Raw genomic sequence first — 112,462 nt, 5'->3', positions numbered from 1 at the left:
GGACATCGAAAGCATTGAAATCATCCACGGCCCGGCTTCGGCGCTGTATGGTGCCAACGCCTTTAACGGCGTACTGCTGCAAAATTCCAAAGACCCCTTCGTAAGCGAAGGCCTGAGCCTGCGTGTGCGCGGCGGTGAGCGAAGCTTCTTCGATGGACAAGTACGCTACGCCCAAAAGTTTGGCGAGAAATTCGCGTTCAAAATCACGGGTGCCTACCTCACGGCTAACGACTGGCTGGCCAATAACTACACGGCTACCAGCACCCAGGTGCAGCGCAACAACAACACCGTAGGCTCTACCCTGGGCTACGATGCCGTGAACCGCTATGGTGATGTGGGCGGATACACGTTCTCTAGTGCTTTCCCGTTTCCTGAAGTACGAGGCAAGACAGTTTTCATGCCCGGCTTCGATGAGAAAACGCTGGTTGGCAACGACGATAAAGCCAAGTCGGTGAAAATTCACCCTTCCCTTTCGTACCTGCTCACGAATAGCGTAAAAATGACGGTTGGGTTTAACTACAACCGGGGCTCTGCTAGCTACCAGAGCACCAGCCGCTACCGCTTCAAAGACTTTGGTACCAACCAGTACCACGGCGAAATCAAAGGCGAGCGGTGGTTTTTGCGTGGCCAGTCCATCCAGGACTTTGGCGGCAACACCTATGACCTGAGCTTCCTGGGGGCGTTCATTCAGAACTCGCCTATTTCTACCAGCGGCACCGGTACTACCTACGCCCAGCGCTACTTCGGCACGTACGTAAACACGTATGTAGGTGCCCGCCAGGCCGGCCAGACAGATGCGCAGGCCCAGCTAACGGCCCAGTCCGCCGCTGATCCGCTGCAGCTTAATCCTAACAGTGCCGAGTTTAGTAACCTGCGTAACCAGATTATTCGCGATGCTACTCCCGGCCGTGGTGCCCGCCTGAATCCCAGCTCGCTGCTGAATGAAGGCAACGCCCAGTACAACTTCAAATTCGGAGAGTCAACGGACCTGATTGTGGGTGCCGCTTACCGGAAATTCCGCTTGGGTTCCAATGGCAACCTGTTCTCTGACAACGAAGGCCGCATTCAGAACCACGAGTTAGGTGGCTATGCCCAGCTAACCCACAAGCTGCTCGAAGACCGTCTGAAGCTGGCTTTGGCTGGCCGTATCGACGACTTCAAGAACTTCGATCCCTCTTTCTCGCCCCGCGCATCCGCCGTATATTCTGCCGGCGACAAGCGCCAGCATAACTTCCGCGCCAGCTACGGCCGCGCCTTCCGCTCCCCTACCCAACTCGACCAGTACATCAAGCTTGATGTGGGCCAAGTATTGCTGCTAGGCAACGTTGACAATGGTTACCAGGGCTATAGCCTGACCAATGGCCAAAACATCTCGGTTGCGGCCCTGAAGCTTGAGCGCCTCAGCAGCGTGGAAGTGGGCTACAAAGGCGCGCTCGGCGATAAGCTGGCCGTGGACGTGAACTACTACCGCAACTACTACAACGACTTTATTGGTGCTCAGCGCTTTATTGGCAATGCCGATGGCAGCCGCCCAGCTAGCATTGCCGCCGGTCGGGTACTGCAGGTATGGACCAACGCCGACCAAGAAGTTCGCACCCAGGGTGCCGGCGTTGGCCTGACGTATGCCGTAGCATCTGCGCTTAACTTTGCAGCCAACTACTCGCTGAACGTGCAAGACCGTAGCGATGTGCAGGATGCCGAGTTCCAGACGTACTTCAACACGCCGAAGCACAAGTACAATGTAGGCGTCAATGGTACGGTTATCGACCACCTGAGCTACGCGCTTAACTACCGCTGGGCCAAGGGCCACGAGTACGGTACTCCCTTCGCAGTAGGCCAACTAGCCGACTACAGCTCGGTAGATGCGTACCTAGGCTACACGCTTCCGAAGGTAGGGGCTACGGTGCAAGCCGGCGCTTCCAACCTTTTCAACTCTAACAACACGCAGGTGTACGGTGGCCCCCAGATCGGTCGCCTCATCTACCTGGGTTTGCAGCTGGATGTGAAATAATCACTAGGTAATACTAGGTAGTAAACGGACGCCTCCTGGCAAGGGGGCGTCCGTTTTGTTTTTCCTTATTCCCATTTTGAAACCCGCCTGTTCTACTCTATTGCCTCCGGAAGAAGCAGTACTGACATTTTTTATCAGAACGGGAAAGCGTGATTAGGCCTAAATCCTGGTTTCGTTGCGCAAGCAATAGGTGTTGTTGGCATAGCAGGTGAGGCCGTTCAGCCAAATAAAATAAGAGGCGCTTAACAGGTCAGTAGGTTTGCCTTAATTCTGATTCTGCATAAGGCACACCATAATGAAACACTTGTACCCGCCTGTTTTGGCGGCTTTGCTGCTCCCAAATATTGTAGCTGCTACCGCAGCAACCACTGGCAATCTGCTTGCTACTACCTCCTTTACCTTACCTGATCCGGCGGAACGCACCTTGGCTGGACAAGTCCTGACCGAAAAAGGAGAGCCCCTCCCTGGCGCCACTGTTTTCATTAAAGGCAGCTTTGTTGGTACCAGCACCAATCAATACGGTAAGTTCAACCTGAACGCCAATTTTGACAATGCCCCAGTTACGCTGGTTTTTTCTTACGTAGGTTTTGATAGCCGCGAGGTTACTCTAGAGGCGCCTGAGCTAACACTTACCATCGGCCTTACCCCTAGTGCTACCCTTCTCAACGAAACCATCGTCTCGGCTTCCCGCATCGAAGAAAACATTCTGCGGGCTCCTGTAACCGTCGATAAGCTTTCAACCAACCAAATTGAAAAAATTGCTACCCCTGAAATTTTAAGTGGGCTTGGTCAGATCAAGGGCCTAGACGTTAGCTCGGCGTCTATGCTCTTTACCAGCGTAAGTACTAGGGGCTTTAATACCGCAAAGTCGGAGCGGGTTATTCAGCTCGTCGACTACATGGATACCCAACTGCCCTCGCTTAACCTAAGCCCCGGCAACCTGGTGGGTATTCCGGAGCTTGACATGGAGAGCATTGAAATCATCCACGGCCCGGCTTCGGCACTGTACGGCTCTAATGCCCTGAGCGGGGTTATCCTGTTCAACTCCAAAGACCCCTTCGTGTACGAAGGCCTGAGCATGCGGCTGCGCGGCGGAGAGCGAAACCTGCTGGATGGGCAGCTACGCTACGCCAAAAAACTCACCGAAAAGTTGGCCATTAAGCTCAACGCCAGCGCCTTCCGGGCCAACGATTGGATTGCCGACGACATGAACGCCACGCGCAGCTCGGCTAACCCAGCTGGCTCCACGCTCGGTTACAACGCCGTAAACCGGTATGGTGAGTACGGCTACACGTTTGCTCCTGGCCAAGGCACAAACCCCGAGCTAGTAAACCGCACGGCGTACCTGCCCGGCTTCACGGAGCAGGAGCTGATTGCCGACGACAACCGTACGTCTTCGTATCGGGTACAGGGCGCGGTATCGTACTTGCTGCGCGATGACCTGAAGCTAACCGTAGAAGCCAAGCACGCCGAAGGAACTGCTACCTACCAGAACATCAGCCGTTTCCGAGTGAAAGGATTGGGCACTGACCAATATCGGGCAGAGCTCAAGAGCAGCAAAGGCTTTCTGCGTCTCTACTCAACCAAAGACTTTACCGGCAACTCATACGAGCTGAACCAGTTGGGCACCTTGATACAAGAAGCGCCGACCACGGAAGGCGGCAACACTAGCTACGCCCAGCAGTTTTATGGCACTTACAATGCCGTGTACACGCAGGCCCGCCGGGCTGGCCAAACGATAGATCAGGCCCTTGCTACTGCCCAAGGCGTAGCCAATTCTACCCAACTGCGCTCTTCTGACCCGCGCTTTGCTGCCCTGCGCGAGAAAATCACGAATGACCGGCAGCCGGGCCGCGGGGCCCAACAGTACTTCAGCTCTTTCCTGCACGATATCAGCGGCCAACGCACCTTCCGTTTGTTGGAGGCTGGACCCGACCTGACGGTTGGCGCTGCCTACCGCGAATATCGGCTGGGATCTGACGGGTTGCTTTTCTCTGACCAGAATGGAAAGCGCATTCGCAATTACGAGTACGGAGCCTACGGCCAGCTAACCCAAACCCTGCTAGAAGACCGCCTGAAGCTGGCCTTTGCAGGTCGCGTGGACGACTTCAAAAACTTCAAGCCGGCCTTCTCGCCCCGCGTTTCCGCCGTGTACTCGCTTGGCGAAAACAAGCAGCATAACTTCCGCGCCAGCTATGGCCGCGCGTTCCGCTCGCCTTCGCAAACAGAACAATACTTCTACAACGATATCCGCACCGGTGTGCTGATAGGCAACGTTGGGAGCGGATTCCGGGGGTATAACGTGTCCCTGTTTAGCTCGCCGCAGCTGCTGGCAGCCGCGCAAAGCAACCCCGCCGTACTGCAGCCCTACGAGTACACCATCAGCCCCCTCAAGCTGGAGCAAGTAAATACCGCTGAAATCGGCTACAAAGGTGCCATCGTCAGCAACCTCTACGCCGACATCAGCTATTTCCGCAGCCAGTACAACGACTTCATTGGCGCTCAAACTTTTGTGGGCAACACTGATGGCTCGCGCCCCACGCCGCAGCAGTTGGCTGCTGGCTACAGCGGAGCCTACGCCGACCAGAGCCAGCCTACCCGCGTGCTGTACGCCTACTACAACAACAATCAGCAGGTGCGCACGCAGGGTGTTACTGGCAGCCTGACGTACTATTTCAACCGGGCCTTTAACCTGACGGGCAACTACTCGCTGAACGTACTGGACCGCAGCAACCTGCCGGAGGGCTTCCAGACCTTCTTCAACACCCCGAAGCACAAATACAACGTGGGGGCCACTGGCCAGATCCAGAACTTCAGCTACTCTGTGAACTACCGCTGGGTGCAGGGCCACTTGCAGGAAATGCCCTTTGCCACGGGCAACGTGCGCGACTACAGCACTACCGATGCGTATTTCGGCTATGCAGTTCCGAAGCTGGGCAGCACGTTCCAAGCGGGTATTTCTAATGCCTTCAATGCCAACAATGTGCAGGTATTTGGTGGCCCGCAGATTGGACGCCTTGCCTACCTCGGCGTGCGGTTAGACGTGAAGTAAGACCTAGTACCCCGGACACCAAGCCAGGTTTGCGTAAGGCCTCATCGGGAAGAGCGGTTGCTTTTTCTGATGAGGCCTTTTGTTGGGCTTTGGCCTTGCAACTCTCCTAGCGTCCTAGTATCTGGCGGAACGTGAGGTTGAGGCGCGGAGCTACCGGGCGAGCAGTTTTGGGCAGGGCGTGCAGCCAGTGCTGCTGGGTGGTGCCGCGCATCAGAAGCAGGCTGCCGCTGGTCAGGCTCAGGCTTACAGGTGCGTGGGGGGTCCGTTGCCCGTCGCGGGGCTTGAGGCGAAAGGTACGGGTAGCGCCCAGCGTTACTGAAGCAATAACGGGTGCTGGGCTCAGTTCGGGCTCGTTGTCAGCGTGCCAGCCCATGCTGTCTTGGCCGGTGCGGTAGAGGTTGAGTAGCACACTGTTGAACCCGGTGCCGGCCGCTAGCTCCACTTGCTCTCGTAACCGTAGCAGCGCGGACGTCCATGGCTGCGGCTCCAGTTGCAGGCCCGAGTACCGGTAGCGGGCGTCGGCATCACCATACCAGGCAGTCAGGCGGGGCTGCAGTACATCACGCCCGAATAGTTTGATGGGTTGCTGCTCCCAGTGAATATCTTGGGTGAACTCCGCGAGCAAAGCAGCAGCCTGTGCGGGGGCCAGAAACTCAGTATCCAGCGCTAGGTCAGCATCCGGAAGCAAGAGCGGCAGAAGCGGCATAACGAGCAAGACAACGAGTAGCAGGCATGGGGCTGGCGGCTGATGCGGTTTGACGCGCACCAGGGCCTAGGCGAGCAGCTAGCTAGGCAAGCCCATGGCTTCCAGCTGCTTCTGAATAAGCGGAGCCAGCAACATCCAAAGCCCTAACCGCAGAACGGTGCAAATCAGGAAGGGAAGCAGCCAGCTACGGCTCTGAAATTGATGTACACCCACATACCGGGGCCAGAACCACAGGTTATAGGCAATAATGGCTGGCAGCTCGGCAAAAAGCAGTACTATACCCAGCCCAGCTTTCAACAATGGGCCCAGGCACAAGGCCAGCACCACCAGATACCCGATAATGAACAGCACCAGCCGCCAAATAGCCCCTTTCCGATGCAGCGTACGGAAGTTGAGCGCCAGTAGCGCCCCGCCAGCCAGCATGGAAAAGAACACCGAAAACAGCGTGATGGTCACGGGTGAGTACAGGCGCGGAGCGGGCGCCGTAGCTTCTTCCTCCGCGGCTATTACTCTTGCTTTCTGTTGGGCAGCAACTGCCTGCTGCTGTGCCACAATGGGCCGCAGCTCCGCCCTGATAGCCGCCGCATCGAGGTCAGCAACTATCACCTGGCGCCGCTCTAGCTCATCGAGAGCCGCCAAAACGGCTTCTTCCCGATACTCTGAACGGTTGAGAATATACAGGCGCAGCTCGGCGTCAGTTTTGCGGGCCATTTTCTCCGCGTAATCTTCGGCCATGATAATCAGGAAAGCAAAGTCAAATCAAATGAGGGCGTAGCCCTTCTTCAGTACGCAGAACAACAGCCAAGGGTGGAAAAGGTCCTTCCCCTTGGTTGCTACTTACTCTCGGGCCGCCCACTGGGCCAGCACCTCGCCCACCCGGAACACATCCTCAAACGTATTGTAGAGCGGCACCGGGGCCAGCCGAATCACGTTAGGCTCGCGCCAGTCGCCGATAACACCAACGGCCATCAGGTGCTCAAACAGGTTGCGGCCGTTTTGGTGCACCAGCAACGAGAGCTGGCAGCCGCGCTGGGCGGGGTCTTGGGGGGTAATGATTTCGAGGCGGGTTTTGGGCAGATCTAGACGGGTAATCAGGTACTCCAGATAACCGGTCAGCAGCTCACTTTTCTGGCGTAAGGAGGCCATGCCACCCGCCTCCTCATGAATGGCCAGCGCCGCTTCGTGCACTGCCATGGTCAGGATGGCGCCATTGGAAAGCTGCCAGCCTGCCGCGCCACGCATGGGCTTAAAGCCCTTCTTCATCTTAAAGCGCTCCTCATCATCGTAGCCCCACCAGCCAGCCAGGCGCACTAGGTCCGGGCGGTCGGCAAACCGCTCGTGCACAAACGCGCCCGACACGCCACCCGGTCCCGAGTTGAGATACTTATACGAGCACCAGCAGGCAAAATCCACATCCCAGTCGTGCAGGTGCAGCGGAATGTTACCGGCCGCGTGCGCCAGATCAAAGCCTACCATAGCCCCGGCCGCGTGGCCGGCGCGCGTAATAGCGGCCATATCGTATACCTGCCCGGTATAGTAGTTGATGCCCCCTAGCAGCACCGTGGCCAGCGAATCGCCGTGTTCGGCAATGGTAGCCACAATATCCTCGGTGCGCAGGGTATGCTCGCCGGGGCGGGGCACTAGCTCCACAATCACCTCATCGGGCTCTAGGCCACGCATGCGCACCTGGCTTTCGATGGCGTACTGGTCGGAAGGGAAAGCCCCACCTTCCATCAGAATTTTGTTGCGGGAAGCCGTGGGCTGATAAAAGGAAATCAGCAGCAGGTGCAGGTTGGTAGTCAGGTTATTCATGACCACTACCTCAATCGGCTTGGCGCCCACAATATGGGCCGTGGCATCCTGCAGGCGCCGATGGTAATGCATCCAGGGCGTTTCGCCTTTGAAATGACCTTCTACTGCTAGGTCCTGCCAGTTCTGAAACTGCCGCTCGGCGGCGGCGCGGGCCGTACGCGGCTGCAGGCCCAGCGAGTTACCGCAGAAATACAGGCACTCCTGCCCATCGGGCCCAAGCGGAATCAGAAACTGCTGGCGGAAGTCGCGCAGCGGATCCTGCGCATCAAGTTGGCGGGCGAAATCGAGGGTGGGTTGGAAGGTCATCAGCAGCAAATATACCACGCCCCTTCTAAGCCTGAAACCATGACATTTCGGCTTTTTTAGGGCAGCAGCCAGCAGCCCGAAGCCTTACTCCGTTGGCGCCACGGGTGCGGGCGGTTGCATCACGGTGCCGCATACCTGGCACGTACGCTGGTGTTCATTCTGCCAGAACCGATTCATGATGGGTGGCAGCTGCGCCACGATGTCCGTGATTTCAGCAAACTCCTCGTAAAGCTTATTGCCGCAGTTTTCGCAGTACCACTGAAAGCCATCTAGCTCGCCGGCCGTGCGGTAGCGCTCCAGCACCAGGCCTATGGAGCCGGCCGGCCGCCGCGGGGAATGGGGCACGCCGCCTGGCAGCAGAAACATGCTGCCGGCCTTTATCTCAATGTCAACGGGCTTGCCGTCTTCGATGATTTTCACCACAATGTCGCCTTCCAGCTGCAGAAACAGCTCCTCGCCCTCATCCACATGGTAGTCTTTGCGGGCATTGGGGCCGCCCACTACCATCACAATAAAGTCTTTGTTATCCTTGAAAACCTGCTGGTTGCCGACGGGCGGCTTCAGAAGGTGGCGGTGCTCATCAATCCACTGCTGAAAGTTAAACGGGCGGGCAACAGGCATTGCAGAAGTTGTGAAAGGTGCGAAGTTTGAAACAGGCGTCAGCACTAGGCCGGGGCAGCCCACGAAGGTAGGGTTTGCCTGAGTAGCAGGCCTAGTACGATGGGCTTACGTAGTTTCCCGACTTGTTATCCGGCTCTTCTTCGTAATTCCGATATCTGAGTTTTATTTCCTTACGCACCTTGGTGAGCAGTAGCATGTCCGATATTGGGGACTTTGCGCTTTACTACCCCTCTTTACTGCGTCAACTCCCGAATATCTGCGGTGTGGCCGCTAGCCCGGACAGAGACCTTATCTTTGGTCGTTTTCTGTTCTTAACCTTGTTCTCCTTGGTACCATTTGCTACGCTTTCTATCGTTATACCCGTGTACAACGAGGGCCGCACAATCCATCAGATTCTGGATTTGCTGCGCGAGTTGGAATTAATCAACAACATCCAAAAGGAAATTATACTGGTGGATGACTGCTCTTCTGATAATTCCGTGGCGGCTATGGAAGCCTATGCCGCGCGCTACCCCGAGCTGGGCCTCCGACTGCTTCGGCATGCGGTTAACCAAGGCAAGGGAGCTGCTCTGCATACCGGCATCCGCGAAGCAACGGGCGACTACGTCATCATTCAGGATGCTGACCTAGAGTATGATCCACAGGAGTACAATCTGCTTATCAAACCCGTAGTGCGTGGCTTTGCCGACGTAGTATATGGGTCGCGGTTTATGGGCGGCAACCCACACCGCATTCTGTTTTTCTGGCACAGCATTGGCAACAACATCCTCACGTTTCTGTCGAACATGTGCACGGACCTGAACCTGACTGACATGGAAACGTGCTACAAACTATTCCGCCGCGACATCATTCAGGGCTTACGGCTGGAAGAAAAGCGTTTCGGGTTTGAGCCGGAAGTAACGGCCAAAGTGGCCCGCGTACCAGATGTACGCATCTATGAAGTTGGCATCAGCTACTACGGCCGCACCTATGCCGAGGGCAAAAAAATTGGCTGGCGCGACGGGTTCAGAGCCATCTACTGTATTCTCAAATACGGTCTGCTCAAGAAGTAAGCCGCTATACTAGTGTGCTGGCACCTCGTCCTCTACAGCAGGGATAGGCAGTTGCTTTGCGCCTCTGAAGCGCAACCAGAGCCAGCGCAGCAGTTCGGGGCCATGTTGAGCAACTACCATAAGCGCTACCAGAGGTAACAGCCAGGCTACTCGTCCTTGCAGGCGGTCAAGCACGTTGGCCAGTGCACCTGTAACAAAGGCATTGGCTACGATGCCCGCACCTAGCACGGTTATCAGCAAGATGAAATCAGTAGCGGCTGAAGGCAATTTCCGACTAGTAGGTATGGTGCGCAAGCTCCGATGCCACGCCAAAAGCCCCGCCACCACAAGCAAGGCCAGCAACTGCGCGGCATACATGCGCTCGTTGAGCGCCGTAAAGACTAGCTGCCCTCTGTTCTGAAGCGAAGACATGTATTCCTTCAGCTCGTAGCTAGCAAAGTTCTGGACTTTCCAGTAAGGGTTGGTGTTCTCGCGAAAAGGCTCCAGCCCATCGCCGTGCCCTACATGCGTGAGCTGGCGCAACGTAGCCTGAATGGCTTCGCTGGCTAAACGGGGGTAGTAACGCGGACTAGTCAGGATAGCCCGGATGATCTGCTGATACTCCTCTCGGTTGGCGGCCAACCCACCGGTTTGGTTATAGGGACTGGCACCATCCCACATAAAGGAAATAGCATCATTAGGCAGTTTGTCGCGGAACGCGCAGAGCTTGTACTCGGTGCCGGTCTGGCAGGCACGGCTCAAATATTTCTCAAGAATGCCGGTTTCCGTTAGGCGGGCCATCAGGAAGGCAGGCGAAGCACGAGATAATACAAAACCTCCTCCAAAGCCCGCATGTATGGCCGGCAACACAACCCAGCTACCTATTACTACGGCTACTGCCACCATCCAGTGCCGCAGCTGCAGCAGGTTGCGCCGGAACAGCCCTTGCCATACCCCTACTGCCCCCAGAGCCAGTACAACCAGGGTATTAATGAGCAGGTTAGAGTTGTGCACCAGAGAAGAAAGCAACAGAAGCGCCAGCAACCCTAGTTGCTCGGTTCGTGAGCTAAACTTGCCTAGTAGCAGCAACGCCAAGCATAGTAGCCCGATAGCCGTGAAGATATCTGGCATCAGCTGGCTGCAATACCACGAAACTCCGGTTAGCCACGCCGTAATGCCTAGTAATGATAACCGGCCCACGGCTGAGCTAACCCTCGGGACAAAGGCCGTCAAACAGTGGAGCAGCACCCACCCCAGCAACAGCCCCTGCACCATAATTACAAACCAGAGAGAAAACTTCAACCCTGTTGCCCTGATAAATAACCCGTATACAATAGGCCGATCATCGGGAACGCTGTATTCAATGGCGCTATTGATGTACGTGCCCGTATCAGAAGTAACTAATGGAAATCCGTTGTACAGGCCAGCGCTAATCAGGATGAGGCAGCTTAACAGTAAGGGCAAAGCAGCCGTCGGTTGAGCAGGAGCGTGCGAAGAGGCAGGTTTCATAGCCAAGGAATAAGTAGCAACAGAAATGACCAGATTGCTACCTACAAGTCGTTTCGACCGATAAGTGGCATAAGCCTTAGCGCAAAGCTGTTAATTGGATATCATCCAAATATATCGGGCGTTTAATCTCGGGGCCCCACAGAAAAATCACTAGCGAAGAGGTGTAGTTGACGGTAGGAGGAAATGTAAAGTCCTTGCTGATTTTGACCCATTCACCTGATTCCTTCACCTGCTCCCGAAGATCTAATCCGTCGTTCAGGATAACGTTCTTATTTTCTGGGTCTTTTACTAAAAATCCAAGCCTCGCTTTCGCGTCTTTATCAGTCATAAAAACCCACGCTTCTAAGCGGGTTCCGCGCAGCCTGGTTTCACTTAGCTGGCCCAGCGGCGCCGTATAGGTTAGGCTGTAATCTTGGCCGTTGTCGACTTTGATGCTATACTGACCAGAGTGTGCTCGCTCCTTGGTAAGTAGAGAAGCGTCCGGCACCCACCCTACCAGAGAGTCGAAGTTATTGTGCATTACTACTTCCGGGTTCGGGCGCTTGCTATCGGTACTACAAGCAACCAGGACAGCTAGCGGGAGTGCATAAATTAGGGTTTTCATCAAGAATGACTTAGCGCTTTAAGTAGCTCGTGTATAAGATGAGGCAAGTACCATAAAACATTCGAATTGTGGCTTACCAGTGTGGAATACTACTACGGCGGCGTAGCACTACGTACTGATCAGTAGTAACTACCTCCTGGAAGGCAGGCAGTAAGTCGGGGTGCGTGTGTTGCAGATCCTGAAAAACAGCCTGCCTCATCACAAGACAATCGAGGCCATAATTGGTCATCTTCTCCAGTAGCTCAGCCGATGGCATCCGGTTCAGATCGGGCTTCCAAACCAATCCGCGCCGGTCAAAGTACACTAGCGCCAAATTTGGGGCTTCCTCCCCAAGCACCAACAAGGTATTGTGAGCTGGCACTTGGGCCTCAGCAAGCTTTTGGGCGCCTCCCTCCATCCACCGGTAGGTATAATAGTCGCTAAACTGCTTATACGGGTCGCCCGTTCGCGCTCGGTGATGCGGCAAACCGGCCGCTAGCAAGACTATTATTCCAACGGCAAATATGCTCTCGCGAGCTAGCACCGGTAGCCAGTTCCACGTTGCTACGCGAACAATTGCCATTGAAAATAGTAAGACTAAACCAGGCCAGAACGGAGCCAGTACATAGTAGTCATGGTCCAAGAATTGCCTACCCATCAGCCAGAAAAACATCCAGCCCCCCATTGCCGCCAGCGCAATTTGGCTAAGCCACAGCCATTCCGTCCGAATAAGACGAGGCAAGCTGATAAGGATAATTACAATACTGGCTGCTAGCAAATAGTACTGCACTGGGGTGAAGTACTCAAATTGCCACAACAGTTTGATTCGGGTGACAACAGCCTCGTATTGTTGATCATTTTCTATTGGAACCGCCACGGCTATAAACTGCGTCGATTGGTACTGCTCGTTCAGATGACGGTTGAACAGAGCGTACCCCACAACAGCACCAACACTCGCAACAGCAGTTGCTAGAAATATCAGCTTTTGACGTAGAGAGAACAGGTCTGCGCGCAGGTAGCTCCATAGCACTACGGTGCCCAATGCGGCCAGCAAGTAGGTTGCGGCTGAGGTTTTGATGAGCGTAGCCAGCGTAAAAACTGCTATAGCCAGGAGCAGATCACAAAAGCTAGATTGATGATCATAACGGAGCAGATAATAGGAGGCCACTAATGTGAGGGAAGTAGCCATGGGGTCAGGCAAAAAGCTGCCGGCATAATAAGCGAATACCGGCGAGGTTGCCAGAAATACACCAGGTAGCAACGCTGCTACTACATGCCTTGTGCGCTCAAAGACTAACCGGAATAAATAATAGCACCCCACTACTGCCACACCAATATTCAGACCTCGGTACCATATTACTAGGCTACCCCGACCGGTAAGCTTGGCTCCCAGAGCTGCCAAGAAGGGTGTAATTGGGAATTCCACTCCGCCTACCCCATCAATCGAAGCAAAGCTCAGTGTTTGAGGGCGAAAGAAATGAAGTCCACGGTCATAATAGCTGATAGCCAACGCTAATCGGTCAGCCTGCGCCCACTCGTGAATGCCGCGGGGCATCCACCCCAAAGAGGGAAGGTAAAAGACCATTGCCAGCACCAAGAACAACAGTCCCGCACACACGCGATAAAACCGCTCGGAAGTGACAACTGGCGGTAAAAAAGTTAAAGTGATGGCCATAATAGAAGACAGACGAGAGGAGGTGAAGTAGCGCCATCAGGGAGAGGTAGCCACAAGCAGTAAGCAACTCATTAATATGTCTGAAATAGAGACTATCCTCTATTCCAGAAATCTATTGCTCTTGTAAGGCTGCTAGGCTCCTGCACAGGTACTCAATGAAGCTCCGTCAGTTTCCAATCGTCGGCATACACCGTATTTTGTGCAGTGTTGTGCCACAGAAAGATGGATAGTTGGCTTTGTGAGGAATATACTGGAGGCAGATCTATATCTCGGCTTACATGTATCCAGCGCCGATAAGGCCAGTTATCAGCCAAATATATTTTTGCGCTGAACATAGGCTGAGAACTACCTGCGGGCGGATTCAAATTGAAGGCGAGCAAGGCATCGTCGTAAGGCCCTTCTACCCATACCCATGCACTCAACTTCATCCGCCGAGGACGTTGCGTAAACATGTCGCCTATTATTCTGCGGTAGGTTAGGGAGAATGGGTGTTCTTTATCCACTTTCACTGCATAACGGCCGGAGTGGGCACGTTCTGTAGTTAGGCTCCCTTCAGATATCCAGTTTGGTATTTGTTCGAAGTCGTTGGCAAACACCACATGCTCGCGCACATCCTGGTAAGCACGCACTTCTGCCGGATCAGTAGGGCAGCCACATTGGCTTGCCATTAAAAGTATACCTAGTAGCATACCTGATAACCTGCTTTGTGCAATGCTCGCGCCTAGCCTCCATGGTCTCCTCAGGCGCTTATTTAAAGAATACATAAGGTTATGCCGGCTCGTGTTACCACTTGATTTTTTCTGGATTCCGCAAACGCAGCACTACCACGCGCTGTTCTAGTACTGGTGTGAATGCCTCCAGCAGAGCCGTTTTTTCGGGGGCAAGGCGCGCATATGCATCTGGCTTCATAATCACATATTCCAGACCGAAAGCCGACATGTATTCTACTATAGCGCCCAGTTTGGTATCCGGCAAGTAAGTAGCCATGTTGCGGCCGCGCCGGTCAAAATAAACTAACGCCATATTAGGTGAGTAATCCTCTAGCACCAGCACCAATGCTTGTGCCGGCACACCAGCTTGTTGCAACAAAGCAGCCCCTCCGCGCATCCAGCGGTGCGTGTAATACTCGCTGGCAGGCGGATGGTAGTCACTCATGCGACCCGCCATCTGTTTGATGCTATCACGCACCAAGTATGCTGAAAGCAACAGCAATCCGAAGGAGAAAATATACCGGGGCCACCTTGCTCGTACTAGCGGAACCAGCAGCAGCAGTGCCAACAAAAGGCCCAGTAGCACCGGCGGCATAAACGAGCAAATAATGTAATAGTCGTGCACCGCCAGCTGCGCGCCCATTAACTGGTAAAAAAGCAGACCAATCAGGATGGAAGCCAGCAGCAGCAGCACCAACGGACGAAACCTCTGCCAGGCGCGAAAACCCAGGCCAAGGCACAACACCCCGCAAACCAGCATTATACGGTACTGGGGTTTGGTAAAGTACTCGTAGATCCAGGATGCTTTAAAAACCCGCATGTATTCATGCCAGGTTTCAACTCCCTCGGTGGGCATGGGGGCAGCCAAAAACTGCTGTGACTGGTACGTAGCGTTGAGGTGGGTATTATGTACGTAGAAACCCAAAATCATGAAAACGCTGGCTCCCAGAGTAAGCAACAGGTATATCCGTTGCCGGTACGTCATGCGGGCTGGCTCCAGAAAGACATACAGCAGCGTAATGCCTGCCACGGCCGCCAGGTGTAGCCCACACGTGGTCTTTATGAGGGCTGCCAACGTTAAAACGGCTATTGCCCGCACAACATCCGTGAACCGGTGCGGCGCATCGAAATAGCGCAGCCAATAGTAATAACCCACAAATGTGAGCGAAAGGCTAAATGGGTCTGGCAGCGTACTCCCAGCGTAAAATGCATAGGTGGGTGCCGTCATTAGAAAGGCACCTGGCAACATTCCGGCGGCAAAGCTGCCGGTGCGCTCAAACACAATACGAAATAGATACCAGAAGCCAAGTACGGCCGCTGCTGCATCCAGAGCCCTAAATACAGCCAGTATATTAGAACGCCCAAACAACAAACCTCCCAGCGCAGCCAGATAAGGCTGAATAGGAAATTCAACGCCGGTTATTCCTCCAATAGATTGTAGCGAAGAGGTCCTAGGATGCCAGAAATCAAATCCAAAATCGTAGAAATTAATAGCCAGAGATAACCGGTCGGTTTGGGGCCACACATGAAACCCCTCGGGCATAGCCCATAGATAAGGACCAAATAGCAGCACCCCAAATACACCAAATAAAGCTGCCGCTAGCGCGTGATAGGGGAATGCAGTAGGTAGTAAGCGCCCTAGAGAGGGCCGAATAGATAATGCCAAAATAAATAAGGAGAGAAACTGAAAACCGGGTAAAAATAGCTAATTCAAAATAAGTATCGAAGTACACCAGATACAGCGCATTGCCTGTCTGGCTCCATGCTGTTCGCTTTTAAGTACCCTCATAGTAGTTCGCACTTACTTTTTACCTAGCAAGACAGTGCTGGCCATCAGAACTTAACTACCGCCGCCTTGGCTGCTTTTGGAGAGCGAAAACAATGGTTTTGTGCCCTGAGAAGAATGACCTGGCATAGCTCAGAACCAGACTACCTTCCCAACGGAGCCAATCTATTCTGTACTTTTACCGGCCATGGACCTGACTTACGAAGCCAAATACCATCAGCTTGAGGAGCAGCATTGGTGGTTTGCCAGCAGACGTGATGCTGTTTTTGACCTTATTCAAAGCCTTAACCTTCCGCTCACTGCTGCCATCTTGGAAATCGGCTGTTCGGGTGGTCCTTTACTACAGCGCTTACTAGACGCCGGCTATAGTAATGTAGCAGGAATCGACGTGAGTACGAAGGCAATTGCACTTGCGCATACCCGGGGTATTTCCAGTGCAGCTGTAATGGACGGAGCTGCTCTGGAGTTCAATGCGGACCAGTTTGATCTGATTATTGCCTCTGATGTGCTCGAGCACATTGAATATGAAGCTGAGGCTTTGCGAGAATGGATGCGGGTCTTGAAGCCAAACGGACAGCTTTTAGTGTTTGTACCGGCCCATCCTTATCTGTGGAGCGAGCATGATGTGGTAAATCACCACTTTCGTCGTTACTCCCGACAAGAATTGATTAACCGGCTTCAACAAGCTGGCCTGTATGTTCAGCGTAGCTCCTTCTGGAACGCCGCTTTGTTCTTCCCAACGGCCTTTTTGCGGTTAGGACGCCGCTTATTGTACGGGCCAGTCTCTTCGACAATCAAGCCCGGGGCAGCCGGTGACCTGCACTATTTCACGGAGCCAGTGAACAAAGCAGTTCTTTGGTGGATCAAATGTGAGAACCGAATGCTACAGCATATTAACCTACCCTTTGGAATAAGCGTGTTTGCTCTTGCTCGTAAACAAGCCTAATTTTTCTTCATAACTCTATCCTGTACCCTTACTCGTGGATCTTTCAATCGTTATCCCCATCTATAATGAAGAAGAGAATATCCCGGGCCTCTATGAACGCTTGCGTGGGGTTGTTGAAACGATGAGGCTGCCGGGTGGCTATGAGTTTATCTTCATTAATGATGGCTCGCGCGATCAGTCATTGGCCCTCATCCGAACCCTTGCCGAGCGCGACCCAAATGTGCGCTACCTAGATTTTAGCCGCAACTTCGGCCATCAGATTGCCGTTACGGCCGGCCTCGACAGGACTGCGGGGGAGGCAGTGGCCATTATTGATGCTGATTTACAAGACCCACCCGAGCTTATTCCGCAGCTCTATCAGAAGCTGACCGAAGGATATGAGGTGGTGTATGCGAAGCGCCGCTCACGCCAGGGCGAAAGTGCGGCTAAGAAGTTTACGGCTAAGCTTTTCTACCGGATTCTGGCTTCTATTACCAACATTTCTATCCCCGTAGACACGGGTGATTTCCGGGTTATTTCGCGTAAGGTTGTAGAAGCACTCCGCCGAATGCCGGAACAGAACAAGTTCATCCGGGGTCAGATTTCCTGGATTGGCTACCGGCAGACATATCTGGAGTACGACCGGGCCGAAAGAGCGGGCGGAGCCACAGGCTACACCTATCGCAAAATGATCAAGCTGGCCCTCGATGGCATTACCGCATTTTCAGATCTTCCGCTGAAAGTAGCTACCGTAAGCGGGTTTATGGTATCTGGAGTGGCCTTGTTGGTAATGCTATATACCCTGTATTCGCGCTTTGTAACCAAAGACTATGAACCCGGCTGGCCTTCTTTGATGGTGAGCATTCTATTTTTGGGTGGCGTACAGCTAATTGCAGTAGGAATAATCGGAGAATATATCGCGCGGCTTTCGGCCAATGTCCGGCAACGCCCCTTGTACATCGTTTCCGACTCAAATTTACCGGAACCACCGCCTATACCCCTGCGCTAGCTACCAATCAGGTACAAACCATGTTTTACTACCTCTGCTTTGGCTATCAAGTGTCAAACAGGGCAAGCATGGAGAAAGTGGGTGTGCCATTGAATGTCGACTTATCGGCTAACTCTCCTGTCTGATGTTACGCCTTTATGCCACTTCCCGTGTCGGAGCCGCTTGCGCAATTAGCTCTTATTCTGCCTTGCTACTGCCCCCCGCCCCACTTGGCTGAGAATGTACTGGCCAGCCCTACCCGGTTGCAGAACTTTCTGCCGGAAGCTGCCACTTTGCACTTGTACGTGGTGAACGATGACTTTGAAAAGGAAATAGGCGCGGTCGACCTGGCCTTATTTCGTCACGCTCTACCGAACCGGTTTTCATACCTATCTCATGCAGGTACCCAAGGCAAAGGCTATGCGCTGCGCACGGGCGAAAAGCCTCAACTTCGTGCGCATTTTGTTCCGAAACTTATTTCAGTAACCGGCCTATAGCACATCCCAACGGTATAGGCGCAGCTTGCCGGTTTCTGCCAACAACGTCAGGCGTTGGCGAGATGGAAACGTTGCTCCGGCATCAATCAGCGCCCGCGCCTTGGGGTTGGTTTTCAGCTCCTCTACCGGGTTGGTACCATCGTAATAGCTCTGGTCGAAGAATACTAGAACAGGCTTCTTTACCTCGCGTAAGCGAGCTAGCAGCTCGGGGCTCGGACCGGTTGGATCAAATAAGGTGCGCAGCTGATATAGATGATCTGGCGGAGTCCGCGACATCTTACTGGCCATCAGTGGCAGGTTGGTACGCAAGGAAACCTGATAGCTGTGCAGGGAATGCGGATTATGGTCGTCTACAGTCAGGTCCATGTCTTCGCTTCCCACATGAAAGAAGGGCACCGGCAAAATAGCTTGGTAATCAGTGGGCTTAACAGAATAAAGCAGCTGATTGATATCCTGCGTGCGGCTAGTATCGGTCAGAGAATTAGGCAACAGGGAATTCTTGTAGAATTTGAGCGTGTCGCGGGTATCCAACCAAGCCAGCACGACCAGCAGGATAGCTACCACCCAACGTCCGCGCCAAGAGCTGTGGCTCAACCAGAAATCAAGCCCTACCAATACCAGCAGATTTACGGCCCAGAAAAACGGCCAGCTGAAACGAGCTACCGCCCGAAAATGGGTAACTGCATCTGTTATTTTCTGGAGGTAGTAAAAGGCGCTGAAATAGTTGCGAAACACATATTGACCTTCAAATATCTCATAGGTAGTACCCACCGAAACGGCCAACCCGATTATTGCAGCGCCAAGGAAAAGGCCCAGAAATTGCCGTTGCTGCGTAGTGCGCCAGGCGGCCACAACCTGCCGGGTGGCCTGCCGGCGCACCAGCCAGGCGCCAGATGCTAGCGTGAGGCCAAACAAAGCAAAGGCACCTAAATACGCCACTGACTCATAGGAGGGTTGCGCCTGGGGCTCCAGCCAGAAGTGCACGCGCTCATAGCTATATGACCGAATTAAGGCTGAAAGCTGAAGTTTCCAGAGGGGAAAGTTAAAGCCGGAAACGCCGGTGCTGCGTAGCCTATAAAAGCCATCAGTCAGCCGAATGATGCCAAAGCAGAGTGCCGTTGGAAGAAGCGCTAAGAGTGCCCCAATACTAGCTAGGGAGAAGCGCCACTGCCCCCGAGGCAATAACCACCACGCAAAAAAACCGGCCGTTGTGAGGGCCAGCAGCGGGAGGTAGTACAAGTGAATCAGGCCTGTGAGGGCGAAGCCAACACCTAAACCTACTACCCAGCGCCGAACCGGTAGGCCGGCCTGTACGCGGCTGTATAGCCCAAGCAGCCCCCAAATGGCTAATAGCGGCACAAAACTGTAGGCCAGATTAAAGTGGCCGTTGAGCAGTCGGCCGGTTTGGGGATTAAGCCAGGGTAGTACTACCGCAAAAATGATCACCAGCCCCCAGTGGCGCAGCAAACGGCGTAAGATATCCGTTAGCAATGCGGTACTTAGCAGAAAGCCCGCCAGCAAAAGCACGTGGTAGATATCCAGTGCATAAGGTGCTACATCAAAAATGTAATGCGACCACAAACGAACAGGTACGGCTAGCAGCGGCGTATTATCAGTATAGAAAACGTAGTCGCCGTACGGGTAATTCATCATCCCAAACAGCCCTAGGCCGTAAGACCAAGGCTGCTGCACGTAGGCTAAGAAGGTGAAGTAGTTTTTGGCGCCGTCGTAGGTATCAACCAACAAATGCTGACCAGGCTCCAGCAGCAGGGCCCCGAATGCCCGTAGGATAAGCAGTACTTGTAATACTAAGCCAAGCGCTAGCAGCACGACACGCGAAGGCCGCCAGGTGCGGACGGCCGAGAAAGAAAATAGCATATATCGTAGTCAGAAGCCCGCAAGTTGGATATACTCCTGCTGTACACCAATTTTTTTCTTGCGCTAGGGTGCCATCTAGCCGTAAGCCACCCATTTCATGAGCCTGCCATACAACTCGGATGGTTGCTTCTGGCTAGGCTAGTTTAACCGCTCAAGCGTAGTTTCCAGATCAGTTAATGTGGTTTCCTGAAAGCGTAGGGTGTCGGCGGCATTGGCGGCATCGTGCCGGGCTAGGAAGGGAGTGCCGTTTTCGTAGCGCAGGCCCACAACTACACCCGCTGCTGGGGCGCTGGCAAAATGATATCCGGATGCTTGGGGGGCGCCCGCTAGCACCACGCGCCGGCCCGGAAGCACCAGCCGCACAGTGGTATGATTGCCATCAGAAGATGCGCCGGGCACAAACAAGGTGGCAATAGAGCCACTCAAGGGCTGCCCAACTGAAACCCACCCTAGCTTGGTTATAGGCAACGCATTAGCGGCTGGAGCTAGTTCTTCCTCCACCGGTTCCGGAGCAGGGGCAACTTCCGTGGCGGCAGCTACTTCAGGCGCCGAGGCCATACCGGGCTGAAAGGCAAACCGGATGGGCAATACCATTTTGACTTTCACAAATCGGCCGTCCTGTTGGCCGGGAGCCCAGCGGCCGGAGGTCTGACGCAACACGCGCAATACTTCCTCGTCGCAGCCGTCGCCGAGGCCGCGCAGAATGCGGGGGTTGGTTACGCGGCCGGTTTCATCTACCACAAACGTAGCAAACACCAAGCCCTCGGTGTGGCGTTCCTGAGCTTGGCGGGGGTAACGAATCAGGCGGTTTATATCAGCCGGGCCCTTACCGTAGCTGGGCATTTGCTGGGCAGTAGTCAGTATTTGCTCCGAAGCGGCGACCTGTGCTTCTCCCTCCTGCCACCGGATGGCACTTGCTTCGCCGGCTAAGCGGCCGTAATACAGGGCTCCGCTTGCCGGCCCGCCCGCCAGCTCCAGCTGCATGCTACGGCCGGCGGCCAGCACCAGCTGTTGCCCTCCAGCCGTAGCCCGCACCAGCACGGCCCCGCTCAGTTCCAGCGGAGCGCCGGCCATGGTTTCTGTGAGCAGATTCGAGAGGAGAATATCAGATGCGTTGTAGCACTCCTTTAGCTCCAACCACACGCTGCTGGTTACTGCCCGCTGGCGGCTGTCAACCAATGCGCCGGCCGGAATGCGTACTATCGTTCCTTCGCGGCCGCGCACTTCGGCGGGCTTGGCAGGGTCAATCTGGAAGTATTCGCTGGCTTTTAGGGTAAGGTCTTGCAGGCGGGCTTCGGTAGGTGGAGCGTCTGTACCCAATGATGGGGGCCGCCGACTGCTACGGTATACAATAAGGGGCGCGCGGCGGCTGGTAGGTTTTTCCAGCCGGTGCCAGTCGCGCCGCACGGGCGTAACGGCCATGGGCTGGTCTAGGGAGTCATACGCCAGCGTATCGGCTAGGGCGGGAGCCGTAGCGGCAGGGGCAGGTTTTTGGGCAGCACGTTCCTGTTGACAGGCGGTTGCAAACAACAATCCACCTAGGCTCAGGCACACGAAACGGAAAGGGAAACTCAGCGGCATAGGGAGGCTCTACGCGGGAAACCCCGGTTTTATTGGTTAAAGGTCAGTTTTTTCTACTAAATAGCTAGTGATAAGCCTATTTACTTATGCTTTCCTATGCTTCAGTAGGGTAACCAAGGCATAGAATATCTTCCCTGCTCACTTTCGAGGTATGCTTGACCTAGTAATTGATGCTCGCCCGGCCGCGCTAAGCCCGGGTTTTGATGTGCGCCGAATTTTGCCCTATCGACTGCGCCGCATGCTGGGCCCGTTTATTTTCATGGACCATGCCGGCCCGGTAAACTTTGCCCCTGAAAAGCTGCCGGAGCTCGATGTATTGCCGCATCCACACATCGGCCTCTCTACGGTGAGCTACCTGTTTGGCGGGCAGGTTACGCACCGCGACAGCCTGGGCGTGCAGCAGGTTATCCGGCCTGGCGAAGTAAACTGGATGACAGCGGGCAGCGGCATTTCTCACTCTGAACGGTTTGAGGACCCGAGTACCCTAGCCGGCGGCGCTCTGGAAATGATTCAGACCTGGGTGGCACTACCCGAGAAAGACGAGGAAACCGCCCCGGCTTTCACCAACTACCAGCCGCACGAGCTACCAATTTTTACGGATCCGGGCGTGTGGATGCGCCTAATAGCCGGCGACGCTTTTGGGCTGCACAACGATGTCCGTACTCATTCGCCGCTGTTTTACCTGCATGTGGTGCTTCAACCGGGCGCGCGGTTTGGGTTGCCTAGGGGGTATCCGGAGCGCGGCGCGTACATAGCAAAGGGGCTAGTAGAAGTGGGTGGGCGCACGTATGGTCCCGGCCAATTACTGGTATTCACGCCGGGTATCGATCCGGTTTTGGTGGCCCAGGAGGCTAGTACGCTGATGCTGCTGGGCGGCGAGCCCCTAGGCGACCGGTTTATCTGGTGGAATTTTGTATCCTCAAGTCGAGAGCGAATTGAGCAAGCCAAAGCCGACTGGCAAGCAGGGCGCATTGCCCTGCCCCCAAACGACAACCTGGAGTTTGTGCCTTTACCTCAGGACAAAAGCCGACCGGCCGGAGGGTCTCCGCCACCCCAAGCGCTGTCATAATAGCGCCTATATTTTCTACTAAATATATTGGTATATTTAGCTAATAATATTAGCTTTGATATACTATTCTATTCGCGCCCTTTTTTCTGATAGCTATGAAAAACGAACTGCAGTGTACGGTGTATTGCCAACTCACGCTGGCTGAGATGGAGTACGGGGAAGTAGTGAATACCAAGCAGGTAGAGCAGCAGGTAGCCTGCCAAACCACGGAGCTAAATGAGCTGTTTGCGGATTTGTATGAGCAGTTCCGGAGCCCCGAGCTCCTAGGTCTGCAAATTACCTCCATCCAATACCCTACAGGTTCAGGTGGCGGTTCCTGCGCTTACGAAACTGCCCCTCTAGCAAGACCGGCGTTGTGTTGGTCTTGCTAGAGGGGCAGCCGCGTCATGCGCAGGTGGCGCTTACAGGTTCTTGAGCACGAAGTCCGTCATCTGGCGATAGAGGTGCAGGCGCGTATTGCCCCCATAAATGCCGTGGTTGCGGTTGGGGTAGTAGAGCGTCTGGTAATCCTTGTTGGCCTTGATCATGGCGTCGGTGAAGGCTACTGCGTTCTGGAAGTGCACGTTGTCGTCGCCGGTGCCGTGCACGAGCAGAAGCTTGCCTTTCAGCTTGTCGGCGTATTGCACCGGTGAGTTGTCGTCGTAGCCCTGGGGGTTTTCCTGGGGCGTTTTCAGGAACCGCTCGGTGTACACCGAGTCGTAGTAGCGCCAGTTGGTAACCGGTGCTACCGAGATGCCCATCTTAAACACATCGGCGTTTTTGGTGAGGGCCAGCGCCGTCATGTAGCCCCCAAAGCTCCAGCCCCAAATGCCAATCCGCGACTTATCAACGTACGGCAGGGTAGCGAGGTACTTCGCGCTTTCGGCCTGGTCGATGGTTTCGAGCTTGCCCAGGTTGGCGTAGGTGCTTTTCTTGAAGGCCGCGCCGCGGGCGCCGGTGCCCCGGTTATCCACGCTCACCACAATGTAGCCCTGCTCGGCCAGCAGCTGGTGCCAGAGGTAGTTGGTGAAGGCAATGCCACCCCCTACGTCGTCCTTCACGGTTTGGGAGCCGGGGCCGCCATACACGTACATCAGCACGGGGTACTTTTTGCTGGCATCGAAGTTGGCGGGCTTCAGCACGGAGGCATTTAGCTCTACCCCTTCGGCCGTCTTGAAGTTGATAAACTCCAGCTTGCCCAGGTTGTACTCAGTTAGTTTCTGACGGAGCTTAGCATTGTCTTCCAGCACTTTCACCAGCTTGCCATCTTGGCCGTTGCGCAGGCTTACTACTTGCGGCTGCCCGGCCTCGGAGTGGTAGTTGAGGAAGTAGCGGGTATCGGCGCTCATGTTCACGGCGTCGTTGCCGGGGCCCGCTTCGCTCAGGCGTGTCTTGCCCTTGCCTTTCAGATCAATGCGGTACAGGTGGCGTTGGAGCGGCGAGGCCTCCGTGCTGGTAAAATACACTAGGCCTTTCTTCTCGTCAAACCCATCAATGCTCGTGATTTCCCAAGGGCCCTTCGTGAGCTGGCGCACCAGCTTGCCATTCATATTATAGAGGTAGAGGTGGCGGTAGCCATCTTTCTCGCTGCTGAATAAGAACTCCTTACCGCCTGCCAGGTAACGCAAATCATCGTTTACCTCCACATAGGCCGGGTCGGTGTCGGTCAGGACTACCTTGGTTTTGCCGGTGGCGGCATCGGCGTGCAGAATCTCCAGCTTGTTTTGCAGGCGGTTCATGCGCCGGATGCTGAGCAGATTCGGCGTTTGGGTCCAGATGATGCGCGGAATATACTGATCCGGCTCGGGGCCCACATCCATTCTGGTGTTTTTGCCCGCGGCCACATCGTAGGTCGAGATGCTTACGATGGAGTTCTTCTCGCCTGCTTTGGGGTATTTGTAGCGGTAGTCTTTGGGGTAGAGCGCGCCCCACTCCTGCATGTTGTACTCGGGTACTTCGGCCTCGTTGAAGGTGTAGTAGGCTAGCTGGCGCGAGTCAGGCGACCATTGAAAACCCTGCGCAAACTCAAATTCCTCCTCGTACACCCAGTCGGTGCCGCCATTGATGAGTTTGTTCTGGACGCCGTCGGTCGTTACGGCCGTTTCCTGCATCGTGGCTAGGTCCACTACAAACAGGTTGTTGTCGCGCACGAAGGCCACGCGCTTGCCATCGGGCGAGAAGGTAGCGTAGAGCTGCTTACCGGCCGTTTTGCTCAGGGGCACCAGTTGCTTGCTGCCTTGGTCGTACACAAAAAAGTACGACTTGCTGCTGCGGCGGTAAATCGGCTCCGTATCGGTGCTGAACAGGATTTTGGTTTCGTCGGCGTTGAAGCTGTAGCCATCCACAGCCAACGGCTGGCTTTGGCCGGCGAGCTTCAGGTCTTGGCTGGCTACCAGGGTTTTTACGGGCTGGCCGGTAGTTACATCGTTCTGCACTAGGTTGCCCTGGCTGAGCGAGGAATAGTAGCGGCCGTCTTTCATCCAGTTGAAGCCGGGCACCGACCTAGCCTGGAAGGTGCCTTTCTGCCAGATGTCTTCGAGGGTAATGTTCTGCTTTTGCTGGGCAAAAACGGTTGGCAGGGCGCCGGGAACCACCGCCGGACCGGCCGTGGTAAGCAACAGGGCAAGGCCCAGGGTACGAAAATTCATGCAGGTGAAAATAAAATGTCGGCGGGAATCCGCCGTTAAGGAAGGTAATCGGGGGCTAGGGTTGCACGGGCCGCGGCCAGCAGCAGCCAGCCCATACTCAATTCGGCAGTGAAAATACGCTAGGTCCAGTTACGCCCCGAAGTTCCGTACTATCCGTCAAATCCCGACCTTTACCAGGCTATGCCGATACGTTTTTCTGTTCTACTGCTACTTTCAGGGCTGCTGGTGTCTTGTCAACCAAGCCTCGACTCGGGCCCCCGGGTTGATTTCGTGAGCAGCACGCGCTTCAATGCCAGCACCCGCCGCCTCACGACCCCCGGCGACACTGTAGCCGTTAAGATTTTTGGCGAAGCGCAGGAGTCAACCGCTCCGCTCAATCGCTTGGTTATCAAGGCCATTTACCGACCACGACCACGGCCGTTTATTTATCCGCCCCTCTACGTTGAGCGGGACACGGCTACGTTCACGCTTACCTATCTGGACACCACCTTTGCCAAAACCAGCGAGTTTGCTTTTCAGAGCACTCAGTCCGCACGCACTACCGCAGGCCGAGAAGAATGGACCTATACGTTCACGGACACCGATAGCCGAGCCGGCGTTCGGAGCTTTTTTCTGCGCCTAGGCCGCAACGATTCTGCGGCTGTCTTTCACAGCTATTCAGTTCCGCTGCAAGCCCCCGCGGGAGTTCAGGACTCAGGCAGAGTTATTCGTCGGAGCTTTTTGGCCTTGCTGGAGGGGTTAGCCCTTCCCAAGTTTTCGGTTCGAGCCATTCCGCAGAATCAGCAGCTGATTGATGTGGTGTATGTGCCAGAGGTGTCAACGGGAGTGCCCACCCTGGCTACTACCTCTGATAGCCAGCTCAACCTGAAATGGAACAACCCACGCGCCACGCAACTGCGGCGCACTTCCCTTACGGCTGCACAGTTTGCTACCTTCAGTACTCTAGAAGCATTTACAGCGGCTTTCACAGAAGCCCCAGCGGCCCCTTTTACTCCCCGTTCTACCAGCACGGGGCCGCTTGCGGAAGGCCAGGTTATTGCTTTCCTAACTCCAGAGCAGAAATACGGACTGATTCTGGTTCGCGCCATCCGGACTACCGGCATTCGAACCTTGGTGCTGGATGTGCGGGTAATTAAGTAGGCTTGCCATCATTCGCTAGGTTCCTTAAAGAAGAAAAGCCTCCTCATTGCTGGGGAGGCTTTTCTTCTTTAAGGAACCTAGTAACTGGCTGTTAGAACAGGAAACCAGCCGTGATGGTGGTAGTAAAGCGGTTGTCCTTTACATCAATTACGGGGGTGTTCTGCACGGAGGCTAGCTGATACGGAGTATAGAACTGCTTGGCAAAAGTATACACGCCAGCTACATCCAGGAAGAAGCTTTTTTGGCGCAGGCCAGCACCGGCGGTGTAGTACGTCTGGCTCCGGTCGTAGCGGCTGCTGTTCTGGTACGGGTCGCCGTAGCGGGCAAAACCGGCCCGCAGCCGAAACACATCCAGCCGCAGCTCGCCACCCAGCCGCAGGTTAACCGCAGACCCCAGCTGCTGGTCGATGGCATCATTAGCCGGGCCTAAGTCGCCGGGAATGGCCGAGGCCGACGTGTTTTCATCGTAGCCCAGATGCGCCTGTCCATAGCTCACGTACTCAGCATCGGCACTCAGGAAACCAAACTTGCCAATTACTACCGCCGCGCCACCAGTAGCCCGGAATGGCGACGTGAGGGCATAGCCCAGATCCTCATTAGGGTACCTGGCAGTTCCGGAACTAAAGGTACCCTCAGAGGTAGTGATGGGAGAATCATAGGTGACATCTAAATTCGAGCTGTAGGTTTCAACCAGCTCCGAGTAGGTGGGCGTCTGGATAGAAGCCCCTAACCGCACCGCATCTGTAGCTCGGTAAATAACCCCGATGCGGGCGTTGATACCCGTGCCGCGGGTCTGGATTTCTTCCCGCAGGTTAAGGCTGCCGAAGGCGGTGCCGGGGTCGTTGCTGGGGGCGGCGGGGTCAGTGGCCGTGAGTACTGAGGTGGAGTTGTAGCGCGTGTTTACTATCCCGATAGCGCCACCCAAATAGATTTTGTCGCGGTAGCTGGTGCCATAGCCAAAGTCTAACTGCGTTTGGCCGCCGCTGCGCTGAATAGTTTCGCTTTGCACCAGCCGGCCCGTGTTTTGGTAGTCAGCCGGGAGGTAAGTGCCGTCTGCGTCGCGCTCCGTTAGCAGGGCCGTGTACGCCAGCTCATCTATAATAGCACCCTGGCCTTCGCTGAAGCGCTGCAGAATATCCTGGTTTAGCTCGGGGGTAGCCGTGTAGCGCAGGTTCTGGTTGAAATCGTTGATGCGGGTAATGCCAATGGCAAAGGTGCCGCCCCTCCAGGGCGTGCTGGTATCATCATCGGGCCGCCGGGCAGTAAAAGACACGCCTAGGTTGCTTAGCAGCAGGCTACTACGCGCATCGGTGCCGCCGCTCCCGAAGGCTTGTGTGGTGGTGTTGCTATTGCCCAGTGCCGGCGAGATGCTTATTTCTGACTTTTGAAATAGGCCCAGGCCAGCTGGGTTAGTAAGCAGGTTACCCAGGTCGGCGCCTACAGCCGAATTGGCGCCTCCAAGGCCCAGTGTACGCGCCGTGCCGCCGGGCTGGATCTGAGAGAAGCGTAAGGCATCGGCTGAAGTTTGGGCAAAGCTGTAGCCAGCCGGGCTTAGCAAAGCCGCAGCCAAGTAGAATTTCAGGTTTTTCATGCAGGTGAGAATGAGCGCCGGCCCCTCACGGAGCCGGCTTTACACACATAATAGGGGCCAGCCTGGCTGCCCGTAACAGTTAGTTTCCGCGGCCACGACCACCGCCGCCACTATTGCCGCCTCCGCCGCCGTTATTGCCACCGCCACCGCTGTTGCTGCCACCACGGCTTCCGCCACCACTATCGTAAGAGCGGGATGGAGAAGAAGACGAACGGGAAGGCTCGGAATACGTGCGGGTGGGCTCAGAGTACGTGCGCGTTGGCTCCGCTACCGCCCGCTCGCGGCGGGGCTGAGCAGCTGGAGCAGAACCAGCATCAGAAGTGCGCTGGCGCGTACCGCCTGTGTTATCCCAACCTGAGCTCGTACGGCGGCCCCGTGTTGGCTCTGCGCCGCCAGCTTCTGTTGCTGCGCCGGAGGTAGTTTCATTCAGCACACGCCAGCGGCGGCCCGCTGGCTGGGTAGCGGTGTTTGACTCTGCCACCTGCGTGCCAGCAGGAGCAGTTACGCCTGGCTGGCCACTCCCCGGCTGCACATCGCGCACGCGGCCCCGGCCACCTGTTGGTGAGGGTGTGTAGGTATCAGTACCGGATGCAGTGCTGCCAGGCGCTACAATGCCGCCCTGCGGAACGCTGGTCCGGCCACGGGTACCAGTTACGCCCGTCGTTCTATCCGGCGCCACGCCTTCAGTGGCGTTGTCCATTCGGGTGCGGGTGCCGGTAACCACGGTTTGCTGGGCCCGGCGGTTGTAGCGGCCGCCAAAGCCACCGCCGTAGAAGCCGCCGTAGTGTCCGCCACCGCCATAGAAGCCGTTGCCGTAGCCATAACCGCCCCAAGGCCGGCCGTAACCGTACCCATAGCCATAATCATAGGGGCTGTACGCGCCGTATCCCCAAGGCCGGTACCAGGGCCGGCCAAAGCTGATGTTGACATTCACGAACGAGCCACCCCAGTAAGGGCTAAAGAAAGGGTCGTAGTAAGCCGCCGGACCCCAGGCAGCATACGGCGCACCACCATACCAGAAGGGGTCGGTGTACGCCATATCATAATAGCCCAGGCCCAGCCCCCGATACGGCACCTGATGGAAACGGCGCAAACGGGAAGTGTAATAATAGTCGTCGTCGTAATACTCCGTGCTGCCGCCAGAGCGGGCACTGGTCGTACCTGTATAATCAGGGTTGACGACATCGTCAGGGCTAGCAGCCACGCCTTCATCTACCACGCCGGGGGCAGTGGAGGCAACGGCCGCCGGGGCTACTGCAGTTGTCTGATCTTTAGAGGAATAGTATACGCCGTCATTCTCCGTAGTAGAGATATAAGACGTGCCCGCGCAACCACCTAGCGTAAGCAGGGCCAGAGCAGGTAATACGGATGGGATTAAATTTTTCATGGCTGCTTACGCGTAAAGAATGATCCGGAAGAAGAAGAGCGAAAGGGACCTAGCGGCACTAGGACCATACATAGGTCCAAACCTCCAGATTTAATAACGTAATTTGGGACCGAAACGGTGCCCTTTTATGTACGACAAATCTTGTACCAAAATCGGAACTTTTTCGCTACATCTAAGATACTCCGAATATGAGCAAAAGTTTGCCCAAGCGTAGTGAAGATTATTCACTCTGGTACAATGAGTTGGTGAAGCGCGCTGGCCTAGCAGAAAACTCGTCGGTACGGGGCTGTATGGTCATCAAACCTTATGGCTACGCCATCTGGGAAAAGATGCAGCGCACCCTCGACGATATGTTCAAGCGCACGGGCCATCAGAATGCCTATTTCCCGCTGTTCGTACCCAAAAGTTTGTTTGAAGCCGAGGAGAAAAACGCCGAAGGCTTTGCCAAAGAATGCGCGGTAGTAACCCACTACCGCCTCCAGACTGACCCCGATAAACCCGGCAAGTTGCGCGTTGACCCCAACGCTAAACTGGAGGAAGAGCTGATTGTGCGCCCCACCTCGGAAGCCATCATCTGGAGCACGTATAAAAACTGGATCCAGAGCTACCGCGACCTGCCCCTGCTGATTAACCAGTGGGCTAACGTAGTGCGCTGGGAAATGCGCACCCGCTTGTTTTTGCGCACCGCCGAATTCCTGTGGCAGGAAGGCCACACGGCCCACGCCACGGCCGAAGAGGCCCTAGCCGAAACTCGTCAGATGTTGGACGTATACGCGCAGTTTGCCGAGGAATGGCTGGCGCTGCCCGTGGTAAAAGGCGTGAAGACGGAAAACGAGCGGTTTGCCGGCGCGCTGGAAACCTATTGCATTGAAGGGTTGATGCAGGACGGCAAGGCGCTGCAAGCGGGCACCTCCCACTTCCTAGGTCAGAATTTTGCCAAAGCCTTTGATGTACAGTTTGCCAACAAAGAAGGCGGCCTGGAATACGTGTGGGGCACCAGCTGGGGCGTAAGTACCCGCCTGATGGGAGCCCTCGTAATGGCCCATTCCGACGACGAAGGCCTGGTACTACCCCCCAAACTGGCACCAATCCAGGTGGTTATTGTGCCCATTTACAAAGCCGGCCAGCTGGATGAGTTGATGGAGCGCATCCGCCCCATGCAGATGGGCCTGATTGAGCGCGGCATTTCGGTTAAGGTAGATGACCGCGACACGGAGCGCCCCGGCTTTAAGTTTGCCGAGTGGGAGCTGAAAGGCGTGCCCGTACGCATTGCCGTGGGCATGCGCGACCTAGAAAACGGCACCTTGGAAGTAGCTCGCCGCGATACTAAGGAGAAAATGACGCTTCCCCTCGCCGACATCGTAAACAGCGTAGATCAGCTCCTTCAGGATATTCAGCAGAACATCTACCGCCGGGCCCTCCACTTCCGCGAAGAGCGCACTACCCGCGTAGAAACCTACGAGGAGTTCAAGCAAGTTCTCGACGGCAAAGGTGGCTTTGTAGTAGCCCACTACGATGGTACTTCCGAAACCGAAGAGCGTATTAAGGAAGAAACCAAAGCCACCATCCGGTGCCTGGCCTTGGCTGAGCCCGAGGAAGAAGGCATTTGCATTCTAACGGGCCGGCCCTCGAAACGTCGGGCGCATTTCGCACGGGCGTACTAGGCCCTGCTAAGCCTTAAACCAAAGCGGCTCCCACTGTAGTAGTGGGAGCCGCTTTGGTTTTATATCTGGTGCTTACTGGGCCGCAATGGCGTTGGCCAGTTCCTCATCGGATAGGGAGTCTAGCCAGTCGGTGGTTAGCTCTAGCCGCACGGTTTGGGCGCCGCCGCTGGGCGTGCATACAACCGTCACGGTACCATCGGCGGAGGTGCTTAGTTCAGTTGCTTCGGCCGCCACTTTCGTGTCGACGCCCGCGTAGGCCTGCACGCAGGTCCAGGTGGTATTATGGCTATCGGTTACTTCGCGTTGTTTCATCATAGAGTAATGGGTTTGGCTAACTGGGGCAGCTAGTGCGGTGATTAGTTCTACCGCTACGTGGAGGTATAATGGATGCGCACTACCTCTAGCTCTTCTTCCTTCGGGCCCAGCCGCAGCTTTACGCGCTGCCCCAGCTTCAGGCCCTGCACTGCGCGGGCAATAGGTGCAATGAAGGCCACTTTACCTTCGGCCACACTAGCTTCATCAACGCCCACAATCATGAACTGTCGTTCTGGAGTTGAGCCTCCGCTGACGGGCTTGAGTGTAACTGTGGCGCCAAAGCGCACTTCACCAGCCGGTTGGCCAAGTGGGTCGACAACGCGGGCGCTGCTAATGCGGGCGTTTAGGGCACTTATCTGCGCATTAAATAGTGTCAGCAGGCGGGTGCGGTCAGATTCGTTTTCACGGTTAGCTTCGGCCTGGGTGCGGGCTTGCTCTAACTCGATTAGTTCCTGCCGTAGCTGCTCTAGCCCCTGCGGCGTCACGTAATTAGGCGTGCCGGCGGGCAACGCCGCCCGGGGCGGGATGATGGGGGCCTCGAGGGAATCGTCTTCTTTGGTAAATGCGCGGCTCATATACTGCTGATAACGTAGCGCTGGCATCCAGGTTTTGGGTTCGGGCGATACCCACCCCTAGGTAGTGGCGGCCGAAGCGTGCTGCTGCTCCCAGGCCGCCCGGGCCCGCTGAGCCTGCGCCATGTGCCGCTGGCAATGGGCTACCACAAACAGCAGGGCCTCCCCTAGCTGCAGCTTCAGCAGCTTAAAAAACTCAATTGGCACTACCTTCTGGTTTAGTGATACGCCTTCCGCGGCTCGGAGCAAGCGCTCAAGCTCCGCTAGCTGTTCCAGAAATTCAGTTAGCACCTCCCGCGTCAGGTGGCTGCGGGCCGGGTTCATGCGGGCCAGCGTTTTGTGCGTTGCGCCGTTTTCTGGCCGCACCATTTCGTACGATTTCCGCCCTAGCCAGCTAAAGCCTACCTCTTCGTTTGAGGCGGCGTTCAACTTAGAGCGGCTGAGGGCTTTGGCCAACGCGGGCAGGTAGTAACGGCCGTAGCGGTTCAGGTGCTCTATGCATTCGAGCACGCTCCAGCTGCCTGGCGCTGGCTTAAAGTTCATAGCGTCGGGTGGCAAGGAACACAGCTCATGGGTAACGGCTGCACCCAGCGCTTCGGTGCGCGTGGTTAGGTCCTGGAGGAAATCGGTGGCAAGCATAAAGCAAACAGAGTTGGAAGACGACAGCACAAACGTCGGGGTTCGGGGGTGCTCAAACCTTGATTCACCTCAAGATTTAGTGCAGCCGGCTGAGGGTTTCGGGCGTCATGCGCAGGTAGGAGGCAATGTACTTGCGCGGCACACGCTGAAGCAGCTGTGGGCTGCGAGCCTGTAGGCGCTGGTACCGTTGCGCCGGATCGGGTAGCAGCAAGTCTATTTCCCGCTCAATGCGCCCTACGAGGTTCCGCTCTAGCTCCGCCCGCCAAAACTGCGCGAAGCGGGGGCTTTCTTCCACGAATGCCATAAACTCAGCCCGAGATATGGCAAGCAGCTCGGTGCGCCGCAGGGCCTGGATGGCATACTCAGAGGGCTGGTGATTGACAAACGACGGGAAGGCGCACACTAGGGTAGTATCGTAGCCAAAGCCCACACAAATTTCCTCGGTTTCAGTGGGAAAGAAAATGCGGACCAGCCCTTGGCTTATGAAATACAACGTGCGCTCCACTTGGCCCGGCTGTATCAGGAACTCGCCCCGCATAAGTACCGGAGCCGGCTGCCACCGCCCCACAAACGCGGTTACTTCCTCGGGGCTAAGCGCCGAGAGCTGCGTTAAGAGCGCGGTAAGCTGAACTACTGCACCAGAAGTCGGCGTTTTTTTCATAGCGACAAGTTTAGCCCCGACCTAGCGCAAACCGTGCTACCAACTAAAATAGAAAACCGCGGGCAAGGCAGCACTTCTACGTATCTTATCCCACCAAACCTTTTACTCCTATGGACTGGCTTACAATTGCGTTGCTCCTCGTTTTTGGCCTAGCCTTTCTGGCGGCCGAGGTCATTTTTATTCCCGGTACTACCATCGTAGGGTTGGTGGGCTTTGGGCTGCTAGCAGCGGGCCTGTGGCTAAGCTACCGCGACTTAGGCACCACGACCGGTCATACGCTGCTAGTTAGCTCCGCGCTAGTCATTGGGCTGCTAGTGTACGTAGGGCTGCGCCCGAAAAACCTTAATAAAATGGCCCTCACTCAAATAAACGATGCCAGGGTACAGGATGTGCGCGACCCCGATGTGCTGCCCGGCACCCTGGGCCGAGCCCTTTCGGCGCTGCGCCCAGCCGGCACGGTGCTGTTTGAGGAAGAGCGCCGCGAAGTCACGACCCGAGGCGAGTTTCTGCCGGCTGGTACGCCGGTACGCGTGCTAGGCATCGAGCAGAACCGAATCGTGGTTGAGCCGATTTCAGCCGCCTGATCGGCCGGGCATAGTTATTTACCTATATCTTCACCCGGCCAGCTTCGGCCCTACTTCTTTACACCCTTCAGGCTTCGCTAATGGACTTTCCTTATTCACCGCTCATTGTGGGTGGTATTGTACTGCTGGTGCTGCTGTACTTTTTCCCGGTCAGCCTCTGGATTACGGCCCTGTTTTCGGGGGTACGCATCAGCTTGTTTCAGCTGGCGTTCATGCGAGTCCGGAAAGTGCCACCGTCCCTTATCGTCAACTCCATGATTACCTCCACCAAAGCTGGCCTGGAGCTGACAGCCAACGACTTGGAGACCCACTACCTTGCCGGCGGCAACGTACCCAGCGTTATCAAGGCCCTGATTTCGGCCGACAAGGCCAACATCCCGCTGACCTTTAAGCAGGCCACGGCTATTGACCTAGCCGGCCGCGACGTGTTTGAGGCCGTGACTACCAGCGTAAACCCTAAGGTGATCAACACGCCCAATGTGGCCGCCGTAGCCCAGGATGGCATTCAGCTGATTGCCAAAGCCCGCGTAACGGTGCGCGCCAACATTGCGCAGCTGGTGGGTGGCGCCGGTGAAGAAACCATTCTGGCCCGCGTGGGCGAGGGCATCGTGACCAGCATTGGCTCGTCTCGCTCCCACAAAGAGGTGCTCGAAAACCCCGACAAAATTTCCAAACTGGTGCTGCAAAAAGGCCTGGATGCCGGCACCGCCTTCGAAATCCTTTCCATTGATATTGCTGACATCGACATAGGAGAAAACATTGGCGCTAAGCTCCAGATTGACCAAGCCACCGCCGACCTGAAAGTAGCCGAAGCCAAAGCCGAAGAGCGCCGCGCCATGGCCGTAGCCGTGGAGCAGGAGAACCGGGCCAAAACCCAGGATGCCAAAGCCAAAGTAGTTGAGGCGGAAGCCGAAATTCCGAAGGCTATTGCCGAAGCCTTCCGCTCTGGCAACCTAGGCGTAATGGACTACTATAAAATGCGCAACGTACAGGCCGACACCGACATGCGCGACTCCATTGCCAACCCTGGCTCCCAGAATAGCAGCACCAAGCCCGGCCGCGACGAAGGTCGCCTGAGCTAAAAGGCACCTTGTTTGTGCGCATCAAAAAGGGCCGGCTCCAGGTATGGAGCCGGCCCTTTTTACTAGGCATGCTTGGCACGCAAACCGTTACTTTTTAGTAATACGGAACTCCACGCGGCGGTTGAGTTTGCGGGTTTCTTCCTGCTCGTTGCTGGCAATGGGCTTGCTGCCGCCGTAGCCTTCCGTAGTGATGCGGCTGCTGGCAATACCTTTCTGCACCAGGTATTTCTTTACCTCGTTCACACGGTCCAGGCTCAGCTTTACGTTCAGTTGCGGGTCGCCCTGATTATCGGTGTGGCCTTCCAGTTTGATTTCTACCTGGGGGTAGTCCTTTAGAATCCGAACCAAGCGGAGTAGCTCCGGATAGGAGTTTTCGCGCAGAAAGTACTTGCTCTGGGCAAAGAAGATATTGTTGAGCTTAATGGTCTGGCCCACGGCAAATGGCACCAAAAAGAGGTCTTGGTTTACCTCAGAGTATTTCTGGCGGTCGGTTACGTCCAGGTTATCTGATTCAGCCAAGTAGTCTTTGGCTTCAGCGCGGTAGCCGTAGTGAGCGCCCGAGGGTAACACAATGGTGTAAGAGCCATCGACGGGGCTGGTTTCGGCTACCCCAATTTCTTCGCCCGTCAGCAGGTTTTCGTAGCGAATGGTAGCAGCCACGGGCTTTTTAGAAGCAGCATCTAGCACACGGCCGCGCACCAGCGTTACTATTTCCGGCCGCAGCGTTGGTGTTAGGTTAATCCGGAAAATGTCTTTTGAGCCGCCAATCCCATTGCGCGCCGATACCAGATAAGCATCTTCGCCGGCCGCTGACACCGTGTAGTAGGCGTCAAAATCGGGTGAGTTCACGTTCGGGCCTAGGTTGCGCGGCTTGCTCCAGTTAGTCCACGAGTCATCGAGGCGCTTGGCGTAAAAGATGTCGCTCTTGCCATAGCCGCCATGGCCTTCGGAGGCAAAGTATAGCGTCTTGCCATCGGCCGCCAGAAACGGCGCAAATTCAGGCTTTTTCGTATTAATGTTAGGCCCTAGGTTACGAGGTTTAGTCCAGGTTTTACCGTCGGCTTTCAAGAAGCTCACGAAAATATCCTGCTCCCCTTGGCCATCTTTGCGGTCGACGGCCATTAAGAGCACTTTGCCTGAGGTAGCGAGGTAGTAATCTACGTTTTCCGGGTCGTCGTTATAGAAATCGTCAATCTCAATTTTAGCAGGTTGGCTCCAGCCCGTGCGCGTCCGCCGCGACATGCTCAGGCCCTTGGGGTCCAGTGAGCCATCGGGGTTATAGACGTTGATCAGCACAGCCGTATTGCCATCAGATGATACTGCCGCCAGGCCGTTGGGGCCAGAGGTATTGATTGGTCCGCCTATGTTTTTGGCGGGGTTCCAAGCTCTCTTTTCGGCGTTGGCCAGGGTGCTGTACCACACGTCCTGCACATCTTTGGCGCCGCCGGAGTTTTGCGGACTTTCCTGCCTAGCGAAAAACAAGGTGCGCCCATCCGGCGAAATAACCGGGTGCGTATCTACATACTTAGAGTTTACGTTTGGCCCGAGGTTTACCATGGCCGAGTCAAAGCTTACTCCCGGCATTTCGTTCACAAACTCCTTCTTCACCATGGTTTCCGCCACATCGGCCGCCCCGATGGCGTCAATCTGGTTTACGCCATTCACGGCCTTGGTATTCATGGTCACTACTACCCCAATGGTGCGGTAGGTGCCCGGCGAAAACGTCACCTGCAACGAGCGAAACTGCTCTGGAATAGGCCCAGGACTGTCGTTAGTATATACCTGGTGCTTTCCGCCTCGGGTATCTACTAGCTCTATTTTGGTGATAGAGCCCGGGTTAAAGTTTTCGACCACCGTCACCTGCTTGGCTACTATCGATTTGCCAAAGCGGATTTCGATAAACTCGTTGGTGCCTTCTTTCTTCGGAATCCAGGCTTCGTTGCTTGCTTGCCCTAGCGGAATAGCATTTGGCTCGCCTATTACTTTATCAGGAGAGAAGGGTTCTTTGCCTTCTGCTTTCTGCGACGACACCGCTACAACCTTCGTTGCCCATACAGCGTGTTGCGCCTGCACTAGCGTATTTGCTCCCAACACCACTCCCAACGACAACAGTAACTTTGTAACGTTCATACAATCAAGGCAAAACAAAATCTTCGGAAGGACGGTCAGCAACTTGCCGGCTGGTTCAGCACTCAGAAGACGTCCTGAGGCGGGTTGAGGTTTCGGTTTGCACGAAAGACACCCCGGAAGCCACATAGCGCGTCTCCGACTTTTTGTGAATTTCGAATTTAAAACTGGAAAATAGCGTTTTTTTCTCCATGAATTTAAGGCGCTACCGCTGCCGACCAACTAGTCAGCATAAATAAGAGTAGTCAACCTGCTATCACCAAAAATTGAAAGTTGGTTAAGCTTGCAAGATACTTACTAGGCACCTTCCGTGCCAAGGCCTCGGTCGCCAGATCGGCTGTTTTGTCGTATCTTGCAGCCTCCAAATTGCCCCCCAATAAGTACATTTTTTCATATGGAAGAAAAGCTGCTGGAGGCCATCCCCTCCCTCGACTTGGCTGATTTCCGCTCCGGTGACCCTGAGCGCAAAGCCCGTTTTGTGCAACAACTCGGCGAAGCCTACCAAAATATCGGTTTCGTAGCGCTCAAGAACCACGGCCTCACGGATGAGCAAACACAAAAGCTGTATGCTGACGTAAAATCCTTCTTCGGCCTGCCCGATGACGTGAAGCGTCAGTACGAAAAGCCAGAGCTGGCAGGCCAGCGCGGCTACGTAAGCAAAGGCAAAGAGCACGCAAAAGGCCGCAATACCGGCGACCTGAAAGAGTTCTACCACGTGGGCCAGGAGGTTGATGATGCCAACGACCCCATCAAGGCAGAGTACCCCGATAACATCTGGCCGTCGGAAGTAGAAAGCTTCCAGAATACGTCGCTCACTACGTATAAAACGCTGGAGGCAGCCGGTAAAGATGTACTCCGGGCCATTGCGCTGTATCTGCAGCTGCCCGAGAACTACTTCGATGACAAGGTGCGCAACGGCAATAGCATCCTGCGCCCGATTCATTACTACCCCATCGAGAACCCCGATGAAGTGCCCGCTGATGCCGTCCGCGCAGCTGAGCACGGCGACATCAACCTAATTACGCTGCTGATGGGTGCCTCGGCCGATGGTCTGCAGGTGCTGCGCCGCGACGGTAAGTGGATTCCGATTACGGCCCTCCCCGACCAGATTGTGGTAAACGTGGGGGACATGCTCCAGCGCCTGACCAACGGTGTGCTGAAAAGCACCATTCACCGCGTGGTGAACCCACCCCGGGAAAAGATGAACTCTTCGCGCTACAGCATTCCGTTCTTCATGCATCCGCGCTCCGAAATGAGCTTGGCGGCGCTGAACAGCTGCGTAACAGCTGAGAACCCGAAGAAAGAAGCGGACATCACCGCCGGCGAGTTTCTGAACGAGCGGCTCATTGAGCTAGGCCTGAAAAAGAAGTAAACCGTTTGGGCTGATTTTTTGAACTGTTGCCGGCCCCGGCTGCCTTGCGCAGCCGGGGCCGGTTGCTTTTCCGGTTGGTTTGCCCGTCCTTGTCTGGCGCACTTTTGCCTTCTGCTTTCCCCGATGTTGATTTCCCCAGAAGACATCCAGCTGGCTCCCTCCTCCCACCGCTCGGAGCGGGTGAAACGGGTGCGCAATATCATTTTCCTGAAAGACGTAGGCGCGCTGGGGCTTTCTGCTTTTGGCGGTCCGCAGGCACATATGGCCATGATGCTACGCCTGCTCGTAGACAAGCGCCGCTACCTCACCGCCGCCGAGTTACTGGAGCTGACGGCCCTCTGCCAGATTTTACCCGGTCCCACCTCTACCCAAACCATTACGGCCATTGGCTTCCGCTTAGGGGGGCCAAATCTAGCTTACCTCACCCTGCTGGTCTGGATGCTGCCCGCAGTGTGCATCATGACGGTAGCCGGCCTTACCATTAGTTACCTCGATAAGAGTTTAGTGACCCGGCTGGTGCAATTTGTACAGCCGGTGGCCGTGGGGTTTGTAGCCTATTCCGCGTACAAAATTGCTGAGAAAGTAATCCACACGAAAACATCGGTGGCGCTCATGGTAGTAGCTGCTATGCTGGTGTATCGGTTTCAGGTGCCTTGGCTGATGCCGCTGCTGCTGCTGGCCGGCGGCCTGATCACGACCTTTCGTTACCGCAAACTGCCTCAGGAAACTAAGGTGCCCATGCGCATTGAGTGGTCTAACTTTTTGCTGTGGCTAGGCGTGTTCATAGGCGCCGCTTTGTTGGGCCACTACACCCGCCTGTTACCGGTGCGGTTATTCGAGAACTTCTACCGTAACGGCAGCCTGGTGTTTGGGGGCGGACAGGTACTGGCGCCGTTGTTTTATACTGAGTTTGTAGAGTTTAAGCGTTACCTCACGCCCGAAGAATTTCTTTCCGGCCTCGGGATTGTGCAGGCACTGCCTGGGCCCAACTTCTCTTTTGCCTCCTACATTGGCGCACTAGCTATGCGCCGAGACGGAAGCGGCCTTGATGGACAGTTACTAGGGGCTCTGGTGGGCGCAGCCGGTATTTTCATGCCGGGCACTCTGCTTATATTCTTCCTAATTCGCTTTTGGGACCAACTCAAGCGTTATCGGGTAGTAAAGGCCTCCTTGGAAGGTATCAATGCCGTTTCAGCAGGCTTGGTTTGTGCCGCTACCTTCCTGCTATATCACCCCTTACCCGACACGCCCATAAATCTTCTGCTCATTGGCGTGACCTTTCTACTGCTGCTCTGGGAGCGAATTCCTTCGTATGCCATCGTGATGGTAGCGCTGGGTGCTGGCTTGCTTTTTTGATCTATCACTGCGGCTTGCCCATCTGCTTAGAAACAGAAAGACCGCCAATTGATTGGCGGTCTTTCTGTTTTAGGGTTTGATACGTGCTAACAGCTAGCAACTCTTACATCAGGTGCTGCTCTGGCAGATGCATGAGGTAGTCGCCGTAGCCGCTCTTGCGCAAGGGCTCCGCAATCTTCCGGAGTTGGTCAGCATCAATGAAGCCCTGACGGTACGCAATTTCTTCGATAGAGCCTACTTTCAGGCCCTGCCGCTGCTCCAATACCCGCACAAACTCTCCGGCCTGCATCAGGCTCTCGAACGTGCCGGTATCTAGCCAGGCCGTGCCCCTACCTAGAATACCCACCTTCAGCTTACCCCGCCGCAGGTATTCCTGGTTGATGTCGGTAATCTCATACTCGCCGCGAGGGCTGGGCTTCAGGTTCTTTGCTATTTCTACTACTTCGTTGTCATAAAAATAGAGGCCCGGCACGGCATAGTTGCTTTTCGGCTTTGCCGGCTTTTCCTCAATGCTTAACGCTTTGTTGTTCTCATCAAACTCCACTACTCCGTACCGCTCAGGGTCGTGCACGTGGTAAGCATATACTACGCCGCCATCCGGGCTGTTATTCGACTTTAACAGTTCTTCCATGCCTTCGCCGTGAAAGATGTTGTCGCCGAGTACCAATGCCACTTTATCATCCCCGATGAAATCAGCGCCTAGCACGAACGCCTGAGCCAACCCATTAGGCACCTCCTGAACGGTATACTGGAAATTGCACCCTAGCGCAGTGCCGTCGCCCAGCAGCTTTTTAAACTGGGTTTGGTCGTGCGGCGTGGTAATGATCAAGATATCCTTGATACCAGCCATCATCAGAATCGACAAGGGATAGTAAATCATCGGCTTATCATAGACCGGCATAAGCTGCTTGGACACTGCCAGCGTAAGCGGATGCAGTCGGGTGCCGGAACCGCCGGCGAGAATGATGCCTTTCATCAGAGAAGTTGTGGTCAACTATTTTGCGGATACTCAGAGCCCCAGGGTATATTAAGCAATCTTGCTTAACGATAGGATCTCTAGTTGCGCTCCGCTATAAACTCGGGGTTGGCTTTAAACCAAGCTAAGGTCTTCTGCAAGCCTTCCCGAATCCGGATTTCGGGTTCATAACCCAGTAGGTTTTTGGCCTTGCTGATATCTGCTAGTGAGTCGCGAATGTCACCGGGGCGGTCAGGGCCATATTCTGGAGTGATGTCGGATCCAGCCTCTTCCTTCAGAATATTGAACAAGTCATTTAACGAGGTGCGATCAGCTACAGCAATGTTATATACCTGGTTCACCGCCTCTGGATTCTGTACTAGCGCAGCCTTAATATTGGCCTGAACGCAGTTCTCAACAAAGGTGAAGTCGCGGGTCTGGCCGCCATCTCCATTCATGCGAGGCGCTTTTCCCTCCAGCACAGCATCAATAAATAGCGGAATTACCGCTGCGTATGCCCCATTAGGGTCTTGGCGGGGGCCGAAAATATTGAAGTAACGCAGGCCGATAATCTCCATGCCATATGTCTTTCCGAACACATCGGCATAAAGCTCATTGGCATACTTCGTTACAGCATACGGCGACAAGGGCTTGCCGATACGGTCTTCCACTTTGGGTAGCGCCTTGTGGTCGCCGTAGGTGGAACTGGAAGCGGCATAAACGAACCGTTTTACCCCAGCTTCTTTAGCTCCAACCAGCATATTCACAAAGCCGCCAACATTCACGTCATTGCTGGTGATAGGGTCGTTGATGGAGCGCGGCACGGAGCCCAGAGCCGCTTGATGCAGCACAACGTCCACACCTTTGCAAGCATCAATGCATGTCTGGCGGTCCCGTATATCTCCTTCAATCACACGAAGGGCTGGGTTGTTTTCAAATAACGCTACGTTCTTCCGGAAGCCGTTTGAGAAATTGTCCAGCACACGAACCTCTTTGGCCCCATACTTTAGTAGATATTCAACCAGATTTGAACCGATGAATCCAGCTCCACCCGTGACTAGGAAGGACAGGTTATCTAAGGGCTGATTGTGGAAGGGGATTTCGTACATATTTCGCTAGGGCAGCGTAGAAGCGCCCATTATTAAGTAGTTGAGTGAGTTGTGTAGCTGAATATGTTTCTTCAGCTACTAACAGGTAGGTTACTCATTGTACTGCCGTTGGTAGTAATCCTGGTAAGCGCCGCTCGTTACGTGCTCTAGCCATTCCTGGTTTGTGAGGTACCAGTCTACGGTTTGGGAGAGGCCTTCTTCGAAGGTTACAGATGGTTTCCAGCCTAGCTCATTCATGATTTTGCTGGAATCAATGGCGTAACGCAAATCGTGGCCGGCACGGTCCGTCACGAATGTGATGAGCTTGCGGGAAGCACCTTTTTCCTGCCCGGTTTTCTCATCCAGCGTATCGCAAAGCAGATGGATTAGATCCAGGTTTTTCCACTCGTTGACGCCCCCAATGTTATAGGTTTCGCCCACTTTGCCTTTATGAAAGACTGCGTCAATAGCAGTAGCATGGTCTTTCACAAATAGCCAGTCGCGCACGTTTTCGCCCTTGCCATACACCGGCACCGGTTGACCGGTTTGAATCCGGTGAATAGCTAGAGGAATCAGCTTTTCAGGGAAATGATTAGGACCGTAATTGTTAGAGCAGTTGCTCAGCTTCACAGGCATGTGGTACGTATGATACCACGCCCGCACAAAGTGGTCAGAGGCTGCTTTGGAAGCAGAATATGGGGACCGAGGATCATAGGGGGTTTCCTCGGTGAACATCTCCGGACCCATTTCCAGCGAGCCGTACACTTCATCGGTGCTTACATGATAGAAGGTTTTGCCTTCGTAGCCCAACGGCTTCCACAGGTTTTTAGCGGCATTCAGCAGATGCACGGTACCCAGTACGTTCGTTTTCACAAACGCCAAGGGGTCGGTAATGCTCCGATCCACATGCGACTCCGCTGCCAAGTGAATTACCGCATCCGGCTCCTCGGTAGCAAACAGGTGGTCCACAAACGCTTGATCGGTAATATCACCCTTCACCAAACGGTAGTTTGGCGCCGATTCGATGTCGCGCAGGTTTTCTAGATTGCCAGCATAGGTCAAAGCATCCAGATTGATAATCTCATACCCTGGATACTTCGTTACGAACAAGCGCACCACGTGCGATCCAATGAATCCGGCACCGCCGGTGATGATGATTTTCATGATCAATATTTTATGATTTAGAGCTTAGTAGGCGGGCGCGATATTCTGCTTGCGACTCCGACTACAATGCCTGTTGCCATTTCCATGCACTGGCCAACGCTTCTTCCAAAGTAGAGGTAGTCTGGAACCCTAACTCCTTGGTGGCCTTGGTTACATCGGCATAAATGGCAGGTACATCGCCCGCACGAGGCGGACCGATAACGTAGTTCAACTTTTGTCCGGTCGCCCGCTCGAAAGCGTGAACCACTTCCAGCACGGAGTTACCGTGGCCGGTACCGACGTTAAACGTTTCTACCGCCTCACCGCTGCTTTCCAGCAGGCGTTTTACTGCAACTACGTGCGCTTTCGCTAGGTCCACCACATGCACATAGTCGCGGATGTTGGTGCCATCCGGCGTATTGTAGGTGTTGCCGTAAATGGTGAGCTTTTCCCGAATTCCGGCTGCAGTTTGTGTCACATACGGAATAAGGTTCTGAGGTACTCCTAACGGTAGCTCGCCGATTTTAGCGGAAGGATGGGCTCCGATAGGGTTGAAGTAACGCAATAGGATAGTCCGCAATCCTACGTTTGGCACCGCAGCTACATCACGCAGAATATCTTCACACATCTGCTTGGTAGCCCCATAAGGAGAATTGGCCTTTTTGGTAGGCGTTTGCTCTGTTACTGGCAACGCATCAGGAATTCCATATACCGTGCACGAGGAAGAGAACACCAGGGCCTCTATCCCGAATTCGCGCATTACTTGCAGCAGGGTCAGGAGAGAACCAACGTTATTCTGATAATACTCCAGTGGCTTCTGCATAGACTCGCCTACCGCTTTAAAGGCCGCAAAGTGAATCACTCCACGCAAGCTACCTTCCTCAGCAAACACGGCGCGCATTGCTTCTGCATCATTGCAGTCAATTTGGTGGAAAGGCACTTTCACACCCAAAATCTGCTCTATGCCTTGCAGAGCAGACTCCTGAGAATTGCAGAAATTATCTACTATTACTGGCTGAAAGCCAGCCTCATATAGCTCTACTACAGCATGAGAACCAATGTAGCCGGCTCCACCCGTAACAAGAATTTTAATTCTGTCCATCTTCGAGTTAATAAAGGATGAGATAGGGCATTAGAGAGATGAACCTATGCCTGCACCAAAACTGCTACAAGCTCGTGCCCGCACAGTTACAGGCTCCAATAAGCCAATTCCTGAATCTTGTTACGGAACAGACCTTTGATGTCTACGACTACCGCAGGTTGATTGGTGATAGACTGAAAATACGCCTCATCCAGCTCGGTGTAGGCCTTATGGCTTACCGCTACAACTATACCGTCATAGTCAGTGCGAACTTCGTTTTCGGGTGTTAGCCGGAAGCCGTACTCATGGAACAGTTCTTCTGAGTCGGCGTGCGGATCAATGATGTCCACGTTCACGGAGAAGTTCTTTAGCTCGTTGATGACATCGGCTACCTTGGAGTTTCGGATGTCCTCCACATTCTCCTTGAACGTAGCTCCCATAACCAGCACACGGCTTTTGGAAACGTCTTTGCCCTGCTTAATCATCGTCTGCACCGTTTTGCGCGCGATGTAAGCCCCCATATCATCGTTGGTAGTCCGGCCCGAGAGAATCACTTTGGCATCGTACCCCAGCTCTTTGGCCTTATAGGTGAGGTAGTACGGATCAACACCGATGCAATGGCCGCCTACTAGGCCGGGCGAGAACTTAAGGAAGTTCCATTTGGTGCCAGCGGCTTCCAACACCTCATATGTATTGATGCTCATGCGGTCAAAAATCATCGACAACTCGTTCATCAAAGCAATATTGACGTCACGCTGGGTGTTCTCGATAATTTTGGCTGCTTCAGCCACCTTGATGCTGCTAGCCCGATGTACACCGGCCTTTACTACTAGCTCGTATGTTTTGGCAATCTCTTCCAATGACTCTGCGTCGCAGCCAGCTACAACCTTTACAATGCTGGATAGGGTATGCTCCTTATCACCAGGGTTAATGCGCTCCGGTGAGTAGCCCACTTTGAAATCCTCCAAGAATTTCAGGCCCGATAGTTCCTCCATTACCGGAATGCAGTCTTCTTCGGTGCAACCAGGGTATACGGTGCTTTCAAACACCACATAGTCACCCTTCTTCAGCACTTTACCTACTGAAGAGGAAGCGCCTAGCAAGGGCTTGAGGTCGGGTTGAGCATGCTCATCGATGGGCGTGGGAACGGCTACTATATAGAAAGTCGCTTCGCGTAGTACGTCCAACGAATCGGTGAACTCAATATCGCAGCCCTCAAAGTCCTTGGCTTCCAACTCACCACTGGGGTCTATGTTGTTACGCATCATCTCCACCCGCTTCGCGTTGATATCGAAGCCAATAACTTTGATTTTGCGCGCGAATTCTAAGGCGATGGGCAGGCCTACATAGCCGAGGCCAATGACGGCCAGCTTGGCCTGTTTCTGGAGAAGTTGCTCGTACACGATATGGAATGCTTAAGGTTTACTTTGTTAGAACTCTAGCTTATAACTTTTAAGCTAGAAACTGATTACTAGAAGGACGCTAGCCGGGGCTGATACGGGAAACCCGGCCGTCGGTTAACTGATAGTGCTCTTGACTTTCCGGGCAGACGGCCCGACCCGCAGTATCGAACGTGAGCCGATGCCCGTGCGTGCTCATCCAGCCGCGTTGCCGGGCGGGGTTGCCATATACCAAGGCATAGGCTGGTACATCCTTGGTTACCACGGAACCCGCACCAACGAAAGCGTATTCGCCTAGGTTCACGCCGCATACAATGGTACTGTTGGCACCAATGCTGGCCCCTTGAGCAACTCGCGTCGGCAAATAATGCTCAGCACCTCGCCGCGGTACTGCCGCTCGCGGGTTCAGCACGTTGGTGAATACCACAGAAGGCCCCAGAAAAACGTCGTCCTGGCACTCCACGCCGGAATACAGGCTAACATTGTTCTGCACCTTTACATTGCGACCGAGCTTCACGCCATCGGCTACGAATACATTTTGGCCTAGTGAGCACCCCTCCCCTAGTTGGGCCGTGGCGCTTACGTGGGTAAAATGCCAGATCCGGCAGCCAGCACCGATGCAGCAGCCCTCATCGAGGACAGCAGTTGGGTGCGAGTAGTAGCCGGAAACATCGGGCATGCCGGAAGAAGTAGTGAGCAGAATTTCAGCCGGCAAAGGTAAGGGTTTTGTCAGTGTATTCTGAAGTTCAGCCGAGCGAGGTCTGAATATCGGGCACTTAACTGCGCTACGGTTGTGCTACTTAAAGCTGCAACCCGGGCCAGATGGCGCGCACCATACGTTCTTTATCGAATATATCTCGGCAGGTTTCGACCGCAGAATATCCTAGCCCGCTGAGCATCTGCACAGTTTCTTCAGCAAACTGCTCATTGATTTCAAAGTAAAGATGTCCTCCCGCTACCAGCCACTTGCGGCCTAACTCAGCAATGCGCCTATAAAAGAGCAATGGGTCGTGGTCAGGTACGAACAGCGCCGTGGCCGGCTCATATTCCAGCACGTTAGGGCGCATCAAAGGGCGCTCGTTTTCCAGTACATACGGCGGGTTGCTCACGACCACATCCTGAAGCTCGGCTAGCTCCGGTACTTGGTTCAAAATATCAACCTGCTGGAAATCAATAGCCACTTTATATGTAGCGGCATTCTGGCGGGCTACTTGCAATGCTTCGGCGGATATATCCAGGGCAGTAAAGCTTGCCGCGGGTAACAGTTGCGCTAGGGCCAGCGGTATGCACCCCGACCCGGTCCCGACATCAAGCACCCGGAGGCTGGTGCGCCCACGCTGCTCACGTGCAATCAGTGATACTAGTTCTTCGGTTTCGGGGCGAGGAATCAAGGTAGCAGGCGTTACGGCCAACTCCAGGCCGGCAAAGTGTGCTACCCCCAGTACATACTGCAACGGCTCATGGCGGAGCAGCCTCGCCTGGATGGCAGCAAGTTGCTGTACTGTGGCTTCTGGCACTTCTTCCGCCGCCTGCATCCGCCTTTGTAACGAAGAAAGACCTAGTACATGCTCCACAACCTGGCCCGCCATCGCCTCTGCCTCTGAAGCTGGGTAGATGGCGGTAAGGGCGGAAACCAGGTGCTGGGTCAGGAGGCGAAGCGTAAGCATGGCACAAAGGTACTTGGGTTTGGCCGCTACCGGGGCCTAGCAACTTGGGCGCTACCAAACTTTGTAGTTATTGTCGAGGCTGTATATTCACCCTTCTTTGCCTCCTACCCCACCCACCCATGTCAGGCTTCTCCGATTTTGATCAACTGATGATGCGCCGGGCGCTTGACCTAGCCCGTTTGGGCACTGGCTACGTCCGACCTAACCCCTTGGTAGGCTGCGTAATCACGCACGAAGGCCGCATTATTGGGGAAGGCTGGCATCAGCAGTATGGAGGGCCGCATGCTGAAGTAAACGCCATAGCCGCCGTAACCGAGACCCACTTGCTACCCCAAAGCCGGGTGTACGTCACGCTGGAGCCCTGCTCGCATTTCGGCAAAACGCCGCCCTGCGCCGACTTGCTTATCGAGAAGGGGGTAGCAGAAGTAGTGATTTGTAATCTTGACCCGAACCCCTTGGTAGCGGGGCGCGGTATGCAGAAGCTTCGCGACGCAGACATCCGGGTAGAGACAGGCGTACTGGAAGCGGAAGGCCGCTGGCTAAATCGGCGCTTTTTCACATTTCAAGAGCGGCAGCGCCCGTACGTGGTGCTTAAGTGGGCCGAGACATCAGATGGCTATTTGGCCGGGCCGTATTTCCAGCCAGTTGCCATCAGCGGCGAGCTGGCACGGGTGGCCGTGCACCAGTGGCGGGCTGAGGAGCACGCTATTTTAGTAGGCACTCGCACCGCCCTCCACGACAACCCCCGCCTCAACGTGCGCGCTTGGCCCGGCCAAGACCCCATTAGGCTGGTGATTGACAAGAACCTGTGCTTGCCGCCCACACACCACTTGCTCGATGGCTCCCAGCCCACTATGGTGTACACGTATCGGGAGCGGCAAGCGAAAGACCACCTAGACTTCGTGCCCCTCTCCGAAGCAGAAGACCTGTTCCCCCAAATTCTAGCCAGCCTTTACCAGCGCAATGTGCAGTCGGTGCTCGTGGAAGGCGGGCCTACGGTCCTGAACTCCTTGCTTAAAGATGGCTTATGGGATGAAGCACGTATTATCCGCAGTCCCAAGCTGCTAGGCGGTGGCGTAGCCTCACCCCACATGACACTTACCGGGCTGCATGAGCACTTCCTACTCGGCGACGATGAAGTATTTGTGTATCATCGGCAATAAGCTACCTGCTAACACATACGCAGCATAGGAGTGAGTTGGCCTCAGGGGTTTGCCTAAAGTTACCACCTAGTAGAAACGCAAAAAGGGACGGCCCTTGCGGACTGTCCCTTTTGCTTACAATTTCGGTTAAATCCGAAACTTAGGCGTTGCCGTGTGCTTCAGCCGAAGCTGTGGCGGAGGTGTGAACCTCAGCAGCTTCAACAACACCGGGCAGTACCGATACAAACGAACGGTCTTTGCGGCCCTTGCGGAACTGCACAGTGCCGTCGATCATAGCGAACAGGGTGTGGTCTTTGCCGATACCCACGTTCTGACCGGGGTGGTGCTTGGTACCACGCTGACGCACGATAATGTTGCCGGCGATGATGTCTTGACCACCGAATATTTTCACGCCGAGACGCTTGGAATGCGATTCACGACCGTTGTTGGAGCTACCTACGCCTTTCTTGTGTGCCATGGTATTGTTGAGTTAAGAGTTTTTGAGTTGCCGGTTGCCAGTTGATTGAAGCCGAATCGTACACCGACTGGCAACTGGAAACACAAGACAGGCCGCTCAATTACCCGATGCTGTTGATCATTACTTTGGTGAATTGCTGACGGTGGCCGTTCAGCTTCTTGTAGCCCTTACGGCGCTTCTTCTTGAACACCAATACCTTGTCGCCCTTTACGTGAGCCAGGATAGTGCCGCTTACGGTCACGTCCAACTCAGGGGCGCCAATGGTGAGGGTTCCGTTATCATCGGTCAGCAGGGCCTTGCCCAGCTCCACGGTGTCGCCGACGTTGCCAGCCAAACGGTGGGCGTATACAAATTTATTGGCTTCGACCTTGGTCTGCTTCCCGGCTATGTTGACAATTGCGTACATCGGCGTCTTCGCGGTTTCTGAAAAATGGAAGGCAAAAGTAGAAGGATCATTTTACAAATCCAAACCTAACTCACTAAACCTCATTGGTCCTGCCCCTAGCAGGCTGGAATAGCACTATTGCCCTTGTTATGCAGGAACGCGCCAGCGGGTACGCGAATAGATTTTTTGTGGATAACTACAATTGTCCACAGTGCAAATGTGGATAACTTCGGTCAAAAAATTATTTAGCCTCCTGTTTCTACCTGATTCTGACCACGTAGCCGGCTATTACTGCCGGGGTAGCATAGGCAAAAAATAACAGAGAAAAAATGCCTAACGGCAGCCGGCCTTCCGGTTTGAGGGGTTTATCTTTGGGTTCCGGCCTAGCTGGAATCTGCTGAAACAATCCGCTCTGGCCTTGGGTTAGCTCCACGCTACCCACCTTGGGGCGGCTTCTGTTATCTACCCATTTTACTTTGTTGCCATGGAACCTCTGCTCACCGAGAACCCCAACCGCTTCGTCCTCTTCCCGATTCAGCACAACGATGTGTGGCAGATGTACAAGAAGGCCGAGGCCTCGTTCTGGACGGCCGAGGAAATTGACTTGTCGCAGGACCAGAAAGACTGGGAAAACTTGAACGACGGCGAGCGGCACTTTATCAGCCACGTGCTGGCTTTCTTCGCAGCCTCCGATGGCATTGTGAACGAGAACCTGGCCGTGAACTTTATGCAGGAAGTGCAGATGGCCGAGGCCCGCTGCTTCTACGGCTTCCAGGTGATGATGGAAAACATCCACTCGGAAACCTACTCCTTGCTGATTGACACCTACATCAAAGACCCCAAGCAGAAAGACCACTTATTCAACGCATTGGAAACCGTGCCGTGCGTGAAAAAGAAGGGCGAGTGGGCCATCAAATGGATTAACTCGGAAAACTTCACCGAACGCCTGATTGCCTTTGCAGCCGTAGAAGGCATCTTCTTTTCGGGCTCCTTCTGCTCCATCTTCTGGCTGAAGAAGCGCGGCCTGATGCCCGGCCTCACGTTCTCGAATGAGCTTATCAGCCGCGACGAAGGACTGCACTGCGACTTTGCCTGCCTGCTCTACAAAGACCACCTGCAGAACAAGTTGCCGGAAAGCCGCGTGCATGATATCATCAAAGATGCGGTGCAGATTGAACAGGAATTCGTGACTGATGCACTGCCTGTAAATCTGATTGGCATGAACGCCCAGCTCATGTCGCAGTACATTGAGTTTGTGGCCGACCGCCTGCTCGATTCGCTCGGCTACAGCAAAATTTACGGCGCCAGCAACCCCTTCGACTTCATGGAAATGATTTCGCTGCAGGGCAAAACCAACTTCTTCGAGAAGCGCGTGGGCGAGTATCAGAAAGCCGGCGTGATGAGCGAGCGGACGTCCAACGCCTTCTCTCTCGACGAGGATTTTTAAGCCTAGGAAACAGCCATAACCGAAAAGCGGCCCGTTGCACTAGCGGGCCGCTTTTTTGCTCCTACACTATGCTTCCACTACCTACCGTTCAGGCCAAAGCCAACGAGGCTATTGCGCGCTGTTTGGGACTGGGCCTGGATGAACAAAGAAGCGAGTTGCTCAAGCAGGAGTATGGCTTTGCTACCTTCTGTTTTGTACAGGAAGCCTATACGTTCGCCGTTAACTACCCGATTGACTGGTCGGAGGTGACGCTGACCGAGGCCCTACCCCACGTGACGCAGGAACTACGGGCCAAGTATCCCTTCCTTACCGAAGCCAGTGTTCGGCAGCTCAGCAACTGCTTTGCGTACGCTTGGAAGTAGGCTCCAGTGAAAGCCGCTACCGGCTAGGGTGCCTGCCGGCTCAAACTGGTGCTCAACCGACAATACCATTTCTTCGGCAAATCAGCAACCTGATTTCTAACTTCATTAGCCAGCTATATAGCGCAGTGCTAATCACAAAAAACCGCCTAAGCACTAGTGTTTTAGGCGTATGTGGAAAACTTCTGAAAAGAAGGTTTGTCCTGACATTCCAAGACGGATATCTTCGGAACCGTTGACCTGCTTTTCACCGCTGGGCCGACCCCGAAGTCTAGTTAAATGCATTAGCCGGCCTAGCCTGCTCCCCTACTCCAACTCCCCACATCAACCTGCTACGCTTATGTTGGTACTCAAACGCGACGGCCGCCGCGAATCCGTAAAATTCGATAAAGTAACGGCCCGCATCGAGAAGCTCTGCTACGGACTAAATCAGAACTTTATTTCGCCGATTGAGGTAGCCAAGAAGGTTATCGACGGCATTTATGATGGCGTAACGACGGTAGAGCTGGATAACCTGGCGGCGGAAACGGCGGCCTCGCTCACCACCAAGCACCCCGACTACGCTATTCTGGCGGCGCGCATTGCCGTGAGCAACCTGCACAAGGTGACGAGCAAGTCGTTTAGCAGCACCATGAAGCGGCTGCACACCTACGAGGACCCCAAAACCGGCGAAAATGCCTCGCTGATTGCCCAGGACGTGTGGGAAATTGTGCACGCCAACGCCGCGACCCTTGACTCGGCGATTATCTATGACCGCGACTACAACTACGACTACTTCGGCTTCAAGACGCTGGAGCGCTCGTACCTGTTGCGCCTCGATGGCAAGGTAGTAGAGCGGCCCCAGCACATGATTATGCGCGTGGCCGTGGGCATTCATAAGGCCGACATTGCCGCTGCCATTGAGACCTACAACCTCATGAGCGAGCGGTGGTTCACGCATGCTACGCCTACCCTCTTCAACGCCGGCACGCCCAAGCCCCAGCTCAGCTCGTGCTTCCTGCTCACGATGAAGGATGACTCCATTGAGGGAATTTATGACACGCTGAAAAACTGCGCCCTGATTTCGCAGAGCGCCGGTGGTATTGGCCTGGCCGTGCACAACGTGCGCGCTACGGGCTCCTACATTAAAGGCACCAACGGCACTTCTAACGGCCTCACGCCCATGCTGAAGGTGTTCAATGACACGGCCCGCTACGTGGACCAGGGCGGTGGCAAGCGCAAGGGTGCTTTCGCTATCTACCTGGAGCCCTGGCACGCCGACATCTTCGACTTCCTGGACCTCAAGAAAAACCACGGCAAGGAGGAAATGCGTGCCCGCGACTTGTTCTATGCCCTCTGGACGCCCGACCTGTTCATGAAGCGCGTGGAAGCCAATGGCGACTGGACGCTGATGTGCCCCCACGAGTGCCCCGGCCTGGATACTACCTACGGCGAGGAGTTCGAGCGCCTGTACCAGAAGTATGAGCGTGAAGGCCGCGGCCGCAAAACCATTAAGGCGCAGGAGTTGTGGTTTGCCATTCTGGAAAGCCAGACCGAGACTGGCACACCTTACATGCTGTTCAAGGACGCCGCCAACAACAAGAGCAACCAGAAAAACCTCGGTACCATCAAGAGCTCCAACCTCTGCACCGAGATCATGGAGTACACCGACGAGAACGAAATTGCAGTGTGCAACCTCGCCTCGTTGGCCCTGCCCCGCTACGTACGCCCCGATGAGAGCGGCGCGCTCATCTTCGACCACCAGAAGCTCTACGACGTTACGTACCACGCCACGATGAACCTGAACAAGGTTATCGACGTGAATTACTACCCCGTAATTGAGGCCGAACGCAGCAACCGCCGCCACCGCCCCATTGGGTTGGGTGTGCAGGGCCTCGCTGATACGTTTATTGCCCTGCGCATGCCGTTTGAGAGCGACGAGGCCAGTGGCCTGAACAAGGACATCTTCGAGACCATCTACTTCGCGGCCATGACGGCCTCGAAGGACCTGGCCATCCGCGACGGCCACTACGAGACGTTCCCCGGCTCGCCCCTGAGCGAAGGCAAATTCCAGTTCGACCTCTGGAATGTAACGCCCGACTCGGGCCGCTGGGATTGGGAAACGCTGCGCGCTCAGGTAATGGAGCACGGCGTACGCAACTCCCTGCTGGTAGCCCCTATGCCAACCGCCTCTACGGCCCAGATTCTGGGGAATAACGAGTCGTTTGAGCCGTACACCTCCAACATTTATGTGCGCCGCGTGCTGAGCGGGGAGTTCATGGTGGTGAACAAGCACCTGCTCAAGGACCTGGTGAAGCTAGGCCTGTGGAACGACCAGATGAAGAACGCCATCATTGCCGCCAACGGCTCGGTGCAGGACATCCCCAGCATTCCGCAGAACATCAAAGACCTGTACAAGACAGTGTGGGAGATTTCGCAGCGCCGTATCATTGATATGTCGGCCGACCGCGGCGCGTACATCTGCCAGAGCCAGAGCCTGAACCTGCACGTGCTGAACGTGAACTTCGGCAAGCTCACCAGCATGCACTTCCACAGCTGGAAGAAGGGCCTGAAAACCGGCATGTACTACCTGCGCACCAAAGCCGCTGTGGATGCCATCAAGTTCACGGTGCAGAAGCAAGCCGCCGAGACCCTGGAGCCGCTGAACGTATCGGCCCAGAACGCCTCCGACATGGCCTGCTCCCTGGATAACCCAGACGCCTGCGAGGCCTGCGGTTCATAAGAGATTAATTTAAACAAAAGAGCCACTCTGCATTGAGTGGCTCTTTTTTTATGAGGCTATTGTGCAATATCTATGAATCTACTTCTTCTGCCAGTCGCCAGCAGCTTGGCTAGTGTTAGCTGCTTTCTAGTTCCGTTGCAATCCTTGCCAGTACCTAAGCGTTGCATCGAAGCTGATAGCTTCCATTTTGCACGCCGGGAGCATGAGCAGATTTAACGCCTTATTTCTCAGCTAAATAGAATGCCTTGGAAAGTGGACATTCGGCGCCGCGATGTTTGCTTAAACGAGGTAATCAGTAAAAATCATCTGGGACTGATTGCTGTAGAGAGTACCATTTCCTCTCACTGGACAACACGTTATTTCATACGTGGCCACAAAACGGTTTCAATTCTCCGAACTGATCAAGCAAGTAATGCTATTGAAAAAGCTTTAGTTAAGCACAAGGGTGCTTTAACCACAGGCCAAGCAGATAGTACTCGATTAATTTATAGAAAAGATATCAATTCTTTGCAGGGAATCTGGGCGGCTAACACCAAGGGAAATGCGGAGTTTTGGGTAAAAGGCTCGCACCTCACTTATGTAGAATATCCTGATCAGCATCTGCTGTACACCATTACCCCAACTACTTTCACCATTTTTCAGGAGGATGGACCTTACCGTTGCCAACTTAAAAAGCTTACCAAAGACAGTTTGGTATACGTAACACCTGGAGGCTTTATAGCGCGCTTATACAAACGCAAATAATCTGGGCTAGCTTCCGCATCAAGCGAAAGGTGTCCGCATACTTTGAGCCTTTTGGACATACCAACCGGTTGAACGGGACCAACTGAGAGTATTTAATGGCTGGCAGCATCGCCAATACTGCTGGGCGGTTTTGCTGTGGATATCTCCAGACACGCTGAATACACTAGGACAAAAAAAGGCTCCCACAACCCGTGGAAGCCTTTTTGTGTAAACCTGCCGCTACTTAGTGACGCCCTTTGCCTCGGCCGTGGCCGTGTCCGTGGCCTTTGGGGGCATAATAGACGGGGCGAGCGGGCACGAGCAGCACGGTGCCTTTCTTGTATTTGGGGTGCCGGGCTTTCACGGGGTGGGCTTTTTCAACTACCACGTAGCGCGGAGCCGGCGTACCGATGTTGATGTTGACTTGGGCCTGCGCCGACGTGGCGCTCAGGACCAGGGCAGCTACCGTGAGGCCAGCCGCAGTGAGGAAAGATGTAAGCATACGCAAGAAGTGGGGAGAGAAATAGACACATACCGAAAACCAGCAACCCGGCTTTCGTCCAATGGCTGGGGCAAATATGAGGCCAACATACAGGAAATATCCTAGTCAGGAAATAGTAGCGGACTAGAGTTGTTAGGTTACCAGCTTCTACTGCATTTGGGGCCTAGTACGTACTTTAGAACTATGGGGCAGGCACAACACCAACATCCATCTGCGGGGCTGCTGGCCTTCTGCAATGCGGTGCCATCGGTTGTGTGGACGGGGGTGAGCATGGGGCCGTTGGTGGTGTTCTGCTACCTCTATATGGCGCGGCCGTGGCTGGTTGGGCTGGTGGCAGGCAGTTTACTAGCCTATGCCGTGCCGCAAACCTGGTTTCGGTATTGGCAGCTAAGTACTTCGGTGGCGGCGTACCGGCGGCTGGGCGTACCCCTGGTCAACCACTTGGCGCAACATGGAACCCTAGTACACCTGCTTATCCGAACCCGCTACCCACAGTACCGCCGCGTGCAAAGTCGCCGGTCGGTGGTAGCGCTGGTAGCCAACAGCTACCATATGGAGCGGTTTCATGTGGCGGCGCTGCTGTTCTTTCTGTTTGCTACTCTCTATGCTGTAAGCCAAAACCGCTGGGTTTGGGCGGGGCTGCTTTTGCTACTTAATATCGGCTATAATGTGTACCCGATTTGGCTGCAACAGTACCTGCGGTTGCGCTTGTCGGGCTCAAGGGGGTAAGTAGCGCCCCGAAGGTATCCTATGGCTGCGCTACGAGGCCGGGGTAGCCCAACGCAACCAAAGCTAGCCGAAGAGCATGGCACACAGAAATAGCGTGGAATTTGCATATTCGCGTTCCTCCTGACAACGGTTCGGTCGGTGGGGTGCTCTTATAGTGCCGATACTTTTCCATGCTACCTATTCTTCATGTCCCGATTATTATACCCAGGCTTTATTGCCTTAGCTAGCCTAGTAGGCTGCGCCGCTACCCACACCCCTGCTACTACCGCAAGCAGCGCAGCGCGTCCTACCACGATCATGCTCTTGGCCACGCCGCATCTGACCCAGCTGTACAAAGAGAATACCCCATTGACAGATGTGCTCACGCCCCGGCGGCAGGCAGAGCTGGCCACTGTCTGTGAGCAGGTGGCACGGTTCCGCCCTGATATACTGATGGTGGAAGAGCTGCCCACGCAACAGGGCCGCATTGATAGCCTGTACACCCTCTATCAGCAGGGCAAGCTCGATCTGAATACTATGCCTGGTGGCCGCTCCGAAACGTATCAGCTGGGGTTTGTGCTGGGCAAGCGCCTAGGCCTAAGCCGCATCTACTGCGTAAACTCGGAGGGAGGCACCTCGCAAAGCATTCTGCATCAGGGCAAAAATATAGAGCTTTATGAGCAGGCAACTGCCAACCACCGAAAGACTAGCGTGGCGCCCATTATGCAAGCGTGGGAAGGTGGGCAACGCACGATGGCGGGCCTACTGGGCTTCATCAACAGCCGGGCCTTGCTGCAAGAGCTGCATACGCTAGTGTATCGGACGCCGGCCCGCGTGACGGATGGCACCCTGAAGTCAGACCCGATGGTAGATTCCGCCTTTATTTCTCCGCACTATGTAGGGGCCGAGTTTATTTCGGTTATCTATAACCGCGACCTGAAAATTTATTCCAACATCGTGACTACACAGCTGGCCACGCGCAGTACCCGCGTACTTACTATTATCGGGGGCCGGCATGTAGCGTCGTTGCAGCATATTTTCGGTACTGATCCGGCGTATCGGGTAGTAGAAGCAGCTTCGTATCTAAAGCAGAAGTAAGCTGGTTTCTACTCCCAAGCGGCCTAACCCCACCTCCTACTCTCTCCTTCTTGCCCTCTGCTTATGCAAGACGAAATTCTGAAACTAGCCCGACAGGCGCATTCCCTGACCGAGGAAGCCGCACTGACAGCCACCGATTACCAGCAGCGCCGGCAGTTTATACTGGCTGATTTGTCGTTGCATCTGGTGCAGGCAGCACTACGCAATCCACAGCCCGATCCGGACGAACTGAAGCGTTACCTGTTCTCGGTGCTTACCGTCTGCGACGGGTTTATTGCCGATGTTGATCTGAAGCCGATGGCCGAGGCGCTCGTAGCGCCTACGGCTTCTCGTTAGCTTACATCATATCGTAGCAGGCGTAGCGCCGCTGCCGATAGATCTTGTCGTCTTTGAACTCGAATATCAGGCACACCTGCCCGATGATGCGCTGACCGCGCAGCAGAGGGCCTATGTCGCGGGTGGCGGTGGCTTGCCAGATGCCTTCCACAATTACGCCGCCGTCGTGACTGTGCTGGGTTTTCTGCATCTCAAACTGGGGGTCGCGCAATAATTCGCGTGCCAGCCGGAAATTATCAACCATTTCGTCGAAGGAGCGCTTTTGCAGGGTTTTCTGCAGCAGGTTCGGGTATTCGGTTTGCTCTACGTCGGGGTGCAGTACGGTGGCGTACGCTGCCGAGTCGGTGGTAAAGGCCTGTACAAGATCAAAGTAGGTAGTGATGACGTCGAGTTGCTTGCTCATACGAGGCGGGAAAATGTAAATGAATGCCCAAGATAGACGATGGGCAGATATTACAAAAGAATGATGTTTTGGGACCCGAGCCTGGAAATCCCGCTCAGGCTCACCAGAGTTTAGGCCTAAGCGGGACCTAGTCCGGTGCCTCCCGCGCCGCCCAGCAACGCGCAACGTGCCTGCCTGCCCGGCCCTTGAGCGGCCTTCCTGGGTATTACCCAGCTGATACGCAGCGCGCTACGGACGACGCTTGCGGGCCGGCGCCGGAGTAGTGGGCCGGGCGGGCGGAACGGTCTGCCCTGAGTCAAGCGGGCCTACGGTTACCTGCCCGCTCGGAACCGAGGGCAGCGGAAGCGTCCCGTTCGGGTTTACTTGCGTGGGCGCAGGCTGGGGCTCGGCCTTTCCCTGGCCCACGCCGGCGGGTAATACCACCCCCGGCACGGGGCTAACCCGCTCCGTAGGATGGCGCCGCACGGCCCGCACCGGCTTGCGGTTCTGGGCTTGGCCTGATTCAATTGCCAGCACAACCAGCAGAAAGCTACACGACAGAAGACGGATCATAGGGCAGGAAATAAGGCAGAGGGTGGATGAGTACTAGCGGGCCAATGCGTGGCAACCTCTTTCCGAAGCCGGAGCGGGAGCAGAACAGTTGGCTATACAGGCGTACGGCTCGGCGGTGGTGCAAGTTCACTGGGTGCGCGGGCGCCTCACGGGCCAGGCGGCGTACTAGCCCCCGGCAAGCCAGCAACCTACCTGCGCCAGCGCGGACAGGAACCAGCAGAAGCCGCAGAGTTATATCTTGGCATCTCAACACTAGCTGCAGCCCCCAACCGGGCCTGGCTATACCCGTGCCACTGCTTCTATTTCATGTTGGATATACGCTTACTACCCTTCCGAACGCTGCAAACCCCTCGGCTCACGCTCCGGCAGTTGGCGCCGACCGATGCCGCCGATATTGCTTTCTTCCGCTCCAACGCAGCCATGCTGCGCTACATCCCGCGCGAGAAAGATGCTACCCTCACCGGCGCCCGCCAGTACCTGCAGATGCTGGCCAACCTGATGGCCGAAAACTCGGCTATTACCTGGGGCCTCAGCTTGCCGGGCCAAACGAAGCTAGTAGGCACCATCTGCCTCTGGAACATGCAGCCGGCGCACTACCGGGCCGAGGTAGGCTACGGCCTGCACCCCAGCTACTGGGGCCAAGGCCTAATGAGCGAGGCGCTGGCCGAAGTGCTGCGCTTTGGCTTCGAGGAGCTGGGCCTGCACAGCATTGAAGCCTGCCTCGACCCTAGTAACCGCCCTTCCATCCGGCTTCTGGAGCGGCACGGTTTCACGCAGGAAGCGCATTTGCAGCAAAACCAGTACTTCCGGGGGCAGTTTATTGATACTCTGATTTACTCGCTCCTGAGCCCGCAAGCCGTTCCGAAATAGCCTCCCGTTTTCTCATCTAATCAACAGATTACAAACCACTTTCCTATAGTTTACTAGGCCGGAAGCTCGGCGTAACCTCCTGTTTTGGAAGGCGTAAAAAGGCTGCTTGTTGTGTATGTTTCACTTTAACAGTTCACAGCCATGGCTATCCAGAAATATCAGGATTCGTTTTCGGACCAGGCCTCGTCGAGCTTTAGCACCATGCTCGACCGGTTTTTCAACGATTCGCTGGCGTCGCGCGGGAAAGTCAATAGCTTCTCGCCCCACGTGGATGCCTACGAAACCGAAAAAAGCTACGAAATAGAGGCCTCCCTGCCCGGTATGAAGCGCGAAGACATCAAGGTGGACTTCCACCAGGGGCGCCTCACGATTGCCGGCGAACGAAACTTCCAAAACGAGCAGCGGGGGCGGCGCTACCACTTGGTAGAAAGCTCGTACGGCACCTTCCAACGCTCTTTGCAACTACCTGACACCGTAGATGCCAGCCACATTGAGGCCTCGTTTGAAGATGGACTGCTGCGCGTGAGCGTGCCCAAAGACCAACAAAAAACCGCTCGTCATCAGATTGAGATTCGGGGTGGCCAGGGCCAGCAGGCGCAGCAGGGCCAAGTTTCAGGCCAGTCGGGCCAGCAGGCTACAGATGTTCCGGTGCAGGGGTCGTCGGGCGGCAACGGCAGCGGCAAAAACAAGGCCTCAGCAGCTAATTCTGCCAAATCCACTTCTGCTGACCCCATGCAGGAAATGAACAAACGGCCTAAAAGCTCCGGGGTAGGCTCCTAGCCTTCGCCAGAGCACAAAGCTGCCACATCCCACAACAGCCTGTCTGCCCGGTGCAGGCAGGCTGTTGTGTTTAGCCGCCTCCTCGAGGTTGGGTGCATAGAAGGGAAAAAACCAGTAGTTATCTCTCTTAACTTCTGCCACGTCATACACCGTGTTTTCCTTTCCTGCTGCTGACGGCTAATGCTGGAAAGCCAGTCAATTGGTCACAAAAAAGCCGGTTCCTGCTTAAGCGGGAACCGGCTTTTTTATGTTGTAGTACGGGCCTATTTCTTCGGCATGCTGCGCACGGGTGAGCCAACTTTTACGCTTGGCCCGGCCTGACGCCGTTTGTGTTGGGCCTTCCGGCGCAGCTTCCAGCGGCGGTATGGGCCAAGCTTTTTCATTTTATGGCGGCTGTTTCCGCGGTAGGCTTTGTAGTTGGGACGCCCACGCTTATAGCTACGACGGAATAGCGGCACGTTGCTCGTCATTTCTACCGAGACGGTGGCATCGGTTACGGCTTCTGCCCGGACAGGTTCTGGCTCCAGAAACATGAGGAATGCCAAAAACAACAAGAGTATCGTTTTGAACATAAGAAGGAATGTAAAGTGTACGAAGAGGCGTTGGTTGTGTGTTTGCAAAGTAAATATATTTATTTCTAACCCACCTCCAACACAAGGCCTCAAATGATTTTAGACACTGATACATAGGCAGTAACATCGTATATACACTTTCTAATATAACCAATAATTATTTTCACTTTTCTAATAAAACCTATGTAGCTATCTGCAAATTTTCAATAATTAATTCTTAGTATTTTACAAGAACCGGCTTCAACACAGGTTTTCCTCAGATGAGCCACCTAGGCTGTTTGGGTGGCATTTCCCGTACTGTAGTATCGCTGGTTTTCTGGCGCTTAAATCTGAAGCTGTTTCCTCATTTATTTATTTTTTTGAGCACCTATGGACATGCATTACATCCGGCGGGGCGCAGGCAAACCCCTGTTGCTGCTACACGGTATTGGCGGCAGCTGGCGCTCCTGGTCCACTATTCTGGATACACTGGCCGAAGAGCGCGACGTAATAGCGGTGGATTTGCCGGGGTTTGGGGCTACGCCTGCCCTAGCCGGAGAAGTGTCTATCCGTACGTTAGCCGATGCCGTAACGGATTTCCTGCGCCAGCATCAGCTGCTGGGCATTGATGCCGTAGGCAGCTCCATGGGTGCTCGCCTGGTGCTGGAGTTGGCGCGCCGGGGCGGGGTAGTGGGCGCGGTGGTTTCGCTGGACCCGGGCGGATTCTGGCGAGGATCGGAAATTCCGGTATTCTATTACTCAGTGGCTTTTTCAGTGCGCTTGGTGCGGTTGCTGCGCCCCGTTATGCCGGCTATTACAAGCCATCCAGTGTCGCGCACGCTCCTATTCAGCCAGTTTTCGGCCCACCCGTGGCGCCTCTCCTCAGATGTGTTGCTGCCGGAAATGCACACCTTCGCGGCCAGCCCTTCTTTTGATGAACTGCTCCGCAGCTTAGCTTTTGGCGAGCGGCAGCAGGGCGCGCCGGCAGGCAGCCTAGCTCAGCCCGTAGTGATTGGGTGGGGGCGGCAAGACCGGGTGTGCTTTCCGGCGCAGGCCTACCGGGCCCAGCGTTCCTTTCCGGATGCAGATCTGTATTGGTTTGACGACTGCGGACACTTTCCGCAGTGGGACCAACCCGCTGAAACGGCGCAACTTATTCTGCACGTTACCAGTGGGCAGGGCGTGCCCGCCACGGCTCCTGAGCTGCCACGGCCAGCCCGTAGCCTGCGGCAGGCCACAGTGGCCGGGATGGTAGCGGTGGTGGCGGCCGGTGCGGCCTGGCTTCTCATAGGTAGGCTTCGCGCTGAGCGCTAACGGTTTCTCCAGCAGCACGACCTAGTAAGCAGCCGAAGAATTACACCCGGGAACAAAGCCAGCGCACGGCTTCGCCTTCATCCGTAAACTGGTTGAGGGAGCAGTAGTCGCCGTGGGTGTAGGGTAAAGAGGGCAAGGTGTCGTCCTGCACGTCATCCTGCTGATAGGGCGCAATCAGGAAGGCCAGGTACACGTGGTCGCCGAGCTGGCGGCGCAGCGTTGGGTAGAACTCCGTGGTAAGCCAATGCACGTCGCGGGAGTCAACCTGCACGCGGCGGCGCGAGTCTATCAGCCAGCGGCGGCAGGCCTCGCAGCCGGCAGCATAACGCAGCAGCTCCTGATAACCGGCACGCAGCTCAACAGAAGACGCGGGACGCGTCCAGCGAGCCGTGACAATGCCCAAGTCAGAGCGGTGGGCAAGCACAAGGAAATCGGCAACGGTGGTCGAGGTCATGCAATCAGAACTAAAAGTCAAACCAACGCGAATAGCGGTCGGAATACGGGCGACTAGGCTACCTTGTTGGCTACACCGGCCATACGGCTTGGCGCTTTATTTCAGCGGGTATTCCAACTGTCTATACGTCAGGCGCTAGACTGAGCTAGGGCTTAGTAGGCACTGCAGGTGGCGTAGGAGCCTCCACCGGCCGGATATCGTAGCGGCGGTTAAACTCCGCAACTGCCGCCGAGCGCACGTTTCGCTTAGTTAGCACCATAACTACGCCATCCTGAGCTCCGGCCCCGAATATCCGGATGGCTTCCTCGCCCTTAATCACAGTGGCCGAAGCAATGGTACGAGGGTTTAACTGGCTAATGGTCTGCTGGTCAGAAGGCAACCCATCGAGAAAATAGAGGCTAGCGGGCGCTACGTGCTGCGTAGTAGCTGGCACCGGCACCGCCGTTTGGGCCGATACAGTGGCCGAGCTCAGCAGGCTGCAGGCAAGCAGCAAGCCAGAAGAACGCACGAAAGTAGAAAGGAGCATGGCGTAGGGGCGAGTGTAGCAGGCAAGATACACACGGAACCACTAGGGCCGCAAAAGCCCCGAACGCAGTGCGCATTCGGGGCTTTGTAGGTGTCAGATTCCAGTAATTTCAACCAGCTCCTAGGCCAGCAGCTCATCTACAGATGGCCAGTATGAGTTCCGGGCGCTTTACTTGGTAGTGATGACGATAGCGCCTTTTTTGCCTTTATCGCCGTATTTCTTGGTAGCACTCGGCGCGTCCAGCACGAACACTGATGCTACTTGCCCGGCCGCTATTTTGGCTTGCTCCGGGGCTGCTTCTTTGCCGTTAATGATTAGAAGCCGGCCGCCTAAATCAGCGGCGGTAAAGCCGTTGCCAGCCATAACGGAGCTTGTCAGGCGCTGATCTTCGGGCTTGGCGGGCGCAAAGCTGAGGTTGTGCTCCTTGATAAAGGCTAGTACTTCCGCTGAGTCTCTGTTTTTCTTCGTGATAATCAGGATAGCTCCCTCATTGGCTTTGTCTCCGAATGACTTTAGCGCTTCCTCTCGTTTGAGCACGCTCACACTTTCGATGGCCGACGGACTGAGCGCATCCAACTCCGCTTTGGTCACAGGCTTGCCATCCAGAAAGTACAGTGGCTCAGCTACGGCTACTGGTTCACCTTTGGCATCAAACAACACTTTCTTCGGCCGACGGCCCGATGCTATTTCAGCCCGGTAACGCAGGTTGCCACCATCGGCGGCGCGCACTTCCGTAACCCCAATGAGGCGGTAGCCGGGGTACTCTTTCACGATGTAGGCTAAGGCGGCCGGGGGCAAGGCACTGATAGGCGCTTCCTTTTCCGTATCAGCGGTTGCGGTCGGTACGTTATCAGTTGGTGCTAACACAGCCGAAGCCGCATCAGGAGTTGAGAAGCTCAGTAGGCCTAGGGCCAGCGGCAGCACTACTAGGTAGCGTAAAGCTTGCTTGCGGGAAGATGGCTGGGAATTCATCATGTGGATACGGTTTTTAAGGGTAATAAAGGAGAAAGGTGTGACCAGCGCCGGCCCCGGCGCTAGGGTGCTAAGCCGCACCAAGCTGTATTGGTATTCTTTGGGCTCCAGACTGCCCGACCTGAGCACGGCAGCATCGGTAATGAACTCCAGATTTTCCTGCACGGCCCGCAGCAGCAGCCAGGCGCCAGGGTTAAACCAGCTTACTATTCGCTGTGCGTGGCCCAGGAGCACATCCAGCGTATGCCACTGCCGCACATGTACTTGCTCATGCAGCAAGATGGCCGGCAACTCAGTGGTGGCGTGCTGCTCTGGGTTCAGGTAAATGGTTTGCCAGAAGCAGAACGGGTTGATGGGGGCCGCTACCTGCCGAAAGCGCACGCCCGCGGCCTGCGCCGGCCTCGACGCCCGATGCATGCCCGCTAGGGAAGCACCCTGCACCACAAGGCGCAGCAGCATCAGGGCGGTTCCGGCCCCATAGAGGCCTAGTAGCCAAGCGCCGTAATCGGGCCCTGCGGCCACCGGTGCTGCGGCCGAGGCACTGGTTCCACTAGCCCAGGTTGGCAGCAAAACCGTCAGCTGACTTTCCAGCACGGCCGGCCGGGTGAGCAGCCCCGACACATCCAGCAGCGGATACAGCGCTGCGAAAACCACGGCCCCGAGCAGATAAGCCCGGTTGAGTTGATGAAAGGTAAGCCGCCGCAGAAAAGCATAATACACGCCCACCAGCAGCAGCAAGGCTCCGTTTGCCTTCAGCAGATACACCAGCAGGTCCGGAATCATGGCTGCTTGGGCTTTTGCTGCTCAATCATGGCAATAATTTCCTGCAGCTCCTCGGCACTGATTTTCTGGTCTTGCGCAAAAAAGGAAACCAGCTCTTTATAGGAGTTGCGGAAGTAGTCGCCCACGAAGGTGCCCAGAAACCGCTTACGGTAATCCTCAGCCTGAATAAGCGGCGTGAACCGAAACGTATTGCCCAGCTTTTCGCCGCGCAGGTAGCCCTTGCGCTCCAGGTTGCGCACCGTGGAAGCCAACGTAGTGTAGGGCGGGCGCGGCTCGGGCAACAGGTCCAGCACCTCCTTAATAAAGCCGCCGTTTAGTTGCCAGAAGCCGCGCATCGCTTCTTCCTCAGGCTGAGTAAGTCGTTCCATATGAGTTATTACGATTATTTCGTAATACTACGATTATTTCGTAAACGTGTACACTCATGACAGCATTTATTTTTCATCAGACACAAAAAAGCCGGCTTGCACAAGGCAAACCGGCTTTCCTGAAAAGCAGAGCTAGTAACTCAGCAACCTACCAAATGCGGGCGCGCACATTTTGGGCGCGTACCATTTTGGCGTCTTCCTTGCAGCCGAAGGCCTCATAAAACTCGGGCATGTTCATGAGCGGACCGTTGGTGCGGTACTGGGCCGGTGAGTGCGGATCCGTCTGTACTTGCTGACGAATGTACTCAGGACGAGCATTCGTGCGCCAGATCTGGGCCCAGGCTAGGAAGAAGCGCTGCTCGGGAGCCAGGCCGTCGTATTGCGGGCGTGGGTCAGAGCCATATTTCTTCTGTAGTTGCTTTTGCAGCGCCGAGTAGGCTAGGGCCGTACCGCCAAAGTCGGCGAGGTTTTCGCCCATGGTCAGCTTGCCATTCACGAACACCGAGTCGAGGGGCTGGAACGCCGAGTACTGAGCGCCTACTAGGTCGGCACGCTTGGTAAACTCTGCGGCGTCTTCCTTGGTCCACCAGTCGCGCAGGTTGCCCTCCGCATCCGACTGCCGGCCGCGGTCATCAAAGCCGTGCGTGATTTCGTGGCCGATTACGGCACCCATGCCGCCGTAGTTTACCGCGTCATCGGCCTTGGGGTCGAAGAACGGGGGTTGCATAATACCGGCCGGGAACACGATTTCGTTGAGCGAGGAGTTGTAGTAGGCGTTCACCGTGGGCGGCGTCATGCCCCACACCTGGCGGTCAATCGGCTTGCCGTAGCGGCTTACATTGTCCTTGAATTCCCACTCGCGGGCGGCCAGCACGTTTTTCAGGTACGACTCGCGTGAGACGTTCAGGGCCGAATAATCCTTCCACTTGTCGGGGTAGCCGATTTTTACGGTGAAGGAGTTCAGCTTTTTCATGGCCTCCGTTTTGGTAGCCGGGCTCATCCATTCCAGGGCCTGAATGTGCTCGCCCATGGCTTCCTTGATGTTAGCTACCATTTCCAAGGCCTTCTGCTTGGTTTCGGGGGTGAAGGCTTTCTCCACGTAGATCTGACCAAAGGCTTCGCCCAGGGCGCCATCCGTAGCGCGGAGCATGCGCTTCCAGCGGGGCTGCTGCTGCTTGGCCCCGCTCAGTACCTGCTGGAACCGGAACGACTCATCGACATAGGCCTTGGGCAGCGCCGACGATACGGAGTTCACCAGGTGTGCCCGCAGGTAGGTTTTCCAGTCAGAGAGGGGCTCTTGCTTGAGGGCCGTGCTGGCTTCCTTCAAAAACTCCGGCTGACCCACGATTACCTCCTTCGCCGAGCCTAGGCCCAACTGAGGCAGCATCGCCGACAAGCCCAAGTTCGGGTACTGGGTGTTGGCTTCCGCTACGGTCATCTTGTTGTAGTTGGCGTAGGGGTCGCGCAGGGCTACGCGGTCTTTGCTGGCTTTGGCCAACCGGGTTTCCAGGCGCAGGACGGTAGCCGCGTTTTTGGCAGCCGCAGCCTCGCTGTCGCCCAACATCTTGAAGGTGTTGGTGAGGTACGTAGTGTAGGCCGTGCGGATGCCTTTTGAGCGGGCATCGTCTTTCAGGTAGTAGTCGCGGTCGGGCAGACTCAGGCCGCCTTGGCTCAGGTAAAGCGCATACTGCGAGCTGTTTTTGCGGTCTTGGTTAACGCCCAGGCCGAATACCGAGCGAGTCTGGAGCATCTGCTGGCGCACCAGCTGGCTTTGTAGGCCTTTCAGGTCTTTCACGCCCGTAATGCGGGCCAGCTCCGGCTGCAAATATTTCAGGCCGGCTTTTTCGATGGCTACCGTATCCATGGCCGAGGCGTAGAAGTCGCCCACTTTCTGCGGGTTAGAGCCTTTAGTCGCCGACTTATTAGCCGCAGCCGTTTCCAGAATATTGCGCAGTACAGCGTTGTTCTGGTCGATCAGCGTATTCCAGGAGCCCCACGACGACTCGGCGCCAGGAATGGGCGTGTTCTTAAGCCAGGTACCGCTGGCGTACTGGAAGAAATCCTCACAAGGAGAAACCGACTCATCGCGCGCCGACAAATCAAGGCCAACACCGGGCAACACAGGGCCTTTGGGAGCCGCTGTGGGGGTAGTAGTGGTAGTAGCCGTGGTGGTTGTGGTGGCAGAAGTAGTGGTGGCAGCAGGCGTGCTGGCTGCGCAGCCGGCCAGGGCTAGGCCAGTAGCCGTGCCCAAGGTCAGCAACAGGTAATTTTTGGAGGTCATGAACTAAGTATGTGGGAAAATGAAGAGGTGTGTTGTGTGTATGAAAGCCGCCATTCGTTACGCCGTAGCTCTGCTATAGAGCTCCAACAGAGACAGTTCGTGGTGTTCGAAGGCCTAGGGATTTTCAGCCTATAATCCGATTACCAAATTACAGCTCTTTCTGAATCGGGGCGTACCATTTTCTGGCCCTGCTGGCACCCGAAGGCTTGGTAAAACTGGGGCATGTTCATGAGCGGCCCAATGGTACGGTACTGGCCCGGCGAGTGCGGGTCCGTCAGGATTTGCTGGCGCAGGGCGGCTGGCCGGATGTTGGTGCGGCGCAGCTGGGCCCAACTCAGGAAAAACCGCTGCTCCGGCGTAAAGCCATCAATCAGCGGCCGGTTGCCTTTGCCATACTGCTTGTCCAGCTGTTTCTGGAGGGCACCGTACACGATGGTGAGGCCGGCAAAATCGGCTAGGTTCTCACCCATGGTCAACTTGCCGTTTACGTGTACTGAGTCGAGGGGCGAGAAGGCATCGTACTGCTTGCCTACTACCGCAGCGCGCTTCGTGAACTCCTCGCCATCGGCTTTGGTCCACCAGTCGCGCAGGTTGCCCTCTGAGTCATACTGGCGGCCCTGGTCATCGAAGCCGTGGGTCATTTCGTGGCCCATCACGCCGCCAATGGCACCGTAGTTTACCGCGTCATCGGCTTCGGGGTCGAAGAACGGCGGCTGGAGGTAACCCGCCGGAAACACGATTTCGTTCATGGGCGGGTTGTAGTAGGCATTGATGGTCGGTGGGGTCATACCCCACTCGTTGCGGTCAATGGGGCCGCCAAACTTCTTCACGTTCTGCTTGTAGGCCCACTGCCGGGCATTGAGCACGTTTTGCAGGTACGATTCGCGCGAAATGTTCAGCTCGGAGTAGTCCTTCCACTTATCGGGGTAGCCGATTTTTACGCGTAGGGCGTTAAGCTTTTTCAGGGCTTCGGCTTTGGTGGCGTCGCTCATCCAGGTGTTGGTTTGGATGTGCTCAGCCATCGACTCCTTGATGTTGGCCACCATTTCCAGGGCCTTGCGCTTGGCTTCCGGCGAGAAGGCCTTATCCACGTACAGTTGGCCAAAGGCCTCGCCTAGGGTCGCATCGGTAGCCGACTGCATGCGCTTCCACCGAACCGGCTGCTGCTTGGCCCCGCTTTGCACCTGCTGAAATTGAAAGGCCAAGTCGCCGTAGGCTTTGGGCAACGCCGAAGGTAACGAGCTTACCAACTGCCAGGTCAGGTAGGTTTTGATGTCGGCCAGCGGCTCAGCTTTCATCAGGGCGCTTACTTCCCGGAAGAAATCTGGCTGGCCCACAATTACCTCTGGCGCCGACCCCAAGCCATTCTGGGCCAGAATGGTCGTCAGACCGATGTTGGGGAATTGGGTGTTGGCCTCGGCTACCGTCATTTTGTTGTAGCTGGCGTTGGGGTCGCGTAGGGCTACGCGGTCCTTGCTGGCTTTGGCCAACCGGGTTTCGAGGCGAAGTACTGCGGCGGCTTTCTTAGCGGCCGTGGCTTCCGCATCACCCATCAGCTTAAAGGTGCTGGTGAGGTAGCTGACGTAGGCGTCGCGGATGGTTTTGGAGCGGGCGTCGTCCTTGAGGTAGTAGTCGCGGTCGGGCATGCCGAGGCCGCCCTGGCTCAGGTTCACGGTGTACTTGGTGCTTTGCTTGCGGTCGGGGCCTACGCCGGCGCGAAAGAAGGCACCGGTGCCCAGCGTGTGCTGACGAGCCAATACCGTTTGCAGGCCTTTCAGGTCTTTGACGTCGGCAATGCGCTTTAGCTCCGGCTGCAGATACTTCAGGCCGGCTTTTTCAATTGCTACGGAGTCCATGCCGGAGGCGTAGAAGTCGCCGACCTTTTGGGCGTTGGTGCCCCTAGCAGCCGAGGTGTTGGCGGCCGCTTCTTCCAGAATCTGTTTAAGCGTAGCCTGGGTCCGGTCTCCGAGCAGGTTGCGCGGCCCCCAGCTGGAGGCGTAACCCGGAATCGGGTTGTTCTTCATCCAGTTGCCACCCGAAAACTGAAAGAAATCTTCGCACGGCGACACCGAGCGTTCGACGTCCTGGGGGTTGATACTGCGGCCTCCTGTGGTGGATGCTACGGAAGCGGGAGTTGTGGTAGCAGCAGCAGTACTGGTAGTGGTTGTGGGTTGCTGGCTGGTGGCGCAGCCGGCCAAGGACAGCAGCAGGGCCGCGGCCCCAGCCCGCTGGGAAGCAGAACGGTTTTTCATTCAGCGAGATACAGAAAAGGATTTCGCCTAAGGTCGTAACTCCCTCCGTAAGGTTGCGCCGCTTAGTTTGTGCTGATAAAGCCTACTATACTAGTACTGCAAACTTCTATATTGCTTCTCATAGTTAGTCTAGAGTATAAGCTGACATGTGAGCTAGTTTGCTGTCCCGTCTAGCTTAATATATTTTTACTTATTGGATTAGCGAAGAGCGGCTATTCTGCTTCGCGATAAGAAACCACCGCCTGTTTTGCTGTAGGTATACGGCCACTCATAGGGGAAGACACACGTCGTTCTGTGCAACCGCTTTCCCATGTCGTCCACCAGCGTTGTAGTTTTGTGTACTTCGCGATGGGACGCATTATAGTAGTGTGTGATGGTCTTAAAGGCGACCGACTCAGTACACCCGCTGTTGAAGAAAGCGGTTTCCCGCTTGAAAGCGAAGGTGCGGCCCTGCTGATCGAAATAGTGAGGATAGGTCAGGTTCCAGTCCCCGCTTTCACTCACGGGCGACTCCGTAGCCAAGAGTAGGCGCTGCTTATTTCTTAGCACCCGAAACACCACAGCAGCCGTAGCGGGAAGCGTATCCAAAGTTCCCTTCACGAGCTGGCCGTTTTCCAGTTGCACATAGGTCAGGAAAGCGGCTGGATGAGCCAGAGCATAGCGGTCAACGGCCGCTTGCTGTTGCAGAAGTTGTTCGACGCCTGATGTAGTGTAGCGGGAATGGGTGGTAAATGATAGGCTCCCGAACAGGGAAAAGCGTACCAGCAGATACATGGCTAGGATAAGGATACCCGATTGGTAAAATGGGAAAGCACCGACAATAGAACCTAGTAGTTCGAATCTAAATTGAATTCTTGAAATAAAGAGGTGAGATAGACACCAATTGATTCCTCTTACTTTCATCCCTCAACATAAGAAGTGTTATTCGACGCTTCAAGAAATCGTGCTAGTGTTGAGCACTATAGCTTTCTACTTCAAAACAACACTTTACTTACAGTCCACTCTTCGTGGTGCTCTTCGGAGTAGGCATATAAATTCACTAGCATCCTTAAACACCAGAAACAAACAAGGCAGTAAAGGCGACTAGCCCTCACTGCCTTGATAAACCAACCTCAACGCTACCAGTTAGCGCCGGCGGGGTTTAGCGCGCTCGTATTGCTCGGGCCAGTGCACATCGGCGCCTAGCTCGTGGGCAGCGTGCAAGGGGAAGTAGGCGTCGCGTAAGGATTCGCGGGCGAGGAGCACTACATCGGCTTGGCCGCTGGCAATGATGTGTTCAGCTTGTTGGGCTTCGGTAATCATGCCCACCGCGCCAGTGGCGAGGCCAGTTTCGCGCTTGATTTGCTCAGCAAACTGCACCTGGTACCCAGGACCGACGGGTATGTCGGCGCGGGGCACGTTGCCGCCGGTGGAGCAGTCGATGAGGTCAACGCCGTTGTCTTTCAGGATGGCCGCCAGGGCCACGGATTCTTCGGCCGTCCAGCCGCCTTCGGTCCAGTCGGTGGCGGAAATACGCACGAGCAGCGGCAGGTTTTCGGGCAATTCGGCGCGGGTAGCAGCTACTACTTCCAGCAGCAGCCGGACGCGGTTTTCGAAGGCACCGCCGTAAGCGTCGGAGCGGTGGTTACTGAGCGGCGACATAAACTCGTGCAGTAGGTAGCCGTGGGCCGCGTGCAGCTCAATCACTTCAAAACCAGCTTCCAGTGACCGGCGGGTTCCCACGCGGAAGGCCTCTACTACCCCCTGGATATCCGCCAAGCTCATTTCCCGTGGAGCAGGCTCGTCGGGGGTGAAGGGCAGGGCGCTGGGCGCTACGGTTTGCCAGCCGCCTTCGGGTTCGGGCACGACGGTGCCACCTTTCCAGGGGCTGCTGTGGCTGGCTTTACGGCCGGCGTGGGCAAGTTGAATACCTGGAATGCAGTTTTCGCTTTTGAGAAAATCGGTGATGCGACGCAGGCCCGGCACGTGCTCGTCTTTCCAGATGCCGAGGTCATCGGGGGTAATGCGGCCTTCGGGCACGACGGCTGTGGCTTCGAGCAAAATAAGGGCGGCCCCGCCCACCGCTCGGGCGCCCAGGTGTATTAGGTGCCAGTCGTTGGCAAACCCATCCTGGGCGCTATACTGGCACATGGGCGAAATAACAATGCGGTTTTTCAGGGTGAGGCCGCGCAAGGTGAGCGGCGTGAAGAGCTGAGCCATTCTATGTATACAAAGAAGTAAAAGCGGTTCGGAACGAAGATTCATAAACCCCTGGTAAGGCATCAGGGTTTTCACCGCTGAGCTTTTCAGGGCGCCGTGGGCAGCCTGGAGCAGTTGCTTAGAGGTACTAGGCTGGTAAAACATCAAAACCATTCGGGCCGGCTGGCGGTATGCATCTGGCACCAGGCCTTGGCAACCGAGCCGCTTTCTTCCTCCGACTCTCCTCTTCCCTACCCTATGCGCACCATCAAAACCCAGCACCGCGCCCAGAACGCCCCCATTGCCGACCTGGTTACCTATCGGGCGCTGCCTACGAACTCCGTAGAGCACCTGGATCCGTTCTTGTTTCTGAACCACCACGGTCCGCAGGTGTACCGACCTAATAACCAAGGCTTGCCGTTTGGACCACACCCCCACCGCGGCTTCGAGACGGTGACCTTTATTCTGGACGGCGACATTATGCACCAGGATACGGGCGGGCACCAGAGCATTATCGGGCCGGGCGGTATTCAGTGGATGACGGCGGGCCGGGGCCTGATTCACGCCGAAATTTCGTCGCCGGAGTTTAAACGCACGGGCGGGCCGCTGGAAATTCTGCAGCTGTGGGTAAACCTGCCGGCCAAGGATAAAATGGTGGAGCCGCGCTACATCGGGCTTCAGGAGCCCGAGATACCTAGCGTTTCGCTGGACGAAGGCCGGGTAACCGTTCATGCAGTATCAGGCAACTGGGCCGGAACGCCGGGCGCGGTACAGCCCCTGGCCGATATTCAGCTGGCTACCATCAACTTCCAGTCCGGTGGTAAGCTTCACCTCACTATTCCAGCCGAACGCACCGTTTTCTTTTATACCATCCGGGGCAAGCTGCGCGTAAATGGCCAGGAAACCGAGGCCCGCAAGCTTACGGAGTTCAACTATGATGGCGACGAGCTACAGATAGAAGCCGTAGGCGGTGAGGCTGTGCTGCTGCTCGGCCACGCCAAGCCATTTCAGGAGCCGATTGTATCCTACGGCCCGTTCGTGATGAATACGGAGCAGGAAATCCGGCAGGCTTACCAAGACTACCAAGCCGGCAAGTTTGGCCAATGGGAAGATTAATTGCCTTAGTGTAAAGTAAAGGGCTAGGAAAAACGTCTGTGCCAGTAAGCTGCTTTACTGGCTGGTAGCCACCGCCCAATGACCGACGTTTTTACTTCTTCCTCAGATAAAATCACCGAAAGGTTGTGCACAACCTTTCAGCGTCGTACATTTGTAACAGATTCTGTTACGTATTCCCTCATGAACACTCGGTTTGCCGTTGCAACGCATATTCTGGCATATCTGGCTCACGCGCAAGGGCAGCAGGTATCGTCGGAGGTATTGGCATGCAGCGCGGGTACGCACCCGGTGGTAGTACGGCGGCTCATGAGTGCGTTGCGCGAGGCTGGCTTTGTACAGAGCCAGCGCGGAGCCGGTGGCGGCACGGTGCTAGCACGCCCAGCCACTGAAATCACACTGCTCGATGTGTTTCGGGCGGTGCAGGAAACCGACCCAGATATTTTTCAACTAAGCAGCACCAACCCCAACACCCACTGCGATGTAGGCGGCGTGATGCAGGAAACCCTGGAAAGCTTGTTTGGACCGGCTCTTGAGGCCATGCGCGTAGCGCTGGCCGCCGTGACGGTAGAACAGGTGGCCCAAGAACTACGCAAGCGGCTGCCGGGCCAGTGCCCTGGAGCAGCAGCAAGCTAGGCTTCTTTTTATTTGCCCTGAAATGTAACCAAACCAGTTACTTTCTGTTTATCAACGTCTTCCGTGCGGTCATCATCGGCCAGCGGCTAACCTTTACCAGGGCAGCATTCCTGGATGGGCCGGAAAAGCCGGTTCTCAACTCATGAAAAAATTACTTGGCGTGGGGCTTGCCCTCCTCGTCGTGGTGGGCAGCCTGCTGGCGTCCCGCTGGCTTACTTCCTCTCCGGCGCAGCTTACTTCTGAGCTGCCTATTATTGCTACCTCGCACTTCTTGCCCAAGCCTGCGGATACTAGCCCTTCGAATACCGCGAAGGATGAGCCCGTACTGGCGCTCCAAGCGGGCCGGGTATGGGAAATATACTTTCACGAAGGCCAGCGCGTGCGCAAAGGGCAGTTGCTGCTAAAGCTGGTAGAAAAGCTGCCGAGCGTAGCGCAGCAGCAACTGCAGGCCCGTCTGCAAAAGCAGCAGCAAGCCCTTGATGCGTTACTAGCCACCCAGCCAGCCCCAACCGCCTCCGCCTTAACAGCCGCCCGCGAGCAGATAGCGGCTACCCGCACCCAGCTGGCCCGGGCCGTGCCCATGCTCAGCTTCCTGTATGTTTCGGCCCCGGCTGATGGCCTGATTACCGGTCGCCTGGTGGCTACCGGGGACTACCTCACCCCGCAGATGGAAGTGGCCCGGCTGTCTTCGGAGTTGCCGGAGGATACCACGCTCCTACTTTCCAGCGTTGAGTAAGCCCGCGGCCCCTTCTTCTTTTACCTCTCTTCTCAGTACTTGCTGCCGTATCAGACTATGGAACAGCTCATTCGCTACCAAGTAGAGCGCATGCTCCGCAAAAAACACCGCAACCCAGCCCTTCAGCTCACCCCTGCTTCCCGCTTACACGAAGACGTAGGACTTGACTCTATTGACATGGTGGAGCTGGTAATTAACCTGGAAAACCGCTTTCACATCGAAATTTCAGACCCCGAGCTGGAAGGCCTGCGCACTGTGCAACACGTGCTCGATTGCGTAGATGAACACCTGGCTGCCACGGTACACTAGGTCCTCGCTCAGCCCAAAGTTCTTGCAGAAACAGATACTGGTTACCGCCCTTATCTGCCCTAGTCCGGCCCCAGTAGCATTGTTTAGATGACAGCTACTGGGCTGCCGGGCTTTTTTGTGGCGCTAGGTATCGGCCGCTCGTAAAGCCCGCCTTACACTACTGGTTGGCGCCGGCCTATTTGCAGCCAGTTAATCGCCTCCCGCTCATCTATAAAACGCTCCGCTATAAAGGGCTTGTCAGCAAAAAAGCTAACGGGCGGAAAAGCGGCATCGGCATCGGCATCGCGCATGATGGCGGGCACGAGCAGATACGCTAGGTAAGTGCGACCACCCAACCGCGCTGGCAGCATGGGCAGAAACGTGGTTATCATCCAGCGGGCGCCATCCCGGTCGGTGTTATAGCGGCGGCGGGCATCGAGCAGCCACTGCCGGCACTGGCGCTGGGCCGCTTCCTCCAGTAAGTAGAGGTAGCCGGTACGCATTTCCTCTTCGGTTACTTTCCGCATCCACCGAATCAGTAGCACGTCCAGGTCTTCACGATACGAGACTTCCAGGTACTCCGGGGCAACTGCCGACATGTGCAAAAGGAAAAGAACTACATCAAAGGTAACAGCCTACTTTCGCAACCATAGTAGCCTTTTTTCTGTTTTTGGCACTTCTTCGACCAACTCCGTATCTTTTCCTATGATTCCTTTGATTGCCTATACACCCCGGCTTACCCTAATAGCAGCAAGCCGGGCCCTGCTCACCGCCGAACTCACAAAGCCCCAGTACTTTCCTGTGCTACTGGGTGCGGCCATGCCAGCGCACTGGCCACCCGGCGAGTACGACGAGGACGCCATGCGTTATTTTCTGGAGCAACTCACGGCGGGCGGCCGCACTGCCGCGGGCTGGTACGGGTGGTATGCCATTCTGCGCGCCGGCCAGGAAGCTCCTGTTAATACCATTATTGGCACCGGCGGCTTCCATGGCCCCCCAGTGAATGGATCGGTGGAAATAGGCTTTTCGATTGCCGATGACTGGCGCAACCAAGGCCTGGGTACAGAGCTGGTAGCCGGCCTGGTGCGCCACGCCGCCGATACCGAACTAGTGCGTCACCTCACGGCCCGCACTACCCCTGGCAACACTGGTGCCCAGCGTATTCTCGAGCAAAACGGCTTTCGCCCTGCTACCACCCTCCCCGACGCAGATGGCCGCCTGCATTTCGAGCGGGACATTATCGAGACGGATAAAACCGAGAAAAAATAATTTCCAACGAAGCCGTTGGCAGCTACTTCTGCCTGATGTGCCCTGGGTTGTTAGCAGCCTGGGGCATGTTTATTCTGGGCCTTAGGTAGTGGATTGCTGCAGGTGAGCCGGTACTTTTGCTTTCCCTTTTGTCCTGCCCGCTATGTCCGCTGCTACCGGTACTCCCCTTACCTACCGCCCTGAGTTGAATGGAGTGCGGGCCATTGCAGTATGGGTGGTAGTGGTGCAGCACTGGGCCTCACCCCCTATCATGATGGGGGAAGTAGGGCGGCAGCTGTTCTTTGTACTCAGTGGCTACCTGATTTCGGGTATTGTCTGGAAGCAGCAGGTATATCCGGGGGCTCCGGGTCCCTGGCGGCAGCGCCTAGGTACGTTTTATCTGCGCCGTCTGCTCCGGATTATTCCACCCTACTACTGTGCCCTGGCCGTTAGTGCTTTGCTGCCTCTGGAAACCGTGCGTGAGTACGCGCTCTGGTTTATGCTACCTACGGCAAACCAGCTGTTTTACCACCTGCAGCGCTGGGGCGAAGGCTGCGGACACTTCTGGACCCTGGCCGTAGACGAGCAATTCTACCTTTTGTGGCCGCTGCTGCTAGGGCTGGTGGGCCGGCGCTGGAAGTGGTTTGTGCTCATTGCTGGCCTAGGCTTGGCGTTCCGGGTAGGCTGGGGCCTGTTGGTCACTTCGGGCTTTCTGCTGGTGCTGCTACCCTCCTCTATTGATTTGTTTGCGGCCGGTACGCTGCTACGCCTCTTTGAGAAATCAGAAGGGCTGGGCCGTTGGGCCAAGGGGCGCTATGTGCTGCTGGCCTGGGCAGTATGGTGGACGGCCTGGTGGTTTCTGCACCGAGTGGAGGGCGGCGCCACCTGGATTATGGTATTTCCTACTATAGGCTCGGTAGCGGCCTTCCTTACCCTGGCCTGGCTGTTGCGCAACCCCGATGCTGCCCGCCGAATGGGGCTGCTGCAACCGGTCCTACTATGGCTGGGTAAGCGCAGCTTCGGAACCTACTTGTACCATTTGGTATTGCCGGTGTTCTGGCAGCGGGTGGTGTACAAGCTATTCTCGGCAGCGTCTGGCTGGCGCGAAATTCTGCTGGGTCCTATTCCTACGTTACTGGTGCTTACCCCTCTGCTGCTGTTGCTCTGTGCGGCTTCCTGGCGCTTCATTGAGGCCCCCCTCGACCGCTTCAAGCGCCACCTCACCTACGCGCCTACCACGGAGCCTGTGCCGGCGCGTTAGTTGGTCTCACTGGCTGCACCTAAAGCCGCCAGCGTTAGCGGCCCCTCAGATACAAACCGCAACTGCGCGGGCAGCCCTGCTTCCTGCATATCGTGCAGCAGCCCCTCTCCCGAAGCTTCCGGGGTAAAGTCGTTGGTAGTGGTGGAAATGAGCGTAACGGGCCGGTTTGGCAATTTTTGCAGGGTAGCGCTGCGGTCAAGCACGGCCGGAAATACCGCCGCGTATAAAATCAAGCGGCTGTAGGGTACGTGCCCATTGGCTAGCCAGCGGCAGGCAACGGCAGCGCCGTGCCCATACCCCAGCACCGTGATGGACACCCCCTTGGGGCAGGCAGCCAGCACATGGTCGGCCAAGGCATTTAGGTAAGTGTTCAGGTCGGCTAGGTCGGGTGCCAGCGAATCATCTGTAAACCAACTAGCACCGGTCACTAACTTATCAGTGAGTTCGGCAGGCAGGGTATAGCGCGAAAGGGCTTCAGGCAGAATAAGCAGGCGTTCGGGTGTATCGAGGGTAATGAGCTGCGCCGCAAAATCTTCCAACGGCTGCCCGCGCCCGTGCAAACAAAACCACACGTGCTGAATGTCAGGGCCGGGCTCACCGAGGCTGATGTACCGCGCCGTACGGGAAGTAGTAAAAAGCTGAGGCTTCATAAACAGGAGTTTCTGATCTGAAAAGAGAGTAGGTAGGCTGCTTCTTAAAGACGAGTAGTTACACCGGAAGGATACCGCACTAGGTCATTCTTACCAGCAAACCCGACACAATGACTGGCAAAAACCGGCTTAATGCCCCTTAAAACAGACATTATGTCTTGTATTAGTATTAAGTGGCCATTGGGGTATGTTGGTACAGGATTTGAAATACCCCTGGTACATCATCCAGAAAGGAACCTAACCATGAATCTGATCAGCAAAGACTTTATCCGCAACATTGCTCCGCAACTCGACCTGCTTAACACGCTAGGTGGTGGTATTGCGCAAGCCGTGATGCGGGTCGACAAGCGGGAGAAGGGCGTGGTAGTCCGTGTGGCTGCCCCGTCGGTGAGCCCTGAGAACTTTCACGTTGTGCTCAATAACAATGTGCTGACGGTGTTTGCCGAGTATCGTAACTCGCCCGAAGACAAGCTGGCAGCGCCATTGTTCACGCGCGTTCTGGCCCTGCCCGATAACCTCGACCAGAGCCGCATCGATGCCGTGTTTGAAGGCCAGGAACTGCTGGTACGCATTCCGTACCGCGACACCACAGCTGCTGCGCGCGAAATCACCATCAAGCAGCGCTAATCCACTAGCTGCTTATAACGCCGGGACCGACCGGCCACCGTATGGTTTCACTTGCCACTGCCAGCTCGGTAGTGGCTTTTTCATGCCCGCTTAGTTGCTAGCTACTACCAGTATCTAAACCTTATTCCTTCTGCTATTCGAACAGAGGCCACAACAACAGAAAGCCAGTGAGCAGGGAGAGGTAAAACCAGCCCATGAGTTGCCCGCGGTAGCGGCGCGGCAACCGGTTGCTCAATACCAGCACGGCCACTACTACCAAGCCCAAGTACAGCAGCAGAAACACCACCGTTTTCACCCAATTGCTGACAATGGTATTTTCGGGCTGCATTTGGTTGCTCATGCCCAGTCCGGACGTGGCAAACCGCAACACGTAGTACACTACCACCTCAAACAACACGAATAACGCGGCACCCACCAGCAACGGCCGCAGCCCCGATTTTTGGGTGGTTTCAGCCATAACAGCACCTAGTAAAACAGTAAAACAAGAATTCAAGAACCCAGACCAGGGGTTTGGGCTTACCGCTTGCCTAGTATTTCAGCCGTACGGGTTCGGATGTACAGTTCCTCTACTTTGGCTCGGGCCCAGGGTGTGCGGCGCAGAAACGTGAGGCTGGACTTGATGCTCGGGTTCACGGCGAAACAGTTGATGCGGATGCGGCTGTCCAGCTCGGGCCAGCCGTACGCCGCCACCAAGTACTCCAGAATCTGAGACAGGGTAACGCCGTGTAGCTCGCGGATGAGGTGACCGGATTCATCGCGGGCATCAGGAAGGTTGGGCAGGTCGGGCATGGTAGTAGGGCAACTTGTTGCTGCAAAAGTGCGAAAAAGCAGGCGGCTTCCGGCTGGCTTCACCCTAGTAAGGTACCAGACAAGCCCGTTGCGTCGTTACCTTTGACCACCTGCCTTTGCTTCATGAGTGCTTCTCGTCGTTCCCGTACTGGCGTTTCCTCGGCCCGGCGCCGGTTGCTGCCGCTGGCGTTGCTAGTGCTGCTAGTAGGGGCCCTCGTCTTTTATGGGAAATATCAGCGGCAGATTAACCGGTATGTTCGCCGCACCTACGCCACGCTCAGCAGCCGCTACCTGACGGGCCGCGAGAAAACGCCCCTGCTCACGGGCTATTCGGTGCATGGCATTGATGTATCGGCGTATCAGGGGCAGATAAACTGGCCAGAAGTAGCCGAGCACAACGTGCGGTTTGCCTTTATTAAAGCCAGTGAAGGCGTAACCCTGCGCGACGTACGGTTTCAGCGCAACTGGAAAGGCGCACGGGCGGCCGGCATTTACCGCGGCGCTTACCATTACTTCCAGCCCAACTACGACGGCGCCCAGCAAGCCAACCTGTTTACCCGCACGGTGCCCCTAGCCCCCGGCGACTTACCGCCCGTGCTTGATGTAGAGCACGCTGAGTTTCATGATGTGGCCCAGATGCGGCGCGGCGTGGCTATCTGGTTGCGACTGGTAGAGCGCCACTACGGCGTACGGCCCATTCTGTACTCCAACTACAGCTTTTACAAGCGCTACCTGGCCGGGCATTTTGATGCGTACCCGCTGTGGCTGGCGCACTATGAGGTAGCACAACCCGTATTGCCGCGCGAGAAATGGATTATCTGGCAGCATTCCGATGAGGCCTATATTCCCGGCATTCGGGGCACCGTGGACTTCAATGTATTTCAAGGAAATTTTGAACGCCTGCTAGCCCTGCGCATTCCTTCGCGCACCCGGCCTCCTGGTGCTCTGGTCCACTAACGTTTCTGCCCATGCAATTCTCCGCTTTCCTTTCGTGGCGCTGGCTGCTAGCCTTTCCGGCCGCTGGGTTGCTGGCCAGCTGCGCCGGCAGCTCCGGCACCTTCACGCAATCTGGCAAGGCCTCTTTTTATGCTGATAAGTTTGAGGGGCGCAAAACGGCTAGCGGCACGGTGTATCGGGGCGGCCAGCGCACGGCGGCCCACAACACGCTGCCCTTCGGCACGGTGGTGCGCGTAACCAATCCGCGCAACCACCGCTCCGTGAAAGTAACCGTCACGGATCGGGGGCCGCATGCCAAAGGCCGCATCATTGACCTTTCCAAAAAAGCGGCCCGCAAAATCGACATTATTGATGCGGGCGTGGCTCCCGTTGAACTGAAGGTGGTGCGCAAGGCACGCTAGCCCTCCGCTTTGCCCCAACCTGCCGTAGCAGCCATAGTGTATCCTAATCACCCTAAGCTTAGCTCACGCGATGCGCATTCGTAAAAAAGTGCAGTGGACCATTCCGGCCGAAGCCGATCGATTTATCCAGCTCGGGGCCTTTGTAAAGGCCGCCGAAGTGCAAGGCTGGTCAGAAGCGGAAATACAGTTTGTGATGGATGAGGTGGTAGAAGCCGCCGATGAGGCAGAAGTAGCCCTCATCTTTCAGGATTATACGCAGCCCGTTCGGCGCTAACAAAAAAAGCGGTCCGGCTTCTGCCAGACCGCTTCCTAGGTCGAATAGTGCTTGTAACCTGCTTATTTAACCTTTTTCTTCATCTTGGCCTTGCTCTTGCCACCGTCGCGGGCCACTTGCAGCAGGCTATCCTGCTCCGCTTTCATAGCCTTGGTAGTCAGGCGGCCGGTCAAGGACATGTAGTCGCCTTCTTTCAGCACAGCCGTGGTGCCATCGGTCATCGTTACGGTGCCGTCGGCGTTGATTTTGGTGCCGTTCAGCAAGGCGGTTTCTGAGGTGAGGGTTTCGGTATGCGCGTCGCGCGTCATCATTACCTTGCCTTCTTTCATCATGAAACCGTCTTTCATGGTAATACCCACGGGCACCACTTTGGCCTTGGGCTGCACCGCCCGGCGCGGTGCTACTTTAGTTTGAGCCTGCGCGCACAGGGTAGTAGCGCCCAGTAGCAGTAAGGTAGCCAGCAGAGAAGAATGCACTTTCATAAGTAAGTAAAATGGGGTGGGTGGAAACACAGGCAAGGGGGAGCCGGCGGTCTAAAATACAAACTACGCGCCAAATTTCACCCCTACCTGCGGAGCAACCTAAGCTTGGATGGCTGCGTTTCAAAAAATATGCAGTAGATATACACCAACCGCATTTCCCGCTTTCATTTTTCGCCTGTTTTTTTCCTGTTACTCTCGTGGAATACAAGGACTATTACAAAATCCTGGGGCTTGATAAGAAGGCTACCAAGGAGCAAATTAGAAAGCAATACCGGAAGCTGGCGCGGCAGTTCCACCCCGACGTAAACCCGAATGATGCCGAAGCTGAACGCCGTTTCAAGGAAATAAACGAGGCCAACGAGGTACTCAGCGACGACGAGAAGCGCCAGAAGTACGACCAACTAGGCGCCGACTGGCAGCGCTACCAGCAGGCCGGGGGCCCCAACAGCCGCGGCAGTCAGGGTTTCGATTGGTCGCAGTATGCCCAAGGAGGCGGGTTTGGCGGGGGCCATGAAGACCCGTTTGGTGGCGCTGATTTCTCTGACTTCTTCAGCACTATGTTTGGTGGTGGTCACGCTGGTGGCGGCAGCACCCGGCCCCGCGCCGGCCAGGATTTTCAGGCGGAGCTAGAACTGACCCTGGAAGAAGCCTACCACGGCGGCCCCCGCACGCTCACTGTAAACGGTAAAAACCTGCGCATAACCATCCAGCCGGGCGTGGAAGATGGGCAGACCATCCGGCTGCGCGACCAGGGCGGCCCCGGCCGCAACGGCGGCCCTAGCGGCTCGCTCTATATCACGCTGCGCATCCTGCCCGACGCCCGCTATACCCGTTCCGGCCACGACCTGACCATGGACGTGCCCGTGAGCCTGTACACGGCCTTGCTCGGGGGCGAGCAGGTAGTAGAAACGCTTTCCGGCTCGGTTAAAATCACCATCAAGCCGGAAACCCAAAACAATACCCGGCTGCGGCTACGGGGTAAGGGCTTTCCGGTGTATCGGCAGGCGGGCCAGTTCGGCGACCTGTACCTGCGCCTTACGCTTACCTTGCCGCAACAGCTCACGGAGCAGGAAAAGACCTTGTTTCGGCAACTGGCCAGCCTGCGCCCGCAGGGTTGAGGCCAACCACTGACCTAGTACCCGCTCGGCACTCACTTACTAGCTGTTACGGAGATGGAAACCCATATCATCACGATTACTTTTCAGGATTGCGCCGTGCGTTACGGCCTCACGGAAGCAGATGTGCGCGAGTTTCTGGACCTGGGCCTGCTGCACCCGGCTCCACACGTGCCCGAGGCTATAGCGGAGGAGCCCGACCACGTGGCGCGCCTAGCCCGGCTGCACCACGAGTTGGGCCTGAGCAAAGACAGCCTGGAGGTGGTGGTGGCCATGCGCCAGCGGATGGAGCAGCTGCAACAAGAGCTCCAATTACAACGAGCCCGCGTTCGGCAGCTGGAGTTGTTTCTGCGCGGCTCAGGCCCCGTATTAGACATCGAGTTAGGGTAGTTCGAAGCCGCTCTACCAATACGGCTCAGCTTACGCTACTGAACAGTAAATCAGAAACGTTGCAGGATTCCTAGGTGCGTTTGGACAGCAAAGCACAACTTTTCCGGTTGGCGGGTGTATAAAGGCGCAATCTGCTTTGCAGATTTTTCCCTTTCTGCCACCTTATCCACCTCTATATGCTTCCACGCATTCCCATTCCAAAGGCACTAGCCCTTGGGTTATCTGCCTGGGCCTTGGCGCCTTTAGCTTCTCACGCACAAACCGCCGACCGCAAGACGGCCATCGGACTCAACGTGAGTGCCATGCAGTACAAAGGCAACTTCGGCTCCGATTACTGGAATTGGAGCGAGAATAAGTATGCCCCCGGCATCACCATCAGCCGCTACCTCACTAGCGGCCTGGACTTGCAGCTGAGCGGCAACTACGTCGAGTTCAAGAAAACAGCCCCCAACAGCGCGCCCCTCTTCGGTTCCAACTTCGCGACCAACGTAGTGAATGTGAACTTGGGCCTGAAGTTTAAGCTACTGGGCGAAGACTCGCCCGTGCGCCCCTACTTACTGGCGGCTCCCGGCCTGACGTACATGAGCCGCGAGAGCACGCTCAATCGCAACAACCAGAACCGCGCTTTCAACGAAGACAAAAACCACTTCGACCTGTTCGGAGCAGCCGGTATTGACTTCCGTTTGGGTGATGCCGTGACCCTGTTTGTGCAGACTGGCCAGCACTTTCCGCTCAACGCCAACATCGACGGGGATCAAGCGCGCGACGACAACAAGATTGACGACCGGTTCCTGCAGCACACCGTGGGCCTGAATGTGGCCCTAGGCAAAGCCAAGGACGAAGACAACGATGGCGTAGCTGACCGCAAAGACAAGTGTCCCGGCACCCCGGCCGGCGTAGCTGTAGACGCCAATGGTTGCCCGCTTGATGGCGACGCCGATGGCGTTCCAGACTACCAGGATAAGTGCCCCACCGAAAAAGGCCTGGCAGCCCTCGAAGGCTGCCCCGACCGTGACGGTGACGGCGTGCGCGACGGCGACGACAAGTGCCCCGATACTCCTGGCAAGGCCGAGCTCCAGGGCTGCCCTGACTCCGACAATGACGGCGTAATCGACCAGGACGACAAGTGCCCCGACACACCCGGCGGCGTGAAAGTAGATGCTACTGGTTGCCCTATTGATACCGATGGCGACGGCGTTCCGGATTACCAGGACCGTTGCCCCAACCGCCCCGGCCCCGCCTCGAACAAAGGCTGCCCCGAAATGAAGCTGGAAGAGAAGAAGCGCCTCCAGGAAGCGACTAAATACATCCAGTTTGAGTTCAACAAGGCTACGCTGAAGCCGATTTCGTTCCCGACTTTGGATGGCCTAGTACAAATCCTGAACGATTACCCGGATTATAATCTCGGTATTTCGGCCCACGCTGATAACGTAGGTAACGATGACTACAACCTGCGCCTCTCCGATGACCGTGCTGCTTCGGCCCGTGCCTACATGCTGCGCAAAGGCATTCCGGAAGCCCGTATCGTGTCGCATGGCTACGGTGAAAGCAAGCCGATTGCGCCGAACACGACCGAGTCTGGCCGCGCCCTCAACCGTCGCGTAGAGTTCGATGTGTACCTGCCCGGCGACCCGAACCCCGCAGAAACCAAGTATGGCCCAGCTCCGGAAATTCCGGCTGCTCCAGCTAAAGTTGCTCCGGCTCCCGCCAAAAAGACTCCCGTGAAAAAGGCCCCGGCCCGCAAGCCAGTGCCCCGCCGGAAGTAATTCCGATTTGACCGCTTAGTAAAAAGGCCCGCTCAGTTGAGCGGGCCTTTTTTGTGTTCTCCCAGGGTGCGCGCTTACTGGAAAGTATGCCTGCCGAGGTTGGCCGCTTGTTACTACCTAGTGCATAAGCACCAACCGCCGCCTGAGAGCTTATACCATATCCACCACCAAAGCCAGCAGTAGCCCGGCCAGGGTAGCGAGGGTTTTGCGCACGTTCAGGCTATGGTCGGGGCTAGTCTCGAATAGGATGGTAGTGGACACGTGCAGAAAGTTACCGGCCACCAACCCCAGCAAAGCCGCATAAATCCCTCCCGTCAGCAGCTCTTCCAGCACCACAAAGTTGCTGACCACCATGCCCGCTGGCCCAGCCACCGCAAACAGTAGCAGGTAGGGCATTGCCCGCGAAAAAGAACCTAGGCGTAGCAGCAGGGCGGCCATCAGAGCAAAAGCCGCCGGGATATGGTGCAGCGCTACCCCCGCCAGAATAGCATAGAAATTTTGGCTTACGTCGCCGGCTTCGGGTGTTTTCACCAGAATACTACCCTCCAAAAACGAGTGAAGTACCAGCGAGAACAGTAGCAGAAATGGCACCCGGCCGGCGTGCTCCGTGTGATGATGTACGTGCCCGTGCTCCACGCCCTGCGAAAACACCTCCAGCAGCATTTGCCCAAAAAAGCCCGCCAGCACAAAGTACCCCACCCGGTGCCCCGGTAGCATTTGCAGGGCCTCTGGCAACAGGTGCGTAACGGTGAGTGTGAATAGGTAAGCACCGCTGAAAGCCAGCAGGGGCTTCATCCAGGTGGTACGCGCCGTTGGTACCAGTCGGGTGAGCCAGCCAGCCCCCAGCACAGTTAGAAACAACGCAAAAACGGCAAACCACATGGCAAGAAACTAGGAGGGGTCGGGGATAGGAAAGGGGGTAGCAAATCAGGCAAGGCTGCGCACCGCGGGTTGCTGGCGCTAGATGCCGTTCCGCTGGGTACTTAGGTTGCGTCGTCTACTTTTTTAGCACGAAAATCATGCGTGGGCTGGTGGCTTCATCATATGGGGCTAGGTGGTAGTCTCCTAGCACCTCCGCCAGGCGCAACCCAGCCATGTGGAAATACTCTTCAAACCGCTCCCGGCTCAGGGCCCGAACTCGCTCTTCGTAGTGCTGCTCCTGCCCTGCCGCGTCCAGAAAGCTGATTTCCTTGACAATAAAATCGTTCTGAAAGTGGCGGTGCAGCCGAAACTCGGTGCCATCCACCACTTTGGTTTCGTGGGCTACCAAGTGCTGAATAGTGCGCGCGGTATTCAGGAAGTCGATAACCATTTTGCCCCCAGGCCGCAGGGCAGCTGCCGCATTACGGAGCGCTACCACATTTTCCGTTTCCTGCTCAAAGTAGCCAAAGCTGGTAAACAGGTTGAAAATGAAATCGAATGGGGCGTAGGGCAGTGGCTCACGCATGTCATGCACATGAAAGCGCAGGTGTTCGTGGGCAAATTGCTGGGCGTGTGCAATGCTTTGGGGCGACAGATCAACGCCAGTTACATCGTAGCCTTGCTCGCTGAAATACAGCGCATGGCGGCCTTTTCCGCAGGCAAGATCCAGCAGCCGGGTAGTAGGCTTGGGGTGCAAATGCGCCAGCAGTTTTGCCAGGAAAGCCCGGGCCTCAGTGTAGTTCCGGTCGCGGTACAACTGGTGATAGTAGGGCGAATCAAACCAGGTACTAAACCATTCGGTGGGCACAGAAAGCATAATAGCAGCAGCAAATAAAACGGAAAAGGGGCGCTTGCACGCCCCTTCTCGACAAGACAGCAAACAGTCGGCCATATTTGCAACAATGATGCAAATATGGCCGACTACTTTTTAAGATCAAAGCGAAGCGGCTGGTTTGGCAGCGGTATTGGCTTCCAAATCCATCCCACACACCGGGCATTTGCCAGGTGTGTTGCTGGCACTGCCCTCACAGCCCATGGGACAGATGTAGGCGGCCGTAGCAACTGGGGCAGTGGTGCTGTCGGCAGACGCAGCAGGCGCAGCGGCTTCCGTAGTAGCCGCCGGTTGCTCAGCTGGTTTCGACTGGCAGCTACCTAGCACACTACCTATGACGAGGAGCGCAACTGTAGCCGCTGGTTTCCAGAATGTTTGCATAACCAACCCGGCTACTTATTCCTTGTCGGGGCCAGCAGCCTCAGCTTTCTGGTCGCTGGCAGCCTTTGGAGCTACAGGAGCTTTCTTGACGCTCTTGATAGCGTCGGGGTTGTTAGTTTGGGCAGCATCTTCGGCATCGGCCGTACGGGCCTTCTCGGCGCTAACGCCTTCACGGTGGTCCACCCCCTCTAGGTCAGCGTGGGAGCTGATGGGCCGCTCAATGGCACCGCCTTTCGACTGGTCGGCGGCAGCGGGCGTGTGCTGGTCAAAATTATCGGAAGAGCGGCTGCCGGGCTCTACCATATCTACCGATACCTTGGCTTCCGGACGCCAGTCCGAAGGTTCGCTGCTGCACGCGTTCAGGGCCAGCGTAGCCAGGGCCAGGGCAGAAACTACAAGTTGCTTGCTCATGAGAAGAGGAAAAACAGAATCTTGAATAAGAGTAAGGACGTAAAAACGAGGCGGCAAGTTAACGCGGAGCGCTAGGCTGCGGCCGTACCACCGCCGGGAAGCAGATTTTTGCGCCGCAGCATGGCGTCAAACAGCTTCTGGTCGTTGGCAGAGTTAAAAATGCGGTCGGGCACTTGCAGGAAAATGGGCGTATCAAAGGTTTTGGCCATCCAGAGGCGCCAGCCTTTCAGTTCCTGAGGCAACTCCGGCGCCCGCAATGACAGCAAATAGCCATCGGCTTCGCGCTTTACATCGCCAATCATATCCCAGGTCAGGCGCATGCCTTCTTTCTCGTTGCGACGCAGCACAATCTGCTTGTTGTCAAACTCATAGCCCACTTTCTCGAACAGTGGCTTGGTTTGCTCCATTTGGGCCACCCCAGTCACTTGGGCTGAGCGGAACAGCACAAACAGCAGTGTAAGTACCAGCGCCGACGCCAACCACCACCACGAATGCCAAATCACGACGGGCAGTAGGCCAACCGCAAACGGAATGAGAGCATACCACCACTCTTTGCGCCACACCCGAGCCATGGCCAGGTTAGTGTAGGTGTTGGTATCAAGCTGGTGCTTTTTCGTGCGGATGGCCAGCGGCGAGGAGCCTTGCTGCGTTTGCTGCCGGTAGCCGCCACGTTGGTTAGGAAGTTGCATCTGTGGGTAATGGGTAAATGTGCGGTATGTAGTGAATGCGCAGCCGGGTAAAAGAAATGATGGCTAGGTCTTGTTAGAGCCGGAAGTGCTCTGCTCACGCCGTCGGATTCTTTCTCTTCAACTAGTACGCTTTCAAACTCATGTCGAGGCTTTGGATAGAATGCGTCAGGGCCCCCACGGAAATGTAATCGATGCCGGTAGCCGCTATTTCTGCAATAGACTCTTCTGTAATTCCTCCGCTGGCTTCCAGCGGAAAACGGCCGGCTACTAGGGCCACGGCCTCGCGCAACTGCGCCGGCGCCATATTATCGAGCATGATGCGGTCGATGCCGCCAGTTTCTACGGCTTGCTGAACCTCAGCCAGATTGCGGGTTTCTATCTCGATGGGCAATTGCCGGCCGGTGCGGGTCAGGTACGCGCGCGAGGCTTCAATGGCCTGCCGAATGCCACCGGCATAATCCACATGGTTATCCTTCAGGATAATCATATCAAAAAGTCCATAGCGGTGATTTAAGCCGCCGCCAATCAGCACCGCCCACTTCTCACACATTCGGAAATTGGGGGTCGTTTTGCGGGTATCAAGCAGACGGGCCTTCGTGCCGGCCAGCAGGCTTACCAAGTGGGCCGTGTGCGTGGCAATACCACTCATGCGCTGCATACAGTTGAGCACCAAGCGCTCCGCGGTCAGAATGCTTTGTGCGCGGCCCTCCACGGTAAAGGCAATATCGCCATAGGCCACCCGGGCACCATCCTGTAGGCGGACTTCTATGTGCAGGTCAGTGTCTACCTCCCGGAAAATATGCCGCGCCAACTCTACACCAGCCAATACTCCTTCATCTTTTATAAGCAAGTGCGCGCGGTTACGGGCATCTGCCGGAATGGCCGATAGCGCCGAATGGTCGCCGTCGCCAACATCTTCGGCCAAGGCCGTACGGATAAAGGTGGTTAAGGCTTCCGGGGTGAGGTAGTGGGGGTTTTGCACGGTGCAAAAATAGCAAAAAGGGGCCGTTTCGTAGCCCTTCCTTCGGAAAGCCCGTGCCAGACTACTCAGGACACAAAAAAGCGCCGCGGAAGGGTTCCGCGGCGCGCTTTTTTAGTCCTAAAATCAGGAGCAGCTAGTTTTCTTTAGTAAAGTCGATGGTGGCAATTTTCATGCTGCCGCCCGCCGATTTCATTTTGACAAACATGCGATACGCACCGTCTTTGCCAGCATATTTGCCTACTGCGTAGGGCGTACCTTCGTTGCTGCCACCATAGTGGATGAAGTCAAAAGAGGCAGGTGAGTGTTTCGCGAAGAAGTCTTTCATCACGAACTCAGCCTGAGTAGCGCTGTAGCTTTGCTTGTCACCATCGAAGCTTAGCTCGACGGAAGGGGCGAAAAGCTGAGCCAAATCACGCGAGGAAGAGCTGCGGATGGCATTACGAACGGGGACAAACGCCTCGCCCTGGGCCAAGGCCCCCATCGACAGCAATAGGCCCCACACCAGGGCGAAGGCCAAAAAGAAGTTGCGTTTCATGCTAGCGTAAAGAGTTCGTCATGGGGTTCGCTAAAACTATGCCAACTTGGCACCACTTATTTATTCCGCCCTTTTGCCCTGCTGCCTTGGGGCCAAGTTAGGGAAAATGCGGGCTTTTTGGCCCATCTGGCCTATCTTTGCTTCCATGAACAAACAGGTATTGTTGGTGATTCTGGACGGCTGGGGTCTGGCGCAGAATAAAGAGGTTTCGGCTATTGATCAGGCTCGTACACCTTTCGTCGATTCGCTGTTTCAGCGCTTTCCCCACAGCCGCCTGCAAGCCTCTGGGGAGGCCGTAGGGCTGCCAGACGGGCAAATGGGCAATTCTGAGGTGGGCCACATGAACATTGGGGCCGGCCGGGTAGTGTACCAAGACCTCGTGCGCATCAACAAATCCATCCGGGAGCGGAAACTGGGCCTGATGCCGGCACTCACTAAAGCGTTTGAATACGCCCGCCTCAACAACAAACCGGTGCACCTGATGGGCCTGCTCTCCGATGGCGGCGTGCACTCGCACATCGAGCACTTGAAGGCCTTGTGCACCCTAGCGCACGATGCCGACGTACATAACGTGTTTATTCATGCCTTTACCGATGGCCGCGACACCGACCCCAAAGGTGGCGTGAGCTACGTGAACGACTTGGAGCAGCATTTGCAGCGTGGCGCCAGTGGCAAAATTGCCTCTATTGTAGGGCGCTACTACGCCATGGACCGCGACAACCGCTGGGAACGGGTGAAGCTCGCGTACGATTTGCTGGTAAACGGCAAAGGCGCACCTTCTCAGAACCTGATCCAGAGCATGCTGGACTCTTATAAAGAGGGCGTAACCGACGAGTTTTTGAAGCCGATTGTAAAAGTGGGCGCCGATGGTTTGCCCATGGCTACTATTCAGGAAGGCGACGTGGTGATCTGCTTTAACTTCCGCACCGACCGAGGCCGCGAAATCACGCAGGCCCTAACGCAGCAGGATTTCCACGCCTTTGAAATGCACCGGCTGAACCTGCACTACCTCACGATGACGAACTACGACGCCACTTTCGTGGGCGTTACTCCCATCTTCGAGAAGGATAACTTGGAAGAAACGCTGGGCGAAGTGCTGGCCGCGCACCATAAAACGCAGATCCGCATTGCCGAAACCGAGAAGTATCCGCACGTAACGTTCTTCTTTTCCGGGGGCCGTGAAGTGGAGTTCGAGGGCGAAAAACGCATCATGCGCGCATCTCCTAAAGTAGCCACCTACGATCTGCAGCCTGAGATGAGTGCCTTTGAGCTGCGCGACGCCCTAGTACCGGAACTGCAGGCCAAGTCTGCCGACTTCATTGTGCTGAACTTTGCCAACACCGATATGGTAGGCCATACCGGGGTATTTGAAGCGGCTGTAAAAGCAGCGGAAGCCGTGGATGAATGCACTAAAGCAGTCGTGGAAGCAGCTCTGGCCTCGGATTACGCCTGCATCATTATTGCGGATCATGGCAACGCCGACATGATGATTAACCCCGACGGCACCCCCAACACGGCGCACACCACCAACCTGGTACCCTGCATCATTGCCAGCAACGACTACCAAGGCACCGTGGCCGATGGCAAGCTGGGCGACATTGCCCCAACCGTGTTGCAGTTGATGGGTCTTCCACAGCCGGCAGTTATGGGCGGCGTGAGTTTGCTGCGGCCCGCAACCACCCCGAATGCGTAAGCGGTATGCCGGCGTAGTGGCTGCCCTAGCCTTGTTGGCGGCTTGCAGCCCCGGCGAGGACGCCACTATGCGTACTAACCCGGCTAACCGTCGGCCCTCGTATTTCGATTTAATGGGCTTTCTGGAGCAGCAGACTAGCTTGCTCAATGGCCGGAAGCCGCCAGTTGAAAAACAGGTGTTGCTGCGCAATGGACAACAAGAGGTAACCCAGGTTACTCCGCCCGACTGGAGCAAAGAACTACAGATATTTCAACAGGCCGACATCAACAAGCCGGCGTTGCGGGGCCTGTACCAACTGGACTCTACTACCACTGCACAGGGCCTAACACGCCGCGTGTATCGGCGTCAGCCTAGCACCGAACACCCGGTTACCCAGCTCACAGTGGTGAGCAATGAAACTGCTGTTCAAGAGCTTACGGCCACCATTGCCCAGGATAACCCGCTGGTATATTCTGCCAAAACGCTGGAAATCCGTTGCCAGAACGGATTGTTGAGCAGTTACCGCGTAGAAGGTGTGCAGAAACTCATTCTGTTTGACTCAGTGCACTACGCCGTGCAGGGCCAAATAAAGTAACCAGCTGCCGTGTAAACGCAAGGCCTCGCTCTGATACTTATCAGAGCGAGGCCTTTATGCTTTCTAACCAAGTGTAAGCTTAATCTACGTACGGCTCTACGTGTACGGCGCTTAGGCGGCCGCTTTGGTAGATGACGGAAACGTAGTTGGTGCGCTCCGTGTCGCCGATGCGTACTCGGCTGGCTTTGGCGCGGGCGGGTCGGCAGGCAGGCTCGAGGCGGGTGCGCAACCGGCGGCCATAAGCAGGCTGAAAGTTGACAATGGTAGCATCGCGCAGCAGGTCTTTCTCCGGCGCCCGATAAAACTCGAATACATTGCCCTGATGGCGTACCAGTAGAATAGTATCGATCTGCCCGGCTTCGTACATATTTCGCAACGGCTTGCGGGCCACTACCTTACCACCATGCGCCAACAGCTCCTGCACGGTTGGCTCGGCGCCGAATGGCTGACCCGCCAGGGAGTCGTTGGTGAGCCGAACAATGCGTGTGGCAACCGGAGCAGCGGGTGCCAGCCGGTTAGGCGGGGTTTGTGGGGTAGTCTGCCTGGATTTGGCTGTCGGAGTGTCGGCGGCCTTGCTTACACCAGCCTGCAACAACAGCGCCGCAGTGAGCGACACGGCCGAAACGGCTTTGGTAGCAGATAAAAACAGGGCAGCAGACATGGCAACGGAGCTTTTGGCCCTATACGCAAATTTCGGGGGTATGGCCCAGCCACTCCCAACTATTCCGCTCAACTACTGTGTTTTGCCCACCGACTGCAGCTATTGCCCCATCAAGGTAGCCAATATCCAGCGGCGGCCCCCGTGGTTGCGGTGCTCGCCCAGATAAATGCCCTGCCAGGTGCCGAGGGCCAGGGTTCCGTTGCTGATGGGTATGCTCACCGCGTGGCCTAGTAAACTTGCTTTAATATGCGCTGGCATATCATCGGAGCCCTCCAGGGTATGGCGGAAATACGGTGCATTTTCCGGCACGGTGCGGTTAAAGAACTGCTCGAAATCGTGCCGCACGGTAGGATCAGCGTTTTCATTGATGCTTAGGCTGGCCGACGTGTGCTGAATGAAAAAATGAGCCGTACCCATCTTCAGCTGCTCTAGCTCAGGCAGCTCGGCCAGCAGCAAATCAGTAATCAAATGAAAGCCCCGGCTCACGGCCGGCAGCCGCAACCGCTTCTGATAGAAATGCATACTAGTAAAGCTCAGTAGTTGAAAGAAGGCGCAGGCTACTAGGCCTCAGAAGTTGATAAACCGCTCATGAGCTGGCCCGCTGAGGTAGCTTATTAGGGGTTCTTGCGCTCATATGCCCCCATATCCGGCGCCGAGGGGTCGCGAGGGCGGTTGAGCAGGTCTGTGGTCAGGCCGGGGAGCGGCCGGGCTTTGTTGCTGGCCGGCGAAAGAGTATCGAGCTGAAAATCGAGAGTGCGGCCCCGAAAGCGGAAAGGAGTGCTCTTGAACAGGTAAGCCGGGCCTTCTGCGGGATTCAACAGGTTCTCATTCTTCTGCTGCCCTAGCGGTCCCGTGTTGTTGTATTTGCGGGTCCGGAGCACGCTGTTGCTGATGCTGATGTTACTGGCATATTGCTCTCCATTGCTGAACTCCAGCTCCTCCCCTTCCCGCATGCTTCCCCACACAATGCTGTTGCGCATTGTGAGGCGGGGCGCCGCAGCAGGCTGAAGTACGCCGTTTATCTTGATGGCATCGGCTAGCAGCACCGAAGGAGTTTGGCGGTTGGCGAGGGTAGTATAGTTGGCAATGGTGCAGTAGTCGAGCTGATACTGGCCGCCCTGTACAGCAAACAAGGCGTATTGCTCGCAGTTCGCTACTAGGGTATTGCGCACCGTGAAGTCGCCGGATATGCCTAGAATGCCCGCGCCTTCCAGCGAGAAGCCACCGTTGGCGCTGGAGATATTCCGGATCAAGCTGTTCTCGACCAGTACACTAGGCCTCGGCTGCCGGTTAAGTGGGTTATACACCAGCAGCCCAAACGCACTGTTCTTGATTTCCGTGAAGCGCACCACGTTGTCGTGGCTGCTGGGGTCGAACTCAATGCCGCCCCACTGGCCCGGTGTTTCCTCGTACTGCGCTTCAAGCCGGTCGCCCTGGAAGCGCACAAAGTTGGGGTCGTTGGGCTTAAGCTCACCGGCTGGCCTGAACGTAGGGTTACAGAGCAGTTGCCCACGCACCACCAGAAAGGAGCCGGCATGCGAGTAAATGCGGGCCCCGGCCTCAATGGTCAGCGCCGCGCCCGAATCAACTAGGACGGAGTTATAAATAACGTGGGGCTTATCGGCCAACCAAGTAGTGTTGCTGGTTATCTGCTCGTTATCATGAAAATACGCGTTCTGCCCGTAGCTGAGCACCTTCACGTCCTGGTCGTTGCCGTTGGTGCGGAAGCGCAGGTCGTCGATAACCAAGAAGGGCTTCACATCGGTGGGCGTGGGATTGATGGTGGCACGCACCAGCACCAGTAGGCTGTCTTTGCCCCTGATTTCCACGTCGCGGGCGCTGAGGCCGGCATCGCCGTTGATGAGCAGGCTGTAGGTAACGCCGGGCCGGTTTTGAATGCTGATTTCTGACACTCGCACGGCACGGGCGTTGCGGTTGTACACCCACAGGCGCTTGCTCACGGTGCCCACCGTCACGAACACCGTATCGAACTTAACCGTGTCGAGCGAAAATTCGAGCCTAGCGCTGCTGTCATTCGTGACGATGTCTTCCTTTGGCTCGCAGCCCGGAAGCAGCACCGTAACTGCCGACAGAAACACAAGCAACGAAAGGAGAAAGCGCATAGCAAGGCTTGGGAGTAAAAAAAGTCATCCTAAACATACCACAGAACCAGCTGAAGTTAGGCGTTACTACCGTGTAGTTTCGTTTAAACCTCAGCCGGTTATCAGGTACATTTAGGATGACAAACGGTCAAACAAGAGGCGTATTACCCCACGCCTTCCTTCAGGCGCTCAGCGCTTTCTGCTAGGCGCAGCTGCTCTACAAAGTCATCGATGTTGCCTTCCATTACGCTGGCCAGGTTGTGCACCGTGTAGCCAATGCGGTGGTCGGTTACCCGGCCTTGGGGGTAGTTGTAGGTCCGGATTTTGTCCGAACGGTCGCCGCCGCCAATCATGCTTTTGCGCGTAGCACCTTCCGCTTCGTTTTTCTTGGCCAGCTCAATCTCATAAAGGCGCGAGCGAAGTACCTGCAAGGCTTTGTCGAAGTTTTTGAGCTGCGACTTCTGGTCCTGGCACTGTGCCACTAGGCCCGTGGGTAAGTGGGTGAGGCGCACGGCGGAGTACGTGGTGTTTACCGACTGACCACCAGGACCCGACGACATAAACAGGTCCTTCCGAACGTCGTTCATATCAATCTGCACGTCCAGTTCCTCCGCCTCCGGCATGACCACAATGGAAGCTACCGAAGTATGGATGCGGCCTTGGGTTTCCGTGGCCGGCACGCGCTGCACGCGGTGTACGCCCGACTCAAACTTGAGCTTGCCGTACACGTCCTCACCCTTCACGGCCAGAATAATTTCCTTGTAGCCGCCCGAAGTACCTTCAGTGGCATCAATGAGGTCCATGCGCAGGTTGTTCTTTTCGGCGTAGCGCATGTACATACGCTGCAGGTCGCCGGCAAAGATGGCCGCTTCGTCGCCGCCCGCTCCGGCCCGGATTTCCATGATTACGTCCTTGGAATCGTTCGGGTCTTTCGGGATCAGCAGCTCTTTGATAACAGTTTCCAGACGCTCCTGCTCCGGATAGAGCGTTTCCAGCTCATCCTTCGCCATCTGCCGGAAGTCCTCGTCTTTTTCGGTAGCAATTACCTCCTTGGTGCTGTCGATGTTGGCCAGCACGTTCTGATACGCCTTGTACTCGGTCACGATTTTGCCGAGGTCCTTGTATTCCTTGTTGAGGGCCTTGAAGCGTTTCATGTCGCTCATAGCTTCGGGCTGGGTGAGCTGTTCGCTCACGTCCTCAAAGCGCCGTTGGATGGCCTCCAGTTTGTCTAGCATCTTGCCTTCAGAAAATGTATTGGGAGTGCAAAGGTACGGAAACGAATCCGTCCATAAATACGGCGGAACCACTTGTAAGAGAACCGCTAGCAACTTGCCGGAACCGGCTGGTTTTGGCAGTGGCTTTTCAGTAGGCTCTTGGGCGTCTGCTACTAGCTCCTGTTGGGCTCTGAACCAGCCGCGGGCTTGCTAGCTGCTTCTCCACAGAAAATCGAATTATTTATAGTTCAAACGTTTATCGTTTCAAAAAATTCCTACTTTGCAGTCCTCAACCCCGCGCTCATGGCCTTGCTTCGTGCCTTCCATGCTTCCACCCGCGCACTACCCATCACCTTGATGGGGACAGGGACAACCGTGATTACAACCCGCTAAGCGGGCCGCGGAATCCCTTTTTCTTTTGATTCGCTGCCCGCCTCGCCGGTACGCTCCCTACAAGGAGCCACCGAGCCGACGCGGGCTTTTTCATGTTTAACTGAACACAGAAACTATGCAGGTGCTGAAATTTGGAGGCTCGTCAGTGGCAACGGCCGATACTATCCGGCGGGTACTGGACCTGGCCGAAGCCGCTGCCCAGCGTGAGCCCACGGTGGTCGTAGTGTCAGCGCTGGGCGGCGTGACGGATGCCCTTATTACGGCGGGTCGGCGCGCCGCTGCTGCTGATGACAGCTACCGGCAGCTGCTCCTGGAATTGGAGCAGCGTCATCTGGAACTAGTACGCGACCTGCTCCCACTTACGGGCCAGAGCGGGGTATTGAGCTTCGTGAAAACGCATTGCAACGAGCTGGAAAGCATCTGCACCGGCATCTATTCCCTAGGGGAGCTTTCGGCCCGAACCCTAGATAGGCTGGTAAGCTACGGGGAATTGCTGTCGTCGAGGGTGGTGGCGGCGGGGCTGGCGGCCCGAAACACCCCGCACCAGTGGCTGGATAGCCGCCAGCTTATCCGCACCGATGCCAAATACGGCCACGCCACCGTAGATTTTGCCACGACCACTCCCCAAATACAAGCCGCCGTGAATGGAATGGAAGTGCGGCTGTATGTGGCCCCCGGCTTTGTGGCCGCCGCCCCCGATGGCAGCACCACCACGCTGGGCCGCGGCGGCTCCGACTACACAGCAGCCATTTTTGCCGGCGCCCTAGGTGCCTCGCGGCTTGAAATCTGGACGGATGTGAGCGGCATGATGACCGCCGACCCGCGCTTGGTGCGGGCGGCCCGACCCATTCCGCGCATCTCGTACCAGGAGGCCATGGAGCTCTCGCACTTCGGGGCTAAGGTGCTGTATCCGCCTACTATTCAGCCCGTCATGCGGTCGGGCATTCCCCTCTGGATTAAGAACACCTTCGCGCCCGAAGCCGAAGGAACCCTGGTAGAAGTAGCCTCGCCTGGTAACCACGCCATTGTTCGGGGGCTCTCCAGCATTGGGCCAGTGGCGTTGCTGCGGCTGGAAGGAAGCGGTATGGTAGGCATTCCGGGCTTTTCGCGGCGGTTGTTTGCAGCCTTGGCCCGGGAGCAAATCAACGTGATTCTCATCACCCAAAGCTCGTCGGAGCACTCTATTTCCGTGGCCGTAAGTGCACCGGAAGCCGCCCGCGCCCGGCAAGCAGCCGATGAAGAATTTGCAGGTGAAATCAGTGCCGGCCGCCTCGACCCGCTGTACTGCGAAGACGACCTGGCCATTGTGGCGCTGGTAGGCGAGCAGATGAAAAATCATCCCGGCATCAGTGGCCGCATGTTCAGCGCGCTGGGGCAAAATGGAATTAACATCCGGGCCATTGCGCAGGGCTCCTCAGAAAAGAATATTTCCACGGTTATCCGGTACCAGGACGTGCGCAAGGCTGTGAACGTGCTCCACGAAACGTTCTTTGAAGCCACCACTCGGCAGGTGAACGTGGTAGTGACGGGCGTGGGTAACGTGGGCAGGAAACTGCTGGAGCAGCTGGCACGCCAGCAGCAGTGGCTACTGGAGCGTTTGCGACTGAACCTGAGGGTAGTAGGCCTGGCAACAAGCAAACAGTTCGTACTTCAAGAAGAAGGCATTGATTTGGCTAACTGGCAGTCGGCACTACAGGCAGGGCAACCCTTGAATCTGGCCATCCTCACGAATGAGCTACTAGCCCTGAACCTGCGCAATACCGTGTTCGTGGACGTAACGGCCAGCCCGGAAGTAGCCCAGGTGTACCCCGCATTGCTGGCGCGCAGCGTGGCAGTAGTAGCCTGCAATAAGGTGGCCGCTTCAGCAGCCTACCAGGAGTATGCGCAGCTGAAAGCCCAGGCGCAGGAATTCAACACGAGCTTCCTGTTCGAGACGAACGTGGGGGCCGGCTTGCCGATCATCGGGACGCTCAACGACCTGCTTCGCAGCGGCGACGAAGTACAGCGTATGGAGGCAGTGCTTTCCGGCACGCTCAATTTTGTATTCAATAACTATGATGGCACCCGACCCTTTGCTGAGGTGGTACGCCAGGCGCAGGCCGAAGGCTACACCGAGCCCGACCCGCGCCTAGACCTAACTGGCGTTGATGTGGCCCGTAAGATTTTGATACTAGCTCGCGAGGCCGGCCAAACCCTGGAAATGGAGGATGTAGAGATCGAGCCATTTTTACCCGCCGCATGCTTAGTAGGTGATGTGCCTGCATTCTATGAGCAGCTGGCCGCGCACGAACCACACTTCCGTGGCTTATATGATGCGGCCGCCGCCAACGGTGCCAAGTTGCGCTTTGTAGCCAGCTACGCCGAAGGCCGGGCCCGCGTGGGCCTGCAGGCTCTCACTCCGACCCATGATTTATACTCCTTGCAGGGCAAGGACAATGCTGTGCTTTTCTACACGAACCGCTACCTGGAGCAGCCGCTCGTAATTAAAGGGGCGGGGGCGGGGGCTGAGGTAACGGCCTCGGGCGTCTTTGCTGATATCCTGCGGGCCGTCCCGTCCTAGTAGCTCCTCTGACTTATACTATATGACCTTTTCTTCCCGCTCCGTAACTGTTCTGGCCCCGGCCACCGTGGCCAACGTGGTGTGCGGCTTCGATGTGCTCGGGTTTGCGCTGCACGAACCCAACGACGTGATGCAGCTACGCTTAACCGACCAGCCAGGGGTAGTACTTATCAACGAAGACGATTTTCACCTACCAACCGAGCCGGCGCGTAATGTGGCCGGGGCGGCGCTACTAGCAATGTTGCGGGCCGTGCCAGAACCACTGGGCGTGGAAGTGCGCATTCGCAAAACCATTAAGCCGGGCAGCGGCATTGGCAGCAGCGCGGCCAGCGCCGCCGGAGCCGTGGTGGGCCTGAACTATCTGCTCCGCCACCGCTTCAGCAAGCCCGAGCTGATTGAGTTTGCCATGTACGGCGAAGAAGTGGCCTCAGGAGCGCGCCATGCCGACAACATTGCCCCGGGCATTTACGGAGGCGTTACGCTCATTCGGGCCACTACCCCCACCCCCGACATCATACCGCTAGATTTCCCGCCCCTGTTCGTGACGGTGGTACACCCCCAGATTGAGGTAAAAACCTCCGATGCTCGCCAGATTCTGAAGCAGGAAGTGGCCCTGAAGGATGCCATTCGGCAGTGGGGCAATGTGGGCGGCTTGGTGGCGGGCCTGCTGCAGCATGATTACGGTCTGATCAGCCGTTCTCTGGAAGACGTGATTGTGGAGCCGGTGCGCAGTATTCTTATTCCGGGGTTTCAAGAGGTGAAGGAGTGTAGCAGAGCGGCCGGAGCGCTGGGTGGCGGCATTTCTGGCTCTGGCCCGTCGTTGTTTATGCTGAGTCAGGATGAGGCTACGGCCCGCGCCGTGGAAGCCGTGATGCAGGGCACCTACCAACGCCTTGGGCTGGATCATCACACCTACCTGACGACCATCAACCCAACTGGTTGTCAGGTCAGAGAGGCCTAGTCGGTTTCGGGTCGGGCCAGCACCACGCAGGAAATACAAAACATTCATCAACAGAATACTATGCGCTATTACAGCCTCAACCGGCAGTCTGATGTCGTTGATTTCCGGGCGGCCACGGTAGCCGGGCAAGCCCCCGATGGCGGCCTGTACTTCCCCGAAACTATACCGCGCTTTCCGGCGGGCTTTGTGCAGCAGTTGGCGCAGCTATCAGCGGCAGAAATAGCCTACACCGTGCTAGCGCCCTACGTGGGCAGCAGCATTCCGGCAGTAGAACTGCGTCGCATTTGTGCCGAAACCGTGAACTTCCCGTTTCCGCTGGCGCCCGTTACGGAGCAGATCAGTACATTGGAGTTGTTCCATGGCCCTACCCTGGCGTTTAAGGATGTGGGAGCCCGGTTTATGAGCCGCTGCCTAGGTTACTTCTCTCGTCATGAAACCCAACCCGTTACGGTGCTGGTGGCGACTTCCGGCGATACGGGCGGCGCCGTGGCCAGCGGCTTTCTGGGCGTGCCGGGCGTGGAAGTCGTGATTCTTTACCCCGCGGGCCGGGTAAGCCCCGTGCAGGAACAGCAGCTCACCGCCCTGGGCCAGAACATAACTGCCCTAGAGGTGCGCGGCAACTTCGACGACTGTCAGCGCCTAGTAAAGCAAGCCTTCCGCGACCCCGAGCTGATGCAAAGGCGACGCTTTACCTCCGCCAACTCCATTAACGTGGCACGCTGGCTCCCACAACAGGTGTACTACTGCTATGGGGTGGCACAGGCGCTTCAGCAAAAAGCTACTCCGCCGGTAGTGGCCGTACCCAGCGGTAACTTCGGCAACCTATGCGCCGGATTGCTGGCCTACGTTTCGGGGCTGCCGGTGGCACACTTTATAGCTGCCTGCAATGCCAACGCGGCCGTACCCGCCTACCTGGCCTCGGGGCAGTACAGTGCGCGGCCGGCCGTGGCTACGCTCTCCAATGCCATGGACGTAGGTGACCCCAGCAACTTCGGGCGGATTCTAGAGCTGTTCCGGCATGAGTACCCAGTTATTCGGGAGCTGCTCAGCGGCTATTCTGTCTCGGATGCCGATACAAGCGCGGCTATTACGCAGGTGCATCAGCAAACCGGCTACCTGCTCGATCCTCACGGCGCCGTGGCCTACGTAGCCCTGCAGCACTACCTCAGTCAGCACCCCGAAGCCCACGGCTTGTTTCTGGAGACGGCGCATCCCGTGAAGTTTCCGGATGCGGTGGAGCCGGCTACTGGCCAGCAGGTGCCCGTGCCTGCTGCGCTGCAGCACCTGATGCAGCAGCCCAAGATAAGCAGACAGCTGGAGCCCGATTACGAAGCGTTACGAACGTATCTGTGGGAAACGGCTTAGCTTTTCCTGTTTTTCGACCCTAGTGGCCCGCAACCCTAAATCATCTGGGCGTATCTTTTGGTTGAGTGCCGGGGAGTTTGTCCCTTTGCTGTTCCCAAACCTCTGTGCTGCCATGCGTCCTATCCTTCGCGCCGCTTTCCTACTAGCCCTGCTCCCCGCCTGCCGCCCTGATCAGATTGAGCACCTCAGCAACACCAAAGAGCTAGCCGTGGAGGCCGAAAACTGGCAGGTGAAGCGCATTATGCCCAAGGATTTGCTCCGGGCCACCCGCTGGGCCGGCGACTCACTCACGAACACCGCCGACCGAGAATTGCGCCAGCTGCTAGCCCAGAAACTGCAGGAAGGCGGCGTGGCCGCGGCCCTAACCTACTGCCACCCCAACAAGCTTCCGGCTACTGATTCGTTGGCTAAGGTGCTGAAGGCCTCGCTGAGTTGGGTGAGCCCGCGGCCGCGCGACCCACTGCATCGGGCTGCCTTAACTGCCGCCGAGCTCGACGCTGCCGACACGACCCGTCGCGTAGCCCGCCCTTCCACGGAAGAGTTTACCTATCAGCGACCCCTAGTCCTGACTGATGCCGTGTGCCTGCGCTGCCACGGCGAAGCAGGCAAGGATATTTCTGCCGGCGACTATGCACTTATTCGAAAGCAATACCCGCAGGATCAGGCTACGGGGTATCAGTTGGGCCAAACCATGGGCGTGTGGCGCGCAAGCTTCCAGCGGCCCGGCGTAGCGGAGTTCTGGACAATGAAAACCCGCAAAGTGATGAAGAAGCGGAAGCCTCTGTTTTAGGCGCCAGCAGCATATTCCGGTACTAGCTTCGGCTCGGGTCCTAACCTTCTGCCCTGGTTTCCAGTTTGGGCAGGGTATGACTACTGCTGCTAATTCCTCTCAACTACCTATTGTAATTATTGGGGCCGGCATGGCTGGCCTAACCTGCGCCTGCTACCTGCATCGCGCGGGCCAACCGGTGCTGGTGCTCGAAGTCAGTGATGCCGTCGGCGGCCGCGTCCGGACGGATATTACGCCCGATGGGTTTCGCCTCGACCGGGGCTTTCAGGTGCTTCAGACGCGCTACCCCGAGGTGCAGCGGCTCCTGGACTACGGCGCGCTGAAGTTGCAGGCCTTTAAGTCCGGGGCCGTCATCCGGCTGCCCGATGGGCATGAAACCACCTTGGTAAACCCGCTGCAGCAACCTACGGCGGCTTTTTCGGCGCTTACCTCTCGCGTAGGCACTCTTCCTGATAAGCTACGGGTGCTGAGTATGGTGCAGCACGTGCGCCGGTTCACCAGCGAGCAACTCATCAGCCGCAACGCCACAAACCAGCTCGATACGCTGAGCTTTTTGCGGGAGTATGGCTGGAGCGAGCAGTTCATCAACAATTTCTTCCGCCCCTTTTTCGGCGGCGTTTTTCTTGACCGCGGTTTGAGCACGGCGGCCAATTTCTTTGAGTTCGTGTTCAAGCAGTTTGTAGAAGGCGAAGCAGCCGTACCAGCCTTGGGCATGCAGCAGATTCCGGAGCAGCTAGCCACGCGGCTACCAGCCGGCGCCGTACGCCTACGTGCCCCCGTTACGGCCATTGAAGGCACCACCGTACGCTTGGCCAACGGCGAAACCATTGCGGCCGCTACCGTGGTAGTAGCGCTAGACGGTGAGGCCGCTGCGCGCCTGCTAGGCAGCGCGCAGCCTCAAACCCCAGATATAACGTGGCGACACACCACCTGCACCTATTTTGCGGCCCCGACTCCCAAGGCGCGCCCCGATAAACTGTTGCGGCTCAACTCCGCCCCCGATTGCCTGGCTCATAACGTTGCCTTTCCTACCGATGTATCGGCGGAGTACGCTCCGGCCGGGCAACGCCTAGTATCCGTGAGCACGCACGGCGAGCATGGCCTGACGGAAGAGGCCCTTACGGTTCGGCTGCAGCAGGAGCTAGTAGCCTGGTTTGGGCCGGACGCTGCGCAATGGCGCCATCTGCGCACGTATGCCATTGCGCACGCGCTGCCCGTGTATGGCGCCGGCCAGCCGGCTCGTCAGTTCCTGAAGCTGCACAGCCACCTGTACCGTTGCGGCGACTACACGGCCTATCCGTCGCTTAATGCTGCTATGGCCTCCGGACGCGAGGTTGCGGAGGCTATTCTTAGCACTTGAGCGTAGTATAGCTTACAAAAAAGTCCGCTGGCACTCTTTACGCAGAGTACCAGCGGACTTTTGTTTTCACTAGGCTAGGCCCCAAGTACTAGCTGAACCGGGCAATGGTCGGAGTGAATCACGTCCCGCAGCATATGAGCCTCTTCGATACGCGGCTGCAGGGCAATATCAACTAGCAGGTGGTCGAGGCGCCAGCCCACGTTGCGGGCACGGGCCCCGGCTCGGTAGGTCCACCAAGAATAGTGGCCCGGTGCATCGCCGTGATGATGTCGGAAGGAATCCGTGAAGCCATCGGCCAGAAAGTCTTTAAACCACTGGCGCTCTTCCGGCGTGAAGCCAGGGCTGTTCTGGTTGGCTTTGGGGTTATGCAAGTCAATATCGCGCTGGCAGCAGTTGAAGTCGCCGGCTATAATGAGCGGCGGGGCGCCGGCTTGCTGCAGCTCCTGCACGTAGCGCCGGAAGAAATGCAGCCACTCCACCTTAAACGCCTGCCGCTCGGGGCCACTCGTGCCGGAGGGCATATACACATTCAGCACCGAGCAGTCAGCAAAATCGAGCCGCAATACGCGGCCTTCCTCGTCGTACAGCCCGTTGCCACACCCTTCCGTTACGGCCAGCGGCAGCTGTTTGGAAAACGTAGCCACCCCACTATAACCCGGCTTTTGAGCCGGATGTAGGTACGCGTGGTAGCCCAGTGCCGTCAGGCCCGATACGTCCAGCGGCTCACGCCCGGCTTTTATTTCCTGCAAACACAACACATCTGGGTTGGCCTCTTGCACCCAGTCAAGCAGCCCTTTGCTCAGGGCCGAGCGCAACCCATTTACGTTGTAGGTTATGATATTCATGTGTACGCAATACGCTTTTTTAGCACCCAAACCCAGACCAGTGCACGGGCACTTTAGTCGCCGCTCATCTCTGCGAAATACTCCAAGATGTGCCACTTGAGCATCCGTTCCTGCTCTTTCAGGCTGGCAAAGGGCACGGGGCGCAGCAGCCGAAAGTGGGGCCACCCTTCTGCGTCCACGCTCTCCAGCTCATAATAGCCAGAGAGGCTGAATAGCCGGCACGTGGCAATGTGCATCAGATCTTGCTTTTGCTCTTTCGTGAAAGGGCCCGCCCCCTGGCCAAGCTCCTGCACGCCAATGAGCAGCAGCAGCGCATTCAGGTCGGGTTTCTTCCCAAACCGCTCCCGCAGCTCCGTCATCAATTCCCACCACCGATGCTCAAACTGCGCTTCCGTTTCCTGAGGATCGAGCATAGCTACGCGTCGTGCGAATGAGGTGGAGCTGCCACAGCTGCTTCCTCTTTGAGGGCTTCCCAGTACTCCACTGCCCGGCGGAAGTGCGGAATCACAATGCTACCGCCAATCAGGTTGGCAATGGCAAACACCTCGTAAATTTCCTCATCGTTGATGCCTTCCTCGTAGCATTTGCCGAGGTGGTATTTGATGCAGTCGTCGCAGCGCAATACCATGGAGCAGGCTAGGCCCAGCATTTCCTTGGTTTTTACATTGAGCGCGCCTTCCTGATAGGTATTGGTATCGAGGTTAAAAAACCGCTTAATTACCTTGTTATCAGCCGCCATGATTTTTTCATTCATGCGCTGGCGGTAGTCATTGAACTCTGAAACGAGACTCATATAGGTTTGTATGTTGCGTGAGAAGGTGCTGAACCCACCGCGGGCCTGATAGGTATAGCCCGATGGAGACCCTAGGACAGTGTTTCCGGATTCAGCTTTAAACCTTAAAATTAAGGAGAAGTTCGCCAGTGCCACGCACGGACTGCAGCACCTTCTCGTAAGCCACTAGCCTTCTTTTGATATCCAACTAGCTGTTATGGGGTTGCCTGCTTTACTTGCCGATTTTGTTAACCTAGTTTTTCCGCAGGTTTGTTTGGCCTGTGAAGAGCCCGTGGCCCGCGGTGAGGGCCTTATCTGTACCGGTTGCCGGGCTCAACTGCCTTATACCGATTACCACCGCCTCCCGCCCGCTGAAAATCCGCTGGCGCGCCGGTTTTGGGGAAAGCTGCCGGTGCGCCACGCCCTGAGCTATCTGCGGTTTCAGAAGCACGGCCGCGTGCAGCATCTGCTACATCAACTCAAATACCAGGGCCAACAGGAAGTAGGGCGCGTGCTGGGCCAGTGGTACGGACAGGAGCTACATGATGCCGGGTTTGCCTCCAGCTTCGACCTAGTAGTTCCGGTTCCGCTGCACCGCCGCAAGCTGGCTACGCGGGGCTACAACCAAGCCGATAGCTTTGCGGCCGGTATGGCCCTAGGGCTGGGCTGCTCTTGGCAGGCTAATGCCCTCGTGCGCACCTCGCACACCGATTCACAGACGCGAAAGAACCGCATGCAGCGGTGGCATAACGTAGCCGACGTATTTGAGGTAGCCCAGCCTGATGCCATAAAAGGGCTACGTATTTTGGTGGTTGATGATGTCTTGACAACTGGCGCGACCCTTGAAGCGTGTGCCGCCACTTTGCTGGCTTCCGGTGCCGCTGAGGTCAGCATTGCCACCATTGCTACCGCCGACCGATAACCTCAATTCTTCACTAGGCCTTATAACACAAGAAAGCCGCCCGGGGTGGGGCGGCTTTCTTGTGTTAATAGTATTGCCTTCCAGCTTACTTGTTCGAACCAGCGTTGATCATCGCGCAACGGAAACCGATAGTAGCCGTAGCCGAGTCTTCGGCCATGAAACGACGCGTACCGGGCGAGAGCCAGTAGGCTACGTCGCGCCAAGAGCCGCCTTTGTACACCCGCACGTGGTCGTCGATGAGTGACTGGTAGCCACCTTTGCCCAACGAGTTAGGGTTCTTATCGTACTTCTCAGCGGGGTCAAGGAAGCCATTCCGACGGAAGGGGTTCAGATCTTCCACATCTTCAAACGAGAGCGGACGGTAAATATCCTGCACCCATTCGTTTACGTTGCCTGACATGTTGTACAGGCCGTAGTCGTTTGGTGGGTAGGCGTATACATACTCCGTAATCATGGCGCCATCGTTCAGCGAGCCAGCAATACCGGCATAGTCGCCGCGGCCGCGCTTGAAGTTGGCTAGGAACTCACCCATTTTCTTGCCGTGGGGGTTACGCACCTGGCGGCCATCCCATGGGTAAATGCGCTTGTTCTCCTGGTTTTCGTTGCCGGTTTCCTGCGTACCGATAAGTGCCTGAGCAGCGTACTCCCACTCCGCCTCGGTAGGTAGGCGGTAGTTAGGCAACGTATTACCGTTCTCGATGGAAACTTTTGGTTTGCCTTCGTCATCGGTAGTGCCTTCAGCAGCATCACCACCTTTTTTCTTGCGGCTAAACAAACCACCTTTTTTGCTGCTACCGCCTTCGTCGCCTTCACCAGCCAGCTTCTCATTCACCTTAGCAGTACGCCAGGTGCAATAGTCGTTGGCCTGCAGCCAGCTTACACCCACCACAGGGAAGTAGCGGAAGCCGGGGTAACGCAGGTAGTAATCAACGTACGGGTCGTTGAACGACAGCTCACGGGCCCATACGGTGGTGTCAGGCAAAGCCGACTGGTAGAACTCTTCAGCGGAGTCCTTCCGCACAAAGTGCAGGTATTCCAACCAGTGAATGTTCGCTACTTCGGCTTCATCCATGTAGAACGAGGCCAGCGTAACGGTACGCTCCAAGTTGTCGTGGGTCATGGCGATGTCCTCTTCGGAAGAGCCCAGCACCGTGCGGCCTCCTTCGATGAACACCAACCCAGGACCTTCCGGAATGCCTTGGTAATCAGATACCATCATTCCCTCCTCGGTGTTGTACTCTATGCCCGTCGTGGAGCTGTACTTACCGGGTTTGGTCGCGGTGGGCGGCCCGCCTTTACAGGCTGCCAGTGCGCAGGCTCCCACTACAGCAAAGCGCAGGTACTTGGAAAAATTCATGATCAAGTTGAAACTACCTGTTAGAAAAGCGTTTAGACAAGGCAAGTCGGCTGCAATAATACAAATTTTCAAAAGGCTGGGCAAGGAATCGATGGGTAATTCCGTCGTTTTAGTCGGCGCCATGCTGCTTCCAGCGAATCAAACTCCCGAAGGGCCAAAGAAATTTCATGTGCGCCACCTAAATCTGCACTAAACTGACTGAAGCTTACGTCGTAGCTATAACCGAGCCGAAAACTGCCCACACTCACGCCAGCAATGGCCGTCAGGACCTGTTGGGGCTTACTAGCCCCCGGCAATGGCACGCCCCGATACACGGCTCCTATCGTGATGGGGGTAGCTGTAAAGTATAATCCGGCCTCGGCTCGCTGTGACTCGCCCTGCCGGGTATAATTCACTGTCGGCGACAAACTAATTTCGCGATACTCAGCTGTAGTAGCCGTGCGGGTAAAGTACTGTTTGTAGCCGGCCTGGAAGTTTAGGCGTAGCGGCAGGCTAGCCTGAGTTACAAACGCTAGGTCGGGCTGGTTGAGATGATGGCCCGCTGCCCCAATCCAGAACCGCTCACCATACAGCAGCCCGCCCACCGAAGCCGTGACATAATGCACAGGCTTGTAGTCGGCCACTTCCAAGCTAAAGTCGCTTACGGTTCCTTCATCCGAGAGCTGGTCACCGAATATAAGGTTGCCGTAACTCACGCGCTGAAGACCATAGCTTAGGGAGGCTCCCCCACTTAAGCTCAGCTGTTCATTTAACCGCAAATGGTAGGCATATAGCCCGCCGGCCTGAAATCGGGTGTAGCCCACGCCGCCGGTCCGGTCGTAATTCACGAGCACGCCCACAGCACTGCGCTGATTCTGCAGGCGGTAGTCGGCGGCCAATTGGCTGGTCTGGAACGAGCCGGCCAGCGTAGGAAACTGGTTGCGGTAGCTTAGCGTGACGCTGTAATCATCGAGCAGGCCCGTATACGCTGGGTTTACCTGCATGCGGTTGGCATACGGCTGAGCGAAATACAAGTCCTGCGCCTGGGCAGCAAAGGTGGCCCCTAGGGTTAGTCCGGCCGCAAAGGCCCAGCCCCTCCTGCGGCGGAGGCAGCGCGGCAGACTAGGCACAACGGGCAGGTAAAGCGTCAGCATAGGTAGGTTGCGTAACGCCAGCTTCTGGTATTTTGGTACATCCTATGGCGTGCTTACTTCCTGAACATACGATATTCTTCTCGGCTTGCCGGTACTGTGCAGGCTTGTTGCCGCGTTTTTTCACTTATAAAGTTTGGTTTTCCCTTTACTTCCCAAGCTGGCAAGGGTTTCGCACTACTTTTGCCCTAGTACTTTTATAAAGTAAGCGTACGCCGCTTTTTGCTTAATCGGTCTGTATCCCTCGCTCTTTTCCTTTACCACTATGCGTAAATTCTTTGTCGGGCTCCTGATTTTTCTGGTAGTACTGATTGCCAGCTTGGCGCTGGCGCCGGTGCTATTCAAAGATAAAATCAAGGCCGCCTTCGATCAGCAACTGGCCCAGCGCGTGCGGGCCACCGTGCAGTACGATCCGGCGAATGTGGATGTAACGCTGCTCAGCTCCTTTCCCGATCTGGCTCTGCGCATCGACCAACTGCGTGTCATCGGTCAGGATTCGTTTGCCCGCGATACGTTAGCCTACCTCCCGCAGGTGAAAGTAGGCCTAGATCTGATGAGCGTTATCAGCGGCAACCAGATCAAGATCAAGAACATTACCCTGGAGCAGCCTGACCTGAGCCTGCGCGTACTGAAAAGTGGCCGCGCCAACTGGGATGTATATGTATCAGACTCCGCAGCTGCCTCGAAAGGACAGGATACCACGGCCGTGAACCTAGCCATTCAGGGCTGGCAGATGAACAACGGCCGGCTGCGCTACGATGACCAAAGCATTCCGTTCGGGATGCAAATGCGCGGCATCACCCATTCCGGCTCTGGCGACTTCGAGCAGAATATTTTCGATATGGTGAGCCAGACATCGGCAGAAAGCTTCTCGATGCAATATGATGGCACCGAATACATCAGCAACAAAAAGCTGGACGCCGATGTGACGCTGGCCATGAACCTGGAAAAGATGCTGTTCACTTTCAAGGACAACCAGGTGAAGCTGAACGACTTCCCTGCCACTTTCCAGGGCACTATTGGCCTACCCAACGCCACCGACATTACGTATGACCTGACGTTTAAAGCCCTGGAAACGGACTTTAAGAACATTCTGAGCCTAGTACCCGGCGCCTATACCAACCAGTTCAAGGACATGGAGGCCACCGGTAAGGTAGCGTTTGACGGTTATTTCAAAGGCACCCAGAATGAGGTGAAGATGCCGGGCTACGGTATAAACTTGCAAGTGAAGGAAGGCAGCTTTAAATATCCGCAGCTGCCTCAGCGCGCCCGCAACATCAACGTGGATATGGTGGTCGATAACCCCTCGGGCTTTACCAACAACGTGAAAGTAAACGTCAAGCAGTTTCACTTGGACCTCGGCACCAACCCGATTGATGGCAACGTGAGCATTGATGGGTTGGAGCCAATGAAAGTAGATGGCCGCGTGAAAGCCAACGTGGACTTGGCTGAAATGATGAAGGTATATCCAGTGCAGGACCTGTTGCTACGTGGGAAGCTGTTCGTGGATGGCACAGCGAAGGGTATCTACTCCAAAACCCAGATGCCCGTGGTACAGGCCAAAATGAACCTAACCAACGGCTACGTAAAAGCCAAGCAGCTGCCTACCCCCATTGAAAACCTGACCCTTACCGGTACGGTCACCAACCCAACGGGCTTGCTCAATGACACCCGCGTGGATATTCCGCAGTTCCGGATGCTGCTGGATGGTGAGCCGCTGGAAGGCCGCGTGGCCACACAGGGCGTCGATAAGCTACGTTTTGATACGGATGTGAAAGGCGTAGTAGACCTTACCAAACTCACCAAAATATTTCCGCTGCAAGGCATGACGGTTACGGGACGCCTGAATGGTAACGTGGCTGCCAAAGGCAACATGGCGGATATTGAAGCTGGCCGTTACCAAAGCGTGGTAGCATCGGGCACTGTTAACGCCCGCAACATTACTTATAAGAGCACCGATCTGCCGCAGGGTATGCGAGTAACCGCCGCTACGGCCACTTTCAACAACGATAAGATTGTGCTGCAGAACATGACGGGCTTCGTGGGCTCGTCGGATATAGCGGCCTCAGGCACTATCAGCAACTACATGGGCTACCTCTTTGTGCCTGGCCAACCCCTGCGTGGCAACCTGACGGTGAACTCCCAGCGCTTTAATGTAAATGAATGGATGGTAGACGAGGTATCGGCGAAACCAACCGTAGCCGCAAGCGGCCAGGCACCGGCCAAAGCCGAAGGTGTATTACAGATTCCGAAGGAATTTGATTTAGTGCTGAACACCACCGTTAACCAGATGGTGTACGACAACCTGAAGCTCGACGACGTGAAAGGCACCATAACGGTGCGCGACCAGGTGGCGCTGCTCAACGGCTTAACGTTTAATACTCTTGGCGGCTCCTTTGCCACTACTGGCAGCTATTCCAGCAAGAATTTGGCTCATCCGAAGTTTGACTTGGGGCTGAACATCAAGAACCTGAACTTCCAGAACGCCTTCCAAGCCTTTAACTCCATCAAGACCCTAGTACCACTAGCGGGCAGCTTGGAAGGTATCTTCTCTACCAACTTTAAGGTGAGCGGTGAAATGGGCCCCGATATGATGCCCTTGTATAGTTCGCTCACCGGCAAAGGTCTGTTTGAAGTGGTGCGGGCTTCTGTCGTCAACTCCGCAGTCCTGAACAAGATTAGCTCTCTGACCCAGTTTCAGGAGCTCAAGAAATTCGCCGTTGACAACAAAGACGTGGCTGCTGAAATCATTAACGGCAACTTTGTAGTGAAGCCCTTCGACCTGACTGTGGGTCAAATTAAAATGACCATAGGTGGTTCCAACAACGTCAGTACCGGTGGGCTGGAGTATGTTACGGCGCTGAATGTGCCTACAGGCAAGCTGGGTAACCAGCTCAATAGCCAGCTAACTCAGCTTACGGGCGTACAAAACCTGCAGGGCACCGACCGCGTGACACTAGGCCTTACCATTGGCGGAACCGTTACGAACCCACAGGTGCGGCTTACTACCGGCAGTGTAAAAGCACAGGCCAAGGATTTGGTGAATAGCGTGGTGCAAGCCAAAGTGGATGATGCCAAGCTCAAGCTTCAGGCCCAAGCCAAGGTAGCGCAGGACAGCCTGCAGAGGGAACTCCAGCGCAAACAGCAGGAACTTACCCAAAAGGCGCAGCTTGAAATTGAAAAGAAGCGTCTCGAAACGCAAGCCAAGCTCCAGGACAAAGCCAAACAAGGCCTCAACAATCTGATTTTCGGCAAACCTAAAGCACAGCCTGCTGAGCCCAAACCAACCGAAACAAAGCCTACTGAGCCTGTAGCCACTGACAGCACTAAGCAGAGGTAATATAATTTTGCTAATATCGCGGAAGTAGCTATTTTGGCTAGCTTCTTGCCAGAAACGGAATGTTCAACCCTGCGTATGAGGCTGAACATTCCGTTTTTTCATTTTAAACTTTTGTATGATCCCCTCACGACTCCTCTCCCTCGCGCTGTTATCAGCCCCTTTGCTGTTAGCTGGCTGCAACGATGACAACAACAACTCTTCCGGCGCTGCTAAGCTGGAAGTGCGGCTCACCGATGCTCCTGGCGACTTCCAGGCCGTGGTGCTCGACGTTCGCCAGATTGAAGTGCACCTGAAAGAAGAGAATAACCCTGACGGCTGGGAGTTGCTGCCATTTCAAGCGCAGACCGTTAATGTGCTGGATTATGTCAATGGCAAATCAGCGCTGTTAGTAGACACTGATTTTGAGCCCGGCGACCTCAAGGAAATCCGGTTGGTACTAGGCCCAGATAGCTACGTAACCGGTCGTGATGGCCAGCGCTATGATCTCAAGACACCAAGCGGCCAGACCTCGGGCGTAAAGCTGAAGCTAAACAATGTGTCGCTGCGCGAGCGGGAGAAGTACCAGTTGCTCCTTGATTTCGACGTAGCTAAATCTATCGTAGAACGCGGCACTTGGAAAACCGGGAACGACAGGAAAGAGCGCTACCTGCTAAAGCCTGTCATCCGGGTTATTGCCCAAGACTTGAAAGGTGGCATTCGTGGTACGGTGGCTCCGGTTGCTGCTCTTCCACAGGTGTTAGCTATTCGCTCATCCATAACCGTTCCTGATACCTTCAGCACCGCTGCTGATGCTTCTGGCGCTTTCCTGTTGAGCGCGCTTCCTTCGGGCACCTACCGGGTTGAGCTGTTCCCGACCACGACGGCACCATCCGGCCAAGCAGCGTACAAAGTGATTACGAAAACCGGTATTACGGTCACGAATGATAAGATAACCGACCTAGGACAAACTTCCTTGACGGAGTAGAAGATCTTTGTTCCTCACGAAAAAGGCCCCGCTACAATTGTAGCGGGGCCTTTTTCGTGAGGAACGTACACCAACTGAGGGTAGTGCTCACTTAAAGATCATAACCAACTGTACGCTCAAGCCCAAATGCTTCAATGAGAGAGACAGCACATAGTATACTCATTAAATAGTAAGCTTGCTACTAAACTATCGGAAGCCAAACTCACCTACGAGGACCAAGCATATACTTAGGTAAGGAAAAGCTAAACAGGCCTCCAAGGTGTGTATGCCTATTAAGCTCATACAACTTATAAAAGCTCGCAACTTAGCAATTGCCCAGCATCTACAGATTCAAGAAGGACTAGAGCCATAATGAGGATCTAGCGCCAATCTACCCGCATCTATTAAACAGCAAGTGCTCCTATTCCAGCCCCTCCTTCCCCAATTGGGAGTGACGTTAGGCTCGAGAGTAATAGCGTGAGGTATACACTAAGCTGTGCCAGCTAGCGGGAGGCGAAAGGGACCCGGGTGGGGGGTAACATACAAATGCCCCCTGCAGCACGAAGTCGCAGGGGGCATTGGCAAATGATAAGGTTGGCGGCGACCGACTCTCCCGCCGGT

107 protein-coding genes (1 of these 107 cut by a window edge) are annotated in these 112,462 nt (G+C 55.9%); 47 read left to right on the top strand and 60 right to left on the bottom strand.

Features of this window, described 5'->3' with window-relative positions:
- Positions 1-2,011, top strand: the 3' portion of a protein-coding gene (locus tag ACYVHC_RS16455) for a TonB-dependent receptor (protein ID WP_460614879.1). It extends 623 nt beyond the left edge of the window; only the last 2,011 of its 2,634 coding nucleotides appear in the window; the start codon falls outside the window, past its left edge; its stop codon occupies positions 2,009-2,011.
- A gap of 295 nt (positions 2,012-2,306) precedes the next feature.
- Complete coding sequence (locus tag ACYVHC_RS16450) at positions 2,307-5,063, top strand: TonB-dependent receptor (RefSeq protein WP_460614878.1); 2,757 nt, start codon at positions 2,307-2,309, stop codon at positions 5,061-5,063.
- Between the two features lie 106 nt (positions 5,064-5,169).
- On the opposite strand, the gene ACYVHC_RS16445 is transcribed toward ACYVHC_RS16450, so the two are convergent.
- The 4 genes from ACYVHC_RS16445 to ACYVHC_RS16430 all read right to left on the bottom strand — a co-directional run bounded on the left by ACYVHC_RS16445 (position 5,170) and on the right by ACYVHC_RS16430 (position 8,508).
- Positions 5,170-5,769, bottom strand: a complete 600-nt coding sequence (locus ACYVHC_RS16445; protein WP_460614877.1) for an alpha-ketoglutarate-dependent dioxygenase AlkB family protein — start codon at positions 5,767-5,769, stop codon at positions 5,170-5,172.
- A gap of 78 nt (positions 5,770-5,847) precedes the next feature.
- Entirely contained in the window at positions 5,848-6,504 is a 657-nt protein-coding gene (locus ACYVHC_RS16440; protein WP_460614876.1) for a hypothetical protein, read from the bottom strand.
- A gap of 102 nt (positions 6,505-6,606) precedes the next feature.
- Positions 6,607-7,887 (bottom strand): kynureninase, encoded by a 1,281-nt coding sequence (kynU, locus tag ACYVHC_RS16435; RefSeq protein ID WP_460614875.1) that lies wholly within the window; start codon positions 7,885-7,887, stop codon positions 6,607-6,609.
- 84 nt (positions 7,888-7,971) lie between these two features.
- Complete coding sequence (locus tag ACYVHC_RS16430; protein ID WP_460614874.1) at positions 7,972-8,508, bottom strand: 3-hydroxyanthranilate 3,4-dioxygenase; 537 nt, start codon at positions 8,506-8,508, stop codon at positions 7,972-7,974.
- A 326-nt stretch (positions 8,509-8,834) separates the two neighbouring features.
- On the opposite strand from ACYVHC_RS16430, the gene ACYVHC_RS16425 reads away from it, so the two are divergent.
- Positions 8,835-9,560, top strand: coding sequence for a glycosyltransferase family 2 protein (locus ACYVHC_RS16425; RefSeq protein WP_460615173.1), 726 nt, complete (start codon positions 8,835-8,837; stop codon positions 9,558-9,560).
- Positions 9,561-9,569: 9 nt separating this feature from the next.
- Here ACYVHC_RS16425 and ACYVHC_RS16420 read toward each other — a convergent pair whose 3' ends face one another.
- The 4 genes from ACYVHC_RS16420 to ACYVHC_RS16405 form a co-directional block, all read right to left on the bottom strand.
- Entirely contained in the window at positions 9,570-11,048 is a 1,479-nt protein-coding gene (locus ACYVHC_RS16420; RefSeq protein ID WP_460614873.1) for a hypothetical protein, read from the bottom strand.
- Positions 11,049-11,124: 76 nt separating this feature from the next.
- Positions 11,125-11,652 (bottom strand): carbohydrate binding domain-containing protein, encoded by a 528-nt coding sequence (locus tag ACYVHC_RS16415; protein ID WP_460614872.1) that lies wholly within the window; start codon positions 11,650-11,652, stop codon positions 11,125-11,127.
- A gap of 73 nt (positions 11,653-11,725) precedes the next feature.
- Positions 11,726-13,216, bottom strand: a complete 1,491-nt coding sequence (locus tag ACYVHC_RS16410; protein WP_460614871.1) for a glycosyltransferase family 39 protein — start codon at positions 13,214-13,216, stop codon at positions 11,726-11,728.
- An 873-nt stretch (positions 13,217-14,089) separates the two neighbouring features.
- A complete protein-coding gene (locus tag ACYVHC_RS16405) occupies positions 14,090-15,559 on the bottom strand; it encodes a glycosyltransferase family protein (RefSeq protein ID WP_460614870.1) in 1,470 nt (489 codons plus the stop codon).
- 430 nt (positions 15,560-15,989) lie between these two features.
- Between ACYVHC_RS16405 and ACYVHC_RS16400 the strand changes: the two genes are divergently transcribed.
- Positions 15,990-16,748, top strand: coding sequence for a class I SAM-dependent methyltransferase (locus ACYVHC_RS16400; protein ID WP_460614869.1), 759 nt, complete (start codon positions 15,990-15,992; stop codon positions 16,746-16,748).
- 34 nt (positions 16,749-16,782) lie between these two features.
- The gene (locus ACYVHC_RS16395; RefSeq protein ID WP_460614868.1) at positions 16,783-17,736 is read left to right on the top strand and encodes a glycosyltransferase family 2 protein; all 954 of its coding nucleotides are present in this window, start codon (positions 16,783-16,785) and stop codon (positions 17,734-17,736) included.
- Between the two features lie 470 nt (positions 17,737-18,206).
- On the opposite strand, the gene ACYVHC_RS16390 is transcribed toward ACYVHC_RS16395, so the two are convergent.
- Both ACYVHC_RS16390 and ACYVHC_RS16385 read right to left on the bottom strand, forming a co-directional pair.
- Positions 18,207-20,090: a hypothetical protein gene (locus ACYVHC_RS16390; protein WP_460614867.1), complete on the bottom strand. Its 1,884-nt coding sequence runs from the start codon at positions 20,088-20,090 to the stop codon at positions 18,207-18,209.
- 138 nt (positions 20,091-20,228) lie between these two features.
- Complete coding sequence (locus tag ACYVHC_RS16385) at positions 20,229-21,671, bottom strand: energy transducer TonB (RefSeq protein WP_460614866.1); 1,443 nt, start codon at positions 21,669-21,671, stop codon at positions 20,229-20,231.
- A 151-nt stretch (positions 21,672-21,822) separates the two neighbouring features.
- Between ACYVHC_RS16385 and ACYVHC_RS16380 the strand changes: the two genes are divergently transcribed.
- Both ACYVHC_RS16380 and ACYVHC_RS16375 read left to right on the top strand, forming a co-directional pair.
- Positions 21,823-22,740, top strand: a complete 918-nt coding sequence (locus tag ACYVHC_RS16380) for a pirin family protein (RefSeq protein WP_460614865.1) — start codon at positions 21,823-21,825, stop codon at positions 22,738-22,740.
- Between the two features lie 95 nt (positions 22,741-22,835).
- A complete protein-coding gene (locus ACYVHC_RS16375; protein ID WP_460614864.1) occupies positions 22,836-23,111 on the top strand; it encodes a hypothetical protein in 276 nt (91 codons plus the stop codon).
- Positions 23,112-23,141: 30 nt separating this feature from the next.
- Here the strand turns inward: ACYVHC_RS16375 and ACYVHC_RS16370 are convergent, their stop codons facing one another.
- Complete coding sequence (locus tag ACYVHC_RS16370; RefSeq protein WP_460614863.1) at positions 23,142-25,367, bottom strand: S9 family peptidase; 2,226 nt, start codon at positions 25,365-25,367, stop codon at positions 23,142-23,144.
- Positions 25,368-25,592: 225 nt separating this feature from the next.
- Here ACYVHC_RS16370 and ACYVHC_RS16365 point away from each other — a divergent pair, with 225 nt between their 5' ends.
- Positions 25,593-26,507, top strand: a complete 915-nt coding sequence (locus ACYVHC_RS16365; protein ID WP_460614862.1) for a hypothetical protein — start codon at positions 25,593-25,595, stop codon at positions 26,505-26,507.
- 91 nt (positions 26,508-26,598) lie between these two features.
- Here ACYVHC_RS16365 and ACYVHC_RS16360 read toward each other — a convergent pair whose 3' ends face one another.
- Positions 26,599-28,098 carry an OmpP1/FadL family transporter gene (locus ACYVHC_RS16360; RefSeq protein WP_460614861.1) on the bottom strand — a complete coding sequence of 500 codons (1,500 nt, stop codon included), beginning with the start codon at positions 28,096-28,098 and terminating at the stop codon, positions 26,599-26,601.
- 79 nt (positions 28,099-28,177) lie between these two features.
- Positions 28,178-29,485, bottom strand: a complete 1,308-nt coding sequence (locus tag ACYVHC_RS16355; protein WP_460614860.1) for a hypothetical protein — start codon at positions 29,483-29,485, stop codon at positions 28,178-28,180.
- A gap of 188 nt (positions 29,486-29,673) precedes the next feature.
- Here ACYVHC_RS16355 and proS point away from each other — a divergent pair, with 188 nt between their 5' ends.
- Positions 29,674-31,149 carry a proline--tRNA ligase gene (gene proS / locus ACYVHC_RS16350; RefSeq protein ID WP_460614859.1) on the top strand — a complete coding sequence of 492 codons (1,476 nt, stop codon included), beginning with the start codon at positions 29,674-29,676 and terminating at the stop codon, positions 31,147-31,149.
- A 72-nt stretch (positions 31,150-31,221) separates the two neighbouring features.
- On the opposite strand, the gene ACYVHC_RS16345 is transcribed toward proS, so the two are convergent.
- From ACYVHC_RS16345 to ACYVHC_RS16330, 4 genes are all read right to left on the bottom strand, one after another.
- Positions 31,222-31,464, bottom strand: a complete 243-nt coding sequence (locus tag ACYVHC_RS16345; protein ID WP_460614858.1) for a hypothetical protein — start codon at positions 31,462-31,464, stop codon at positions 31,222-31,224.
- A gap of 53 nt (positions 31,465-31,517) precedes the next feature.
- The gene (locus ACYVHC_RS16340; protein ID WP_460614857.1) at positions 31,518-32,039 is read right to left on the bottom strand and encodes a GreA/GreB family elongation factor; all 522 of its coding nucleotides are present in this window, start codon (positions 32,037-32,039) and stop codon (positions 31,518-31,520) included.
- A gap of 57 nt (positions 32,040-32,096) precedes the next feature.
- The gene (locus ACYVHC_RS16335; RefSeq protein WP_460614856.1) at positions 32,097-32,675 is read right to left on the bottom strand and encodes a DinB family protein; all 579 of its coding nucleotides are present in this window, start codon (positions 32,673-32,675) and stop codon (positions 32,097-32,099) included.
- 76 nt (positions 32,676-32,751) lie between these two features.
- Positions 32,752-33,336 carry a Crp/Fnr family transcriptional regulator gene (locus tag ACYVHC_RS16330; RefSeq protein ID WP_460614855.1) on the bottom strand — a complete coding sequence of 195 codons (585 nt, stop codon included), beginning with the start codon at positions 33,334-33,336 and terminating at the stop codon, positions 32,752-32,754.
- A 110-nt stretch (positions 33,337-33,446) separates the two neighbouring features.
- On the opposite strand from ACYVHC_RS16330, the gene ACYVHC_RS16325 reads away from it, so the two are divergent.
- Positions 33,447-33,920, top strand: a complete 474-nt coding sequence (locus ACYVHC_RS16325; RefSeq protein WP_460614854.1) for an NfeD family protein — start codon at positions 33,447-33,449, stop codon at positions 33,918-33,920.
- A gap of 80 nt (positions 33,921-34,000) precedes the next feature.
- Positions 34,001-35,002 carry a flotillin-like FloA family protein gene (floA, locus tag ACYVHC_RS16320; protein ID WP_460614853.1) on the top strand — a complete coding sequence of 334 codons (1,002 nt, stop codon included), beginning with the start codon at positions 34,001-34,003 and terminating at the stop codon, positions 35,000-35,002.
- An 87-nt stretch (positions 35,003-35,089) separates the two neighbouring features.
- Here the strand turns inward: floA and ACYVHC_RS16315 are convergent, their stop codons facing one another.
- Positions 35,090-37,132, bottom strand: coding sequence for an OmpA family protein (locus tag ACYVHC_RS16315; RefSeq protein ID WP_460614852.1), 2,043 nt, complete (start codon positions 37,130-37,132; stop codon positions 35,090-35,092).
- Between the two features lie 391 nt (positions 37,133-37,523).
- Here ACYVHC_RS16315 and ACYVHC_RS16310 point away from each other — a divergent pair, with 391 nt between their 5' ends.
- A complete protein-coding gene (locus ACYVHC_RS16310) occupies positions 37,524-38,501 on the top strand; it encodes an isopenicillin N synthase family dioxygenase (RefSeq protein WP_460614851.1) in 978 nt (325 codons plus the stop codon).
- A 123-nt stretch (positions 38,502-38,624) separates the two neighbouring features.
- Positions 38,625-39,857, top strand: coding sequence for a chromate transporter (gene chrA / locus ACYVHC_RS16305; RefSeq protein WP_460614850.1), 1,233 nt, complete (start codon positions 38,625-38,627; stop codon positions 39,855-39,857).
- Positions 39,858-39,960: 103 nt separating this feature from the next.
- Here the strand turns inward: chrA and rfbA are convergent, their stop codons facing one another.
- The 7 genes from rfbA to prmC all read right to left on the bottom strand — a co-directional run bounded on the left by rfbA (position 39,961) and on the right by prmC (position 47,191).
- Positions 39,961-40,833, bottom strand: a complete 873-nt coding sequence (gene rfbA, locus ACYVHC_RS16300; protein WP_460614849.1) for a sugar nucleotidyltransferase — start codon at positions 40,831-40,833, stop codon at positions 39,961-39,963.
- Between the two features lie 80 nt (positions 40,834-40,913).
- Complete coding sequence (locus tag ACYVHC_RS16295; protein WP_460614848.1) at positions 40,914-41,921, bottom strand: SDR family oxidoreductase; 1,008 nt, start codon at positions 41,919-41,921, stop codon at positions 40,914-40,916.
- A 90-nt stretch (positions 41,922-42,011) separates the two neighbouring features.
- The gene (rfbB, locus tag ACYVHC_RS16290; protein WP_460614847.1) at positions 42,012-43,064 is read right to left on the bottom strand and encodes a dTDP-glucose 4,6-dehydratase; all 1,053 of its coding nucleotides are present in this window, start codon (positions 43,062-43,064) and stop codon (positions 42,012-42,014) included.
- A 61-nt stretch (positions 43,065-43,125) separates the two neighbouring features.
- Positions 43,126-44,145 carry an NAD-dependent epimerase/dehydratase family protein gene (gene galE / locus ACYVHC_RS16285; protein ID WP_460614846.1) on the bottom strand — a complete coding sequence of 340 codons (1,020 nt, stop codon included), beginning with the start codon at positions 44,143-44,145 and terminating at the stop codon, positions 43,126-43,128.
- Positions 44,146-44,231: 86 nt separating this feature from the next.
- On the bottom strand, positions 44,232-45,527 hold the full coding sequence (locus ACYVHC_RS16280) for a nucleotide sugar dehydrogenase (protein ID WP_460614845.1): 1,296 nt from the start codon (positions 45,525-45,527) through the stop codon (positions 44,232-44,234).
- Positions 45,528-45,606: 79 nt separating this feature from the next.
- Positions 45,607-46,203, bottom strand: a complete 597-nt coding sequence (locus ACYVHC_RS16275; RefSeq protein WP_460614844.1) for an acyltransferase — start codon at positions 46,201-46,203, stop codon at positions 45,607-45,609.
- A gap of 121 nt (positions 46,204-46,324) precedes the next feature.
- Positions 46,325-47,191, bottom strand: coding sequence for a N5-glutamine methyltransferase family protein (gene prmC, locus ACYVHC_RS16270; RefSeq protein ID WP_460614843.1), 867 nt, complete (start codon positions 47,189-47,191; stop codon positions 46,325-46,327).
- Positions 47,192-47,310: 119 nt separating this feature from the next.
- Here prmC and ribD point away from each other — a divergent pair, with 119 nt between their 5' ends.
- On the top strand, positions 47,311-48,354 hold the full coding sequence (gene ribD, locus ACYVHC_RS16265; protein ID WP_460614842.1) for a bifunctional diaminohydroxyphosphoribosylaminopyrimidine deaminase/5-amino-6-(5-phosphoribosylamino)uracil reductase RibD: 1,044 nt from the start codon (positions 47,311-47,313) through the stop codon (positions 48,352-48,354).
- Between the two features lie 139 nt (positions 48,355-48,493).
- Here ribD and rpmA read toward each other — a convergent pair whose 3' ends face one another.
- Entirely contained in the window at positions 48,494-48,811 is a 318-nt protein-coding gene (gene rpmA / locus ACYVHC_RS16260) for a 50S ribosomal protein L27 (RefSeq protein ID WP_460614841.1), read from the bottom strand.
- A gap of 100 nt (positions 48,812-48,911) precedes the next feature.
- Positions 48,912-49,217 carry a 50S ribosomal protein L21 gene (gene rplU, locus ACYVHC_RS16255; RefSeq protein WP_244698385.1) on the bottom strand — a complete coding sequence of 102 codons (306 nt, stop codon included), beginning with the start codon at positions 49,215-49,217 and terminating at the stop codon, positions 48,912-48,914.
- Between the two features lie 463 nt (positions 49,218-49,680).
- On the opposite strand from rplU, the gene ACYVHC_RS16250 reads away from it, so the two are divergent.
- The 4 genes from ACYVHC_RS16250 to ACYVHC_RS16235 all read left to right on the top strand — a co-directional run bounded on the left by ACYVHC_RS16250 (position 49,681) and on the right by ACYVHC_RS16235 (position 54,468).
- Positions 49,681-50,643, top strand: coding sequence for a ribonucleoside-diphosphate reductase small subunit (locus tag ACYVHC_RS16250; protein ID WP_460614840.1), 963 nt, complete (start codon positions 49,681-49,683; stop codon positions 50,641-50,643).
- A gap of 68 nt (positions 50,644-50,711) precedes the next feature.
- Entirely contained in the window at positions 50,712-51,005 is a 294-nt protein-coding gene (locus ACYVHC_RS16245; protein ID WP_460614839.1) for a hypothetical protein, read from the top strand.
- Between the two features lie 337 nt (positions 51,006-51,342).
- A complete protein-coding gene (locus ACYVHC_RS16240; protein ID WP_460614838.1) occupies positions 51,343-53,724 on the top strand; it encodes a ribonucleoside-diphosphate reductase large subunit in 2,382 nt (793 codons plus the stop codon).
- Positions 53,725-53,964: 240 nt separating this feature from the next.
- Positions 53,965-54,468 (top strand): hypothetical protein, encoded by a 504-nt coding sequence (locus tag ACYVHC_RS16235; RefSeq protein ID WP_460614837.1) that lies wholly within the window; start codon positions 53,965-53,967, stop codon positions 54,466-54,468.
- A 223-nt stretch (positions 54,469-54,691) separates the two neighbouring features.
- Here ACYVHC_RS16235 and ACYVHC_RS16230 read toward each other — a convergent pair whose 3' ends face one another.
- The gene (locus ACYVHC_RS16230) at positions 54,692-54,949 is read right to left on the bottom strand and encodes a hypothetical protein (protein WP_460614836.1); all 258 of its coding nucleotides are present in this window, start codon (positions 54,947-54,949) and stop codon (positions 54,692-54,694) included.
- A 183-nt stretch (positions 54,950-55,132) separates the two neighbouring features.
- Between ACYVHC_RS16230 and ACYVHC_RS16225 the strand changes: the two genes are divergently transcribed.
- From ACYVHC_RS16225 to ACYVHC_RS16215, 3 genes are all read left to right on the top strand, one after another.
- Entirely contained in the window at positions 55,133-55,678 is a 546-nt protein-coding gene (locus tag ACYVHC_RS16225) for a glycosyl-4,4'-diaponeurosporenoate acyltransferase CrtO family protein (protein ID WP_460614835.1), read from the top strand.
- A gap of 186 nt (positions 55,679-55,864) precedes the next feature.
- Positions 55,865-56,755 carry a DUF5694 domain-containing protein gene (locus ACYVHC_RS16220; protein ID WP_460614834.1) on the top strand — a complete coding sequence of 297 codons (891 nt, stop codon included), beginning with the start codon at positions 55,865-55,867 and terminating at the stop codon, positions 56,753-56,755.
- A gap of 63 nt (positions 56,756-56,818) precedes the next feature.
- Positions 56,819-57,091, top strand: coding sequence for a hypothetical protein (locus tag ACYVHC_RS16215; RefSeq protein WP_460614833.1), 273 nt, complete (start codon positions 56,819-56,821; stop codon positions 57,089-57,091).
- Position 57,092: 1 nt separating this feature from the next.
- Here ACYVHC_RS16215 and ACYVHC_RS16210 read toward each other — a convergent pair whose 3' ends face one another.
- Positions 57,093-57,494, bottom strand: a complete 402-nt coding sequence (locus ACYVHC_RS16210; protein ID WP_460614832.1) for a nuclear transport factor 2 family protein — start codon at positions 57,492-57,494, stop codon at positions 57,093-57,095.
- A gap of 228 nt (positions 57,495-57,722) precedes the next feature.
- Positions 57,723-58,046: a hypothetical protein gene (locus tag ACYVHC_RS16205; RefSeq protein ID WP_460614831.1), complete on the bottom strand. Its 324-nt coding sequence runs from the start codon at positions 58,044-58,046 to the stop codon at positions 57,723-57,725.
- Positions 58,047-58,352: 306 nt separating this feature from the next.
- On the opposite strand from ACYVHC_RS16205, the gene ACYVHC_RS16200 reads away from it, so the two are divergent.
- Both ACYVHC_RS16200 and ACYVHC_RS16195 read left to right on the top strand, forming a co-directional pair.
- Positions 58,353-58,916, top strand: a complete 564-nt coding sequence (locus ACYVHC_RS16200) for a GNAT family N-acetyltransferase (RefSeq protein WP_460614830.1) — start codon at positions 58,353-58,355, stop codon at positions 58,914-58,916.
- 141 nt (positions 58,917-59,057) lie between these two features.
- The gene (locus tag ACYVHC_RS16195) at positions 59,058-59,696 is read left to right on the top strand and encodes an Hsp20/alpha crystallin family protein (RefSeq protein ID WP_460614829.1); all 639 of its coding nucleotides are present in this window, start codon (positions 59,058-59,060) and stop codon (positions 59,694-59,696) included.
- 263 nt (positions 59,697-59,959) lie between these two features.
- Here ACYVHC_RS16195 and ACYVHC_RS16190 read toward each other — a convergent pair whose 3' ends face one another.
- Complete coding sequence (locus ACYVHC_RS16190) at positions 59,960-60,268, bottom strand: hypothetical protein (RefSeq protein WP_460614828.1); 309 nt, start codon at positions 60,266-60,268, stop codon at positions 59,960-59,962.
- Positions 60,269-60,637: 369 nt separating this feature from the next.
- Here ACYVHC_RS16190 and ACYVHC_RS16185 point away from each other — a divergent pair, with 369 nt between their 5' ends.
- Entirely contained in the window at positions 60,638-61,561 is a 924-nt protein-coding gene (locus ACYVHC_RS16185) for an alpha/beta fold hydrolase (protein ID WP_460614827.1), read from the top strand.
- Positions 61,562-61,601: 40 nt separating this feature from the next.
- Here ACYVHC_RS16185 and ACYVHC_RS16180 read toward each other — a convergent pair whose 3' ends face one another.
- From ACYVHC_RS16180 to ACYVHC_RS16145, 8 genes are all read right to left on the bottom strand, one after another.
- Entirely contained in the window at positions 61,602-62,015 is a 414-nt protein-coding gene (locus ACYVHC_RS16180; protein ID WP_460614826.1) for a hypothetical protein, read from the bottom strand.
- A gap of 145 nt (positions 62,016-62,160) precedes the next feature.
- Complete coding sequence (locus ACYVHC_RS16175) at positions 62,161-62,541, bottom strand: hypothetical protein (protein ID WP_460614825.1); 381 nt, start codon at positions 62,539-62,541, stop codon at positions 62,161-62,163.
- A gap of 168 nt (positions 62,542-62,709) precedes the next feature.
- The gene (locus ACYVHC_RS16170) at positions 62,710-64,296 is read right to left on the bottom strand and encodes a M56 family metallopeptidase (protein WP_460614824.1); all 1,587 of its coding nucleotides are present in this window, start codon (positions 64,294-64,296) and stop codon (positions 62,710-62,712) included.
- The gene (locus ACYVHC_RS16165) at positions 64,293-64,664 is read right to left on the bottom strand and encodes a BlaI/MecI/CopY family transcriptional regulator (RefSeq protein ID WP_460614823.1); all 372 of its coding nucleotides are present in this window, start codon (positions 64,662-64,664) and stop codon (positions 64,293-64,295) included. Before ACYVHC_RS16165 ends, ACYVHC_RS16170 begins: the two co-directional genes overlap by 4 nt.
- Positions 64,665-64,812: 148 nt before the next feature.
- On the bottom strand, positions 64,813-66,945 hold the full coding sequence (locus ACYVHC_RS16160; protein WP_460614822.1) for a M13 family metallopeptidase: 2,133 nt from the start codon (positions 66,943-66,945) through the stop codon (positions 64,813-64,815).
- A 140-nt stretch (positions 66,946-67,085) separates the two neighbouring features.
- The gene (locus ACYVHC_RS16155; protein ID WP_460614821.1) at positions 67,086-69,197 is read right to left on the bottom strand and encodes a M13 family metallopeptidase; all 2,112 of its coding nucleotides are present in this window, start codon (positions 69,195-69,197) and stop codon (positions 67,086-67,088) included.
- A gap of 198 nt (positions 69,198-69,395) precedes the next feature.
- Positions 69,396-69,971 (bottom strand): hypothetical protein, encoded by a 576-nt coding sequence (locus ACYVHC_RS16150; RefSeq protein ID WP_460614820.1) that lies wholly within the window; start codon positions 69,969-69,971, stop codon positions 69,396-69,398.
- A gap of 351 nt (positions 69,972-70,322) precedes the next feature.
- Positions 70,323-71,396 (bottom strand): NADH:flavin oxidoreductase/NADH oxidase, encoded by a 1,074-nt coding sequence (locus ACYVHC_RS16145; protein ID WP_460614819.1) that lies wholly within the window; start codon positions 71,394-71,396, stop codon positions 70,323-70,325.
- Positions 71,397-71,633: 237 nt separating this feature from the next.
- On the opposite strand from ACYVHC_RS16145, the gene ACYVHC_RS16140 reads away from it, so the two are divergent.
- From ACYVHC_RS16140 to ACYVHC_RS16125, 4 genes are all read left to right on the top strand, one after another.
- Positions 71,634-72,491 (top strand): pirin family protein, encoded by an 858-nt coding sequence (locus ACYVHC_RS16140; protein ID WP_460614818.1) that lies wholly within the window; start codon positions 71,634-71,636, stop codon positions 72,489-72,491.
- A gap of 180 nt (positions 72,492-72,671) precedes the next feature.
- Positions 72,672-73,124 carry an Rrf2 family transcriptional regulator gene (locus ACYVHC_RS16135; RefSeq protein WP_460614817.1) on the top strand — a complete coding sequence of 151 codons (453 nt, stop codon included), beginning with the start codon at positions 72,672-72,674 and terminating at the stop codon, positions 73,122-73,124.
- Between the two features lie 142 nt (positions 73,125-73,266).
- Entirely contained in the window at positions 73,267-73,860 is a 594-nt protein-coding gene (locus tag ACYVHC_RS16130) for an efflux RND transporter periplasmic adaptor subunit (protein ID WP_460614816.1), read from the top strand.
- A gap of 57 nt (positions 73,861-73,917) precedes the next feature.
- Entirely contained in the window at positions 73,918-74,169 is a 252-nt protein-coding gene (locus tag ACYVHC_RS16125; protein ID WP_460614815.1) for a phosphopantetheine-binding protein, read from the top strand.
- Between the two features lie 152 nt (positions 74,170-74,321).
- Here ACYVHC_RS16125 and ACYVHC_RS16120 read toward each other — a convergent pair whose 3' ends face one another.
- The gene (locus ACYVHC_RS16120; protein WP_460614814.1) at positions 74,322-74,747 is read right to left on the bottom strand and encodes a hypothetical protein; all 426 of its coding nucleotides are present in this window, start codon (positions 74,745-74,747) and stop codon (positions 74,322-74,324) included.
- Positions 74,748-74,853: 106 nt separating this feature from the next.
- On the opposite strand from ACYVHC_RS16120, the gene ACYVHC_RS16115 reads away from it, so the two are divergent.
- Positions 74,854-75,417, top strand: coding sequence for a GNAT family N-acetyltransferase (locus ACYVHC_RS16115; RefSeq protein ID WP_460614813.1), 564 nt, complete (start codon positions 74,854-74,856; stop codon positions 75,415-75,417).
- A gap of 142 nt (positions 75,418-75,559) precedes the next feature.
- A complete protein-coding gene (locus ACYVHC_RS16110; protein WP_460614812.1) occupies positions 75,560-76,657 on the top strand; it encodes an acyltransferase family protein in 1,098 nt (365 codons plus the stop codon).
- Here the strand turns inward: ACYVHC_RS16110 and ACYVHC_RS16105 are convergent.
- Entirely contained in the window at positions 76,654-77,307 is a 654-nt protein-coding gene (locus tag ACYVHC_RS16105; protein WP_460614811.1) for an alpha/beta hydrolase, read from the bottom strand. The two genes, ACYVHC_RS16110 and ACYVHC_RS16105, sit on opposite strands and share 4 nt — an antisense overlap.
- A 243-nt stretch (positions 77,308-77,550) precedes the next feature.
- On the opposite strand from ACYVHC_RS16105, the gene ACYVHC_RS16100 reads away from it, so the two are divergent.
- A complete protein-coding gene (locus ACYVHC_RS16100; RefSeq protein ID WP_460614810.1) occupies positions 77,551-77,934 on the top strand; it encodes an Hsp20/alpha crystallin family protein in 384 nt (127 codons plus the stop codon).
- 133 nt (positions 77,935-78,067) lie between these two features.
- On the opposite strand, the gene ACYVHC_RS16095 is transcribed toward ACYVHC_RS16100, so the two are convergent.
- Positions 78,068-78,391 carry a hypothetical protein gene (locus ACYVHC_RS16095; protein ID WP_460614809.1) on the bottom strand — a complete coding sequence of 108 codons (324 nt, stop codon included), beginning with the start codon at positions 78,389-78,391 and terminating at the stop codon, positions 78,068-78,070.
- A gap of 59 nt (positions 78,392-78,450) precedes the next feature.
- Positions 78,451-78,723, bottom strand: a complete 273-nt coding sequence (locus ACYVHC_RS16090) for a VF530 family protein (RefSeq protein WP_460614808.1) — start codon at positions 78,721-78,723, stop codon at positions 78,451-78,453.
- A gap of 123 nt (positions 78,724-78,846) precedes the next feature.
- Between ACYVHC_RS16090 and ACYVHC_RS16085 the strand changes: the two genes are divergently transcribed.
- The 3 genes from ACYVHC_RS16085 (at position 78,847) to ACYVHC_RS16075 (ending at position 80,355) form a co-directional block, all read left to right on the top strand.
- The gene (locus ACYVHC_RS16085; RefSeq protein WP_460614807.1) at positions 78,847-79,680 is read left to right on the top strand and encodes a glycoside hydrolase family 25 protein; all 834 of its coding nucleotides are present in this window, start codon (positions 78,847-78,849) and stop codon (positions 79,678-79,680) included.
- 11 nt (positions 79,681-79,691) lie between these two features.
- Positions 79,692-80,081, top strand: coding sequence for a septal ring lytic transglycosylase RlpA family protein (locus ACYVHC_RS16080; RefSeq protein WP_460614806.1), 390 nt, complete (start codon positions 79,692-79,694; stop codon positions 80,079-80,081).
- A gap of 70 nt (positions 80,082-80,151) precedes the next feature.
- Positions 80,152-80,355: a hypothetical protein gene (locus tag ACYVHC_RS16075; protein ID WP_460614805.1), complete on the top strand. Its 204-nt coding sequence runs from the start codon at positions 80,152-80,154 to the stop codon at positions 80,353-80,355.
- A gap of 62 nt (positions 80,356-80,417) precedes the next feature.
- Here ACYVHC_RS16075 and ACYVHC_RS16070 read toward each other — a convergent pair whose 3' ends face one another.
- The gene (locus ACYVHC_RS16070) at positions 80,418-80,837 is read right to left on the bottom strand and encodes a DUF6799 domain-containing protein (RefSeq protein WP_460614804.1); all 420 of its coding nucleotides are present in this window, start codon (positions 80,835-80,837) and stop codon (positions 80,418-80,420) included.
- Positions 80,838-81,034: 197 nt separating this feature from the next.
- On the opposite strand from ACYVHC_RS16070, the gene ACYVHC_RS16065 reads away from it, so the two are divergent.
- The 3 genes from ACYVHC_RS16065 to ACYVHC_RS16055 all read left to right on the top strand — a co-directional run bounded on the left by ACYVHC_RS16065 (position 81,035) and on the right by ACYVHC_RS16055 (position 84,108).
- Positions 81,035-81,955, top strand: a complete 921-nt coding sequence (locus ACYVHC_RS16065; RefSeq protein WP_460614803.1) for a J domain-containing protein — start codon at positions 81,035-81,037, stop codon at positions 81,953-81,955.
- 54 nt (positions 81,956-82,009) lie between these two features.
- A complete protein-coding gene (locus ACYVHC_RS16060) occupies positions 82,010-82,342 on the top strand; it encodes a chaperone modulator CbpM (protein ID WP_460614802.1) in 333 nt (110 codons plus the stop codon).
- Positions 82,343-82,518: 176 nt separating this feature from the next.
- Positions 82,519-84,108 carry an OmpA family protein gene (locus ACYVHC_RS16055; RefSeq protein ID WP_460614801.1) on the top strand — a complete coding sequence of 530 codons (1,590 nt, stop codon included), beginning with the start codon at positions 82,519-82,521 and terminating at the stop codon, positions 84,106-84,108.
- A 150-nt stretch (positions 84,109-84,258) separates the two neighbouring features.
- On the opposite strand, the gene ACYVHC_RS16050 is transcribed toward ACYVHC_RS16055, so the two are convergent.
- The 7 genes from ACYVHC_RS16050 to ACYVHC_RS16020 all read right to left on the bottom strand — a co-directional run bounded on the left by ACYVHC_RS16050 (position 84,259) and on the right by ACYVHC_RS16020 (position 88,859).
- Entirely contained in the window at positions 84,259-84,990 is a 732-nt protein-coding gene (locus ACYVHC_RS16050) for a ZIP family metal transporter (RefSeq protein WP_460614800.1), read from the bottom strand.
- A 115-nt stretch (positions 84,991-85,105) separates the two neighbouring features.
- Positions 85,106-85,846, bottom strand: coding sequence for an SAM-dependent methyltransferase (locus ACYVHC_RS16045; RefSeq protein ID WP_460614799.1), 741 nt, complete (start codon positions 85,844-85,846; stop codon positions 85,106-85,108).
- 117 nt (positions 85,847-85,963) lie between these two features.
- Positions 85,964-86,242: a heavy metal-binding domain-containing protein gene (locus tag ACYVHC_RS16040; protein WP_460614798.1), complete on the bottom strand. Its 279-nt coding sequence runs from the start codon at positions 86,240-86,242 to the stop codon at positions 85,964-85,966.
- 15 nt (positions 86,243-86,257) lie between these two features.
- Positions 86,258-86,653, bottom strand: a complete 396-nt coding sequence (locus ACYVHC_RS16035) for a hypothetical protein (protein ID WP_460614797.1) — start codon at positions 86,651-86,653, stop codon at positions 86,258-86,260.
- A gap of 71 nt (positions 86,654-86,724) precedes the next feature.
- Positions 86,725-87,342 carry a hypothetical protein gene (locus tag ACYVHC_RS16030; protein WP_460614796.1) on the bottom strand — a complete coding sequence of 206 codons (618 nt, stop codon included), beginning with the start codon at positions 87,340-87,342 and terminating at the stop codon, positions 86,725-86,727.
- 121 nt (positions 87,343-87,463) lie between these two features.
- Positions 87,464-88,324 (bottom strand): nicotinate-nucleotide diphosphorylase, encoded by an 861-nt coding sequence (gene nadC / locus ACYVHC_RS16025; protein ID WP_460614795.1) that lies wholly within the window; start codon positions 88,322-88,324, stop codon positions 87,464-87,466.
- A gap of 133 nt (positions 88,325-88,457) precedes the next feature.
- On the bottom strand, positions 88,458-88,859 hold the full coding sequence (locus ACYVHC_RS16020) for a DUF4783 domain-containing protein (protein WP_460614794.1): 402 nt from the start codon (positions 88,857-88,859) through the stop codon (positions 88,458-88,460).
- A gap of 145 nt (positions 88,860-89,004) precedes the next feature.
- Here ACYVHC_RS16020 and gpmI point away from each other — a divergent pair, with 145 nt between their 5' ends.
- A complete protein-coding gene (gpmI, locus tag ACYVHC_RS16015) occupies positions 89,005-90,552 on the top strand; it encodes a 2,3-bisphosphoglycerate-independent phosphoglycerate mutase (protein WP_460614793.1) in 1,548 nt (515 codons plus the stop codon).
- Positions 90,545-91,126 carry a hypothetical protein gene (locus ACYVHC_RS16010; protein ID WP_460614792.1) on the top strand — a complete coding sequence of 194 codons (582 nt, stop codon included), beginning with the start codon at positions 90,545-90,547 and terminating at the stop codon, positions 91,124-91,126. Before gpmI ends, ACYVHC_RS16010 begins: the two co-directional genes overlap by 8 nt.
- 79 nt (positions 91,127-91,205) lie before the next feature.
- On the opposite strand, the gene ACYVHC_RS16005 is transcribed toward ACYVHC_RS16010, so the two are convergent.
- The 4 genes from ACYVHC_RS16005 to prfA all read right to left on the bottom strand — a co-directional run bounded on the left by ACYVHC_RS16005 (position 91,206) and on the right by prfA (position 95,124).
- Positions 91,206-91,787: a hypothetical protein gene (locus tag ACYVHC_RS16005; protein ID WP_460614791.1), complete on the bottom strand. Its 582-nt coding sequence runs from the start codon at positions 91,785-91,787 to the stop codon at positions 91,206-91,208.
- A gap of 99 nt (positions 91,788-91,886) precedes the next feature.
- The gene (locus ACYVHC_RS16000; protein WP_460614790.1) at positions 91,887-92,309 is read right to left on the bottom strand and encodes a YjbQ family protein; all 423 of its coding nucleotides are present in this window, start codon (positions 92,307-92,309) and stop codon (positions 91,887-91,889) included.
- A 92-nt stretch (positions 92,310-92,401) separates the two neighbouring features.
- Positions 92,402-93,910, bottom strand: coding sequence for a hypothetical protein (locus tag ACYVHC_RS15995; RefSeq protein WP_460614789.1), 1,509 nt, complete (start codon positions 93,908-93,910; stop codon positions 92,402-92,404).
- A 143-nt stretch (positions 93,911-94,053) separates the two neighbouring features.
- A complete protein-coding gene (gene prfA / locus ACYVHC_RS15990) occupies positions 94,054-95,124 on the bottom strand; it encodes a peptide chain release factor 1 (RefSeq protein ID WP_460614788.1) in 1,071 nt (356 codons plus the stop codon).
- Positions 95,125-95,611: 487 nt separating this feature from the next.
- Between prfA and thrA the strand changes: the two genes are divergently transcribed.
- From thrA to ACYVHC_RS15965, 5 genes are all read left to right on the top strand, one after another.
- Positions 95,612-98,056 carry a homoserine dehydrogenase family protein gene (gene thrA / locus ACYVHC_RS15985; RefSeq protein ID WP_460614787.1) on the top strand — a complete coding sequence of 815 codons (2,445 nt, stop codon included), beginning with the start codon at positions 95,612-95,614 and terminating at the stop codon, positions 98,054-98,056.
- Positions 98,057-98,078: 22 nt separating this feature from the next.
- Positions 98,079-99,017: a homoserine kinase gene (locus tag ACYVHC_RS15980; RefSeq protein ID WP_460614786.1), complete on the top strand. Its 939-nt coding sequence runs from the start codon at positions 98,079-98,081 to the stop codon at positions 99,015-99,017.
- Between the two features lie 60 nt (positions 99,018-99,077).
- The gene (gene thrC, locus ACYVHC_RS15975) at positions 99,078-100,382 is read left to right on the top strand and encodes a PALP domain-containing protein (RefSeq protein WP_460614785.1); all 1,305 of its coding nucleotides are present in this window, start codon (positions 99,078-99,080) and stop codon (positions 100,380-100,382) included.
- A 112-nt stretch (positions 100,383-100,494) separates the two neighbouring features.
- Entirely contained in the window at positions 100,495-101,172 is a 678-nt protein-coding gene (locus ACYVHC_RS15970; RefSeq protein ID WP_460614784.1) for a c-type heme family protein, read from the top strand.
- 76 nt (positions 101,173-101,248) lie between these two features.
- Positions 101,249-102,532: a protoporphyrinogen/coproporphyrinogen oxidase gene (locus ACYVHC_RS15965; RefSeq protein WP_460614783.1), complete on the top strand. Its 1,284-nt coding sequence runs from the start codon at positions 101,249-101,251 to the stop codon at positions 102,530-102,532.
- A gap of 74 nt (positions 102,533-102,606) precedes the next feature.
- On the opposite strand, the gene ACYVHC_RS15960 is transcribed toward ACYVHC_RS15965, so the two are convergent.
- The 3 genes from ACYVHC_RS15960 to ACYVHC_RS15950 are packed head-to-tail and all read right to left on the bottom strand — an operon-like array spanning position 102,607 to position 104,170.
- Positions 102,607-103,377 (bottom strand): exodeoxyribonuclease III, encoded by a 771-nt coding sequence (locus ACYVHC_RS15960; RefSeq protein WP_460614782.1) that lies wholly within the window; start codon positions 103,375-103,377, stop codon positions 102,607-102,609.
- Between the two features lie 53 nt (positions 103,378-103,430).
- Positions 103,431-103,790 (bottom strand): hypothetical protein, encoded by a 360-nt coding sequence (locus ACYVHC_RS15955; protein WP_460614781.1) that lies wholly within the window; start codon positions 103,788-103,790, stop codon positions 103,431-103,433.
- A 2-nt stretch (positions 103,791-103,792) separates the two neighbouring features.
- The gene (locus ACYVHC_RS15950; RefSeq protein ID WP_183401614.1) at positions 103,793-104,170 is read right to left on the bottom strand and encodes a carboxymuconolactone decarboxylase family protein; all 378 of its coding nucleotides are present in this window, start codon (positions 104,168-104,170) and stop codon (positions 103,793-103,795) included.
- A 196-nt stretch (positions 104,171-104,366) separates the two neighbouring features.
- Between ACYVHC_RS15950 and ACYVHC_RS15945 the strand changes: the two genes are divergently transcribed.
- Positions 104,367-105,071: a ComF family protein gene (locus tag ACYVHC_RS15945; protein WP_460614780.1), complete on the top strand. Its 705-nt coding sequence runs from the start codon at positions 104,367-104,369 to the stop codon at positions 105,069-105,071.
- Positions 105,072-105,156: 85 nt separating this feature from the next.
- On the opposite strand, the gene gldJ is transcribed toward ACYVHC_RS15945, so the two are convergent.
- A complete protein-coding gene (gene gldJ / locus ACYVHC_RS15940; protein WP_460614779.1) occupies positions 105,157-106,428 on the bottom strand; it encodes a gliding motility lipoprotein GldJ in 1,272 nt (423 codons plus the stop codon).
- A 68-nt stretch (positions 106,429-106,496) separates the two neighbouring features.
- Entirely contained in the window at positions 106,497-107,561 is a 1,065-nt protein-coding gene (locus tag ACYVHC_RS15935) for a PorP/SprF family type IX secretion system membrane protein (protein ID WP_460614778.1), read from the bottom strand.
- 262 nt (positions 107,562-107,823) lie between these two features.
- Here ACYVHC_RS15935 and ACYVHC_RS15930 point away from each other — a divergent pair, with 262 nt between their 5' ends.
- Positions 107,824-110,898: an AsmA family protein gene (locus ACYVHC_RS15930; protein ID WP_460614777.1), complete on the top strand. Its 3,075-nt coding sequence runs from the start codon at positions 107,824-107,826 to the stop codon at positions 110,896-110,898.
- A gap of 115 nt (positions 110,899-111,013) precedes the next feature.
- A complete protein-coding gene (locus ACYVHC_RS15925; RefSeq protein WP_460614776.1) occupies positions 111,014-111,862 on the top strand; it encodes a DUF4382 domain-containing protein in 849 nt (282 codons plus the stop codon).
- Positions 111,863-112,462: the final 600 nt, after the last annotated feature.

It is taken from the genome of Hymenobacter seoulensis (genome assembly GCF_054780535.1).
The sequence above is the reverse complement of the archived record's forward strand: the minus strand, read 5'-3'. Positions and strand labels throughout refer to the sequence as shown.

What these genes read in the sequence shown, in the direction of transcription:
- ACYVHC_RS16075 (WP_460614805.1), top strand. Translation starts at nt 80,152, where the DNA reads ATGCGCATTCGTAAAAAAGTGCAGTGGACCATTCCGGCCGAAGCCGAT.
- thrC (WP_460614785.1), top strand. Translation starts at nt 99,078, where the DNA reads ATGCGCTATTACAGCCTCAACCGGCAGTCTGATGTCGTTGATTTCCGG.
- ACYVHC_RS15970 (WP_460614784.1), top strand. Translation starts at nt 100,495, where the DNA reads ATGCGTCCTATCCTTCGCGCCGCTTTCCTACTAGCCCTGCTCCCCGCC.
- ACYVHC_RS16370 (WP_460614863.1), bottom strand. Translation starts at nt 25,367, where the DNA reads ATGAATTTTCGTACCCTGGGCCTTGCCCTGTTGCTTACCACGGCCGGT.
- ACYVHC_RS16115 (WP_460614813.1), top strand. Translation starts at nt 74,854, where the DNA reads ATGATTCCTTTGATTGCCTATACACCCCGGCTTACCCTAATAGCAGCA.
- ACYVHC_RS16165 (WP_460614823.1), bottom strand. Translation starts at nt 64,664, where the DNA reads ATGGAACGACTTACTCAGCCTGAGGAAGAAGCGATGCGCGGCTTCTGG.
- ACYVHC_RS16430 (WP_460614874.1), bottom strand. Translation starts at nt 8,508, where the DNA reads ATGCCTGTTGCCCGCCCGTTTAACTTTCAGCAGTGGATTGATGAGCAC.
- ACYVHC_RS16275 (WP_460614844.1), bottom strand. Translation starts at nt 46,203, where the DNA reads ATGCCCGATGTTTCCGGCTACTACTCGCACCCAACTGCTGTCCTCGAT.
- ACYVHC_RS16050 (WP_460614800.1), bottom strand. Translation starts at nt 84,990, where the DNA reads ATGTGGTTTGCCGTTTTTGCGTTGTTTCTAACTGTGCTGGGGGCTGGC.
- ACYVHC_RS15960 (WP_460614782.1), bottom strand. Translation starts at nt 103,377, where the DNA reads ATGAATATCATAACCTACAACGTAAATGGGTTGCGCTCGGCCCTGAGC.
- kynU (WP_460614875.1), bottom strand. Translation starts at nt 7,887, where the DNA reads ATGACCTTCCAACCCACCCTCGATTTCGCCCGCCAACTTGATGCGCAG.
- ACYVHC_RS16000 (WP_460614790.1), bottom strand. Translation starts at nt 92,309, where the DNA reads ATGCATTTCTATCAGAAGCGGTTGCGGCTGCCGGCCGTGAGCCGGGGC.
- prfA (WP_460614788.1), bottom strand. Translation starts at nt 95,124, where the DNA reads ATGCTAGACAAACTGGAGGCCATCCAACGGCGCTTTGAGGACGTGAGC.
- ACYVHC_RS15930 (WP_460614777.1), top strand. Translation starts at nt 107,824, where the DNA reads ATGCGTAAATTCTTTGTCGGGCTCCTGATTTTTCTGGTAGTACTGATT.
- ACYVHC_RS16100 (WP_460614810.1), top strand. Translation starts at nt 77,551, where the DNA reads ATGAATCTGATCAGCAAAGACTTTATCCGCAACATTGCTCCGCAACTC.
- ACYVHC_RS16060 (WP_460614802.1), top strand. Translation starts at nt 82,010, where the DNA reads ATGGAAACCCATATCATCACGATTACTTTTCAGGATTGCGCCGTGCGT.
- floA (WP_460614853.1), top strand. Translation starts at nt 34,001, where the DNA reads ATGGACTTTCCTTATTCACCGCTCATTGTGGGTGGTATTGTACTGCTG.
- ACYVHC_RS16090 (WP_460614808.1), bottom strand. Translation starts at nt 78,723, where the DNA reads ATGCCCGACCTGCCCAACCTTCCTGATGCCCGCGATGAATCCGGTCAC.
- ACYVHC_RS16240 (WP_460614838.1), top strand. Translation starts at nt 51,343, where the DNA reads ATGTTGGTACTCAAACGCGACGGCCGCCGCGAATCCGTAAAATTCGAT.
- ACYVHC_RS16405 (WP_460614870.1), bottom strand. Translation starts at nt 15,559, where the DNA reads ATGCCCGAGGGGTTTCATGTGTGGCCCCAAACCGACCGGTTATCTCTG.
- ACYVHC_RS16250 (WP_460614840.1), top strand. Translation starts at nt 49,681, where the DNA reads ATGGAACCTCTGCTCACCGAGAACCCCAACCGCTTCGTCCTCTTCCCG.
- rplU (WP_244698385.1), bottom strand. Translation starts at nt 49,217, where the DNA reads ATGTACGCAATTGTCAACATAGCCGGGAAGCAGACCAAGGTCGAAGCC.
- ACYVHC_RS16190 (WP_460614828.1), bottom strand. Translation starts at nt 60,268, where the DNA reads ATGTTCAAAACGATACTCTTGTTGTTTTTGGCATTCCTCATGTTTCTG.
- ACYVHC_RS16135 (WP_460614817.1), top strand. Translation starts at nt 72,672, where the DNA reads ATGAACACTCGGTTTGCCGTTGCAACGCATATTCTGGCATATCTGGCT.
- ACYVHC_RS16390 (WP_460614867.1), bottom strand. Translation starts at nt 20,090, where the DNA reads ATGCTATTTTCTTTCTCGGCCGTCCGCACCTGGCGGCCTTCGCGTGTC.
- ACYVHC_RS16445 (WP_460614877.1), bottom strand. Translation starts at nt 5,769, where the DNA reads ATGCCGCTTCTGCCGCTCTTGCTTCCGGATGCTGACCTAGCGCTGGAT.
- ACYVHC_RS16195 (WP_460614829.1), top strand. Translation starts at nt 59,058, where the DNA reads ATGGCTATCCAGAAATATCAGGATTCGTTTTCGGACCAGGCCTCGTCG.
- ACYVHC_RS16130 (WP_460614816.1), top strand. Translation starts at nt 73,267, where the DNA reads ATGAAAAAATTACTTGGCGTGGGGCTTGCCCTCCTCGTCGTGGTGGGC.
- ACYVHC_RS16375 (WP_460614864.1), top strand. Translation starts at nt 22,836, where the DNA reads ATGAAAAACGAACTGCAGTGTACGGTGTATTGCCAACTCACGCTGGCT.
- ACYVHC_RS15965 (WP_460614783.1), top strand. Translation starts at nt 101,249, where the DNA reads ATGACTACTGCTGCTAATTCCTCTCAACTACCTATTGTAATTATTGGG.
- ACYVHC_RS16210 (WP_460614832.1), bottom strand. Translation starts at nt 57,494, where the DNA reads ATGAGCAAGCAACTCGACGTCATCACTACCTACTTTGATCTTGTACAG.
- chrA (WP_460614850.1), top strand. Translation starts at nt 38,625, where the DNA reads ATGTTGATTTCCCCAGAAGACATCCAGCTGGCTCCCTCCTCCCACCGC.
- ACYVHC_RS16310 (WP_460614851.1), top strand. Translation starts at nt 37,524, where the DNA reads ATGGAAGAAAAGCTGCTGGAGGCCATCCCCTCCCTCGACTTGGCTGAT.
- ACYVHC_RS16120 (WP_460614814.1), bottom strand. Translation starts at nt 74,747, where the DNA reads ATGTCGGCAGTTGCCCCGGAGTACCTGGAAGTCTCGTATCGTGAAGAC.
- prmC (WP_460614843.1), bottom strand. Translation starts at nt 47,191, where the DNA reads ATGCTTACGCTTCGCCTCCTGACCCAGCACCTGGTTTCCGCCCTTACC.
- ACYVHC_RS16235 (WP_460614837.1), top strand. Translation starts at nt 53,965, where the DNA reads ATGCCTTGGAAAGTGGACATTCGGCGCCGCGATGTTTGCTTAAACGAG.
- ACYVHC_RS16410 (WP_460614871.1), bottom strand. Translation starts at nt 13,216, where the DNA reads ATGGTCTTTTACCTTCCCTCTTTGGGGTGGATGCCCCGCGGCATTCAC.
- ACYVHC_RS16385 (WP_460614866.1), bottom strand. Translation starts at nt 21,671, where the DNA reads ATGCCGCTGAGTTTCCCTTTCCGTTTCGTGTGCCTGAGCCTAGGTGGA.
- ACYVHC_RS16045 (WP_460614799.1), bottom strand. Translation starts at nt 85,846, where the DNA reads ATGCTTTCTGTGCCCACCGAATGGTTTAGTACCTGGTTTGATTCGCCC.
- rpmA (WP_460614841.1), bottom strand. Translation starts at nt 48,811, where the DNA reads ATGGCACACAAGAAAGGCGTAGGTAGCTCCAACAACGGTCGTGAATCG.
- thrA (WP_460614787.1), top strand. Translation starts at nt 95,612, where the DNA reads ATGCAGGTGCTGAAATTTGGAGGCTCGTCAGTGGCAACGGCCGATACT.
- ACYVHC_RS16355 (WP_460614860.1), bottom strand. Translation starts at nt 29,485, where the DNA reads ATGAAAAATTTAATCCCATCCGTATTACCTGCTCTGGCCCTGCTTACG.
- ACYVHC_RS16160 (WP_460614822.1), bottom strand. Translation starts at nt 66,945, where the DNA reads ATGACCTCCAAAAATTACCTGTTGCTGACCTTGGGCACGGCTACTGGC.
- ACYVHC_RS16105 (WP_460614811.1), bottom strand. Translation starts at nt 77,307, where the DNA reads ATGAAGCCTCAGCTTTTTACTACTTCCCGTACGGCGCGGTACATCAGC.
- ACYVHC_RS16020 (WP_460614794.1), bottom strand. Translation starts at nt 88,859, where the DNA reads ATGAAACGCAACTTCTTTTTGGCCTTCGCCCTGGTGTGGGGCCTATTG.
- ACYVHC_RS16420 (WP_460614873.1), bottom strand. Translation starts at nt 11,048, where the DNA reads ATGAAACCTGCCTCTTCGCACGCTCCTGCTCAACCGACGGCTGCTTTG.
- ACYVHC_RS15995 (WP_460614789.1), bottom strand. Translation starts at nt 93,910, where the DNA reads ATGCGCTTTCTCCTTTCGTTGCTTGTGTTTCTGTCGGCAGTTACGGTG.
- ACYVHC_RS16335 (WP_460614856.1), bottom strand. Translation starts at nt 32,675, where the DNA reads ATGCTTGCCACCGATTTCCTCCAGGACCTAACCACGCGCACCGAAGCG.
- ACYVHC_RS16360 (WP_460614861.1), bottom strand. Translation starts at nt 28,098, where the DNA reads ATGAAAAACCTGAAATTCTACTTGGCTGCGGCTTTGCTAAGCCCGGCT.
- ACYVHC_RS16315 (WP_460614852.1), bottom strand. Translation starts at nt 37,132, where the DNA reads ATGAACGTTACAAAGTTACTGTTGTCGTTGGGAGTGGTGTTGGGAGCA.
- ACYVHC_RS16415 (WP_460614872.1), bottom strand. Translation starts at nt 11,652, where the DNA reads ATGAAAACCCTAATTTATGCACTCCCGCTAGCTGTCCTGGTTGCTTGT.
- ACYVHC_RS16245 (WP_460614839.1), top strand. Translation starts at nt 50,712, where the DNA reads ATGCTTCCACTACCTACCGTTCAGGCCAAAGCCAACGAGGCTATTGCG.
- ACYVHC_RS16070 (WP_460614804.1), bottom strand. Translation starts at nt 80,837, where the DNA reads ATGAAAGTGCATTCTTCTCTGCTGGCTACCTTACTGCTACTGGGCGCT.
- ACYVHC_RS16180 (WP_460614826.1), bottom strand. Translation starts at nt 62,015, where the DNA reads ATGACCTCGACCACCGTTGCCGATTTCCTTGTGCTTGCCCACCGCTCT.
- ACYVHC_RS16125 (WP_460614815.1), top strand. Translation starts at nt 73,918, where the DNA reads ATGGAACAGCTCATTCGCTACCAAGTAGAGCGCATGCTCCGCAAAAAA.
- ACYVHC_RS15935 (WP_460614778.1), bottom strand. Translation starts at nt 107,561, where the DNA reads ATGCTGACGCTTTACCTGCCCGTTGTGCCTAGTCTGCCGCGCTGCCTC.
- ACYVHC_RS16085 (WP_460614807.1), top strand. Translation starts at nt 78,847, where the DNA reads ATGAGTGCTTCTCGTCGTTCCCGTACTGGCGTTTCCTCGGCCCGGCGC.
- ACYVHC_RS16170 (WP_460614824.1), bottom strand. Translation starts at nt 64,296, where the DNA reads ATGATTCCGGACCTGCTGGTGTATCTGCTGAAGGCAAACGGAGCCTTG.
- ACYVHC_RS16325 (WP_460614854.1), top strand. Translation starts at nt 33,447, where the DNA reads ATGGACTGGCTTACAATTGCGTTGCTCCTCGTTTTTGGCCTAGCCTTT.
- ACYVHC_RS16055 (WP_460614801.1), top strand. Translation starts at nt 82,519, where the DNA reads ATGCTTCCACGCATTCCCATTCCAAAGGCACTAGCCCTTGGGTTATCT.
- ACYVHC_RS15980 (WP_460614786.1), top strand. Translation starts at nt 98,079, where the DNA reads ATGACCTTTTCTTCCCGCTCCGTAACTGTTCTGGCCCCGGCCACCGTG.
- ACYVHC_RS16140 (WP_460614818.1), top strand. Translation starts at nt 71,634, where the DNA reads ATGCGCACCATCAAAACCCAGCACCGCGCCCAGAACGCCCCCATTGCC.
- rfbA (WP_460614849.1), bottom strand. Translation starts at nt 40,833, where the DNA reads ATGAAAGGCATCATTCTCGCCGGCGGTTCCGGCACCCGACTGCATCCG.
- ACYVHC_RS16185 (WP_460614827.1), top strand. Translation starts at nt 60,638, where the DNA reads ATGGACATGCATTACATCCGGCGGGGCGCAGGCAAACCCCTGTTGCTG.
- ACYVHC_RS16080 (WP_460614806.1), top strand. Translation starts at nt 79,692, where the DNA reads ATGCAATTCTCCGCTTTCCTTTCGTGGCGCTGGCTGCTAGCCTTTCCG.
- ACYVHC_RS16095 (WP_460614809.1), bottom strand. Translation starts at nt 78,391, where the DNA reads ATGGCTGAAACCACCCAAAAATCGGGGCTGCGGCCGTTGCTGGTGGGT.
- ACYVHC_RS16155 (WP_460614821.1), bottom strand. Translation starts at nt 69,197, where the DNA reads ATGAAAAACCGTTCTGCTTCCCAGCGGGCTGGGGCCGCGGCCCTGCTG.
- ACYVHC_RS16040 (WP_460614798.1), bottom strand. Translation starts at nt 86,242, where the DNA reads ATGCAAACATTCTGGAAACCAGCGGCTACAGTTGCGCTCCTCGTCATA.
- ACYVHC_RS16230 (WP_460614836.1), bottom strand. Translation starts at nt 54,949, where the DNA reads ATGCTTACATCTTTCCTCACTGCGGCTGGCCTCACGGTAGCTGCCCTG.
- ACYVHC_RS16400 (WP_460614869.1), top strand. Translation starts at nt 15,990, where the DNA reads ATGGACCTGACTTACGAAGCCAAATACCATCAGCTTGAGGAGCAGCAT.
- ACYVHC_RS16035 (WP_460614797.1), bottom strand. Translation starts at nt 86,653, where the DNA reads ATGAGCAAGCAACTTGTAGTTTCTGCCCTGGCCCTGGCTACGCTGGCC.
- ACYVHC_RS16010 (WP_460614792.1), top strand. Translation starts at nt 90,545, where the DNA reads ATGCGTAAGCGGTATGCCGGCGTAGTGGCTGCCCTAGCCTTGTTGGCG.
- ACYVHC_RS16030 (WP_460614796.1), bottom strand. Translation starts at nt 87,342, where the DNA reads ATGCAACTTCCTAACCAACGTGGCGGCTACCGGCAGCAAACGCAGCAA.
- ACYVHC_RS16110 (WP_460614812.1), top strand. Translation starts at nt 75,560, where the DNA reads ATGTCCGCTGCTACCGGTACTCCCCTTACCTACCGCCCTGAGTTGAAT.
- gldJ (WP_460614779.1), bottom strand. Translation starts at nt 106,428, where the DNA reads ATGAATTTTTCCAAGTACCTGCGCTTTGCTGTAGTGGGAGCCTGCGCA.
- ACYVHC_RS16220 (WP_460614834.1), top strand. Translation starts at nt 55,865, where the DNA reads ATGTCCCGATTATTATACCCAGGCTTTATTGCCTTAGCTAGCCTAGTA.
- gpmI (WP_460614793.1), top strand. Translation starts at nt 89,005, where the DNA reads ATGAACAAACAGGTATTGTTGGTGATTCTGGACGGCTGGGGTCTGGCG.
- ACYVHC_RS16215 (WP_460614833.1), top strand. Translation starts at nt 56,819, where the DNA reads ATGCAAGACGAAATTCTGAAACTAGCCCGACAGGCGCATTCCCTGACC.
- ACYVHC_RS16340 (WP_460614857.1), bottom strand. Translation starts at nt 32,039, where the DNA reads ATGAGCCGCGCATTTACCAAAGAAGACGATTCCCTCGAGGCCCCCATC.
- galE (WP_460614846.1), bottom strand. Translation starts at nt 44,145, where the DNA reads ATGGACAGAATTAAAATTCTTGTTACGGGTGGAGCCGGCTACATTGGT.
- ACYVHC_RS16450 (WP_460614878.1), top strand. Translation starts at nt 2,307, where the DNA reads ATGAAACACTTGTACCCGCCTGTTTTGGCGGCTTTGCTGCTCCCAAAT.
- ACYVHC_RS15950 (WP_183401614.1), bottom strand. Translation starts at nt 104,170, where the DNA reads ATGAGTCTCGTTTCAGAGTTCAATGACTACCGCCAGCGCATGAATGAA.
- ACYVHC_RS16200 (WP_460614830.1), top strand. Translation starts at nt 58,353, where the DNA reads ATGTTGGATATACGCTTACTACCCTTCCGAACGCTGCAAACCCCTCGG.
- rfbB (WP_460614847.1), bottom strand. Translation starts at nt 43,064, where the DNA reads ATGAAAATCATCATCACCGGCGGTGCCGGATTCATTGGATCGCACGTG.
- ACYVHC_RS16345 (WP_460614858.1), bottom strand. Translation starts at nt 31,464, where the DNA reads ATGATGAAACAACGCGAAGTAACCGATAGCCATAATACCACCTGGACC.
- ACYVHC_RS16005 (WP_460614791.1), bottom strand. Translation starts at nt 91,787, where the DNA reads ATGTCTGCTGCCCTGTTTTTATCTGCTACCAAAGCCGTTTCGGCCGTG.
- ACYVHC_RS16330 (WP_460614855.1), bottom strand. Translation starts at nt 33,336, where the DNA reads ATGAAAAAAACGCCGACTTCTGGTGCAGTAGTTCAGCTTACCGCGCTC.
- ACYVHC_RS16440 (WP_460614876.1), bottom strand. Translation starts at nt 6,504, where the DNA reads ATGGCCGAAGATTACGCGGAGAAAATGGCCCGCAAAACTGACGCCGAG.
- ACYVHC_RS16145 (WP_460614819.1), bottom strand. Translation starts at nt 71,396, where the DNA reads ATGGCTCAGCTCTTCACGCCGCTCACCTTGCGCGGCCTCACCCTGAAA.
- ACYVHC_RS16380 (WP_460614865.1), top strand. Translation starts at nt 21,823, where the DNA reads ATGCTTGACCTAGTAATTGATGCTCGCCCGGCCGCGCTAAGCCCGGGT.
- ACYVHC_RS16295 (WP_460614848.1), bottom strand. Translation starts at nt 41,921, where the DNA reads ATGTACGAAATCCCCTTCCACAATCAGCCCTTAGATAACCTGTCCTTC.
- ACYVHC_RS16225 (WP_460614835.1), top strand. Translation starts at nt 55,133, where the DNA reads ATGGGGCAGGCACAACACCAACATCCATCTGCGGGGCTGCTGGCCTTC.
- ACYVHC_RS15945 (WP_460614780.1), top strand. Translation starts at nt 104,367, where the DNA reads ATGGGGTTGCCTGCTTTACTTGCCGATTTTGTTAACCTAGTTTTTCCG.
- ACYVHC_RS15925 (WP_460614776.1), top strand. Translation starts at nt 111,014, where the DNA reads ATGATCCCCTCACGACTCCTCTCCCTCGCGCTGTTATCAGCCCCTTTG.
- ribD (WP_460614842.1), top strand. Translation starts at nt 47,311, where the DNA reads ATGTCAGGCTTCTCCGATTTTGATCAACTGATGATGCGCCGGGCGCTT.
- ACYVHC_RS16205 (WP_460614831.1), bottom strand. Translation starts at nt 58,046, where the DNA reads ATGATCCGTCTTCTGTCGTGTAGCTTTCTGCTGGTTGTGCTGGCAATT.
- ACYVHC_RS16150 (WP_460614820.1), bottom strand. Translation starts at nt 69,971, where the DNA reads ATGTATCTGCTGGTACGCTTTTCCCTGTTCGGGAGCCTATCATTTACC.
- ACYVHC_RS15955 (WP_460614781.1), bottom strand. Translation starts at nt 103,790, where the DNA reads ATGCTCGATCCTCAGGAAACGGAAGCGCAGTTTGAGCATCGGTGGTGG.
- ACYVHC_RS16175 (WP_460614825.1), bottom strand. Translation starts at nt 62,541, where the DNA reads ATGCTCCTTTCTACTTTCGTGCGTTCTTCTGGCTTGCTGCTTGCCTGC.
- proS (WP_460614859.1), top strand. Translation starts at nt 29,674, where the DNA reads ATGAGCAAAAGTTTGCCCAAGCGTAGTGAAGATTATTCACTCTGGTAC.